A 115,343-nucleotide genomic window follows, 5' to 3' on the forward strand; every position below is an offset into this window, starting at 1 on the left:
ATTGCCACCTTGCGGACCAAGCAACGTGTGATGGCTCACGACTTGCAAAATCGAGATGTCTTTGGCTACTACGTAGACAAGGGTTGGATGTGTGTACAGGTTTTCTTTGTTCGGCAGGGGAAACTGATTGAGCGGAATGTCAATCTTTTTCCATACTATAATGATGCGGACGAAGATTTTTTGACCTACATCGGTCAGTTTTACAGGGACCAACAACATTTGATTCCCTCTGAAGTGTTGATACCGCAGGATATTGACCAAGAAGCCGTCGAAGCTCTGGTAGATACCAAGGTCATCAAGCCCCAGCGTGGGGAGAAGAAGCAGCTGGTGAATTTGGCGACGAAAAATGCGCGTGTCAGTCTGGAGCAGAAGTTTAATCTTTTGGAGAAAAATCTGGAGAAAACCTACGGTGCTATTGAGAACATTGGCCAGTTCTTGGGGATCCCGACGCCGGTTCGTATCGAGGCTTTTGATAACTCCAACATCATGGGAACCAGTCCTGTGTCGGCCATGGTGGTCTTTGAAAATGGGGTGCCTAATAAAAAGGAATACCGCAAGTACAAGATTAAGACGGTGGAGGGACCAGATGACTATGCCTCTATGCAGGAAGTCTTGCGCCGCCGTTATAGTCGCGTCCTCAGAGAAGGCTTGGTGCCACCCGATTTGATTATCATTGACGGTGGTCAGGGACAGGTCAATGTGGCCAAGCAGGTTATCGAGCAGGAGCTAGGCATGTCCATTCCCATTGCAGGTTTGCAGAAGAATGACAAGCACCAGACCCACGAATTGCTGTTTGGAAATCCGCTTGAAGTGGTGGAATTGCCCCGTAACTCGCAAGAATTTTTCCTCCTACAACGCATTCAGGACGAGGTACACCGCTTTGCCATTGAGTTTCACCGTCAGGTTCGTTCGAAAAATTCTTTCTCATCAAAATTGGATGGTATTGAGGGCTTAGGACCAAAGCGCAAGCAGGCTCTGATGAAACATTTCAAATCCATTGGCAATATCCAAGCAGCAAACATACAAGAAATCGCCGAAGCAGGTGTGCCTTATAAGGTAGCGGAGAAGGTCAAGGAGAAGTTGAACAATGAAAATTGAACGCTCTGCCATTTTATGGTAAAATAAAGGATAATGACTGTAGAAGGAGAAAGCAATGGCTTTTGGAGAAGAAAAACACAAGAAAACTTTATTTGAACGCTTTACATTATTGATTGTTATTATTATGGTGGTTGCCACGATCGCTGGTTTAATTTTCCCTGCAATCAATGCATTGATGAACTAAAAAGGCGCTTTTTAGCGTCTTTTTCAGAGAAAGATTAGGTAGATTATGAGTATGTTTTTAGATACTGCCAAGATTAAGGTCAAGGCAGGTAAGGGTGGCGACGGGATGGTTGCCTTCCGTCGTGAAAAATACGTTCCCAACGGCGGTCCGTGGGGTGGTGACGGTGGTCATGGCGGTCACGTTATTTTCAAGGTAGACGAAGGCTTGCGTACCCTCATGGATTTTCGTTACAACCGCATTTTCAAGGCGGATGCCGGTGAAAAAGGTATGACCAAGGGCATGCACGGTCGTGGTGCGGAAGATTTGATTGTGCGCGTGCCGCAGGGAACAACCGTTCGTGATGCGGAGACTGGCAAGGTTATCACCGACTTGGTGGAGCACGGTCAGGAGTTCGTCATTGCCCACGGTGGTCGTGGTGGCCGTGGAAATATCCGCTTTGCCACGCCGAAAAATCCTGCGCCTGAAATTGCTGAGAATGGTGAACCAGGTGAGGAATGCAATCTGGAATTAGAACTAAAAGTTCTGGCGGACGTTGGTCTGGTTGGTTTCCCATCTGTTGGGAAATCCACTCTCCTCAGCGTTATTACAGCTGCCAAGCCAAAAATTGGTGCCTACCATTTTACAACCATTGTACCGAATTTGGGAATGGTGCGAACTAAATCAGGCGAATCCTTTGCGGTTGCCGATCTGCCAGGCTTGATTGAGGGAGCTAGTCAAGGTGTCGGCCTGGGAACGCAATTCCTACGTCATATTGAACGGACGCGTGTTATCTTGCACGTTTTGGACATGTCAGCCAGCGAAGGCCGTGATCCCTATGAGGACTATGTGGCCATTAACAATGAATTGGAAACCTACAATCTTCGTCTCATGGAACGTCCGCAGATTATTGTTGCCAATAAGATGGACATGCCAGATGCGGAAGAGAATTTGAAAGAATTCAAGAAGAAGCTGGTAGCCAACTATGATGAGTTTGACGAACTGCCACAGATTTTCCCGATTTCCGGTATTGCTCATCAAGGATTGGAAAACTTGCTGGAGGCGACAGCAGAATTGCTTGAGAAAACGCCAGAATTCTTGCTGTATGAAGATTCTGATTTCCAAGAGGAAGAAGCTTACTATGGTTTCAATCCAGATGAACCTGAATTTGACATTAGCCGTGCGGATGATGCCAGCTGGATCTTGTCTGGCGACAAGCTAGAAAAACTCTTTACCATGACCAACTTTGACCGCGACGAATCTGTTATGAAATTCGCCCGTCAGTTGCGTGGAATGGGTGTTGATGAAGCCCTCCGTGCGCGCGGTGCCAAGGACGGTGACACTGTCCGCATCGGCAAATTTGAATTTGAATTTGTTGATTAACGTAGCAGTTTGGCTGCAAGTTAACTTGCTAGTCAAACTACGCCAAGTCCTATGGGATCTTGGCTAGCTACCTTACTAACTACACCCAAATGGTAGTATCGCCCATTTGGGTTCCGTGTCGTAACCTGTTTAGTGGACTTTTTCAGCTGGTCTCCCAGAAACTGGACGGGACCATAAGACTGAGTGTCCCGCTATTATTCAACAATCATCAACCTGAGCTTGTGTTTCAGGGCTACATTTTATTCCTCAAGGAGGTATGCAATGGGTGATAAACCAATATCCTTCAAGGATAAGGATGGAAATTTTGTTTCGGCAGCCGATGTTTGGAATGCTGAAAAATTAGAAGAGCTTTTCAATAAACTCAACCCCAATCGTAAACTTCGTTTGGAACGCGAGCGATTGGCCAAGGAAACTACGGAATAATAAAATATTACCTGCCAATATCTGTTGGCAGGTTGTTTCTTACTTCTATTTTTGTAAATTTTCTTGAAAATCCTCCAACATATAAAGAAAACTTATAGGATGTTTTCACAGTTTCGTTTTACATTTTCTATGTCCTGTGATACTATTGGTTCATTCCAATGGAAAGTTAAGGTATAAACAATGACATCAACATTCAATCAAATCTCTGAAACTAATCGTTCAGAATTTATCCAACGTCTATTTGACACAAATATGACAAATGAAGAAGTTGCGCCTCTTTTGTCTCTGACTGAGGAAGAAGTTGCTGTTTTGCGTTTGCAAACTGCATAAGAAATATTAAAATCATACCTTACATAGCTTTTATCAATTTTATTGGAAAAAGATGATATTATGATGAAAAATTATGCAGTTTTCTATTGACAAAAGTCTTGAAAACAGGTATGATAGTTACAAAATAAACAGTGAAAGGAAACAAGCTATGCTGAAAAAGGGTCGCATGACTATGCTTGCTCATACTTATTTCTACGGCTATTTTAGATAGTGTTTGTAGACATGGTAGACATGGATGCAAACACAAAATCGTAAGGTTTGTATCTATGTGGCTGTAGTTGTTTTGACCTGTGCCCATAGATGATACATCTAAACGGCACGCAGCATTCATCTTGTTTTCAAAATGCAGTTGAATAGTGGGGACCGTTTAGAGTGATTCTAGACGGTCTTTTTCTGGTTTGATTGCTTCATTGTATAATTATTAAAAGGAGATAAATCATGAGATTTAAAAAGTTGATTCTTAGTTCAGTAGCAGTTTTATCTGCCGTGACTCTTGCTGCTTGTAGCGCAAATGGTTCAGATGACCAGACGACAAAAGTCGGCATTATTCAATACGCAGAGCATGAGGCTTTGACCGGTGCACGTAAGGGCTTTGTGGAGGCACTTGCTGCAGCGGGTTATAAGGAAGGTGAAAACCTGACCATTGACCTGCAAAATTCGCAAGGTGACCAAGCTAACTTGCAGACCATGGTCGAGCAATTGGCTGGGAAGAATGACCTCAACTTTGCTATTGCAACACCAGCGGCTCAGGCTATGTTGAATGCTGACAGTGAGACTCCGAGCGTCTTTACAGCTGTTACAGATCCTGTTGAGGCAGGTTTGGTTGAGTCGCTTGATGCACCCGGTGGAAGTATGACGGGTTCGATAGACGCGACGGATGTAGAAGGGCAGATTGATATGTTGCTCAAAGTCGTACCGTCAGCGAAAACAGTTGGTATTTTTTACAATTCAAGCGAAGTGAATTCAGAAGTACAGGCTGAGCAAGCTACGAAAGCTTTGGAGGCTAAGGGGGTTAAGGTTGAAGTCGCAACTGTTACGACAACAAATGATGTGCAACAGGCTATTACTTCATTAGCTGGTAAGGTCGATGCCATTTACCTGCCGACGGATAATACCGTAGCGTCAACTGCGTCAACTATTGGTGAGGTGCTCAAGGAGGCAAAAGTTCCGTCTATCGGAAGTGATGCTGCTTACTTGGAAGGGGTCCTCTTCACTTACGGTGTGGATTACCATGCAATCGGTGTTCAGGCAGGTGAATTGGCTGCCAAAATCTTGGATGGAGAAAAACCGGCTGATTTGCCTGTTCAAAAACCACAAACTGCAGCTATCGCTATCAACGAAGAAATGGCTGTAGCAGTAGGGATTGACCCAGAAACCATTAAAGCATTAGAAAAGTAAAAACGTGTAAGGTAGGGAAGAGAGAATGAAATTAGTAAAAAAATTGACAAGTGTAACCTTGGTGGGTGCAGGCTTGTTGGCTTTGGCAGCTTGTTCATCTGGCTTGGAGGAAAAATCGACAGAAGGTGCCGTTAAGGTTGGTGTCCTTCAGTACATGGAACATGAATCTTTGACGGCGGCACGCGAAGGATTTGTAGCAGAACTGGCTGATAATGGCTACAAAGAGGGTGACAAATTGGTCTTGGATTACCAAAATGCTCAGGGTGATCAGGCCAACTTGCAAACTATTTCAGAGCAATTGATTGACGGTAATGACCTTGTCTTGGCCATTGCAACACCGGCAGCGCAAAGTTTGGCAACGGTATCGACTGAAACACCGATTTTATTTACTGCGGTGACGGATCCGATTTCAGCAGACTTGGTGGAAAGCCTTGAAAAGCCGGGTGGCTTGTTGACAGGTACTTCTGATCAGGCTCCAATTGATAAACAGGTTGAATTGTTGGGCCAAGCAGTTCCCGATGCTAAAACAGTCGGTATTCTGTATACGACGAGCGAACGCAATTCGGAAGTCCAAGTAGAACAAGCTGAGAAATTGCTCAAGGAGGCTGGCTACAAGGTTGTACTGAAAGGAATTACCAGCTCCAACGAAGTACAAGATGCGACAACGAGCTTGATGAAGGATGTGGATGCTGTATTTGTGCCAACGGACAATACTGTTGCTGCGACCATGTCTATGATTGGTGAATTGTCAGCTGAACACAAGGTTCCAGTTATCGGTGGTTCAACAGACATGGTTGACCAAGGTGGTCTTTTGACATACGGTACCAACTATGAGGCGCTTGGACGTCAGACAGCCAAAATGGCCATTAAGATTATCGAAGGCGAGAAAGTTACCGAGGTTCCTGTAGAATATCCAGAAGCGGTCAATCTTCATGTCAATGAAGAAATGGCGCAAAAACTGGGAATTAACACCTCAAAACTATCCGTTTCTGAGTAAAAAATGGGAGCATGACAGGACCTAGCATCGCTAGTCCGTTGTCATGCCCCCGCACAGTTGATTAGGGCAGGTTCGGAGCGCAAATCGCAAGTTGTTATGGCTTGCTAAGCAATCCTTATCTCCAACCTTTCACAGTTCCCCAAACTGTGAAAGCCAATCAACCACTGCGCTGAGATGTTGTATGAATAGAAGTGGGTGCTCAGCGCTTATTTAACATGAAACTTTTAAGGAGAAAAATGTGGATATAATTTTATCAAGTATATCGCAAGGGCTACTGTGGTCCATTATGGCGATAGGTGTTTACTTGACGTTTAGAATTTTAGATATTGCTGATTTGACGGCAGAAGGTGCCTATCCTCTGGGCGCTGCAGTTTGTGCGACAGGGATTGTCAATGGGCTAAATCCTCTTGTATCGACCTTCCTTGCCTTGTTTGCGGGTATGATTGCAGGCTTGGTTTCTGGACTCTTGCATACTAAAATGAAAATTCCAGCCCTGTTGACAGGTATCGTGACCTTGACAGGTTTGTATTCGATTAACCTGAAAATCCTCGGCAAAGCCAACGTTGCTCTCTTGAAACAAGTGACCTTGGTGACGCAATTGCAGGACTTAGGCTTGTCTAAGATAAATGCGGTTCTCTTGATTGGTGCGGTCTTTGTTATGGCAGTCATTCTGCTGTTGACGCTCTTGTTCAACACTCAAATTGGTCTGGCCATTCGTTCGACAGGGGACAATATTCCCATGAGTGAAGCCAACGGTATCAATGTGGACAAGATGAAGATTTACGGATACATGTTGTCCAATGGTCTGATAGCTCTCTGTGGTGCGCTTTTGACCCAAAACAATGGCTATGCGGATTTGAACTCTGGAACAGGAACCATTGTTATCGGATTGGCATCGGTGATTATCGCAGAAGTTGTTTTGCGGAACTTGCGTTTGGGATGGCGTCTGGCATCTGTGGCTCTGGGTTCGGTTATCTATCGCTTGATTATCCTTGCAATTTTGGAAATTCCGGGCATGGATGCGGACCTTGTCAAACTCTTCTCAGCGATTTTGTTGGCAGTTGTCCTGTATGTGCCAGAATTGCAGAAGAAGCTCAATATTCGCCGTCCAAAATTAAACGGAACTGCATAGGAGGTTCAGATGAGTACAATTTTATCAATACAAAATATTCATAAGACCTTCGAGGCGGGTACAGTCAATGAGAACCATGTTCTGCGTGGTCTGTCTCTTGATGTTCAAGAAGGTGATTTTATTTCCATTATCGGTGGTAATGGAGCAGGGAAGTCAACGTTCATGAATTCACTTGCTGGTGCTTTGACGGTGGATTCTGGCGACATTTTGCTGGAAGGCAAGTCCATTAAGCATGTGCCAGCAGCTAAGCGTTCAAAAGACATTAGTCGTGTTTTCCAAGATCCGAAAATGGGAACTGCTTCTCGTTTGACCATTGAGGAAAATATGGCCATTGCCTACCGTCGTGGATTGTCTCGTGGCCTGGGTTGGGGTGTCAAAGAAAGTGAACGCGCTATCTTTAAAGAAGCACTCAAAGAACTTGGTCTTGGACTTGAAAACCGGATGAAGGTCGACACGCAATTCCTATCGGGTGGTCAACGTCAAGCCTTGACACTCATGATGGCATCGCTGGTTAAGCCCAAAGTCCTACTTTTGGATGAGCATACGGCGGCCCTCGATCCTAAAACCAGTGATATGGTGATGGACTTGACCAAGAAAATTGTTGAAGGTCAAAAATTGACAGCCCTCATGATTACCCACAATATGGAAAATGCCATCCAGTACGGAAATCGTCTGGTCATGCTCCATCGTGGACAGATTGTTGTCGATGTCCAAGGTGAGGAGAAGAAGAACCTGACCGTGCAGCACCTCATGGACCTCTTCTATAAAAACAGCGGTGAAAAGATTGCTGCCGACGAAATGATTTTGTAAAGACAGAAAAATGAGGTTGGGCATAAAGTCCAACCTCATTTTTTTGATTAGCAAAAACATATTGACGCAGTGGTTGATTTGCTTTCACAGTTCTCCAAACTGTGAAAGGTTGGAAATAATGGTTGCGTAGCAAACCACATTTCGTTCGCGTTTGACGCTCCGAACCAGGCCTAATCAACTGTTCGTCTTCCCGCTCCCATTTTTTAGTTTCTCAGAAATTCTTTCATTTCTTCAATGGGGATTTGGTGAATGGCTGCCTGTCCTAATGTTGGGACAATAACCAGCTTGATGGATTTGCCACGAGCTTTCTTGTCGCGAGTCAAGGCTGCGTAGAGCTCGTCACTGTTCCAAGGTTGATGGCTGGTCGGCAGTCCAAATTTTTGGCACATAGCGATAATTTGGTCGGTAATGCCAGCAGGCATGAGGCCTTTTTCTTCAGCAACGCGCGATAGCTGGACCATTCCGATAGCAACAGCCTCGCCGTGCATGACTTGACCGTAACCAGCAGTAGCTTCGATAGCGTGACCAATGGTATGACCAAAGTTCAGATAGAGGCGGACGCCATTATCCAATTCATCCTCGACAACGACCTTGCGCTTAACGTTACAAGAACGGTAGATGATGGTTTCAGCATTGGCCAAAATACTCTCGGTAGAACCATCCATGTCTGACAAGAGGTCCCAGAGTTCGACATCATCAATCAAACCGTATTTGACAACCTCACCCATGCCTTCAATCAATTCACGTTTGCCCAAGGTTTCTAGGGTGTTAGGGTCAATGAGAACGCCATCAGGTTGGCAGAAGGTACCGACCATGTTTTTGGCAAAGGGAGTGTTGACACCCGTTTTGCCCCCGATAGACGAATCAACCTGAGCGGTCAGGCTAGTTGGGACTTGGAGGAAATGAATGCCCCGCATATAGGTTGAGGCCACAAAGCCAGCCAAATCACCTACGACACCGCCACCAAGGGCTAAGATGCCGTCACTTCGGGTCATGCCTTCTTGAACAAGAAACTCATAGGCTTGGTTGACCGTGTCCAGATTTTTGGATGCTTCACCTTCTGGAAAGGCAAATGTGATGGTTTCAAAACCAGCTTTTTCAAGACTAGCTCTGGCCGTTTCCAGATAGAGTGAGGCAACATGGTCATCCGTAATAATCGCAATTTTTTGTGGCTTCCAGAGTGAGCTTGCCCAAGCACCGACCTGCGCTAAGCTTCCTTTTTCGATGAGAATATCGTAGGGATTTTGGGGAAGATTGACAGTTAGTTTCATGCTGTGTCCTCTCTAGTTGATGTCATATTTTTCGACTAATTGTTTCCAAATCAAGTCCGTCGGCATTTCTTTGCCTGTCCAAGACTCAAAAGCCTCAGCAGCTTGAAAGAGTAACATACCTAGACCATTGATGCTTGGAATGCCTTGTTCCTTGGCGAGTTTGAGTAAGGGCGTCTCAAAAGGTTGGTAAATCACATCTGCCACTAAACTGTTTTTTGGAAATGCAATGGTTTCCTGAATTGGCAGAGACTGACCATCCATGCCGACGCTGGTTCCGTTGACGAGCAAGTCAGACTTTGTAACATGCTCCTGAACCAAGTCCTGGTTGTCAATCGGCAATACCTGAATGGAGCAACAGGTTGCTTGGGCAATACGGTCAGCAGTAGTTTGTGTTCTGTCCAGACTTTGTTGGCGACAGAAAATGCTGATTTCCTTGGCACTGTCCAAAGCAGCTTGGGCAATAATAGCCGTAGAAGCACCGCCTCCGCCCAGAATGGTGAGACTTTTGTTTGCCACATGGAAATTCAGTTGTTTTTCCAAACTCTTAAAAAATCCGATGCCGTCTGTATTGTGCCCAATCAATTGGCCATGGCGGTGAATGACCGTATTGACCGCGCCGATTAAGCGAGCAGACTCTGTCAATTCGTCTAGGTAGGGAATAACCGCCTGCTTGTAGGGCATGGAGAGATTGATACCAAACATGTCGTAGCGCTTAATGTTGTCAAGTGTGACTAGCAGGTCCTGCTCAGCTATTTCCCAAGCGACGTAGACCCCATTGACCCCAGTTTCTTCAAAGGCAAGATTGTGAATGAAGGGAGAAATGGAGTGTTTAATGGGTTTTGCTACCACAGCAGCCAGACGCGTATAGCCGTCAATCGTCATGTGAGACCTCCCAAATGTATCAGTAGATTAGAGGGTTTCATGGATTTCACGAATCAGTGCTTCAGTTTTATCCCAACCAAGGCAAGGGTCGGTAATGGATTTACCAAAGGTTTCTGGGCTATCCTGACGACCGTCTTCTAAGTAGGATTCAATCATAAAGCCACGAACATACTTGCGAATATCGTCGTTCCAATCGCGGTTAATCAGGGTTTGGCGGACGATACGGATTTGTTCCAGATAATTTTTACCAGAATTGTCATGGTTGGTATCGATGACGATAAAAGGATTTTTGAGACCAAAGTTCTGGTATTGTTTGATAGTTTTTAAGAGAATATCGTAGTAGTAGTTGGGTTCGTTGATGCCTTGTTCTGTGCTAGCACCACGAAGAATCGCATGGGCCAGCTGATTCCCGTCTGTATCGACTTCCGCATCGCGGTAGATGAAATTCTGCTTGTTTTGTGCCGCATAAATGGCGTTGAACATAACGGTCAGATTGCCAGAAGTAGGATTTTTCATCCCGGTCGGCATGTCAATACCAGAGGCGACAAAGCGGTGCTCCTGATCTTCGACTGAACGTGCACCGATGGCATGGTAGGACACCAAGTCCTCAACCAAGGGGAAATTAGCCGAGTAAAGCATTTCATCCGCAGTGGTCAAGCCGGTTTCTGTGATGACACGGTAGTGCAAATTGCGCACGGCTGCAATACCGTTAATCAAATCAGGTAATTTTGAGGTATCTGGCTGGTGAACCAATCCCTTATAACCTTCGCCATTGGTACGTGGCTTAGCTGTGTAAACCCGCATGACCATGAAAATCTTATCTTTGACCTCGTCTTGCAATTTAGACAGACGACGGGCATATTCCAAAACGGCCTCTTCGTTATCCGAAGAACATGGGCCGATGACCAGTAAGAGGCGGTCATCCTCACCTCGGATGACTTTTTTTAGTTCCTCGTCACGTTTTTCTTTGGCAACTAGGAAGTCTCCTTCTAGTTTAGATAATTCTTTAACTTGTTCAATGTTGATGCGAGTGCTGCGCTGATGAATTCCCATAGCTTGTTTCCTATCTATTTATCTGTTGTAAATTTTTCGAATGAGTTCCTCAGTTTTGTCCCAACCAAGGCAAGGGTCGGTAATGGATTTTCCGTAGACTTCGGCGTTGTCCTGACGTCCATCTTCCAGATAGGACTCAATCATGAAACCACGGACATAGTCACGGATTTCTTGGTTCCAATCACGGTTAATCAGGGTTTGACGGACAATGCGGATTTGTTCCAGATAATTTTTACCAGAATTATCGTGGTTGGTATCAATGATAATAAATGGATTAGCCAAACCGAATTGTTTGTAGAGGTCAATGGTTTCCAAGAGATTATCGTAGTAGTAGTTTGGCAGGTATTTGCCACTTTCTGTCACTGCACCACGCAGGATAACATGAGCCAGCGGATTTCCAGATGTTTCAACCTCTGTGTTGTTGAAGAGGAAGGACTGCTTTTTCTGAGCCGCGAAAATACCGTTAAACATGACCTTGAGGTTACCAGATGTAGGGTTTTTCAAGCCAGTTGGCACATCAATTCCAGACGCCACAAAACGGTGTTGCTGATTTTCAACCGAACGGGCACCAACGGCAATATAAGATACCAAATCATCAACAAGTGGCAGATTTTCAGGATAAAGCATCTCGTCGGCCGTCGTCAAACCAGTCTCGGTAATGACACGGTAGTGGAGGTTGCGGACAGCCTTGATACCGTTGATGAGACTAGGTGCTGCATCGGTCTTTGGTTGGTGCATGAGCCCCTTGTAGCCGTCGCCATTGGTACGAGGCTTAGCCGTGTAGACACGCATGACCATAAAGATTTTGTCCTTGACTTCTTCTTGAAGCTTGGCTAAACGATGAGCATAGTCTAAAACAGCCTCTTCATTGTCAGAAGAGCAAGGTCCGACGACCAAGAGCAGACGGTCGTCCTCGCCTTTTAAAATAGCCTCTAACTCACGGTCGCGCGCTCCTTTTTTGTCTAAGGTTTCTGGGGATAATTTTGAATGGTCTCTTACATCCTGAATATCAATTTTTTCGCTAATTGGTGTAAACACTAGATAATCTCCTTGATTGATAAAATTTCTTTTTATTATACCATGAAAGCAGCTATTATTAAAACCATATCTATGTTTTTCGAAAAATTTACAGTAAATTCTGAAAATTTTATCAAATATAGGTATTTTCAAAGATAAAATGGCATAAAAATCTGAAAATATTCTGCAAATGTGGTAGAATGAAAGGGAAACTATGTGAGGTATGGAAATGAAATTAAGAACAAATGCAAGAGCCTTAGAAGGTACGGTACGCGTTCCGGGTGATAAATCCATCAGCCACCGTTCCATTATTTTTGGATCCTTGGCAAAAGGCGTAACTCGTGTTCATGATATTTTGCGTGGTGAGGATGTCCTCTCGACCATGCAGGTTTTTCGTGATTTAGGCGTGACGATTGAGGATAATGGGGATGTGGTCGAGGTTCACGGTGTTGGTTTTGATGGACTGCAAGCTCCTAAAAATGACCTAGATATGGGAAATTCAGGGACATCCATTCGTTTGATTTCGGGTGTCTTGGCTGGTCAAGACTTTGAGGCTACCATGTTTGGCGATGATTCGCTGTCAAAACGCCCTATGGATCGTGTGACGGTGCCGCTCAGCCAAATGGGTGTAACCGTTTCTGGTCAGACAGACCGTGATTTGCCACCTTTGACCATCAAAGGTACCAAGTTCCTCAAGCCGATTTCCTATCAATTGCCAGTAGCATCTGCTCAGGTAAAATCTGCTCTCTTATTTGCAGCTTTGCAGGCAGAAGGTGAGTCTGTTATTATCGAAAAAGAAATCACTCGTAACCACACGGAGGACATGATTGTCCAATTTGGCGGTCATTTGTCTGTTGATGGCAAGGAAATCCGTATCACAGGTGGGCAGGAATTTACAGCGCAAGAAATTGTTGTCCCTGGAGATATTTCCAGTGCGGCCTTCTGGTTGGTGGCTGGACTAGTTGTGCCTGGTTCAAAAATTACCCTTGAAAACGTCGGCATCAATGAAACACGGACGGGGATTTTGGACGTCATCAAGGCTATGGGTGGCAAGATGACCTTGTCCAATGTGGATGAGATTGCCAAATCAGCGACCATTACGGTTGAGTATTCTAGCTTGCAGGGAATGGAGATTGCTGCTGATTTGATTCCGCGCTTGATTGATGAATTGCCGATTATTGCTCTCTTGGCGACGCAAGCCAATGGCACAACCATTATTCGCGATGCTGAGGAGTTGAAGGTTAAGGAAACGGACCGTATTCAAGTGGTGGCAGATGCCTTGAATAGCATGGGGGCTAAGATTGAGTCGACTGCTGACGGTATGATTATCGAGGGCCCAACGCCTTTGCACGGTGCGACGGTTAATACCTTTGGCGACCACCGTATTGGTATGATGACAGCTATCGCAGCCCTCTTGGCTCAAGACGGAGATGTTGTCCTTGAGCGCGCTGAGGCCATCAATACCAGCTATCCAGCCTTCTTTGACCATCTTGAAAGTCTAGTAAAATAAGCTTAGTAAGGAGGAGAGAGAATGCCAATCGTATTACTTGGTTTTATGGGAGTTGGAAAGACCACGACTGCTAAACTCTTGGATATGCCACTCTATGACATGGACCAGATTATTGAGGACCGGATTGGCATGTCCATTGCGGATTTCTTCCAATCAGAGGGTGAAGATGCCTTTCGCCAGTTGGAAACCCAAGTCTTGGAAGAGTTGATGGACTTGCCCAATGATTGCTTGGTTTCAACGGGCGGTGGTGTGGTCAAATCCGCCAAAAACAGGGAGATTTTGCTCAAAAATAAACCCAACAACGTCCTCTTAACCGCCGCCTTTCCAGTAGCTTATGAGCGGATTAGTCAAGATCATCAGTCGCAACGTCCCTTATTTTTACAGCACAGCCGAGAAGAATTTGAGACCATTTACCAAGAACGAATGGCTTTATATGAAGGACTAGCTGACCTGGTCATTGACACAGACCAACTCAGTCCGGAACAAGTAGTAAGGAAGATTCTATGCAAGTAGCTTATTTGGGCCCGCGGGGGTCCTTTACTCACCAAGTTGCCCAGCAGGCCTTTCCGGAGGCGGATTTGCAGGCTTTTGGCACCATTACGGAGGTCGTCAAGGCCTATGAGACTGGCTTGGTGACCTATTCGGTCATTCCGGTTGAGAATTCGATTGAAGGTAGTGTTCACGAGACCATTGACTACCTTTTTCATCAGGCGGAAATCCATGCGGTGGCAGAAGTGGTTCAGCCCATTGCCCAGCAATTGTTAGCGACGGCACCTCATAAGGAAATCGAGGTCATTTATTCACATCCACAGGCCATTGCGCAGGGGAAAAAATATGTTCAGAAGCATTTTCCGAAGGCTCGTTTGGAGTTGACAGCAAGCACTGCCTACGCAGCCCGATTTGTAGCGGAGCATGCGAATCAGCCTTTTGCGGCTATTGCACCGCACGCTGCGGCTGAAGAGTACGGCCTGCAGGTCATTGCCCAAGACATCCAAGAAATCGCGGAGAATTTTACTCGTTTTTGGATTTTGGGACATACTGCGCCTGAATTGGGATTGCGGAAAACAGATCGGAAGGTTTCTTTGGCCCTGACGCTGCCTGATAATCTGCCAGGTGCCCTCTATAAGGCTATGTCGGTCTTTTCGTGGAGAGGAATCGGTTTGACCAAGATTGAAAGTCGGCCGCTGAAAACGGCGCTGGGTGAGTATTTCTTTATTTTGGATATTGAGAATAATTCAGATAAATTAGTTGGCTATTCATTGGAGGAATTGAAAAGTTTAGGGATTTTTTATAAGATTTTAGGAAATTATAAGGTTTATAGTGTGTAATAATCTTAGAAAGGAGTGAATATGGCGAAACATCCCTTATCACATCATGAAGAGCTACGCTTGGACTACTTGCGTAAAAATATTCACTACTTAAATGAGAAGGAAAAGACGGAGCTGGATTACTTAGAGTATCTTGAAAAGGGTGAGGAGCGAGTCATTGCGCCTTCGCCACTTGAGGAGGAGGCTTCTAATCTTCCAGAGTTTTCACTTGGAGATTCTTGGAGAGAGGTTGCGCCCCTTGTAGAGGAAGAGGATCTCTTACCAGCCTATCCGACCTTGAGTCGAAAAGAAAGGTTAAAAAAGTCTAAGAAAAATAAGGCGATTTCAGTAACTGAAGATAGTAGTAGTCAGCCACCCAAGAAACCTTTTTTCAAACGACTTTTAAGTTTTATCTTCTGGGGACTACTGATATTGCTGCTTGCCTTGGGCGCTATGTTTGTCAAAGGCATGATTAGTGTGGATAACAAACCTGCTACCGAACAATTTGCTGGTCAGGCGACACAGGATGGCATCAATATTTTAATCTTAGGAACAGATGGTCGAGTTGGACAAAGTACCGGTGAAACTCGAACGGATACTATTATGATCCTGAATGTCAATAATAGTAGCAATAAAATAAAACTAGTCAGCTTTATGCGGGATACGCTGGTTACTATCGGTGGAGAAGGTGACTACAAACTCAATTCTGCCTACACTTTTGGTGAGCAAAATGGTGGTCTTGGGGCTGAAAATGTTCGGCAGGTTTTGAAGGAAAATTTTGATATTGATATTCAATACTATGCCCTTGTTGATTTTGCGAGTTTTGCATCTGCTATTGATACGCTCTTTCCATCAGGTGTGGCCATTGATGCTCAATTTTCAACGATTGATGGTGAAATGGTGTCTTCTGTTGAAGCACCCAACGACCTGCGTCTGGAGGAAAATGCACCAGCTTATCAAACCATTCAGGTCGGTCCACAGCAGATGGATGGAAAAACCTTACTGAACTATGCTCGGTTTCGTTCAGATGATGAAGGAGACTTCGGTCGGACAAGACGTCAACAACAGGTATTAGATGCAATTATTCAGCAGGCACAAGATCCCACAAAGCTCTTCTCTGGTGCTGAGGCGCTTGGAAAAATTTACTCTATGACCTCTACCAATGTCCCACTAGCCTTTCCGTTGCTTCGTGGTCCAGGTATTTTGCTGGATGCACCTAATGGAATTGAACGAGTAACCATACCAGAAAACCACGATTGGATTGATGAATATGACAATTATGGTGGTATGGGACTAAAAATTGACTTCTATAAATACCAAGAAGTGCTGAGAGGTCTTGGTCTAAGGTAAGAATGCGACAGTTTTCTTGTGAAATATGCTATACTTAAAAGTGACTTCGGTCACTTTTTTCGTGACCTCATTTAGAAAGTAGAACTATGTTAGAAAAAAATCAAATTGTTGAAGTGGAAATTGTGGACATGACCCATGAGGGTCAAGGAGTGGCCAAGTTGGACGGCTTTGCCTTTTTCGTGGACAATGCCCTACCAGGCGAGCGTATCAAGATGAAAATCCTCAAGCTAAAAAAGAATATCGGTTTTGGAAAGGTAGAAGAATGGCTGAGCTTCACAGCTGACCGCAATCAAGACTTGGATTTAACCTATCTAAGAACGGGTATCGCTGACTTGGGGCATCTGAACTACTCTGCCCAATTAGCTTTCAAGAAGAAGCAGGTAAAAACTAGCTTGCGAAAAATTGCAGGTCTAACAGACGTTACTGTTTCAGATACCATCGGTATGGACAATCCGCTTGCCTATCGAAACAAGGCTGCAGTCCCTGTCCGTCGTGTCAATGGGCAGCTGGAAACAGGCTTTTTCAGGAAAAATTCTCATGATTTGATTCCTATCGAAGACTTTTACATCCAGCATCCAGAGATTGACCAGGTCATCGCGTTTACCCGTGACCAGCTACGTAAACTGGATCTCAAGCCATATGATGAAAAAGAGCAGACAGGCCTGATTCGCAATATCATCGTCCGCCGTGGCCATTATTCCGGTCAACTCATGCTGGTCTTGGTGACAACACGACCTAAGATTTTCCGTGTGGAAACCTTGATAGAACGTTTGACAACCGCCTTTCCAAACCTGGTGTCCATTATCCAAAACATCAACGACCAAAACACCAATGCCATTCTTGGCAAGGAGTTCCGCCTCCTACATGGATCGGAAACCATTGTCGACACCATGCTGGGCAATGAATTTGAGATTTCTGCTCCGTCTTTCTATCAGGTCAATACGGAAATGGCCGAGCAGCTTTACCAGGTGGCCCTTGACTTTGCGGCGGTCGATTCTGAGGATATTGTCATCGATGCCTATTCTGGTATCGGCACCATTGGTCTTTCCTTTGCCAAGCAGGTCAAGCATGTTTACGGTGTTGAAGTTGTAGAAAAAGCGGTGGTAGATAGCCAGAAAAATGCGACTCGAAATGGGATTAACAATGTGACCTACGTCTGCGATAGTGCTGAAAATGCCATGCAAAAATGGGTGGCTGATGGCATTAAGCCGACCGTGATTTTCGTGGATCCGCCACGGAAGGGCTTGACCGAGAGCTTTATCAAGGCCTCGGTGTCCGTTGCTCCTGAGAAGATTGTTTACATATCTTGTAATGTGGCGACCATGGCGCGTGATGTTAAGCTTTATGAGGAATTGGGATATAAACTGATTAAGGTACGACCGGTGGACCTCTTCCCGCAAACGCATCATGTTGAGGCAGTATCACTGCTTGTACGAGTTGATTTATCAGCAAGTAGAAGCAGATGTTCTGCCCATGCGATAGCTGTCGCAGAACACAGTGATGCGGTAACAGCGAACCGCTGAGTGTGTTGCTCTGCTCGTAAAAGCCTAGAAACCTTTGAACAAAAGGGATACTGAAAAGCCTTGCAATCAAGGCTTTTTGTATTGAGGTGGGGAAGTATCAGAGTGAGAAAATTTTTGGAATGAGTAGAAGTGATAGCTAGAAATTATCAAAATCTATTTCCATTTACCCTGTGGGTACGTGTTTGTTTCCATTGACAAGGAGTATGTGGGAATAGAAACGTAAAGCTTCATTCAATAGAGCGAATGTGGGTACGGCAAATAAAATTCACGACTAAATTATTGAAGAGTATTCTAAAGCTATCTATAACAATTTATCTAAAAAGGATTATTTCCAAGTTAACCAATTACAGGGAAATCTATTAGATAATCTACCTGATTTTTATTTAGAGGAATTAGTTATTTGTTATATTCAAATTAAGTATGATTTTTACGTGCTTTCTAATTCAATTGCTAGCAAATCAACAACAATAAAAATAGAATGCGATTTTTCTCCCGTAATCCAGAAAAATTAGCGAAGGCAGTCGTACAAGTCAAAGGTAAGAAAGCAGCTCCCTTACAAAGCGATGGAGAACAATGATTCAGATTATCTGAATAGCAAGGGGCAGATTTTTATCGTGAAGGTGATTATACTAATGCCGGAGCATATTACCATCTAGCCGCTAGCATGGGGAATATGGATGCGATGTCGGATTAGGGATATTGTTATCTCTATGGTCGCCATACTGAACCGAGCGTGTCACTTGCTATTGCCTACTTCACATTAGCAGCTAAGAAGGGAAATATTGATGCCACTTATAAATTAGAGGATATTTATGGAAGGACAAAATGGGGAAGTCAAGATATAGAATTATCTCTCTACTATTATCGATTAGCTGTCTCCTACTTATTAGAGGAACCCTTGGAAACTTTATATGATATTACCTGGTGTCAGGCACTTGAAAATTATCCTAGTCTTTGTCTTGCCTTTAGGAAATCAATGATTCTGGGTGGACAACTGTTTGTCAACCTTGACCTGACCTATTAATTTTTAGTTTTTGCAAGGAAAGGTTATGAAATTGAACTGCAAAACAGAGGGCATTACTATCAATCTGTATACGAAGAGGTTGTAGAATTGCTTGGACATTCACAATTTGATAGAGTTCGATACAAATGAGATGATGTTTTTGATGGGGAATGAAGAAGAAAAGTGGATAGTGAGATAGACGGATTTTGCGTAAGGTTTGCAAGGAATGAACATATTTTATTTGCCTGCCATGGTCAATTTTCAACATCCCTACAGTAATATTATTTGCCCTACTTGTTGTGAGATGAGAAGAACGCTCTGTTTATTTTAGGAAAAGTAGGGAATTTTCTCTAGAAATTAGTTTAGTAAATACCAAAAAGAGTCGCAGTTTCTTGCGACTCTCTCTTCGTTTTATGGCTCTGTAATACGTAGAGGCATTCTTTGCTCTAGCATAGTGGAGCTTTTTACATAAATTATCCTTTTCTATATCTTATACAATCACCAGCCAGTCTTGTGATTGAAAGAATAGAAAGCTTGTGGTATTAAATACGTACAATGGATAAGATGTAGCGCTGAATGGTTTCAGGGGTTTCCTGGCAGCCATTCTGTATCCAATGCTTAATAATGCTATCGATGGTTGAAACATAGACAGTTAAGGCGTATTCATAAGGAACCTTATAGGCCCGCTCAAGTTGGTTTGCAAGATCTGGGATACTAGAATGCTCAATGACCTCGGTAATATACTTGGTAACTTTTAAAGAAACATGAGGGAAAAAATGAACAAAGTCCACGGCTATTTCCTGATTTTTATAGAGAAACTGCAACATTTCTCCTACGACATTGTCATTTAGGGAGGGATCTTTTGCTAGAATAATACTGACTTCGTTCAGGATATATTCAAGGGATTCTTCTAGGAAGGTTTCCTTAGAGTTGTAGTAGTGATAGAAGACCCGACGGCTTAGTTTAGCTCGGTCCGCAATTTGATTGATCGTAAAACTGTTATTGTCATCAGATTTTTTGAGTTCGAAAAAGGCTTTCAGAAATTTTTGGCTGGTTGTAAAATACTTTTCCATATATATATATATATAACTCCGTAAAAATTTATTTAATAAAATTTATAAAAAAATAAATGCACTGCACAAAAATGTATTTATTGTGAAACATTCATTTTATAGACATTATATAATGTATTGTGTAATCATGCAACTATTTCTTTATAAAGTTGTTGGAATATGGAAAGGAATTCTTATGTTTTTTGATAATAAACAGCTTGAAAACGAAGCATTGCGCTCGAAGCAACGGTTTACCATTAAAAAGTTTAAATCGGGTGCAGCCTCAGTTTTAATCGGTTTCTTATTTATGTTCAGCGGTGGAGCCTTAAAAGTTGCTGCAGAAGAGCTTGAATCAGGTCAGTTGCCACAGACGACCGAGCTGGTGGACAAACCACTGGATTCAAGTGCTCAGGCAAACGAAGTAGTTTCTCATTCGGTACAGCAAGAAGCAGGAGAGGTTGTACAAACAGTAGAGCCAACTTCTGCCGTGCTTGCAACACCCCCAAGTTCCACTCAGCTAGTAGACGAACAGCCTAAAGAAACAGAGGAAACGATTGCTACTAAGTCAGCAACTGTTCCTAGTTCCGCTCAGGAAGTAGCAGAGCCTAAATCCCAGGAAATTGTGGAGGAGATTACTCCTGAACCAGCAGTATTGTCAACTTCATCGACAGAAGCAAAAACTGAACAGAAGCAAGGAGTTGCAACACAGCAAGCGACTGAAGAAAGTGTAACGAAGCTTGAACCTATTTCTAATAATGTCCAAGCAGATGCTAGCAAGGAGAATGTGGCGAATTCAACAAGAGCCGCAGAAACTCAAACAGATGGACAAGCTTCGCCAACTCGTGATTTAAGTCAGTTAAATCTGGCCAATATGAGCTTTGCAGACTTGGAAACTTTAGGGCTTTCTGAAGAAGAGAAACTTACTCTGTTCAATCAAATTCTTGCTCAACAAACAGGATCGAATTCTGTTCAACTAACAGAGGAAGAAATAAGAAGTTTAGCTGGTTTCAGTGAAGCTGAGAAAAATTTCTATATTCAAAATAAATTAGGCAATACCAACCTTCCGCAACCACTCAATTTGGTAGTTATGTCAGAAACACTGATTACGCCTAATAATCAGAACAAGTATGTGGTTAATGCAAAAGGGCAGACCTTTGCCTATGGTCCTGCAAACTACACCTTGACTGTGACGCCGAACCGAGCCAGAAATACCATGGATTTCGAACTGAATTATAAATTAGACGGTATCAATGGTCGTTCGGGTACTCACGTGGCTGATTTTGTTGTCAATCTCGGAAGCGCTTACGGTACACCTGGTGTTGCAACAGTGCGTGCTGGGAACAATACTACGACCACCGCTCTCGTTAATGGTGGGCGTCGAAATACCATTACTGGTTACAGTCCGACATCGCCTATCCAATACACAAACGCCCAAGTGATGAATGGACCACTCAATGTGAAGTTCACAGTACCTGTTAGAAACTGGAATGGGGATTTGAGTATTGATAACCACATTGGTATGTTCTCCGTTGACACTGGGGCTAACAACACGAAAGATTTCTTCTCTTCAGACAACTACTTCTGGAATAAGAGTGTCGTAACCATTGATCCTAATCCAAGTAGAAATGAAATCACAACGACCTTGCCTCCTATTGCGATGCCGATTCCATTTCAAACAGAATACCGCTTCGTTGTTATGCCTGACCAGGCTCCTGGTTTCACCAGACAAATTGAAGCCGGTGCAAATGGGGTGATGCAGATCCCTGTTAAACGGATTGCTTACATTGGTGCAAATGGTACAGAGGAATCTCATCGTTATGAGTATGGTCAAGCGACTGTACATACACCGGCACGCAATCAAATCATTGAGGTTAATATCAAAGATGGTATAGAGGCACCCGTTGCAGCACCGAATATTGATGTGACTACAGTTCGAAAACAAGGTTCTGTAGATGGAGGGCCGTTGGTCAATGGTACGGAATTGACCTTTAGAGATGGTCCAAACGGTAGAATTATCCGACAGGTCTTTATCCCAGATGGTTTGCAAGGGGAACGAGGTCAAGATGGTCGAAATTCAGATATTACTGTTGAACCTGCACGAGCTGCGGACGGCACACCAGGATACAATATCACAGTTACTGGCGCTGATGGTAGCAGATATACTCGATTTGTTCGCGATGGAAAAGACGGTCGCGATGGTCGAAATGCAGATATTAGTGTAACTCCTGCTGTTGCAACAGATGGAACAAAAGGTCACAATGTTACGGTCACTAGACCAGATGGTAGCAGTTTTACCACCTTTATTCGCGATGGAAAAGACGGTACCAATGGTCGTGATGGTGTAGACGGTAAAACGCCGAGTGTAGATTTACAACCTTATACAGGTCAAGATGGCCGTATTCTTGGTACAACGGTTATTGTAAAAGATGGCGATGGACAAATCATTTCCCGTAGAAATATCTTAAATGGTAGCGATGGTCAGGACGGCAAAACGCCATCTATTGAACAATTACCAGTGATGGATGGTGGTAGAGTCATCGGCACCCTCATTATTGTTCGTGATGGTGATGGTCGTGAAATCAATCGCCAGACTATTTACAACGGTCGCGACGGTGCAAATGGAAGTTCAGTTACGTCCGAACGTCAACCAGATGGTAGTGTAAAAGTCTATAATGTGTCTTCTACAGGCGACCGTACTGAAATCGCCACCATTCGCAACGGTGTCGATGGTGCCAATGGTAGCTCAGTTGTTTCCGAACGTCAACCAGACGGTAGTGTAATAGTTTACAATGTTTCTCCAACAGGTCAGCGTACCGAAATTACAACGATTCGTAGCGGTAAAGATGGAACCAACGGTCGCGACGGTGTAGATGGAAGTTCAGTTACGTCCGAACGTCAATCAGATGGCAGTGTAATAGTTTACAATGTTTCTCCAACCGGTCAGCGTACCGAAATTACAACGATTCGTAGCGGTGTCGATGGTGCCAACGGTCGTGATGGTGCCAATGGTAGCTCAGTTGTTTCACAACTTCAACCAGACGGTAGTGTAAAAGTCTATAATGTGTCTTCTACAGGCGACCGTACTGAAATCGCCACCATTCGCAACGGTGTCGATGGTGCCAATGGAAGCTCCGTCGTTTCAGAACGTCAAAATGACGGTACTGTTAAAGTTTACAATGTGTCTTCTACAGGTCAGCGTACTGAAATCGCCACCATCCGCAACGGTGTCGACGGTACCAACGGTCGTGATGGTGCCAATGGAAGCTCCGTCGTTTCCGAACGTCAATCAGATGGCAGTGTAATAGTTTATAACGTTTCCCCAACAGGAGAGCGCACCGAAATCACAACGATTCGTAGCGGTAAAGATGGGGCTAAAGGTCAAGATGGTACCAATGGTAGCTCAGTTGTTTCACAACTTCAACCAGACGGTAGTGTAAAAGTCTACAATGTGTCTTCTACAGGTGACCGTACAGAAATCGCCACCATCCGCAATGGTGTAGATGGAACAAACGGTCGTGATGGTGCTAAAGGTCAAGATGGTACCAATGGCAGTTCCGTTGTTTCAGAGCTTCAATCAGACGGTAGTGTAAAAGTTTACAATGTGTCATCTACAGGCGACCGTACAGAAATCGCCACCATCCGCAACGGTGTCGATGGTCGTGACGGTGCCAAAGGTCAGGATGGAACAAATGGTAGCTCTGTTGTTTCAGAACTTCAACCAGACGGTAGTGTAAAAGTTTACAATGTGTCATCTACAGGCGACCGTACAGAAATCGCCACCATTCGCAACGGTGTCGATGGTCGTGACGGTGCCAAAGGTCAGGATGGAACAAATGGTAGCTCTGTTGTTTCAGAACTTCAACCAGACGGTAGTGTAAAAGTTTACAATGTGTCATCTACAGGCGACCGTACAGAAATCGCCACCATTCGCAACGGTGTCGATGGTCGTGACGGTGCCAAAGGTCAAGATGGAACAAATGGTAGCTCCGTTGTTTCAGAACTTCAACCAGACGGTAGTGTAAAAGTTTACAATGTGTCTTCTACAGGTCAGCGTACAGAAATCGCCACCATTCGCAACGGTGTAGATGGAACAAACGGTCGTGATGGTGCTAATGGTAGCTCAGTTGTTTCACAACTTCAACCAGACGGTAGTGTAAAAGTCTATAATGTGTCTTCTACAGGCGACCGTACAGAAATCGCCACCATTCGCAACGGTGTCGATGGTGCCAATGGAAGCTCCGTCGTTTCAGAACGTCAAAATGACGGTACTGTTAAAGTTTACAATGTGTCTTCTACAGGTCAGCGTACTGAAATCGCCACCATCCGCAACGGTGTCGACGGTACCAACGGTCGTGATGGTGCCAATGGAAGCTCCGTCGTTTCCGAACGTCAATCAGATGGCAGTGTAATAGTTTATAACGTTTCCCCAACAGGAGAGCGCACCGAAATCACAACGATTCGTAGCGGTAAAGATGGGGCTAAAGGTCAAGATGGAACCAACGGTCGCGACGGTGCAAATGGAAGTTCAGTTACGTCCGAACGTCAACCAGATGGTAGTGTAAAAGTCTATAATGTGTCTTCTACAGGCGACCGTACTGAAATCGCCACCATTCGCAACGGTGTCGATGGTGCCAATGGTAGCTCAGTTGTTTCCGAACGTCAACCAGACGGTAGTGTAATAGTTTACAATGTTTCTCCAACAGGTCAGCGTACCGAAATTACAACGATTCGTAGCGGTAAAGATGGAACCAACGGTCGCGACGGTGTAGATGGAAGTTCAGTTACGTCCGAACGTCAATCAGATGGCAGTGTAATAGTTTACAATGTTTCTCCAACCGGTCAGCGTACCGAAATCGCCACCATCCGCAACGGTGTCGACGGTACCAACGGTCGTGATGGTGCCAATGGAAGCTCCGTCGTTTCCGAACGTCAATCAGATGGCAGTGTAATAGTTTATAACGTTTCCCCAACAGGAGAGCGCACCGAAATCACAACGATTCGTAGCGGTAAAGATGGCGCTAAAGGTCAAGATGGAACCAACGGTCGCGACGGTGCAAATGGAAGTTCAGTTACGTCAGAACGTCAACCAGATGGTAGTGTAAAAGTCTATAATGTTTCTCCAACCGGTCAGCGTACCGAAATTACAACGATTCGTAGCGGTGTCGACGGTACCAACGGTCGTGATGGTACTAAAGGTCAAGATGGTACCAATGGCAGTTCAGTTGTTTCACAACTTCAACCAGACGGTAGTGTAAAAGTCTACAATGTGTCCTCTACAGGTGACCGCACTGAAATCGCCACCATCCGCAATGGTGTAGATGGTCGTGACGGTGCCAAAGGTCAAGATGGTACCAACGGTCGTGATGGTGCCAATGGTAGCTCCGTCGTTTCTGAGCTTCAACCAGATGGCGGTGTAAAAGTCTACAATGTGTCTTCTACAGGTCAGCGTACAGAAATCGCCACCATTCGCAACGGTGTCGACGGTACCAACGGTCAGAATGGTGCCAATGGTAGCTCAGTTGTTTCAGAACTTCAACCAGACGGTACTGTTAAAGTTTACAATGTGTCTTCTACAGGCGACCGTACTGAAATCGCCACCATCCGCAACGGTGTCGATGGTCGTGACGGTGCCAAAGGTCAAGATGGTACCAACGGTCGTGATGGTGCCAATGGTAGCTCCGTCGTTTCTGAGCTTCAACCAGATGGCAGTGTAAAAGTTTACAATGTGTCTTCTACAGGCGACCGTACTGAAATTGCCACCATTCGAAACGGTGTCGATGGTCGTGACGGTGCCAAAGGTCAAGATGGTACCAATGGTAGCTCCGTTGTTTCAGAACTTCAACCAGACGGTAGTGTAAAAGTTTACAATGTGTCTTCTACAGGTGACCGTACTGAAATCGCCACCATCCGCAACGGTGTCGACGGTGCCAAAGGTCAGGATGGTACCAACGGTCGTGATGGTGCCAATGGTAGCTCAGTCATTTCCGAACGTCAAAATGACGGTACTGTTAAAGTTTACAATGTGTCTTCTACAGGTCAGCGTACTGAAGTCGCCACCATTCGCAACGGTGTCGACGGTACCAACGGTCGTGATGGTGCTAATGGAAGCTCCGTCGTTTCTGAGCTTCAACCAGATGGTACTGTTAAAGTTTACAATGTGTCTTCTACAGGTCAGCGTACTGAAATCGCTACCATCCGTAACGGTGTCGATGGTCGTGACGGTGCCAAAGGTCAAGATGGTACCAACGGTCGTGATGGTGCCAACGGTCGTGATGGTGCCAATGGCAGCTCCGTCGTTTCTGAGCTTCAACCAGATGGCAGTGTAAAAGTTTACAATGTGTCTTCTACAGGCGACCGTACTGAAATTGCCACCATCCGCAACGGTGTCGATGGTCGTGACGGTGCTAAAGGTCAAGATGGAACCAATGGTAGCTCAGTTGTTTCAGAACTTCAACCAGACGGTAGTGTAAAAGTCTACAATGTGTCTTCTACAGGCGACCGTACTGAAATCGCCACCATCCGCAACGGTGTCGATGGTCGTGACGGTGCCAAAGGTCAAGATGGTACCAATGGTAGCTCAGTTGTTTCAGAACTTCAACCAGACGGTAGTGTAAAAGTTTACAATGTGTCCTCTACAGGTCAGCGCACTGAAATCGCCACCATTCGCAACGGTGTCGATGGTCGTGACGGTGCCAAAGGTCAAGATGGTACCAACGGTCGTGATGGTGCCAATGGCAGCTCCGTCGTTTCTGAGCTTCAACCAGATGGCAGTGTAAAAGTTTACAATGTCTCTTCTACAGGTCAGCGTACTGAAATCGCCACCATTCGCAACGGTGTCGACGGTACCAACGGTCGTGATGGTGCTAATGGAAGCTCCGTCGTTTCAGAACTTCAACCAGATGGCAGTGTAAAAGTCTACAATGTCTCTTCTACAGGTCAACGCACTGAAATCGCCACCATCCGCAACGGTGTCGACGGTACCAACGGTCGTGATGGTGCCAATGGTAGCTCAGTTGTTTCAGAACTTCAACCAGATGGTAGTGTAAAAGTTTACAATGTGTCCTCTACAGGTGACCGTACAGAAATCGCCACCATTCGCAACGGTGTCGACGGTACCAACGGTCGTGATGGTGCCAATGGCAGTTCAGTTGTTTCACAACTTCAACCAGACGGTAGTGTAAAAGTCTACAATGTGTCCTCTACAGGTGACCGCACTGAAATCGCCACCATCCGCAATGGTGTCGATGGTCGTGACGGTGCCAAAGGTCAAGATGGTACCAACGGTCGTGATGGTGCCAATGGAAGCTCCGTCGTTTCTGAGCTTCAACCAGATGGCAGTGTAAAAGTCTACAATGTGTCTTTTACAGGTCAGCGTACAGAAATCGCCACCATTCGCAACGGTGTCGACGGTACCAACGGTCGTGATGGTACTAAAGGTCAAGATGGTACCAATGGTAGCTCAGTTGTTTCACAACTTCAACCAGACGGTAGTGTAAAAGTCTACAATGTGTCTTCTACAGGTGACCGCACTGAAATCGCCACCATCCGCAACGGTGTCGATGGTACCAACGGTCAGAATGGTGCCAATGGTAGCTCAGTTGTTTCAGAACTTCAACCAGACGGTACTGTTAAAGTTTACAATGTGTCTTCTACAGGCGACCGTACTGAAATCGCCACCATCCGCAACGGTGTCGATGGTCGTGACGGTGCCAAAGGTCAAGATGGTACCAATGGAAGTTCTGTTGTTTCAGAACTTCAACCAGACGGTAGTGTAAAAGTCTACAATGTGTCTTCTACAGGCGACCGTACTGAAATTGCCACCATCCGCAACGGTGTCGATGGTCGTGACGGTGTCAAAGGTCAAGATGGTACCAATGGTAGCTCAGTTGTTTCACAACTTCAACCAGACGGCGGTGTAAAAGTCTACAATGTGTCTTCTACAGGTCAGCGTACAGAAATCGCCACCATTCGCAACGGTGTTGACGGTAAGGATGGCAAGTCTCCACTTGTAGAACAAATCGAAGTTCGTGAGGGAGACAAGGTTATCGGTACTACCATTATCATCAAAGATGGTGATGGTCAGGAAATCAGCCGTCAAACCATTCTCAACGGCCGCGATGGTAAGAACTCAGAAGTCACAGTGATCCCAGGCACAGACCAAGATGGTAATACCGGTCAAACGATTACTATTGTCAAACCAGACGGTAGTCGCGAAACCACCTTTATCCGTGATGGTAAAGATGGTAGAGACGGTGTTGACGGTAAGGATGGCAAGTCACCACTAGTAGAACAAGTCGAAGTTCGCGAAGGTGACAAGGTTATCGGCACTACTATTATCATCAAAGATGGCGATGGTAATGAAATCAGTCGTCAAACCATCCTCAATGGTCAAGATGGTAAGAATGGTGCTGATGGTAAGAGTGCCGAAGTCACTGTTACTCCAGGCACAGACCAAAACGGTAACCCAGGTCAAACGATTACTATTGTCAAACCAGATGGCAGTCGTGAAACTACCTTTGTCCGTGATGGTAAGAACGGTGTAGATGGTCGCGACGGAAAAGATGGCAAGTCACCACTAGTAGAACAAGTCGAAGTTCGTGAGGGAGACAAGGTTATCGGTACTACCATTATCATCAAAGATGGTGATGGTCAGGAAATCAGCCGTCAAACCATTCTCAACGGCCGCGATGGTAAGAACTCAGAAGTCACAGTGATCCCAGGCACAGACCAAGATGGTAATACCGGTCAAACGATTACTATTGTCAAACCAGACGGTAGTCGCGAAACCACCTTTATCCGTGATGGTAAAGATGGTAGAGACGGTGTTGACGGTAAGGATGGCAAGTCACCACTAGTAGAACAAGTCGAAGTTCGCGAAGGTGACAAGGTTATCGGCACTACTATTATCATCAAAGATGGCGATGGTAATGAAATCAGTCGTCAAACCATCCTCAATGGTCAAGATGGTAAGAATGGTGCCGATGGTAAGAGCGCCGAAGTCACTGTTACTCCAGGCACAGACCAAAATGGTAACCCAGGTCAAACGATTACTATCGTCAAACCAGATGGCACACGAGAAACTACCTTCATCCGTGATGGTAAAGATGGTGCCAAAGGTCAAGACGGTAAGAATGGTGTAGACGGCAAGTCACCACTAGTAGAACAAGTCGAAGTTCGCGAAGGTGACAAGGTTATCGGTACAACCATTATCATCAAAGATGGCGATGGTAATGAAGTCAGCCGTCAAACTATCCTCAACGGTGTCGACGGTAAAGACGGTAAGAATGGTGCCGATGGTAAGAGTGCCGAAGTCACAGTAACCCCAGGCACAGACCAAAATGGTAACTCAGGTCAAACGATTACTATCGTCAAACCAGATGGCACACGAGAAACCACCTTCATCCGCGACGGAAAAGATGGAGCCAAAGGTCAAGATGGTAAGAACGGTGCAGATGGTCGCGACGGAAAAGATGGCAAGTCTCCACTAGTAGAACAAGTCGAAGTTCGCGAAGGTGACAAGGTTATCGGCACTACTATTATCATCAAAGATGGCGATGGTAACGAAGTCAGCCGTCAAACCATCCTCAATGGTCAAGATGGTAAGAATGGTGCCGATGGTAAGAGTGCTGAAGTCACAGTAACCCCAGGCACAGACCAAAACGGTAACCCAGGTCAAACGATTACTATTGTCAAACCAGATGGCACACGAGAAACTACCTTCATCCGCGACGGTAAAGATGGAGCCAAAGGTCAAGATGGTAAGAATGGTGTAGATGGTAAAGACGGTAAAGATGGCAAGTCACCACTAGTAGAACAAGTCGAAGTTCGTGAGGGTGACAAGGTTATCGGCACTACTATTATCATCAAAGATGGCGATGGCAATGAAATCAGTCGTCAAACCATACTCAATGGTCAAGATGGTAAGAATGGTGCCGATGGTAAGAGTGCCGAAGTCACTGTTACTCCAGGCACAGACCAAAACGGTAACTCAGGTCAAACGATTACTATCGTCAAACCAGATGGCACTCGCGAAACTACCTTTATCCGTGACGGTAAAGATGGTAGAGACGGTGTTGACGGTAAGGATGGCAAGTCTCCACTAGTAGAGCAAATCGAAGTTCGTGAAGGCGACAAGGTTATCGGTACTACCATTATCATCAAAGATGGTGATGGTCAGGAAATCAGCCGTCAAACCATTCTCAACGGTCGCGATGGTAAGAATTCAGAAGTCACAGTGACCCCAGGTACTGACCAAGATGGTAATACCGGTCAAACGATTACTATCGTTAAGCCAGATGGCAGTCGTGAAACCACCTTTATCCGTGATGGTAAAGACGGTAGAGACGGTAGAGATGGTAGAGACGGTAAAGACGGTAGAGACGGTGTAGATGGTCAAGATTGTGGTTGTGATCCAAATCTCCCAACCCCACCAGTAGTCCCAACTCCACCGGTAGTTCCAACTGTGCCAGCAGTTCCAACTCCACCGGTAGTTCCAACTGTGCCAGCAGTTCCAACTCCACCGGTAGTTCCAACCCCACCAGTAGTCCCAACTCCACCGGTAGTTCCAACTGTGCCAGCAGTTCCAACTCCACCAGCAGTTCCAACTCCACCGGTAGTCCCAACTCCACCGGTAGTCCCAACTCCACCGGTAGTTCCAACTGTGCCAGCAGTTCCAACTCCACCGGTAGTTCCAACTCCACCAGTAGTCCCAACTCCACCGGTAGTTCCAACTGCGCCAGTAGTTCCAGCTCAACCGGCAGTTCCAGCTCAACCGGCAGTTCCAACTGCGCCAGTAGTTCCAGCTCAACCGGCAGCTCCAACCCCACCAGTAGTTCCAATTCCTCCAGTTGCTTTGACTCCACCTACCCCACTGGTTACTCCAAGTGTTCCAGTTCAATCAGAACCACTTAAAGTTGTGGTAACTCCAGGGACACAAGTAGCGGTATTGCCAAATACAGGTGAAACAGACTCAACATTCATATTGATTATGAGTGGAGGTGCTATTGTTGCTAGCTTATCTTTGGCTGGAACTTTAATAAGAAGAAATAACTAGTGCATTGAAACTACTTGTATTAAAGTTGCCCATTGTCAACCGAGTGGATTGTTGAAAGCTAGAGTTAGAGAGAGCGAATACTTTGCTCTCTCATTATTCATAAAAAAAAGAGTCGCGTCTGCGACTCTTCAGACTGAAGACAAAGTCGTTAGAATTGTATTTCTAACGGCTTTTTCATATGTAAAGTAGTATAATAGAGTTAGGAATAAAGAGAACACTTAGAAGGAGAATCGCTATGTTACACAAAGAAAACTCAGACTACAATCGCGGTCAATTTGGTTTCTACAGTTTAGATGACCTTGTTCCTCAAGATCATCTCCTTCGTCAAATAGAGGAAGCTATTGACTTCTCTTTTATCTATGACTTAGTCGCAGATAGCTATAGCGATGATACGGGTCGTCCTAGTCTTGACCCTATTCTGCTCATTAAAATTCCAATCCTGCAGTGTCTCTTCGGCATTCGTTCCATGCGTCAAACTATTAAGGAAATTGAAGTCAACACTGCCTACCGTTGGTTTCTTGGTCTTCGACTGGATGATAAGGTGCCTCATTTCACTACCTACGGAAAGAATTATGTCCGTCGTTTCCAAGATAGACAGGTTATTGAAGGCATTTTCACCCATATCCTAGGGCTCTGTGTCAATGCAGGATTCATAGATCCGACAGAAATTTTCATTGACGGTACCCATATCAAGGCTGCGGCGAATAACCGTAAATTCATCAATCGAGAAGTTGAAAAGCAAGCTAAGTTTATGAGTGACCAGTTAGAAATTGAAATCAATAGAGACAGAGTGAAGCATGCAAAAAAGCCGCTAGGGCCCGCAAAAGAGCCGGAGCCCGTTGATAAGAAAATTTCTACAACCGACCCAGAAAGTGGTTGGTTTCATAAGGGAGATCATAAAGAAGTGTTCGCTTATACAGCTCAAGTTGCTTGTGACAAGCATGGTTGGGCTCTGGCTTATAGTGTGGAGGCTGGCAATGTCCATGACAGTCAGGCCTTTCCTGCACTCTTCGCCAAGCTCCAGCCCTTTCAACTTAGCTTTCTCGTTGCCGATTCTGGCTATAAGACCCCAAGTATCGCTCACTTCCTCCTAGAACAAGAGATTACTCCTGTTTTTCCTTACACTCGTCCGAAAGGGAAGAAGGGAAAACTGCGCTCAAAGGATTTTGTTTACGATGAATACTATGACTGTTATATCTGTCCTGAGAATCAGGTCCTGAACTATCGCACTACAACCAGGGAAGGTTATCGGGAATATAAGAGTGATCCAGCTATCTGTGCTACTTGTCCACTTCTATCAATTTGTACAGAAAGCAAGAACAAGCAGAAAGTGGTAACTCGACACATTTGGAAAGAGGCTTTAGAAACCTGTGAAGAGATTCGGCACAGGAAAGGCATGAAGGAGCTCTACCAGAAGCGGAAAGAAACCATTGAACGCCTCTTTGGGACAGCCAAAGAGTACCACAATCTTCGTTATACAAGAGAGAAAGGCAAGTCCAAAATGGAAGATAAGGTTGGACTGACTTTGGCGTGTTTAAATCTCAAGAAATTGGTAAAAATGAGGGCAGGGAAGCCTTTTTATATTGTACAAATAGCCACGATTCTGGCAAAAAGACGGACTATCAGACCAATAAACAGAAAAAGACAAACATCAAGCGAGATGTTTGTCTTCATTCTGAATCTTCCTCTAACTATATAAAGGAAGATTATTTTTTTTGAAAAAAATTTTATTAAGGTGCGGAAAAATGAGCCATAGTTCTACCTAATAAGGTAGGAGGGAAAAATCTCCACACATCATTAATCACATTTGGAGGGTGCATAATGCAATTTACCTTATCTCATTCTGGACAGACTGGGGTTCAGACAACCACGGTTTATCCCAATCAAGTAATTATTACTGATGAAATATCGCTACAAACTGTTGTGCAATTCGACCATGTGGCAGGGCTGTTTTTAAACAATACACGCTCAAATACCAATTTCATCCAGTCGGACGTTTTGGTCATGGATATTGATAATGACCATTCAGAAAATCCATATGAATGGATAACTGTAGAACGATTAAAAGAAATCTTTGCGGATTACAATTTTGCCTTGGTCACCAGTAGAAGTCATTTGAAGGCTAAAGGTGGCAAAGCACCTCGACCGAAGTTTCACATCTATTTTCAGATTGAAGAGGTAGCGGATAAAGACATCTATGTAGCAATGAAGGAAGAACTCTGTAATCAATACAAGTTTTTTGATGATAATGCCAAAGATGCGGCAAGGTTCTTCTTTGGAAATCCCAATGCGCAGGTTATATGGCATGATTCATGGCTAACTATTGATGAAGATTTGTTTCAAGTTGTTTCTATTGAAGACGAGGAAGATTTCGATGCAGATTTTTATACTCCGCCAAGAGGTCCAATCCAGCAAGGGAGTCGTAATTCAACGATGTCAGTTTTTGCTGCGAGAATTCTCAAACGGTTAGGTGTGACCCAAGAAGCTAGGGATGGTTTTGATGAGCAGGCACAGAAATGTGTACCGCCACTTGATAAAACAGAGTTAGATACCATCTGGGGAAGTGCAGTCAGATTCTACAATAGAACTATAAAAACATCCAAAGGCTACGTGGCTCCTGATGATTTTAATCGAGGCTCCTTGAAACCGGATGATTATTCTGACATTGGAGAAGCAGGAGTATTGGCTCGTGAGTTTGGTGATAAATTAGCCTATACCAATGCGACGGACTATCTTACGTTTAATGGGCAGTTTTGGAAAGAAGACAAGCAGTTAGCAATTGGAACTGTACTAGAATTCATGGACTTACAACTTGAAGAAGCTAGTGAACAGTATGAAACTGCCATTAAACAACTCGTTCAAACTGGTATTCCAGAAAGTATTGTTCGTGAGGGTGGGAAAGGCTTAGTGAAACTAATTGATTCACCAAATCAACAGATACTGCTCGCCAAATATCTTTCGGCAAAAGCATATTATCAATTCGTCATGAAACGTAGGGACTACCGTTACATTATGGCGACCCACAATACCGCCAAGCCTATGCTTGCAATTGACATCTCTGAACTGGATAAAAACGATATGTTACTAAATACTCCAGATGCAACCTATGACCTTAAGTGTGGCTTGTCTGGTAGTCAGGCACATTCTGCGACGGATTATCTGACAAAAATAACCACTGCAAGTCCAGGTAATCAAGGGATGGGGCTTTGGCAAGAGACTTTAGCGACCTTTTTTTGCGGAGACCAAGAACTAATTGACTATGTTCAGATGGTTGTCGGTATGGCAGCTATCGGTAAGGTCTATCAGGAACATATGATTATTGCCTATGGAGGTGGGGCAAACGGAAAATCAACATTTTGGAATACTATAGCTCGAGTGCTAGGTAGCTATTCTGGTAAACTATCCGCTGATGCTTTAACCATGTCTAACAAACGAAATGTTAAGCCTGAGATGGCCGAGCTAAAAGGAAAACGACTCATCATAGCATCAGAAATGGATGAAGGGATGCGTTTGAATACAGGGCTAGTTAAGCAACTTTGTTCGACTGATGAAATTTACGCTGAGAAGAAGTACAAGGATCCCTTCCATTTTGTTCCATCCCATACGCTGGTTCTTTACACCAACCATCTGCCAAAAGTCGGGGCGAACGATGATGGTATTTGGCGACGATTGATTGTCATCCCATTCAATGCCAAGATTACTGGCAAGTCAGATGTGAAAAACTTTGCGGACCATCTTTATGACAATGCGGCACCAGCCATCATATCCTGGATCATCGAAGGGGCTGAGAAGGCAATCAAAGCAAACTTTAAAACCAAACTACCGAAAGTTGTACAAGAATCTGTCAGAGCTTATCGAGAAGCCAACGATTGGCTAGGCCATTTTATTGAGGAGAATTGTGAGATAGTAAAAGGTCATCTCCAAAAATCAGGCGATTTATATTCAGCCTATCGTGCCTATGCATTACAGAATGGTGAGTATGTCAGAAGTACTACTGACTTTTACACGGCACTTGAATCGGCAGGCTACAATCGTCAGAGGACTAGTAAGTTTAATGCCATTGTTGGTTTGAAGCTTTTGGATGTCTTTCTAGACTAATGGAAGTCGTGTTGGACTTTGGAGAAAAGTCTGACATGTTATGGATTATGAAGTAAGGATGTTGGAGGTCATGGAACACAATAGGGCTTGATTGGCTATGTATCAGGTTTTATATATGAGTTCCACAACCAGCACTATTATTAGTTATGGAAGTAGTGATACTCTTTTCTATAACTTTTATAATGGGTTAATTATTAATATAAAAGCCCTATATAAAAAGTTACTGATTCGAGTTTACTAGACTTCCATTCTTTTTCTGACGAAAGGATTGTTTATGAGAGAAAGATTTGTAGAGCGGAAATTAGTAAGTGAAGTGAAAAAGCGTGGAGGCATTTGTCCTAAATGGGTATCGCCATCTTTTTCTGGTGTACCAGACAGGTTGGTGTTTTTACCAAAGGGTAAGTTTGGCTTGGTGGAAGTGAAGGCTCCAGACCTAAAGCCAAGGAAGTTACAAGTGTCAAGACATAAACTATTCGAGCGGTTAGGTTTCAAGGTTTATGTGATTGACCGCATTGAGATGATTGGAGAAGTACTAGATGAAATTGACATTACATAACTATCAGGTAGTCGCCAAGGACTTCATCATAGGTCACCCTTATGCAGCAGTCATCCTAGACATGGGGATGGGAAAAACAGCTACAACTTTGTCTGCAGTAAATGAGTTGATGTTTGACCGATTTGAGGTCACTAAGGTTTTGGTTATTGCCCCACTTCGAGTCGCAAATACTGTTTGGAGTGATGAGATTGAGCAATGGGCTGAGTTGCGTCACTTACGGTATTCGAAAATTGTTGGTACTTCCATGCAACGAAAAGTAGCGCTTCAGAAAGATGCGGATATCTATATCGTCAATCGTGAAAACCTACCTTGGCTGGTGGAACAATGTAGTCCCTATTTCAAGTGGGATATGGTAGTGATTGATGAATTGAGTTCTTTCAAGTCTTGGCAGTCCAAACGTTTCAAAGCCTTTATGGCTATGCGACCTTACATGAAACGTATCGTTGGGTTGACTGGAACACCAAGTTCAAACGGACTAATGGACTTGTTCGCAGAGTTTAAAGTCATTGACGGAGGAGAACGTCTTGGTCGATTCATCGGTGAGTTTCGTAGTCGCTACTTTGAAGAAGGACGTCGCAATGGAAACATTGTCTATGAATACATCCCCATGGATTATGCGGAGTGTCAAATTCAAGACAAGATTAGTGATATTACCATTTCCATGAAAGCATTAGACTATCTGGAGATGCCTGAACTGATTTCAACCAAGAAAATGGTTCGTATGACAGAAAAGGAAAAAGAAAAGTACAGTCAGTTTAAGAAAGAGTATGTATTGTCAGAGTTAGACGGACTAGAAGTAACTGCTACCAATGCTGCAAGCCTGACGAACAAGTTAGTTCAGTTGTCTAATGGTGCTGTATATTCTGATAATCATACGGTTGTGCTACTTCATGAACAAAAACTAGATGCCCTTGAAGATATCCTTGAATCCGCAAATGGAGAACCTGTCTTAGTTGCCTATTGGTTCAAACATGACTTGACTCGGATTATAGGTCGTTTAGAAAAACTCAAGGTAAAGTGTCGGGTATTGAAAACAGAAGAAGATATTCGTGAATGGAACAAGGGCAATGTACCAGTTGGCTTACTTCATCCAGCTGGAGCAGGTCATGGGTTGAACCTCCAAAAAGGTGGTCACAACTTGGTCTGGTTTGGTTTAACGTGGTCTTTGGAACTATACCAACAAACCAATGCTCGTCTGTGGCGACAAGGTCAGGAGGCTGAGACTGTTGTTATCCAACACATTGTAACTGAAGGAACGATTGATGAGGAAATTCTCAAGGCACTAGAAAACAAAGATGCACAACAAGAACGGCTGATTGCAGCTGTTAAAGCACAAGTAGGAGGAACAGATGGATAAGGTGGAATATATAGCTAAAAACTATCGTGACATGAAAATGAAGTTACATTTAGTTCAGGAGAAATTGCTCAACTATCGACCTATCTCAGAGAATAGTGTGATTCAGTCACTGGTATTTGAGAAGTCAGAGCATGAAAAGGTCAAGAAAAGTAAAAACCATGGTCGTAGTGAGCTGATTTCTCTTAGTTTTAGAGAAAAACAAGAACAAGAAAATCAAGAGTACCTTAGTAGTTTGCTTAATACCTACTACTGCTTAAAAATGGATCTTTACTACTTTGAGTTCGTTATGGAGCTAATACCTGAGGATTTGAAGCCATTATCCAAGGATTTAATTTACTTAGGCAAGAGTTGGACTGAACTAGAAGAGATTTATGAAATCAGTCATTCAACACTTGCTTATCGTAGGCGTAAGATTCTAAAACAATTACGCAAGTGTTATCGTTGGACTTCAAAAAGTCTTGAACTTAAGGTGGAAGATTATCACATCCCTATCTAGTGATGGTTGAGTGCACTAAATTGGTACTAAATTAGCACTAAATTTGTACTGGTTTAGTACTGATTTTCAACCTAGACATGTGATATACTTAAGATGTCAAAAAAGATAAAAATCTCCCTCAAATGACTGGATATTCTTTGGCTGATAGGGTAATATACACCTAGAAAAACCAAAGGAGAATAACCATGTGGACTGACGGACGGATTGATTATCAGGGACAAAAAGTGGATTACATTGCCAAGGTTAGTCCCCAACCTTCAGAAGTTGGAATTGACCTTGGATGTATTTTCAAATTAGATATTGAAGTAGCTGAAGAAACAATCGTTTCTTACGACAGAGGATGGGAACTCTATCCTGAAACAGAAGAACGTGAAGCCATTCTTGAGGCGGTTTTGATGGTTTTAACTGTTTAAAATATCTTTAAATTTATGCAGAAATGACTGGATATATCTCCTTTTTAGAGTTAATATGTACACAACAAAAGAAGAGGAGAACAATACCATGACAAAGCGTCAACAAGAAAAACTCAACGCCCTTTTAACAGAAATTGCAAAAGAAGAACTTTTTGTAGAAACCTTGGAAAAACGTTGGAGCGACAATCTTGACTTCTACGATGTTTCGGTATGGGGTATCAAAAGAGCATTGGAGAGAGCCTACGAAGCAGGCCAAAAATCAGTAAAATAAAGTAAAGCCTAGCCTCATAAAGGTTGGGCTTTTTGCGTGGAGGAATTATGATTATTTCTAGTGAACAAGTTTCAGTTGGACACCCAGATAAAATCTGTGATCAGATTTCAGATGCCATTTTGACGGAGTGTCTAAAGTATGACAAATCAAGTCGAGTGGCAGTTGAGACTTTAATCAAGGATAACCAAGTTGTGGTAGCTGGTGAAATTTCAACTAGACATTACTTTAATCTCGAGAACATTGTTCGTCAGGTTGTCGAGCCACTTGGTATGAAAAATGTTCGGGTAACTAACCTACTTGGACTCCAAAGCTCAGATATTGCACAAGGAGTAGATAATGGAGGTGCTGGTGATCAAGGAATGATGTTTGGTTATGCGACAGACGAAACACCTGAGTACCTGCCACTTCCTTATGTTCTAGCAACCCGAGTCCTTGAGAAACTGATGTCACTTGGTCATCCCTTACTTGGAAAGGATGCTAAGGCACAGGTATCCTACGACTATGAGAAGAAACGGATTGATACCTTTTTAGTTTCCATCCAACATATCGAAACGGCTGACCTTGCCAAAGTGAAACGAATTGTGACTGAAGCCATGATGTCAGTTGCTCTGCGTTACCATCAGAATCTAGATTTCAACGTTCTAGTCAATCCAACTGGACGTTTTGTTCTTGGTGGCTCATTTGCGGATGCAGGAATTACTGGTCGAAAAATTGTGGCGGATACATATGGTGGTTTCGCACATCATGGTGGAGGTGCTTTCTCTGGAAAAGACCCAAGCAAGGTTGACCGCTCAGCAGCATACATGGCACGAAAGATTGCTAAGGATATTGTTCGTGAAGGGTATGCGAAACGATGTGAAGTACAATTAGCCTACGCCATTGGAGTTGCAGAACCTGTGTCGGTGTATGTAGAAACCTTTGGTACCAGTCGCTACACCACAAAACAACTGGAAGGAATGATTCGTGAGCGATATGATTTAACACCACGAGGTATCATTAAGGAACTTCATCTCTTGAATGTAGACTACACCAAAACATCTTGCTTCGGACATTTCACGAAAGAAAATCTTCCTTGGGAGAAGTAAAATGCCAAGAAGACCAAGCACACCTTGTAAACAAAATGGTTGTCCTAACTTAGTATCCTATGGTCACAAGTATTGTGACAACCATAAGGGAAACCATCAACTGGATGCCAAGTCAACCAAAGCCAAAGGATACAATGCCCAGTGGAATAAAGCACGACTTCGTTACTTAAAAGTTCATCCACTCTGTGTTGAATGTAAAGTCAAAGGTCGATTAACCAAAGCAACAGTGGTTGACCATATCACACCCCACCGAGGTGACCAAGAACTCTTTTGGAATCAATCAAACTGGCAAGCACTTTGTAAGTCTTGTCATGATAGGAAGACCATGACGACTGACCGATATGTGGAGTATACGTATCGATTTTAGTCTTGGAGTTTCGTTACAATAGTATCCAATTTTTAACCCTTTGGGGGAGGGGGGATGGAATCTCTAAACCCTTGGGAGACTAAGACCGACGCCCCCTCAAACGTGCAATTTCGCAAAATTCGCAAGCGGGTACATTAAAATCGCTCAATTATTACGTTCGTTCCCACCGTTATCACGTTTCTAATGTGGGGATGTAGCGTTCCAAAGTATGTCATTTTGGTAATAAAATAGTGAAAAAGGCTAGAAACAATGTAGAAAATAGTTGTTTTTAGTCCTTTTTTGCTGGAAAGGAAAACAAATGGACGAAAGTCAACGCAAACAAATCTGGAAAATGCGAGCAGAAGGTCTTGGCTATGGCTTAATCGGTAAGGCTACAGGACTGTCTAGAGATTCTGTTAAAAAATACTGTAAACGAAATCCAGCATTGCTTGGTCATGGTGCTGCGACAAAGCAGATGGCAAAAGCCGACCAGAATGATGGACTTCGCTGCCAACAGTGTTATCAGCTACTATCAATCCAAAAAACTGGAAGACCAAAGAAGTTCTGTTCGGATAAGTGTCGTAAGGTTTGGTGGACCACTCATTCTGACGAACACGATAAATCAAAAACCGCATATGAAGATTTGACTTGCCAACAATGTGGTAGGTTATTTTTATCTTATGCCAATCCAAATAGAAAATATTGTAGCCATTCGTGTTACATTCAATCACGATTTTATAAAGGAGAAACCAATGACAAGTCAACCAACAATGGAAATTAGAGAGATTCGATTATCTGAACTACACCCAGCCTCTTACAATCCTCGAAAAAAACTCAAAAAGGGTGACAAGGAGTATGAAAAGATTAAGCAAAGCCTACTCAAGTTTGGCTACGTTGACCCCATCATCTTCAATAAAGATTTGACGGTTATTGGTGGCCATCAACGATTAACTGTATTGAAGGACTTAGACTATGAAACTGCCAAATGTGTCATTGTCGATTTATCCAAGGAAGATGAAAAGGCCTTAAACATTGCCCTTAATAAAATCACCGGTCAATGGGATGACCAGCTTTTGGCGGACTTGCTTTTGGATTTACAGGAGTCAGATTTCAATCTCGACCTGACTGGTTTTGAACCACCAGAAATTGACGATATCCTATCAAATGTCCATGATAAAGACCTATCAGATGATGACTTTGATGTTGAAGAGGAATTGAAGAAACCGACCTTTTCAAAACGAGGTGACATTTGGCAACTTGGTAAACACCGAGTGATTTGTGGTGACTCCACTAAGGCAGAAACCTACGACCAACTTTTAGGTGATAAGAAAGTCAATCTTGTTGTGACAGATCCGCCGTATAATTGCGATGTTGAAAAGACGGCAGGTAAAATTCAAAATGACAATATGGGTGATTCTGAATTTTATCAGTTTCTTTTAGCTATGTTTACTCAAGTTGAGAACCACATGGAAGCTGACGCCTCAATCTACGTATTTCATGCGGATACGGAAGGATTGAACTTCCGTAAGGCATTTAAGGATGCTGGTTTTTATCTCAGTGGATGTTGTATTTGGAAGAAGAACTCATTAGTGCTTGGACGTAGTCCTTATCAATGGCGACATGAGCCAGTCTTATACGGGTGGCGTCAAAAAGGCAAACACCAATGGTTCAGTGACCGTAAACAGACGACCATTTGGGAATACGACCGTCCTAAGTCCAGCAAAGACCATCCAACCATGAAGCCGATTCAGCTCATGGCTTACCCTATTCAAAATTCATCCATGAGAGGGACTTTGGTATTGGATCCTTTCCTTGGGTCTGGGTCAACCCTCATTGCGGCAGACCAGACAGGACGTATCTGTTATGGGATTGAACTTGATGAGAAGTTTGTGGATGTCATTGTGAAACGCTACATGGAAGCAACGGACAATACAGATGTGACGGTAGTCCGTGAAGGTCAATCAATCAGTTATGAAGAAGCAGTGAAACAGTTAGGGGGGATGTAATGTCTAATGTTCACTATTCATTTATTGGTTCAATTGGTATAGGAACTTTGAAAGATGGCACTCAATTTAGGTTTGATAGAGACAGATTCTCACTTATAGAAGATATTAACTTCTACCGAAATAAAAATGACGATGAAGATGCAAAGTCGTACATTATTTGTGCGAAAGGCAAATATCTTCATCGTTATTTATTTGGTCATCGCCATGGATATGAAATCGACCACATTAATCTAGATACCTTTGATAATCGTTCTGAGAATATTCGTTTTTGTACGCATCAACAAAACCAAATAAATCAAGGTCTACAATCAAATAATACTTCTGGAGTAACAGGGGTTAGTTATTATAAACCAAGACAAAAATATCGTGCCAGAATCAAAATCTCTCAACGTGATATTCACCTGGGTTATTATGATACATTCCTAGAGGCAACCCAAGCTAGGAATGTTGGCATTGAATTGTTGTTTGGTGAGTACGGTCGTTATAACAAAGTTCCTGAAGTACCAAACTGGATTCGTAATAAAGTTGAGAAAATATGTAGGAATTATAAGTCATTCGCTTTAACAAATTATAGGGAGGAGACGGTATGAGCCTAACCTTTCTTGATTTCTTTGCAGGAGTGGGTGGCTTTCGTCGTGGTTTGGAATTAGCTGGTTTCAAATGTATCGGTTACTGTGAAAAGGATAAGTTTGCAAGAAAATCTTACGAAGCAATGTACGACACGAAAGGAGAATGGTTTCATGACGACATCACAAGCATTGACCAAACACAACTTCCAAAAGCAGATCTCTGGTGTGCGGGAAGCCCTTGTCAAAATGTGTCTATCGCAGGAAAGCGAGCAGGCCTATACGGTGAGCGAAGTGGACTCTTTTTTACATTTGTTGACCTCCTCCAAATCCAAGAGGAAGAAGATAAACCCGAGTGGATACTCCTTGAAAATGTTAAGGGACTTTTATCAAGTGGCGGGGGACGAGATTATCTCGACTATCTCTCTATCTTGGATGAAGCAGGGTACGACCTTGAGTGGCAAGTGTTCAATTCAAAAGACTACGGAGTTCCCCAAAATCGAGAACGCATCTACACTCTCGGACATCTTAGAAGTAGAGGTCGACGAAAAGTACTACCTATCAGCGGAGAAAGCGGTAGCCATCTTAAGCAACTTGTAGGTGGTATGCAAAGCTATCGTGTCTACGACCCGAGTGGAATTGCCACAACCCTTGTTGGTGCGGGTGGTGGACTGGGAGCTAAGACAGGTCTTTATCTTATTGACCAATCTTTGACAGAACCAAAGTTGACAGATGAGGCACGATGTATCACCGCACGATATACTGCTGGAGCTACAAAGCGGACTGCGATGAATTCTGGAGTACTCGAAATTCAACCTATTCTGACACCCAATCGTATCAATAAGCGTCAAAATGGACGTAGGCTCAAGAAACAGGATGAGCCAATGTTCACATTGACCTCTCAAGACCGCCATGGTGTTCTTGAAGGAATCAAGGTCAGAAATGGTACGAAGCAAGGTTATCAAGTTGCTGAGGTAGGTGATTCAGTGGATTTATCTTATCCCAACTCTCCAACGAGACGAGCAAGAGTTGGGAAAGGAATCGCCCATAACCTATCCTGCGGTGGTCAAATGGGTGCTGTGGTTTGGAATGATCGAGTGGTGAAAATTGGACGTTTAACCCCTAGAGAATGTTTTCGGCTACAAGGATTTTCGGATGATTTGTTCGAAAAAGCCCAAGCAGTAAACTCCGATGCCCAACTGTATAAACAAGCTGGAAATGGAGTGACGGTAATAGTTGTCTATGCTATTGGATGTGCCATTCTAGGAAGTGAAAAATAGTCGAAAATATCTTCAAAATAATCTATAAATGACTGGATATAAGTCTCCTTTAGAGTTAATATGTACACAACAAAAGAAGAGGAGAACAAAACCATGACAACAACACTTGAAAAACTCTATGAAATCTACCCAACAACTGCAAGTATCATTCCTTACAAGGAATGGGTTATAGTTGCATCCAAAGGAAACAAAAAAACAGTAGTTGAGATTTACGAAATCGTTGATAGCCTTGAAGAATTTGAATTATTTGAATGCCGACTTAACCGAATATACAAGGAATCAATAATTGTTACGGATCTTGGTCACGCTGTCAAGTGGGCATTCGATATATTTGGAGAATAACATGGACGCAAAAATTTTCAACAACCTAAAGACAATCTATCCGGTTGGTACAAAGGTTAGATTAGTAAAAATGGATGATCCACATCCAGTTCCTAAAGGAACACTTGGTACAGTTATTGGAGTGGATGACATTGGTTCACTCTTAGTTAAGTGGGAAAACGGCAGTTGTCTGAATGTTTTGTATGGAATAGATATCGTGGAAAAGGTAAAGTAAGATGTGGGAAATAATGACTCGAACGGTTGGTGATAGGCATTACGTTTGTGAATTTCTCCGTGAAGATACCACAGACCCGAGAAATATAGACGGTGCTTGGATTAGAATTCTGACAATAAAACGTGATGGTGAATATATCTACCAATATAGATATGGGAACGAAATAGATAACATGGACGATATTGACAGAACTGTCTGTCAGGCTGTACTTGATAACTTTAATGAACTTTAAGAAAGAACTCGAATTGAGTTCTTTTTCTTGCTCTAAAGGAGGTGAGATTTTGGCAATCAGGGGGCGAAAACCAAAGCCTACGAATATGAAAATACTTGAGGGAAATCCTAGTAAGAGACCACTTCCTATGAATGAAGTCAAACCCAAACAAAAAGCCCCACGTTGCCCGCAGTGGCTTGAAGATGATGCAAAGAAGGAGTGGAAACGGATGGGAAAAATTCTCGAACAGATGGGAATTTTGACCGAAATGGACATGACTGCATTTGCAGGATATTGTCAAGCTTACGCACGCTGGAAAGAGGCGGAAGAGTTTCTTACCAAGCATGGCTCCATTATCAAAACCCCGAATGGTTATCTGCAACAAGTCCCTCAAGTCTCTATCAGCCAGACTAACTTAAAAATCATGCTTAAATTCTGTGAACAGTTTGGTTTAACACCATCAGCACGTAACCGTTTAGCGACGATGGATGCGGAAGTTGGTACTGGCGATGAAATGGAAGATTTGTTAGGAGGAATTTTATGAGCTATCATTATGAACCAAGTCCATTCATGCTTCCGACTTCTCACTATGATAAGGCAAAAGCTGATAGGGCAGTAACATTTATCAATAACCTCTCCCATACCAAAGGCAAGTGGGCAGGAAAGCGATTTGATTTGTTGCCGTGGCAGGAACAGATTGTCCGTGACCTATTTGGAATTGTCAAGGAAGATGGCAACCGGCAATTTCTAACAGCTTATATAGAAATTCCAAAGAAGAATGGTAAGTCCGAGCTAGCAGCAGCTATCGCTCTTTATCTACTATATGCGGATAATGAAGCCAGTGCAGAAGTTTATGGTGCGGCTTGTGACCGTAACCAAGCGTCAATCGTGTTTGATGTAGCTAAGCAGATGGTGCAGATGAGTCGCCCCTTGGAAAAGCGTTCTAAGATAATGGGTGCTACCAAACGTATTGTAAATTATTCTAACGCTGGGTTTTACCAAGTTCTTTCTGCAGAGACTGGGACAAAACATGGACTTAACGTATCTGGCTTGGTCTTTGATGAAATCCACGCTCAGCCTAATCGTCATTTGTATGATGTATTGACCAAGGGGTCAGGAGACGCAAGGGAACAACCCCTCTTTTTTATTATCACAACAGCTGGAACGGATAGAAACTCTATCTGTTATGAGTTACATACCAAAGCATTAGATATTCTGAATGATAGAAAGAAGGACACGTCATTCTATCCAGTGGTTTATGGTTTATCTGATGAAGATGATTGGAATGATGAAGCCAACTGGCTCAAAGCCAACCCTTCACTTGGGCATACAATTGGGATTGATCGTGTAAGAGAAGCCTACCAACAAGCACTTGATAATCCTGCAGAAGAGAATGTCTTTAAGCAGCTCCGTCTAAATATGTGGACAAGTTCAAGTGTTGCTTGGATTCCAGAACATGTTTATGCGAAGGGAAATGATCCTATTCAATATGATAGCCTCAAAGGGCGTAGCTGTTATGCTGGTTTAGACCTTTCTAGTACATCAGATATAACGACTTTTGTCTTGGTGTTCCCTCCTAGATTTGAAGAGGAGAATTATATCGTTCTGCCATTTTTCTGGCTACCTGAGGATACATTGGAGCTTAGATGTCGACGTGACCATGTTCTATATGATGTTTGGGAGTGTCAGGGATACATCAAAACTACAGAGGGTAATGTCGTTCACTATGGTTTTATCGAAAAGTTTATTGAAGACTTATCGGAAATCTATCATATTAAGGAAATAGCCTATGACCGTTGGAATGCGACACAAATGGTTCAGAATCTAGAAGGAATGGGCTTGACCATGGTGCCTTTCGGTCAGGGATACAAGGATATGAGTCCACCATCAAAGGAACTCTATAAACTTATGATGGAAGGCAAGATTCAACATGGTGGGCATCCAGTTCTGAAATGGATGGGACAAAACGTAGTCATGAGACAAGACCCAGCTGGCAATATCAAGCCTGATAAGGAAAAGTCAGTCGAGAAAATTGATGGTATTGTAGCACTCATTATGGGACTGGACCGTTGTATTCGTCATCAAAGCGATGAAGGAAGTGTGTATGATGAACGTGGAATATTGAGTTTTTAGTTGAATTTAAAAGGTAAGCATGATAGAATGTATTTACAAATCATCTTTACAATGAGGTAAGAACTATGGCAAGCACACAGCCCGTCAACTTTAGAGCAGATTCAACTTTTTATAAACAAACTAAAGAAATTTTAGCAGATGAAAAGCTGACTCTGTCTGATATCTTCAATGCTGCTCTTCGTAAAATTGCGACTGGAGCAGTTGATCCCAAAGAGTTCGTAAACAGTGATTTACAAGAGACGCAGTATCAAGTTGCTTTTGAAGACTTGAAAAAGGAAATTCTAATTGGCCATCAAGAAATTGAGCAAGGGAAACTAACATCTTTAGCTGATGTGAGAAAGGAATTTGGTCTTGAATAATCATAAACGATACCATGTTTCCCTTACGGATCAAGCCAAAAGGGACTTAGGAGGGATTCATGACTATATTTTACATAATTTCTATAGTCAACAATCTGCCGACAGCAAACTAGACCTTATCCTAACTGCACTTGAAACTCTAGAGACCTTTCCTGAAGCATGTCCTTTGGTGTCTAGTCGTGGTTACGGGGAATTGACAGATGATGGCAAACGGTACCGATATATGCCAATCGAGAATTATCTAGCTTTTTATTACATTGATAACCATGAGGTTTATGTTGCAAGGATTTTGAACTCTAAGCAAAATTGGGCTAAATTATTCAATAAATAACGGCCATTTTTCTATGCGAAAATTAAGGAAAAGGTATTCTCAGTGGTTATAAAAAATAATATTCCCATAAATAAATCTGATGACTGTTATTGTCTATTAGATATGGAACAGGCAACACCTACAGTTGTTGAACAATCAACATTGGATGATGTTACAACTTCGGTTTTTTCACGCCATATTGATGCTTTTAGAGAGTTGGCAAAATAGGAATGTTGACTATTGCACAGAACAGTAAATTGTAATGATGTTAGTTGAAATTTCATATCACAATTCAATGCATCTCCAAAGGGGAGGTGCTTTTTTCGTACTCAAAAGGAGGAACTATGGGACTACTAGATTTATTGGGACGTAAGCGGGCTAGAGATAAACCACGAAATAGTTATGAAGGTCAGGACTTTTCATATCTGTTTGGACGAACGACCAGTGGGGAGAATGTGGATGAGTTTAAAGCTATGCAGACAACAGCTGTTTATGCTTGTGTCCGCATCTTAGCTGAAGCAGTTGCTTCACTACCCATTCATGTTTATGAGAGAACGGCAACTGGAAAGGAGAAGAAGGTGGAACATCCCCTTTATTTTCTCTTACATGATGAACCTAACCATGAGATGTCATCTTTTGTCTTTAGAGAAACCTTGATGACCCATCTATTGATATGGGGCAATGCCTATGTCCAGATTATCCGAGATAGGAGTGGACAGGTAATCAGTCTTTACCCACTCTTACCAGATAAGATGTCTGTTCATCGGGACGAAAGTGGAAAGCTCTATTACAAATACAAGCGTCAGTCAGAAGAAAATCCTAACTTTAAGGAAAAGGGAGATGCTATCTTAAGAGCAGAAGATGTTCTTCATGTACCTGGTCTTGGTTTTGATGGCTTGATAGGTTATTCTCCAATTGCCCTTGCTAAAAATGCTATCGGTATGACATTGGCTACGGAAAACTATGGGGCATCATTCTTTAAAAATGGTGCAAATCCAGGTGGTGTTTTGGAACATCCAGGTATTCTCAAGGATCCCAAACGAGTGAGAGATTCATGGAATGCAGTCTACAATGGGGTAACCAATGCCCATAAAGTGGCAGTTCTTGAGGAAGGGATGAAATACACTCAAATAGGCATTCCACCTGAAGAAGCCCAGTTTCTCCAAACTAGAAAATTCCAAATTAATGAAATTGCAAGGCTCTACCGCATTCCACCTCATATGGTTGGTGACTTGGAGAAATCCTCATTTTCAAACATTGAGCAACAATCTCTAGAATTTGTTAAATATACCTTAGACCCCTGGGTAGTTCGTCTCGAACAGGCTTTCAAGAGGTCTCTTTTTTTACCCGAAGAAAAGAAATCCTACTTTGTGAAGTTTAATGTGGATGGTCTTCTTCGTGGTGATTATCAGAGTCGAATGAATGGTTATGCGATTGGGAGACAAAATGGCTGGCTGTCGACAAATGATATACGTGAACTTGAGGACTTGAATCTCCTTTCAGATGAGGAAGGAGGTAATCTATACTTGATAAATGGAAACATGACGAAACTGAAGGATGCAGGTGGCTTTATGAAACAAGCACCGTTAGAACAAGAAACCCAATCTGAGGAGGAATTGGATGCATAAGTTTTGGAATTTTACAGAAGATGATAGTGGTCGAACACTTCGTATTGAAGGACAGATTGCTGATGAGACGTGGTTTGGCGATGAAGTCACGCCACAAGTATTTAAAAATGATTTACATGCAGGAAGTGGAGACATCACCCTCTGGATTAATAGTCCAGGGGGTGATGTTTTTGCGGCTGCTCAAATCTATAACATGTTGATGGATTACAAAGGTGATGTCCATGTAGTGATTGATGGCTTAGCCGCAAGTGCTGCTAGTGTCATTGCCATGGCAGGTACAACGGTTTCTATGAGTCCGGTTGCCATGATGATGATTCACAACCCTTGGACTGTGGCACAAGGTGAAGCTAAGGATATGCAGAAGGTCATTGAAATGTTGGGCGAAATCAAGGAATCCATCATCAATGCCTATGAATTAAGAACAGGACTTTCAAGAACCAAGCTATCACACCTCATGGACTCAGAGTCTTGGTTCAATGCCAAAAAGGCTGTTGAACTGGGCTTTGCGGACAAGATTCTCTTTGACAAGCAAGGGGAACACGGAATGGATATTGAGAGTTATTCTTTCAGTCGAACTGCTGCCCAACAAGATTTACTTGTCAAAATGCAGGCGAAACTTGGAGTCCAACAACCAAAGAAAACAATCCCGATCAATCAGTTGGAAAAACGATTGAATTTGCTCAAATAACGAAAGGAAAATGAACTGATGTCTAAATTACTAGAATTGAAAGAAAAACGTAACCAAGCTTGGCAACAAGCAAAAACCTTCCTTGATTCTGTTCGAACAGAAGATGGACTTGTATCTGAGGAAGATTCCAAACGCTATGATGATATGGAAGCAAAAATCAACCTCTATAATCAAGAAATTGCTCGGTTGGAGCGACAAGAAAAGATTGACCTTGAACTTGCTCAACCAACCTCACAGGCTCTAATTGGGCAGCCCACTACAGTTCTGAATGACAAGACTACTGAAGAGGAAAAGAAGGGTGTGGCTTCAGATAGCTATGCCAAGACTTTTTGGACAAGTGTCCGTAAGCGTCACTTCTTTGATGTCAAAGATGTCCTTCGAGTTGGGGAAGATACCGAAGGTGGTCATCTGGTTCCTGATGAGTATGAGAAGAAACTAGTTCAAGGATTACAAGAAGAGAATTTCTTCCGTAGCCTTGCGACTGTTATCAGAACATCTAGTGGTGAACGTAAGATCCCTGTTGTGACAGGACACGGTTCAGCCTCATGGATGGATGAAAATGGTCTCTATCCTGAAACAGAAGAAACCTTTGGTCAGGTGACACTAGACTCTCATAAGATTGGGACTGCCATTCGTATTTCAGAAGAGTTGCTAAACGATTCAGTCTTTGACCTTGAATCCTATATGACAGCTGAATTTGCTCGTCGTATTGGAACGGAAGAAGAAAAGGCATTCTTGATTGGAGATGGTTCTAAGAAACCGACAGGTATCTTTACTCAGGCAGAAGTTACAGGTCCAATGACTGCTACAAAGGATATTACCTTTGATGACATGATTGAACTGTATCATTCTCTACCTGCACCCTATCGTAAGAACGCAGTTTGGATTTTACATGATACAACTGTCAAGGCTATCCGTAAACTAAAGGACAACAATGGTAATTACATTTGGCAGCCATCCACTCAAGTTGGACAACCAGATTTGATTCTAAATCGTCCATACTATACATCAACCTTTGCCCCACTTCCTGAAGCAGGAAACAAGGCCATTGCATTTGGTGATTTCTCATATTATTGGATTGCGGACCGTCAGGGTCGCACCTTCAAACGTCTGAACGAACTCTATGCCAATAATGGACAGATTGGCTTTCTTGCTTCACAACGTGTTGATGGCAAGTTAGTCCTACCTGAAGCCGTGAAGACACTAACAGTAAAGGCTAAGTAGTCATGGTTAGTTTAGCAGAAGCAAAACAGTATCTCAAAGTGGAACACGATGATGAGGATGGACTGATTGAGCAGTTGCTTGAAACCAGTAAACAACTCTGTGAAGATATTCTGCGTCAATCGACGTATTCAGATGTTCTAAAGACGGCAATCCTATATGGGGTTACCTATCTTTATGAACACAGAGAAGATGCCAATCATAAGGAGTTGAAAGTGACCCTCTATCATTTGTTGTTGGCTGAACGAAAGGATGTGTTCTGATGAAGATTGCACCGTTGAGGGAACGCTTGTCATTTCAGATTCGACAGATTGTTCAAGATGAGATTGGCAATGAAACTTCGACATGGATACCTTTATTTGACCGGTGGTGCTCTTGTCGTCCTCTCACCTTGACCGAAAGGGATGGGAGTGTGACGAAACTGGAACAAGAGAAAGTCCAGTTCACCCTCAGGTATGAAAAGGCAATTCTTGGACTTTATTCCTTAACGACTCGTATTCAATTTCGGGGACAAACCTATGAGATTGAGTCTATTGATGGAGATACAGTGCCACGACAACTGATTTACATCGTCGCCATTAGGGAGGAGAGTTATGACTAGAATTGAACTAGATGCACTAGAAACTGCCATCGCAAATGAGCTGGCGGAGTTTGTAGTGGGTACCACAGAGGTGATGCGTGAAGTTGTAGAGGAAGTCACTGAGGAATCCATCGAAACCTTGAAAGCAACGTCACCTAGAAAGAGTGGATCTTATGCCAAAGGGTGGAAGAGTAAAGCGACGATTGATACCAGTACAGGTCTAACCAAGACCATTCATAATCGAACACCAGGCCTGACGCATCTATTAGAAAATGGTCATGCCAAAAGCTTTGGTGGGCGAGTTGAGGGGATAAAGCATATCGCACCTGTTGAGAAACAAGCGATACAATCCTTAGAAGAAAAGCTGAGAAAGCGAGTGTGATAGGACATGTTACTGAGCGAATTGTACGCCATTCTCAAAGAATTACAGTTTCCTCTTGCCTACCATCATTTTGAGGAGGGGAGTCGTCCAAGACCACCGTATCTAGTTTATTTGGTAACTGATTCAGAAAATCATGGTGCAGACAATTGGACCTATCATAAGCAGAATAACCTGCTAGTGGAACTCTATACTACTAAGAAAGATTTGGCGACTGAGCAAAAGGTGGAGTCATTATTTGACAGCCACCTTATTTATTATGAAAAAGTAGAGACCTATATCTCATCTGAGAAACTCTACCAAATAACCTATTACATCACATTACATGGAGGATAATATGGCTGAAAAGAATAAGGTCACCTTTGGACTACAAGATGTCCATTGGGCAGAAGTTACAAGCGAAGGTTCTGATGGTACGTTGACATACGGCAATGTAGAACGACTTCGTGGTGCTGCAGAATTAACCCTTGAACCAACTGGTGATAAGGGTTCTTATAAGGCAGACAATATCAATTTTTATACAACGGAGTCAAACGATGGTTACGAAGGAACACTAAAAGTTGCTCTTCTAACGCAGGAATTTTTGACTCGAGTCCTTGGAGAGCAGTTGGATGCGACGACAAATACCATTTCAGAAATCGCAAACAGCGAAAAGAAAAATTTTGCGTTGATGTTCCGTTTTGAAGGGGATAAAAAAGAAACATTACACGTTTTGTATTATTGTTACGCATCTCGTCCGACTGTTGGTTCAAAAACCAAGTCTGGTTCAGATATCAATGAGGTAGAGTTGACCTTTACTGCCAGTCCTCGCCCTCTTGATAAGGTTGTACGTCGACGAACAACGGAGGAAACGAGTGATGAGATTCGTCAAAACTGGTTCAAGGCAGTTTTTGAACCTCGTAAGTAAGGGAGATGGCCATGAGAGAAAGTATTACCATAGCAGGCACGACCTACGAGTTAGCAACCAATGCCTATACTCCAATTGCTTATAAAGAGCAGTTTGGTAAGGACTATTTTCAAGATTTATTCTCGATGGTCAATAGTCAAGCAATCTTGGCAAAACTTGACCAGTTAGAAGATGGAGAGGAATTACAGGCACATCATATTGATGTTTCTATTCTGTCTGATTTCGATATGACATTTTTCCATCGAATCTTTTGGGTCTTTGCGAAGTCAGCCAATCCACGAGTGAAACCATTTGTGGATTTTTATATGGAGATGAAAGAATTTCCAGTGCAGGAAGTAGCCCCTGTCTTGATGAATATGTTGAAACAAGGGATGTCCACTAGAAAAAAGCAGATGAAACAGAAACAGCGAGTGAAGAAATCTTCACAGTAGAGAGTTATTTCTCCTGTTGTAAGGAGACTGGTCTGACCATTGACGATTTAAAACATATCTCTATTGGGATGGCACTTGACTACCAAACGGACTATGTGGAGATGCGTACTCGAGAAACTTCTCAAACACGCCGGGCAACTCAAGCTGATTTTGATAATTTCTGATGGTAGAAAGGAGGGTCTATGGCTGGAAACATCAAGGGAATTACGATTGAAATTGGTGGCGATACCCAACCCTTACAAGATGCACTTAAGGGTGTAAACAAACAAGCATCTGAAGCTACCAAAGAACTAAGACAGATTGATAAGGCTCTCAAGTTTGATACTGGCAATGTCACTCTTCTGACGCAAAAGCAGGAAGTCTTGGCAAAACAAGTCGAGACAACCAAAGAAAAATTGTCAACGCTCCGTCAAGCCCAATCACAGGTGGAAGCTCAATTTAAGGCTGGGGATATTGGGGCAGACCAGTACCGTGCCTTTCAACGTGAGGTGGAAACTACTCAAAGGCTGTTAACGTCCTATGAAACTAAGTTAGCTGATGTATCATCAACACTTGAGAATCACGGTCGAGCTAGTAGTTCAGCGGCTCACCAATTAGATAAACTCCAAGTGGAGCAGGGGCAGTTAGCAAGTGAGATGAACAAGGTCACGTCTCAATTTGAGTTACAAGAAAGTGCTTTGTCATCCAATAGTTCCGAAGCAGAACGCAATGCCATAGCCCAACAAAAGATTGGAGCACAGTCAGAAATTGTTTCTAAACAAATTTCCAATCTCGAAAAGCAACTAGCCCTGACAAAGAGTGAATATGGTGAGAATTCCATTGAAGCGAATAAGATGGAAGCTGAGTTGAACCAAGCAAAGACCGCACTCAATAACCTGAACAATGAGATGGATGAGACCAAATCCTCTGCTGATGGTGCTCAGGATGGCATGAAAGCCATGTCTGACACCATTCGGGCTGAGGCACTTCAAGCGACCAGTGAGAAGCTAGCAGACATCTCTCAGAAAATCTTCGAAGTCGGAACAGAGTCCATGTCTGCGGCAGCTCAACTTCAAGCCAGCAATGCCCAATTCTCTACCGTATTTGGGGATATGGAGAATGCTGCTAAGGATGCCCTCAATAAGATTGGGGAAGAGATGGACATTGTTCCAGAGCGTCTTCAAGGCTCCTTCACTCAGATGGCTTCCTTTGCCAAAACCTCTGGAATGGATACGGCTCAGGCTTTGGATCTGACCACTCGTGCCACCAGAGCAGCGGCTGATGGGGCAGCATTTTACGACAAATCCATCGAAGAAGTCACCGAAAACCTGCAGTCCTTCCTCAAAGGAAACTATGAAAATGACGCAGCTCTAGGTATTTCTGCGACAGAAACCACTCGTAATGCAGCGGCGAACAAGCTCTATGGAAAGTCCTTCAATGAACTATCAGAAGCTCAGAAGCAGTTAACCCTCCTTCAAATGGTAGAGGACGGCAATGAACTCTCTGGAGCCTTGGGACAAGCTGCAAGGGAATCAGATGGACTGGAAAACGTTCTGGGTAACTTAAGACAGTCTGGAACTAATGCTCTAGCAGCAATCGGTCAACCGATTCTGGAGATGCTTATTCCAGTCTTCCAAAGTTTGGCAGACATTGTTAGTCAACTAGCAACTTGGTTTACCAACTTATCCAGTCCCATCAAGGAAGTCGTCATTATCTTCACAGGTATTTTAGCCGTGGTAGGTATGTTACTTCCTATTTTCTTGGGCTTACAGGTTGCGGCAGCCGCTATGGGGACAACCGTTGTTGGAATGATAACGGCATTTTTGCCGATTGTGGGGATTATTGTTGGTATTGTAGCTGCCATTACCTTACTGATTGTTGGGTTAAAAGAACTCTGGACGAATCACGAAGGCTTTCGAACGGCTGTGACGGAAATCTGGAATAGTATCTATGCCTTTCTGTCCATGATCATCCAGCAGATTTCTAGTTTTGTTATGTCCATCTGGGGAACGCTAACCACATGGTGGACTGAAAACCAGCAATTGATTCTAAATGCTGCAACCACGGTATGGAATGCCATCAATACGGTTATTCAAACGGTGATGACTATTCTTGGACCGCTCATCCAAGCAAGTTGGGAGAATATCAAACTCATCATCACAGCCGCTTGGGAGATGATAAAGATTGTGGTCGAGACTGCTATCAATGTGGTACTTGGTATCATCAAGGCAGTCATGCAGGTTATCACTGGTGATTGGACTGGCGCTTGGGAAACCATCAAACAGGTCTTGTCGATGGCATGGGAGGGCATCAAGTCCCTTATTTCCTTAGCCCTCAATTTCATCGCCCAGTACATCTCAACTGCTTGGACAGGTATCAAGAATACCATCTCAAATTTACTGACAGCTATCAGTTCAGTCGTTTCATCCATTTGGTCAGCAATCCAATCAACCATATCTAATATCTTATCCAATATTGGAGTCACGGTATCCAATATTTGGAACGGTATCCGAAACACGGTCTCTAGTGTCTTGAATGGCATTTCAAGCACGGTGTCATCTGTTTGGAATGGTGTCAAGAATACCATTTCAAATGCCATCAATGGAGCGAGAGATGCCGTAAGTAACGCTATTAATGCCATCAAAAATCTCTTCAACTTCCAAATTCGCTGGCCGCATATTCCCCTCCCTCACTTTAGGGTGTCAGGATCTGCTAATCCTCTTGATTGGTTGAAGGGTGGTATTCCAAGAATTTCTATTGATTGGTATGCCAAGGGAGGTATCTTAACCAAACCAACGGCATTTGGAATGAATGGTAATAGCCTGATGGTTGGTGGTGAAGCAGGAAAAGAAGCGGTGTTGCCTTTGAATGAACAAACATTGGGTGCAATTGGTCGAGGAATCGCAAAGACCATGACAAGTAATCTACCAACCATTCACATCACTATTTCAGGTAACACAGTTAGAGAAGAGACTGACCTTCACCGACTTGCAGAGATGGTTGGAGAGAAACTAGTGTATGAATTAGAACGCCAACAAGGATTGAGAGGAGTGAAACCATGATTAGACATAATGCATTAACCATTGGTGGAGTATCCACGTCTAGTTTTCCTTTTAAGGTAATCGTGGAAGATAGTCCTTCAATCACAGTAAGTGAAAGTAAGTCGCAATTGATAGAACACCAAGGCCTGTCAGGAGCGGTTCTTCAAACCAATCCTCGCAGAAGTGTCATGGAACTGAGCTACACCCTCTATCTTGTAAAACCTAGTGAAGAACAGTTATTTTCCTTTTTGAAGCTATTTTTGAAAGAAGGATTTTGGCTTGAGAACGCTAGTTTCAAGACTATACGATTTTGGTGTTACAAAGTTCACCATACTCCAGTTCAAAAGGATAAGCTGGGGGTGTATGAGCTTAAGGTTACCTTTTCTTGTCACCCAACCAAGTGGTTCAAAACGACGACCTCGCAGGTGTTTAGGTCTAGTGGTACTTTGAGAAGTCAAGGTTCAGCCATTGCTTTTCCAAAGATTACCATAAGTGGCAACTCAAGTAGTGAAACTAGCTTTACGATTGGGGATGATGTCATCCGCTTGGAGCGATTACAGGAAACACTCATTATGGATAATAATCCTAGTCAGCCAAGTTTTAAGACACAAAGAGGTCAGCCTGTAAAATGGACTGGCGATTTCATTACCATTGATGCAGGCAGAAATGACTCAGTTGGAGTTGTCTTAGGTTCTGGCATCACATCATTAACAATAGAAACGAATTGGGGGTGGGCATAGTGCTATCATTATTAGACAAAACTGTTCGAACAGCAAAATGGCATGGAAAACCACTCCCAGAAACCATTAAGGCAAGTGTCAAGGAAACCTTGAATGGGGATTTTGTCCTGAACTTTACCTATCCGATAACAGACAGCGGACTATTTCGAGAGTTAAAAGAGGACTACCTCGTTCGTAGCCCAGTTCCAGTATTGGGACATCAGTTGTTTCGGATAAAGAAAGTCATCGAAGGAGACACCAGTCTTGAAGTTGTGGCCTATCACATTTCAGATGACATCATGACGAGGTTAGTATCGCCATTTAGGTGTGAACAGGTACCCTGTGCAACAGCACTATCAAGCATGGTCATGGCAAGCAAGTCTCCATTGGGAGATTTTTCTTTTACCAGCGACATTGTCAAGAACAGAACCTATACAACGGACAAGGAACAGACGCTTTACTCCAGCTTGTTGGATGGCAAACATTCTATTATTGGAACTTGGGAGGGGGAACTGGTTCGTGATAATCTTGCCCTAACTATAAAGGTTGAGCGAGGACAAGACCGTGGGGTGGTCATTTCTACTCACTACAATTTGAAAAAGTATCAGAGAACAAAAGAAAGTTCACAGATTATCACTCGCATTCATGCCACTTCAAGTTTTAAACAAGAGGGGCAGGATAGGGAAACTGTACTTCAAGTCACAGTAGACAGTCCACTGATAAACTCCTATCCATTCATCAATGAAGTGACCTATACCAATAATAACCTCAGGTCTCGTCAAGAGTTAATAGAGTGGGCTAGTAGCAAGTTTCGCTTAGAGGGAATTGATAAGCCAAAAGATGCCATTATCATTGAGGCATTTGAGTTAGATGGTCAAATGGTTCATCTAGGCGATACCGTAACTTTAAAAAGCAAGCTACACGGAATTGATGTGAGGAAGAAAGCCATCGCTTATGATTATGATCCTTTAGCTAAGAATTACCGCTCTATCACATTTGATGATAAGGCAAGTATCGGAACAGGTAAAACTGGCGTTAGCTTAAGTACACTAGCAAATAATCTCCTTGATGGGAATAGGCGGAGTGAGGATGTTGCCGTTGAAATTGCCCTTGAAAATGCCAACAGAGCCTTTGATGCAGAATTTGAGAAACGTCAAGTAGCCATTGATAACGCTATTGAACAGGCTCAAAGTCATGGGGAGGTCTATGCGGATCGATTAAAGGCCAGCATTGATAGTGAACTTTCTTCTATTCACCAACAGATGCGGAAACAAGAAGAGGAGCAGCAACGCACAACTCGTGATTTATTGGCAAAGGCTGGGGTAAACACCAACCTAGCCACAGAAGCCAAACTGAAGGCAGAACAGGCTCAAACTGGGGCCACAGAAGCCATCAGAAGAGCAGAACAAGCCAAGCTTGATGCCATTAAAGAAGCTAACCGCTTGACTTCAACGGAGCGTAGTCAGACAGAGTCCAAAATTGCGACAGCAAAATCACAAGCTATCTCTGAAGCTAGTCGATTGGTTGATGTAGCAAAATCACTGTTGAGTGGAAAGTTGGCAACTGTCAGTACCAATCTCTCGCAAACCAAGGAGGATATAAAACTTCTTGCGAGTAAGCAACTTGTAGATAGTCTGACTGGTCGAGTAATTAGTGCAGAATCCATGATTCAAACGCAAGCAGACCAAATTTCCCAGCGTGTTAAGACTAGCGATTTTAACCAAGCAAAACAGAGAATCGAAACTGCAGAGTCAACGATTACGCAATTGGGGAATCGGATAACAACTGAGATTCGAGAGACCGTAGCTAAGATTCCAGTTGATTTTGGTGGTCGAAATTACATACTAAAAAGTGATACTTATATTACATCCGGGAGTAAGTTTCTAGATAGTGCTTCGGACTTTATCGACTATGCTCAGGCAGGAAAGTTTGTGACGATCAGCGTTGATATCAAGGGGGAAAATCTGTCGCCTGATGAAAGAGGACAGTCTAGGATAGGATGCGAGCTACGCTTGACTTTATCCAATGGCAATCCTCTCTATCTAAACTGCTATAAAGTTGTTTCAGCAACCCAACCTCGCGAGCGAATATACCGAACGGTTCGTATTCCTGATGGTGTATCGGTTGTTAGTGTAGCAAAGCTCAATCTTTTTGTGCAAGTCAGAGGAAATGCCTTAGCTGGAAGACCAAAGTTTGAACTTTCTTCTATGCCTACTGACTGGTCACCTGCTCCTGAAGACTTAATCACAGATCTCAGTCAAACCAGAACACTAATTACTCAGACAGCTGAGGGCCAAACTCAGCTGTCTACAAAGCTTACTCATACTGAGAATAAAATGATGAATGCTGAAACCCAAATCAGGCAATTGTTGGGTGATGTGGCTAGTAAAGTATCTAAAATGGACTATGACAATCTCAAGAGTACAGTTGAGAATCATACGACAAGTATTAATCAAACGACCCAGTCCATTTTACTTAAAGCTGACAAGACCTTTGTGGACGGTGTGAAATCTACGGCAGAAGCAGCCCTTTCAAAAGCAACTAGCAATGCGACAATGATTAGTCAGACCAAGTCTGAGCTGACTATTGCCAATAATGCCATCTCACAGAAAGTCGCAAAGACAGATTTTAATAGCTTGACTGGTCGAGTAACAAGTGCAGAATCCACTATCCGAACACAGGCTGGGCAAATTGAACAACGACTAACAAGTACGCAAGTTGAATCAGCTATTAACTCAAAAGGCTACCAAACCAAGTCACAGGTCGATTCCAATATTACTGGTCGTGGCTATCTAACCAGCAGTTCTCTCCAACCCTATGCGACGACAACTAGTGTGCAGAATTTGGTTAGAACCACCTCTGATAGTTTTACCCAGAGAATCAGTCAAACGGAAAGCAGAATCCCTACCTCAGTTTCGCATCGCAACTTAATAGCTGGTACTTCGGATAGATGGGGTGCTTATCAGACGATAAATGCCAATAGTAACTGGGTAGCCCCTTTAGGAAGAGTTCAATTTGGAGATAGTAGTGGTATCTATGTTGGATCAAAAGTTCATTTATATGTTCATGTCTCAGCGGATGAGATTACCTTTGACCCTGCTGTAACGACTCGTACTATGAAACTTCAAGGTCCAATATTGGATAGTCAAAATGTTTGGACATGGACCAACTGGAATTTGTATCACCCTTTCTACAATAAATGGAGTAGCAATCTGACAACGGGTAACAACTATCGCTTAATTAAACTGACCGCCACCGTCACTCAAGAGATGTACCAACACTCTAAAGGATTTGAACTTCAAGTCAGAGTTGATGGGGTTAAGACTGGTAAGTTCCATGTGAGAGCCTTAATGGTATCAACTGGTGATCTTTTTCCAGACTATTGGACACCGTCATTAGACGACTTTACGACGGTTACCGCCTTTCATGAAGTGCGGGATACTGTAAGCAGTCATACTCGAACAATTGGAGATCACACCAATCAAATCAGTCAGGTTGTTCAAACGGCTAATGGGATTGTGACACGAGTTGGCAATCTAGAAACAAGTCGAGCGACAATGGCGGCAGTGAATGCCATTCAAACTCAGGTTTCAACACTTGCTGGGTCGTGGTCGGTTAGAAATCTGACCAGTGCAGGAACAGTATTAAGTCAACTTAATCTCAATAAGGATGGCACAGTCAAGATTGATGGTAAACTCGTCCAAATTACAGGTACTACCTACATCCAAGATGGTGTCATTGCGAGCGGAAAGATTGCAAGTCTTGATGCAGGTAAGATTACGTCAGGCATCATCTCGGCAGCTCGTATTGGAGCAGAAGCAATCACTGCGGATAAGTTAAAGGTTGACCAGGCTTTCTTTACCAAGTTTATGGCAACAGAAGCCTACCTCAAGCAGTTGTTTGCCAAATCGGCCTTTATAACACAAGTGCAGTCAGTAACCCTATCTGCCAACAAAATTTCAGGCGGTATTTTGTCAGCCATCAACGGAGCTATGAAAATCAATCTTTCACTTGGGAACATCAAGTTCTTTACCAACTCTCCATCCATTTCTCGAGAGGTTAGTGGATATCCCCACCAATGGGTTTCCTTTGAGACAGGAACGTCAAACGGGAAACCATGTGGTGTAACCATTATTGGTTCGAATCGATGGAACAACTGGAATGCCAATGACGGTGGCTTTGTAGGGATTCGAGCATGGAATGGTACTGATACCGACCAAATTGATGTGGTAGGTGATAAAGTACGATTAGCTAGTGCTCCATATACCAATCCAGATGGCTGGGAAATAGTAACGTTGCCTAACCGACTTAGTATCGATGCCTATAAAGCATCTGATCGACCAAGTTCCATTTTGAATATCGGAGATATCCGCATCTATCGAAATGGGACAACCTATGTCAGCTTGAAAGATGTACTTCATCAATTCAATCACAATTTTAAACACTTAGTAAACATCACAGGTCGAGGTGACGTCATCTTGACATGGGATACGATTAAATAAAGGAGTTCACAGATGAATCTAGAACAAATCAACCAATCATTAAAACTAACTATCCAAGAGCTTGTCACAAAGCTCTCTGATGAAATAACCGCTAAGAACCTCATTGCCATCCAATTGGTGGAAAGGGATGAGGAACTTAGCCTACTGCGTAAAGAAAAACAGGAATTGACTGAGCTATTAGAAGTTCAGACAAAACCTGAAGAAGGGAAAGGAGAATAGTTATCATGGCACTTCTCAATATTGACAAAGTAACAGAACCATTTGATTTGGAGACAGCTCTCGCTTACATGCGTAAGAATGGAGAGTTCATTCGTTGTAAGACAGCAGAGCAGGATTTTTACATGTATCTTGAAGAAGTAAGGCGACCTGCCATTAAAAATGGAAAGCGACAGTTGGTTACAACAGAAACAGTTTGGGCTTTTAATCAGTGGGGTAGTACGACATTAACTCTGAACCTTTCTGATTTATTCCATGAATGTTTTTATCTGATGCGGTTTGATGAGAACGGTCAACCGGATTGGTCAGACCCTACCATTGTACAGGAAGGTTCAGTAGAAAGCGAGGTGACCGATGAAGGAACTGTTAACTCTTAATAAGATTTTATTTTCCATGATTGGAGGCTTGATTGGTAGTCTATTTGGAGAGTTGGATGGTATTCTATATGCCCTACTTGTCTTCATTATTATTGACTATCTAACAGGAATTTTTGCGGCGGTTGTAGAGAAACAATTGTCTAGTAGTATTGGTTTTCGTGGCATCTTTAAAAAGATAGCCATTTTATTTTTAGTTTCACTAGGTCATATGATTGATACTGCAATCATCAAGCAGGGTGGAACGATTCGAACCATGGTCATTTTCTTTTATCTCAGTAATGAGGGGTTAAGTATTTTAGAAAATACCGTTCGAATTGGTCTACCAATACCTGAGAAACTACAAGCAATCTTAAAACAAATCAACGAGAGGTGAGTAGATATGGGAAAGCATCTAGTCATTTGTGGTCATGGACAAGGGCGAACAGGCTATGATCCTGGAGCAGTGAATGCCAAACTAGGCATCACAGAAGCAGGAAAGGTTCGAGAATTAGCCAAGATCATGTCTAAGTACAGTGGACAACAGATTGATTTTATTACCGAACAAAATGTTTATGATTATCGGAGTATTACTAGTATTGGAAAGGGATACGACTCGATTACTGAATTGCACTTCAATGCCTTTAATGGTAGTGCAAAAGGAACAGAAGTCTTGATTCAATCTTCCTTAGAAGCGGATAAGGAAGATATGGCTATCCTATCTCTTCTTTCACGTTATTTCCAAAATCGTGGCATTAAGAAGGTAGATTGGCTCTATAATGCCAACCAAGCAGCAAGTCGTGGATACACCTATCGTTTGGTGGAAATTGCCTTCATTGATAATGAACAAGATATGGCGATTTTTGAGAACAAGAAAGAGGATATTGCGAGAGGTCTTGTATCAGCTATAACAGGAGTTGAAGTCAAGACCATTGTTCCCTCGCCCCCCAGTTCAACCGTTGGGAGTTCAGGAACTCCTTCAAAACCAATCTATCTTGTTGGTGATAGTCTTAGGGTGTTGCCTCATGCGACTCATTATCAGACTGGTCAGAAAATCGCCAACTGGGTCAAGGGGCGCACCTACAAAATCCTCCAAGTAAAAAATGTTCACCAGTCCAACAGTAAGAGAGCATATCTACTTGATGGAATCAAGTCCTGGGTGCTTGAGCAGGATGTAGCAGGAACAACCAAAGGCCATAGTGAGCAGACCTATCAAGCACAGAAAGGCGATACGTATTATGGAATCGCTCGGAAGTTTGGTTTAACAGTTGATGCCCTTCTTGCGGTGAATGGCTTGAAGAAGACGGATATTTTAAGAGTTGGACAAACTCTAAAGGTCAACGCGGCTTCAAGGACAACAACCGCTATTCCAACCAGTGTTGCAAGTCGTGTGGTTGCATCAGCATTATCCAAGGTCGGTCAAAAGGTGACCGTTCCATCTAACCCTTACGGTGGACAGTGTGTCGCCTTGGTGGATAAGATTGTGCAAGAGTTGACGGACAAGAATATGTCCTATACTAATGCCATTGACTGTTTGAAGAAAGCAAAATCAAATGGTTTCCAAGTAATCTACGATTCTTGGGGTGTGAATCCTAAAGCAGGTGATTTCTATGTCATTCAAACAGATGGTATGGTATATGGGCATATTGGTGTCTGTGTGACGGATTCTGATGGAAAAAGTATTGATGGTGTGGAACAGAATATTGATGGATATTCTGACCATAATAAGAACGGTATCAATGACCAACTAGAAATTGGTGGCGGTGGGATCACTCGTCGTGTGAAACGTCAATGGATGGCGGATGGCTCACTCTACGATTCAACTGGAACAGTTAAACTCGGTAAAGTTGTTGGTTGGTTTAGAATTTCATAATTTAGTAATAAGCCTGGTGGGAACATCAGGCTTTATTTTTTTGCCTTTTTTTCAAAAAATGCGGAAAAATTACTCCCAAACCTACCTAGTAAGGTAGGAGGAATATTTGTATTCCATGAACTATGGCATAAATTTATCAGGTCGAATTAGTTTGTCTGATAACTTGACTAATTTTCCCTTTAGAGTGATATATAGTGTGCCATTACATAGGAAGGAGAGTAAATGTTCGTAAAAAAGATTAGAGTCAATAATCAAAAACACAAGCAGAGGATCTGTGCCTACATTCGAGTTTCGACGACTAATGGAAGTCAGTTAGAATCGTTAGAAAATCAGAAACAGTATTTTGAAAACCTGTATTCCAATAGAGACGATATTGATTTTGTAGGTGTTTATCATGACAAAGGTATATCTGGTTCTAAGGATAATCGTCCAAATTTTCAAGCCATGATTGAATATTGTCGTAAAGGTATGATTGATGTTATTCATACCAAGTCGATTGCCCGCTTTGCCAGAAACACGGTTACAGTTCTTGAAATTAGTCGTGAACTGAAGGCAATAGGAGTAGACATATTCTTTGAGGAACAAAACATTCATACCCTTTCAAGTGAAGGGGAAGTGATGCTTTCAGTATTAGCGAGTATTGCAGAGGACGAGTTGAGGAGTATGAGTGGCAATCAACGTTGGGCATTTCAAAAGAAGTTCCAACGAGGTGAGCTAGTCATTAACACCAAGCGATTCTTAGGATACGATTTAGACGAGAATGGTGAGTTGATTATCAATCCAGAAGAAGCTTTGATAGTCAGGCAAATATTTGCACTTTACCTTGAAGGGTATGGTACTCATCGTATTGCCAAGCTGTTAAATGAAAAGGGCGTTGCGACTGTTACAGGTGCTAAATGGCATGACACCACAATCCGTCAAATGTTAAGCAATGAAAAGTACAATGGTTCAGTCTTATTGCAGAAGTATTTTCACGATGGTGTGAATGGTCCTAAAAAATTGAATCAGGGTGAACTCGAACAATACTTTATAGAGGATAATCATGAAGCCATTATTTCTATGGAAGATTGGCAAGCAGTCCAGGACAAACTAATCAGTAGAAGATGGCAACAAGGTAGAAACAAAACCTATAAATTTACGGGGTTATTAAAGTGTCAGCATTGTGGTTCGACTTTAAAGAGACAAGTTTCTTACAAGAAAAAAATTGTTTGGTGCTGTTCCAAATACATAAAAGAGGGAAAAGCAACTTGTCAGGGTATGCGAGTGCCAGAAGTAGATATTTCAAATTGGGAGATAACCTCAACTGTTACAGTAATAGAAAGGGATAGAAATGGGGAAAAGTATTACAGTTATTCCGGCCAAGAAAGTGCAGACCAGTGTTCAACATCAGGTCAGGAAGAAAATCAAAGTAGCCGCATATTGTCGAGTGTCCACCGACCAAGAAGAACAGCTATCAAGTTATGAAAACCAAGTTAATTATTACCGAGAGTTTATCTCTAAACACGAGGACTATGAGTTAGTTGACATCTATGCGGATGAGGGCATCTCAGCAACCAATACCAAAAAACGTGATGCTTTTAACCGGTTGATACAAGATTGTAGGGCTGGTAAGGTGGATAGGATTTTGGTTAAGTCCATCAGTCGATTTGCGAGGAATACCTTGGATTGTATCAAGTATGTCCGTGAGCTGAAAGACCTAGGCATTGGTGTTACTTTTGAGAAGGAGAACATTGATAGTCTTGATTCAAAAGGAGAAGTTCTCTTGACCATACTTTCATCCCTTGCTCAAGACGAATCACGGTCAATTTCTGAGAATGCCACTTGGGGTATCCGAAAGCGATTCGAACGTGGTGAGGTCAGAGTCAATACCACCAAGTTTATGGGCTACGATAAGGATAAAGATGGCAACCTTATCATCAATCGAGAACAAGCCAAAGTGGTAAGATACATCTACGAGCAATTCCTAAAAGGCTACACCCCAGAAAGCATCGCTAGAGACCTCAACGACCGAGAGGTTCCTGGTTGGTCGGGTAAGGCTAACTGGTACCCCAGTTCCATCTTGAAAATGCTTCAGAATGAGAAGTACAAGGGTGATGCCCTTCTTCAGAAAACCTACACCGTGGATTTCCTCACCAAGAAACGAACGGAAAATGATGGTCAGGTTAACCAGTTTTATGTTGCCAACAACCATGAAGGTATCATTGATCACGAGATGTGGGAGACGGTTCAGCTCGAGATAGCAAGGCGAAAGGCTTTTAGAGAAGAACATGGTATTCCTTTTTACCACCTTCAAAATGAGGACAATCCTTTTATGACAAAGGTCTTCTGTGCCGAGTGCGGTGATGCCTTTGGACGAAAGAACTGGACGACTAGCCGAGGAAAAAGGAAGGTGTGGCAATGTAACAATCGATATAGGGTCAAAGGACAGATTGGCTGTCAGAATAACCATATTGATGAAGAAACGCTAGAGAAAGCCGTAGTAATGGCTGTAGAACTATTGAGTGAGAACGTGGATCTATTGCATGGAAAGTGGAATAAGATTCTGGAAGAAAATCGTCCGCTAGAAAAGCATTTTTGTTCGAAGTTGGCTGAAATGATAAACAAGCCTTCATGGGATTTCGATTCGTATGAGATGTGTCAGGTTTTGGACAGTATTACAATTTCAGAAGATGGGCAGATAAGTGTAAAATTCTTAGAGAGGACTGAGGTAGGCTTGTAAGTGACTGTGACCGAAAGGTTGCAGTTTTTTTGTTGTTTCGTGGTATAATAAAACTAATTTAATGAATGATAAAAGGATAGGAGGACTAAATAATGGCAAATGAACTACAGCCGCTTTCTTTACTTTTTCAAAACAGACTTTTCAGAATTCCGGATTATCAGAGAGGCTATGCTTGGCAGCAGTCACAGCTTACTGATTTTTGGGATGATTTAGTAAATCTTCAAGAAGGAAGATATCACTATACAGGTTTATTGTCTCTTAAGAATCTGAAATCTTCTGAAACAACATCGTGGGGTAGTGATCTTTGGATGGAATCAAAAGGATTCAAGCCCTGTCATATTGTTGATGGACAGCAGAGACTGACAACTTTTGTTATTCTTTTAAATGAAATCGTGGAGTATTCCAGAATATTAAAAGCGAATGGAGGTTTATCCGACCGGGATATTGTGCTGGGATATGAAACGTTGGAAGATGTAGTTGCCAAATATATTTGTCAACATAGACCGCCGAATAAGCAGATAACTACATACCTGTTCGGTTATGAGGTGGACAACCCTAGTTCTGACTATTTACAGTACAAAATTTTTAATGAGCCTTATTCCGGGACCGTTAATGAAACGTACTACACAAGAAATCTGAAGTTTGCCAAGAACTTCTTTAGAGAGAATCTGACCGCCCTCTATGAGAGCGAAGGCATGGATGGAATCAATGAATTATACCTCAAACTGACGCAGAGGCTAATGTTTAACATTCATGAAATCGATGATGATTACGATGTGTTTGTAGCATTTGAAACCATGAATAACCGTGGTAAGAAACTCACAAACCTGGAATTATTGAAGAACCGACTAATTTACCTGACAACTCTTTATCCGGAAAGTAAGTTCGATAAGATGGATAAAGAGAATCTGCGTAAACAGATTAATGATACCTGGAAGGAAGTGTACTTCCAGCTTGGCAGAAATGAGAAGACTCCGCTCTCGGATGATGATTTTTTGAGGGCACATTGGATTGTGTATTTCGCTTACTCCAGAAGAAAAGGTGATGACTATATTCATTTCCTTTTGAGCAAGTTCTCTGCCAAGAATATTTTTGAAAAGAAAACGGTGGCTGTTGTCGATGACTCCTTGACGGTTGTTAGTGATACGGACTATGATTCGGATACTGACATTGAAGATGAATCTGGTGAAGTAGAAACTGTTGAGGTTTCCAAACTTGAACATGGAGAAATCCTTGACTATGCAAACAGTCTGAAAAATATGGCAAAGTACTGGTATGATACTTTCTTTCCATTCCAGAGTGAGAACCTTTCCGATGATGAAAAGGTATGGGTGGATCGTTTGAACCGCATCGGCATTGGACATTTCAGACCATTGCTTATGGCTGTTATCAGCCGAAGAGACTTGAAGCCGGAAAAGAGGATTGAACTGTATACAGCCGTTGAGAGATTTATCTTTATTTGTTTCCGTCTTGGATATTTTAATGCCACATTCAGAAGCAGTGAGTATTATCGTGCATCACGCAGCATTTACCTCAAGGAAATGGACATTGATGATTTAATCAATGATATCAATGAAACTACGGATGCCAATATCGAATATGCACTTCCGAACTTTATAACCAAGATAGAAAAGCACTTCGATAACAAGGGCGGTTTCTATTACTGGAATTCTATCAAGTACTTCTTATATGAGTATGAGTACCAGCTTGCAAAGAAAAACAACCTGGATAAGGTGAGTTGGGAGATGTTTACAAAGACTGAAAAGGACAAAGTTTCTATTGAGCATATTCTTCCGCAGACTCCGTCAAGGTTCTATTGGCGTAATCAATTTAGACAGTTTAGCGGCGAGGAAATCGAATTATTGTCCTGCACTCTTGGAAACCTACTTCCTCTTTCACAGAGTATCAATTCAGCATTGCAGAATGATAGTTTTGAGGATAAGAAAACATCCAAGAACGGTGGCCGAAGAGGTTATCAGAATGGATCGCATTCTGAAATTGAGGTTGCCAAGGAATCTGACTGGACAGCAGACCGGATTTATCAGAGAAGCAAGAAACTTCTGGAGTTCATGGAAAACAGATGGAAGTTTAGTTTTACTTCAGAACAGATGAATAAACTCATCTATGTTACATGGGTAAATGATGGCAGGGCTGTCCCAGCCCCGCTATCAGAAGAATCGGAAAAACCTGCTGATTCATCAAGCAAAGGAAAACAACCTTCTAAGCCCGTAGGCGATTTAGGGGAGCTTCAACTTAAATTTTGGTCAAGCTTTGTAGAATACTGTAAGGAAGAAGGCAGAGATACTGACATTGCTCTTCGTAAACCATTGGCACAGAATTGGTATGATATTCCTGTGAATGGTTCTGATTACCATCTTTCTTATACCGTTACACGCAGTAAGTATTTATCCTTACTGATTTATGTTTATAATAAAGAAGCGTTTGAAAGACTCGAAAGTAAGAAGAACAAGATTGAAGAAATCTTTGGAAACAAGCTTGACTGGTATTCCAGCCGTGAAGGTAGTGAGGCAAAACGCATCATCTATAAGCGTGAAGCCGATGTGTTCAATCCATCAAAGCAGGAAGAATACTTTGCCTGGATGATTGATAAATGTGATGAACTTAGTAATGCACTTGTGCAGGTCGGTGAAATGGACGAAGAACCGAAGGAAAAAGATAAGTTTTCAAAGTTGAATCAGTATCTTGAAAACTGTGGGAAAACCGAACTGACATTGACCTTTACTGATATTGAAGCCATTATTGGTTGCAACCTTTGTAAGTCAGCATACAACTATTCTGCATACTGGACTCCATCACCAACCCATACAATGCCGAATGCCATCCTAGCAGCAGGATTTAAAGTGGTATCGGTTGATTTGCATTCTAATACATTGTTATTGCGTAAACAATAGCAATTTTCGAAAGTTGTCTAATTTATAGGAGGTGTTGATATGAGAGTCTTGGATTTAGATATGGATTATTTTATGACTGAAATAGCAAGTACTCCATTTTCTTGTGAAGTAAGACTTGATGAAGAGTACTATGGGGATTCAGTATGGACTGAAGAGGAAGTTCGACAATTTTTAGAACAAAATTTAGGATTATCAAAAAATCACAAAATTCCAGGAAGAATGGTGACCGGTCATAATTAGGCACTGATATTTTGGAAAGAACTTATTAATAGTAAAATGCTTTCAGATCCTTTTGACGTTGTTCATATTGATTCTCATGCTGATTTAGTTTTGGGTGGCGCATCATGGAGTTTTTTGCAAAGTGAGTTTCTTACACATCCGATTGATTCAAGAAGAAAAATTAGCGAGTATGAGTTTTACAATAAAATAAAAGCAATTGGTATAGGTGATTATTTACTTTGGGCAGTTGCCTATAGAATGGTTTCAGGCTTTCAAAATGACAGATGTTTTATAGCTCATGGTCTGATGGCTAGTGTACATCCAGTTTAGTTATTATGGAAAAATGGCGAGCGTAATACAAGTATTTTGTTCCATAATATCATCTTAACAACTTGTAATTTCAATTCGTTCCATAATATAGGTAATCCCTATCAGCACATGTGGAGAGTGTAGTATTGATGTCACGAGCGTAAACGAAGTGTATTAATAATTATATTGTAATTAGATAGTAGGTGAAATTATGATTACTAAAAAAATTAAATCTAAGCGAGATGGACTGGAGCTCGAACTTGCTATTATAGAGCCAAGCTCTAATCCTATTGGAATTGTTCAGTTAGTTCATGGAATGTCAGAACATAAAGAAAGATACTACGATTTTATGAATTACTTAGCTCAAAACGGTTATGTCTGTGCGATTCATGACCATAGAGGTCACGGAGCTAGCGTTAAAGACTCATCTCACTTAGGATATTTTTATACAGAGGACAGCTCTGTTATTGTTGACGATGCTTATCAAGTGACAGAATACTTAAAAGAAAGATATCCTTCGTTAAGTATTTCAATATTTAGTCATAGCATGGGCACTCTTGTTTCTAGAAATTATTTAAAGAAATACGATTACGAGCTTGATAAAATAGTTTTATGTGGGCCACCAACTGAGAATAAATTAGCGGGATTTGCAGTATTTTTAGCAAAAATAAGCAGTGTTTTTTATGGCAAATATAAGCCCAATAAATTTTTTAATTCTTTATCAGCCGGTCAATATAGCAAGGGATATGAAAGCCAGCTAGATTGGATTTGCGCTAATCCAGACACAGTCAAGGAATACGATGCAGATCCGCTTTGTGGTTTTATATTTACTACAAATGCATTTATCAATCTTTTTAAATTATTAAAATCAGCGTACAATGGCAAAGACTGGAGACCAAAAAACACTGCTTTACCAATATTTTTAATAGCAGGAGAAGATGATCCTGTTATTCAAGGAAACGAAAAGTTTAAGGGTTTAGAAGGATTCTTAAAAAGTCTTGGATATAAAAACATTAAAAGCAAGCTTTATAAAGGTATGAGACATGAAATACTTAATGAAAGAGATAAAGAAACTATTTATCAGGACGTGCTAGAATTTTTACGCTCTGATACAAATAAAAAAGAAAAGATTTAGAATGTACTGACCCCAAAAAGTTGGACAAATAATTATTGAAAGGATTTAGTTCTGTATTGGACAGGACTAATGTTACTGCTTGCAAAAACTATTTATTATTAATAGAATGGAACAGATTGGATGGTAAAGGTATGATTAGAAAATTTCAAAAAGAAGATATTGAAAAGTAATATGGGATTGGCAAATGCAACATTTGATTTATTCTTGGTAAAAGTCGGCTCTGCTCAGGTAAACCTATAAAAACTGTGACAACAGGGGCTGACGGTAAGGCTATAATTGATGAGCTGGATTATGACAAAGAGTATATATTGGTTGAAACAAAGGCTCCTAACGGATATGTTTTAAATAAGGAACCTGTAAAAGTTAATGTAAAAGATTTGGATGAGGGTGAAGCCGTTATAAAGCTTTCTGTTAAAAATGATAAGGATAACAAAACTAATCCTCCTGCAAATGTTCCTACGGTAGTTAAGAAATATAAAGCTCCGGAAACCGGAGATAGCTCCAACATTAGTTTTTACTTGGTGACAGGCGTTGTTGCTTTGCTTATGTTGCTTGGATTGATTGGTAAGAACCATAGAAAGAATAATTGATTAGTCAGATGAATTAGAATGGCTTACATATAGCTATCTCTATATTGTAGTGGACTTAGAGGCAAAATCAAAGCACTTCAAGCAAATACTTGGAGTACTTTTTGATAGATGAAAGCAGGAGGTTGTATATGAAGAAGAACTATATTTTATTAACAGCGTATATGATTATAATGGGAATAGGACTTTTTATCAGTAATCATTTCTTAAATACTCCATATAATTCAACGGAGTTCAGCAGGAAGTTTTTGCCGTTTATGTTTATATTAGCGATATTGGTTTTGTACTACGGCATAAAAAATAAAAATGAATTAACCTTGCACTCAGAAAGCAAGCCGAGCTATGTATTTTCAGCACTTTTGTTCATCCCTGTAGTAGGGTTTGGACTATATTCAATTGTCAGAGGATTTAGTCCGGATTTAGCATTTGTTATATTGATAATAGATACTGCTTTGATTGGAATAGCTGAAGAAGGCATGTACAGAGGGATATTGCTTGGTGCAATGGCAAAGAAGATGAATCCGGCTCTTGCCATACTGCTGTCTTCAGTGCTATTTTCTGCATTACATTTAATAAATGTTATAGGAGGTCTATCAGTCTCCGAGCTAATGGGACAACTTTGCTCAACCTTTGTTATGGGAGTGTTCTTAGGAGCTATGTATTTGGACACACGAAAAATACTGTTCCCTATAATTTTCCATTCTCTTTGGGATTACATATTGCTCAGCGGTAGCCTTGCAGAAGTTCAAATTCTACCTATAGTATTGATAGGGGTATATGTTTTAGAGGTGGTTATTTCCCTTGTAATAATAATTAAACTTCTAAGGAAAAAAGAAAGGTTTTTCAGCTAGTAAGGGAATACAATTTTATATGCTTCTCCGACATTCAGATTGGTCGAGGTGAACGAAACTTAATAAAACTGAATTCAAAGATATGAGGCGATAGAAATGGAGTATTATACCCCAAAATCTAACGTCTTTTCTGGTGTCCGAAGTTAAAAAGATAGGGATGCGAAAGCGAAATGTGATTGTTTTTACCACCAATCCTCCTTATGAGGTAGTCGCTCTGCTGGTGAAAGCCTAGAAACCTTTGAACGAAAGCATATTGAATTGAAAAGCCTTGGAGACAAGGCTTTTTAGCTTAGGGTGGGGAAGTATCAGAGTAAGAAAATTTTTAGAGGGAGTAGAAGTGATAGCTAGAAATTATCCAATTCTATTTCCATTTACCCTGTGGGTACGTGTTTGTTTCCATTGACAAGGAGTTTGTGGGAATAGAAACGTAACCACCTTTATATCATTTAATTGATTGCCCCTGAAAGTGGAGATAAAGGGAAATGAGTAGATATAAAATGTGATATAATAAAAGAAAAATTATTGTATAGAATGAGAAGAGAGTATGAAATATAATGACTTCATAAACGAAACTATAATGGATTTTGGTTCTATAGAGTTTAAGAATATCAAAGCTTTACTTATTGGAGAGTATATTCAATTTTCCTTTAATTTATTTTGTTTATAAACATCAATTGGAACATGAAATAGTTAAAGCTAAATTCATTGAAACTCAAAATCACAAATCAATTAAGAAGTGGCTGATTCTTGCTTTCTTAAAGAGAATTTTTGGTGGCCAGGCTGATACAGTACTCTTGGAACTTAGAAAAATAATAAATGAACAAAATGATGGGGAATTTCCACTTCAATCCATTATCGATAAAGCTAAATCTCATCCAACGAAGAACTACAATTTCGATTCAGAATTTATTGATGAATTGTTTGAACGTACATATGGGGGGGACGTATTCTTCGTTTTATCTTTATTTTATCCAGATCTTGATTACTACAATCAAAACTTCCATGTTGATCATCTTCATCCACAAACTTTATTTAAACAGAAAAATTCGGAGTACGGTGATCTGCTAAGTCGTGTCTCAAATAATTGGAATAAACTTGGGAATCTGCAATTACTGAATAGTGAGTTGAATACTGCAAAAAATGATAAATTACTGAAAACATGGGCAGAAGAGAATGATATTTCTAGACAGAAACTATTCATTTCTAATGAAACTAGCTTAGAGTTTTCGGACTTTGAGGCTTTCTATAATGAAAGGGTTAAATGTATGAAAGAAAAACTAAAGACTTTATTAGAATAGTTTCGTTCAAAAGTATAATCCTAAATCTGACCAACTTTATTTCGTTCTATAGTATAGGGGGGCTCTCAGCACATGTGGAGTGTGTTGCTCCGCTCGTAAAGCCTAGAAAACTTTGAACGAAAGGGATACTGATAAGCCTTGAAACCAAGGATTTTTGTCGTATGGGGGAAGTATCAGAGTGAGGAAATTTTTGGAGTGGGTAGAAGTGATAGCTAGAAATTTTTAGTTTCTATTTCCATTTACCCTGTGGGTACGTGTTTGTTTCATTAACAAGGAGTTTGTGGGAATAGAAACGTAACCACCTCTAATATCGCCAGAATTGTCAATTGAAGTGTGAGTTATAAATTTGATACAAATTTTGATGCATAATAAAAAGACCACTTACATGGTCTTAACGAGTTACCGACTATCGATGGTAATTTATTATTGACTGGTTAAATCCATCATACCAGTATTCTTTTATTTTTGTGGCAGTAACATCTCTATTCAATTTTTGGAGGATTCAATAACAGGTGACTTATTGCCAACATTGTATGATTACACTTACATAAAATTAGAAAATTCGGGAAAAAGTATGGGGGATGTTCTTTCGTCCGCTGTACCATTTGTTAGTAAAGTTATCTCTGACGAATTTAAGAAAAATTAATTTACTTATGACTAGTTTGTAGAGATAGCCAAATTAGAATTTGTAAAGGAGAGCAATATGCACTTAAAAACGGATCGATTGGATATTCGCCCATTTTCATGCAATGATATTGAAGATACATACGAAATTTATTCTAATAAAGATGTTTGTAAGTATCTATTAGAGGATGCTTGGGATTATGAAAATAAAGGTGAAGAGTTTAATAGAAAATTGAATAACAATAAATTGGAAGGAAATTCTAATTTGAATTTAGCGGTGTTACTAAATGGAAAAGTAATCGGAGATATATCAATCTGGTACACCGGTATGAAACAAACAGTTGAAATAGGATTTGTTTTTAATCTGAACTTTTCTGGAAAAGGTTATGCAAAAGAATCTGTAAAAGCAGTAGTGAAAGAGTTGTTTGAAAAATATAATGTTCATAGAATACAAGCGAATTTGGATGCTCGAAACATATCTTCTGCTAAATTGTGCAGCAATATTGGTATGAGAAAAGAGGCTCATTTTATTAAGGATTACTGGAACAAAGATGAATGGACGGATAGTTATGTATATGGGATGCTCATTACAGACATAACAAATTAGTCTATTAGATAATCCCGGTTTGTAGGGATAGATAAATTAGAAGTTGTGGAGGATAATTTTATGATTCATGATATGAGCCTACATTCGGCACTTTTTTATGCGATACAATCCGGACAATAAGATATTGAATTACGCTTATTAGACGAAAAAAGACAAAACAGTAATCTCAGTCACTATCTTTGTGGGCTTATTGGTAAAATGATAAATTTTTTTTGATTATTGCCTTAGTCTACGTACACTTGGATATAAAACTAGGGAAATGTTGTAACTAAATTTTACAATCCTTGGATATTATTAGAGCCACTCATCAGAAAGGAAATCTATGTCAAAATTTTCCCCTACTGGACAGTCAGTCCATGAATTGTTTGCAGAATTGAAAACAGTCCGTAAGCAGGAAGATGCCTACAAATTACTAGAATTGCACCAGCGCATCAGTCAGGAGGAAGCTGTCGTTTGGTATCCCAGCATTATTGGCTTTGGTTGCTACCATTATAAGTATGATACTGGGACGGAAGGAGATTCACCCATTCTCGCTTTTGCGGCCAGACAGGCTAAGATTAGTCTTTATATTGATCAAAATCTGCCTGGACGCCAGGAGCTATTGGACCGTTTGGGCAAGCATAAGGCAGCAGTTGGTTGTGTCTATGTTAATAAATTGGCAGACATTGATATGGAAGTTCTAGAGGAAATTCTGGTCAAATCTATTGAATACCACCGTCAAAAAGGGGAGTAAAATCATGGATGAAACCTTATTGAAAAAGCTAAAGTTGGATAAGTTCACAGATGTGGCTATGATGAAACCAGCGCAGGAGGAAGAAACTGCTTTTGATGGCTATGGCTTTCCGACAGAAGTAGCGGAGAAACTTGAGCTTGGGCTAGCCTACGTTTATAGCTTAGAGGAGATGAAGAACATAATTTTGCAGGCATCTGCACAACATCTCCTAGTTGAAAATGGTTAGCTTTATCTCTTCTATCCCAAAAATAAGAACAAGCTAGGGCACGCTCCCATTCATCGAGATCACATTTTTCCCTATCTAGAAGTTACTGATGAGGATGGCTATATCAAGGGCACAGCCTACAAGTTCAATCGAATGGTAGCGCTTGATGACAACTACACCATGGTGGCAGTCAAATTCCAACCAGAAACAAAGGTCCAGTCAAGCAGTCGATCGTCAGCCAGAGTAGGCGATTATCTGGATAAGGTCGCAGACATTGAGGGGTTTTTGGAACATCATCCAAAAGAATTGAGCTTTTATCAGAGTTTAACGCCAGGCTATCAACGAGATTGGGCCAGGTATGTTTACTCAGCCAAGACAGAGGCCACGTAGAACAAGCGTCTGGCTGAAATGGTTGATATTTTAGAACAAGGCTACAAGACAAAGCAATTGTATCGAGAAGGTAAAAAATAATTGTTTATCATAGTAAAAAATGTAAATCCGAACAAATAGTAAAATAGGAGCGCTTGCACTTGCATGCTCTTCTATTTTTTTGTAGAATAGTAAAAGTGAGGTTTTAAAATGAGTAAAAAAGATAAAAAAATTGAAATCCAACTAGAAGATAGCAAGGTTGTGGTTAATAAAGAAGAATTTTCAGGCTATCGTTTGGTTATCGGAAAAAAAGTTATCGGTGAGATTGCTGAATTTGAAGAAAAAAATCTTGCAGTGGTAAAAAACGGAGCTGTTGATAGTTTTTATAAATCTTTGGAATCAGCAGTAGCAAATATTATCGAAAATTACAATTTAAGCAATTAGAAGACTTGTAATTATCACTATTCTATGGTAGAATAGTGAATGTTAGTGCGCGGAGAGATAGCGAAGAGGCTAAACGCGGCGGACTGTAAATCCGCTCCTTCGGGTTCGGGGGTTCGAATCCCTCTCTCTCCATATCTAAGATACTAAGGGCGTCAAACGCACAGTAAAAATAGGAAGTTGACAGCAAATCCTGATTTGCTAGGCAACTTATCTTTTTTACACAGCGTTTAGCCCGAGTTCATTTCAGAACGTTATCTTAGTGGTGTATTTTGGGGTATCGCCAAGCGGTAAGGCAAGGGACTTTGACTCCCTCATGCGTTGGTTCGAATCCAGCTACCCCAGTCAAGGTATTAGGTTTATCCTAATTCGTCAAAGATGTCCATATTGTTGTTGTCCTTGCGTGTGCCTTAATAAAATATATTTTATGTTGGGTCGGGAGGCCCGATTGTCGGAGGTTTATTTATAATGAACGAATTTGAAGATTTGTTGAACAGTGTAAGCGAAGTTACACCTGGTGATGTCGTAACTGCTGAAGTATTGACAGTTGATGCTGGTCAAGCGAATGTAGCTATCTCAGGTACTGGTGTAGAAGGCGTATTGACTCTTCGTGAGTTGACAAACGACCGTGATGCTGATATCAACGACCTTGTTAAAGTTGGTGAAACACTTGAATTGCTTGTGCTTCGTCAAGTAGTAGGGAAAGATACTGACACTGTTACATATCTTGTTTCTAAGAAACGTTTGGAAGCACGTAAAGCATGGGACAAGCTTGTTGGTCGTGAAGACGAAGTTGTTACAGTTAAAGTTACTCGTGCCGTTAAAGGCGGTCTTGCAGTTGAATTTGAAGGTCTTCGTGGATTTATCCCAGCTTCAATGATTGATAGCCGTTTCACTCGTAACACTGAGCGCTTTGTAGGTCAAGAATTTGATGCTAAAATCAAAGAAGTTGATCCAGCAGAAAACCGCTTCATCTTGTCACGTCGTGACGTTGTTGAAGAATCAGCAGCAGCAGCACGTGCAGAAGTATTTGGTAAGTTGTCAGTAGGTGAAGTTGTAACTGGTAAAGTTGCCCGTATCACTAGCTTCGGTGCTTTCATCGACCTTGGTGGTGTTGATGGTTTGGTTCACTTGACTGAATTGTCACATGAGCGTAACGTATCTCCTAAATCAGCAGTTACTGTTGGTGAAGAAGTTGAAGTTAAAGTTCTTGCTATCGACGAAGTTGAAGGTCGCGTATCATTGTCATTAAAAGCTACACAGCCTGGTCCATGGGACGGCGTTGAGCAAAAATTGGCAGCTGGTGATGTGATTGAAGGTAAAGTGAAACGTTTGACTGACTTCGGTGCTTTCGTTGAAGTATTGCCAGGTATCGATGGTTTGGTACACATTTCACAAATTTCACACAAACGTGTTGAAAATCCAAAAGATGCTTTGTCAGTAGGTCAAGAAGTTACTGTTAAAGTTCTTGAAGTGAATGCAGCTGATGAGCGTGTATCACTTTCTATCAAGGCTTTGGAAGAGCGTCCAGTAGCAGCTGAAGGCGAAGAAAAAGCTGAAAAACGTGCACCACGTCCACGTCGTCAAAAACGCGAAGAAAAACGTGACTTCGAATTGCCAGAAACACAAACTGGTTTCTCAATGGCAGACCTTTTCGGTGACATTGAATTGTAATTCGATTAAAAACTTGCCTTGCGCAAGTTTTTCCTTTCCACCCTTAGTGTAATGGATATCACGTAAGATTCCGGTTCTTGAGATGGGGGTTCGATTCCCTCAGGGTGGATAATATAACGCCGAAAACCCTTATCCTATAAGGGTTTTTGTTGCACTTGTCCATAATTTGTTCATAAAATTTGAAACTCCTGAAAGGAAATAAAGATGTTACATTTTGAAAATGACTACAACAAAGGTGCCCACCCAGTCCTGCTTGAAGCCTTGGTTGCTAGCAACCAAGAAGGCTTATCTGGCTATGGAACAGATTGCTATACCCAGTCAGCTATTGATAAAATTCGTCAGGCGATCGCTTGTCCTCAAGCTCAAATCACTTTTCTGGCTGGCGGTACTCAGACCAATCAGATTGCCATCAATTCCATGCTGGCTTCTTATGAGGGTGTGATTGCTGCAGATACTGGGCATATTTCTACACATGAGGCTGGTGCTATTGAATTTTCTGGACACAAGGTTTTGACACTGCCGCATCATGAAGGGAAAATAACGGCAAGTGAGGTTGATAACTTCATCAAAGATTTCTATGCTGATGCTAATCATGCCCATATGGTTCATCCAGGAATGGTTTATATTTCCCACCCGACTGAATACGGTACCCTCTACAGCAAGGCAGAACTGACTGATTTAGCTAGGGTTTGTCGCCGTTACCAGATTCCACTTTATTTAGACGGTGCTCGCTTGGGTTATGGGCTTGCTGCACGCGATACGGATCTTGATTTGCAGGCTATAGCAGAGCTGACAGACCTGTTTTACATTGGCGGTACTAAAATGGGGGCTTTGCTTGGCGAGGCTCTGGTCTTTACCAAAAACAATCAGCCTAAACATTTTACAACTATTGTCAAGCAACACGGGGCTTTGCTGGCCAAGGGAAGAGTGGTCAGTGTCCAATTTGACCGGTTCTTCACTGATGATCTCTATATGAGCATCGGACGGCATGCGATCGACATGGCAGAGCAACTCAAGGCAGTTTTAGTTGAAAAAGGCTATCGGTTTTATCTCAATTCGCCGACTAATCAGCAGTTTATTATTGTCAAAAATGAAGAGTTGCCGAAATTGTCTGAATCAGGCATTGCTTACAGTTTCTGGGAAAAATATGACGATAGTCACAGTATCATACGCTTTGCAACTAGCTGGTCAACTAGCCAGGCTGACATCGAACGGTTGAAAGAAATTTTATAGGTATGCAAGACAGTCCGTGGGCTGTCTTTTCGTAGTGATGGTTGGCGAAAGCTGGTAAAAAGTGATAAAATAGGACTATTGCAAACAAAGGAATGGCATCATGATTTATTTTGATAACGCAGCGACGACTCAGGTCTATCCCGAGGCGCTCAAGACCTATACAGAAGTAGCGACAAAAATTTGGGGCAATCCGTCTAGTCTGCACAATTTGGGCAGTCAGGCAACCCGTATCTTAGAGGCCTCCCGTAAGCAGATTGCGGACCTGCTAGGCAAGGATAGCAAGGAAATCTTCTTTACCTCTGGTGGTACAGAAGGGGACAACTGGGTCATCAAGGGAGTGGCCTTTGAAAAGGCACATCTGGGCAAGCACATTATCGTCTCAGCTATTGAGCATCCAGCGGTTAAAGAGTCAGCACTTTGGCTCAAAACGCAAGGTTTTGAGGTGGATTTTGCGCCGGTCAATGCCCAAGGGTTTGTGGATGTTTCGGCATTGGAGAGCTTGTTACGTCCCGATACGATTTTGGTATCCGTCATGGCCGTCAACAATGAAATTGGCTCTATCCAGCCGATTGCGGAAATTTCAGACTTGCTGGTGGACAAACCGACTATTTCCTTCCACGTGGATGCTGTTCAGGCTATCACTAAAATCTCGACAGAACGATTTTTGACGGAACGCGTTGATTTTGCGACCTTCTCTGGTCATAAATTCCATTCAATTCGTGGAGTCGGCTTTATCTATGTCAAATCTGGTAAGAAAATTTCTCCGCTTTTGACAGGTGGTGGTCAAGAGAGTGACAAGAGGTCAACAACGGAAAATGTGGCTGGTATCGCAGCAACTGCTAAGGCGCTCCGCCTCAGTTTGGACAAAACGCAGGCTAGCCAGAAACGATTGTCTGCCATGAAGCAAATCCTCTTGGAAGAACTCAGCAAATTTGACCATGTGACTGTTTTTTCAGGCATGGATGATTTTGCACCAAGTATTTTGACCTTCGGCATTAAAAATATCCGTGGCGAAGTGATTGTCCATGCTTTTGAAGAGCATCAGATTTACATTTCGACAACTTCGGCCTGTTCGTCTAAGGCTGGGAAACCGGCTGGAACCCTGATTGCTATGGGTGTCCCTCAGAAAATAGCTCAGACGGCAGTTCGGATCAGTCTGGATGATGACAACGATATGGGACAGATTGAACAATTTTTGACTATTTTTAAGCAAATTTACGCAAATACAGAGAAAGTGAGATAAATGAATTACTCAGAAATTATGATTCGCTATGGCGAATTGTCAACTAAAGGAAAAAATAAGATGCGGTTTGTCAACAAACTCCGCAATAATATCAAGCATGTCCTTTCTATTTACCCAGAAGTGACGGTTTATTTTGACCGTGACCGTGGTCATGTCTATTTGAACGGGGCAGATTATCAGGAAGTTTCAGCTTCTTTGAAGAAGATTTTTGGGATCCAAAATTTCGCACCATCTTATAAGATTGAAAAGTCTGTTCCAGCCTTGAAAGAGGCGGTTGTGGAGATTATGCAGTCCATTTACAAGGAAGGAATGACCTTCAAGATTGCAGCACGTCGTAGCGACCATAGTTTTGAATTGGATAGCCGCGACCTCAATCAAGTTTTGGGTGATGCTGTCTTCACAGCAATTCCAAATGTACAGGTAAAGATGAAGTCACCAGATATTACGCTGCGAGTGGAAATTCGTCCTGACGCTGCTTATATTTCCCATGAAGAAATCAAGGGGGCAGGCGGTCTTCCTGTTGGTACATCTGGCAAGGGTACGCTGATGCTATCAGGTGGTATTGATTCGCCAGTTGCGGGCTATTTAGCACTGAAACGTGGGGTAGAAATCGAAGCTCTCCACTTTGCAAGTCCTCCTTATACTAGCCCAGGTGCTCTTAAAAAAGCCCATGATTTGACCCGTAAATTGACAGCCTTTGGTGGCAATATCACCTTTATCGAAGTGCCATTTACAGAAATTCAGGAAGAAATTAAGGAAAAAGCACCTGAAGCTTATTTGATGACCTTGACCCGTCGTTTCATGATGCGGATTACAGATCGAGTTCGTGAAGAACGTGGTGCCATGGTTATTATCAATGGTGAAAGTCTAGGACAAGTGGCAAGTCAGACCTTGGAGTCTATGCAGGCCATCAATGCAGTGACCAATACACCTGTTATCCGTCCAGTTGTGACCATGGACAAGTTGGAAATCATTGATATTGCTCAAGAAATTGATACCTTTGATATTTCCATCCAGCCATTTGAGGATTGCTGTACCATCTTTGCCCCTGACCGTCCAAAAACCAATCCGAAAATCAAACATGTCGAGCAGTACGAAGCTCGCATGGATGTAGAAGGATTGGTGGAACGAGCTGTTGCAGGGATTATTGTAACTGAAATTACACCAAAAGTGGAAGCAAAAGATGAGATTGACAATTTAATCGAAGATTTACTGTAAACTGTTGATGAAGTTTAATGTCTGACACGGTTGGGAAAGAATAGACAGCTTTAGAAAGAAATTCATTCGCGCATCAAATGAAGGTTAATTTTAACTTGATTTGATGCGTTTTTTAATTATTTGACTTAGGTGTCGTTACCTTAATAACCTAACGTTCGGAAAAAATCGAATTTTTGTGGTATAATGGACTTTCGAAAAAGATAAGAAGGAGTTTTTATGAAAAAAGGAGCTCTAACAGGTTTACTCCTGTTTGGTATGTTTTTTGGTGCAGGAAACTTGATTTTTCCACCAGCTTTGGGGGTCTTGTCAGGTGAGAATTTCTGGCCAGCTATATTAGGATTTGTTGTATCAGGTGTCGGTATTGCTGTCATTGCCCTGATTGTCGGGACATTGAACCCCAAAGGTTATGTGCATGAGATTTCTCGCAAGATTTCACCTGGCTTTGCAACGGTCTATCTTGTTGCCTTGTATTTGGCCATTGGTCCTTTCTTTGCCATTCCGCGTACGGCTACAACGTCCTTTGAAATTGGTATTGCACCATTATTGGGCGATGGGAATCCGGCTCTCTGGTTGTTTGGTTTTACAGCTCTTTACTTTGTAGCAGCTTATCTGATTGCCCTTAAACCGTCTCAAATCTTGAACAGTATCGGACGAATTTTGACCCCTGTTTTTGCCATTTTGATTGTGATTTTAGTGGTTCTAGGTATTGCCAAGTATGGTTCGACCAGTCCTCTGCCAGCAGCAGAAGTTTATTCAGATGGACAGGCCTTTGGTACAGGTTTTATCGAGGGATACAATACCCTTGATGCCCTTGCGGCGGTTGCTTTTAGTGTGGTAGCTGTCAATACCTTAAAACAACTTGGTTTCTCTAGCAAGAAGGAATATGTCTCAACCATCTGGTCAGTTGGTCTTGTTGTGGCCTTAGCTTTCTCAGCACTATATGTTGGTTTGGCTTTCTTAGGAAATCATTTTCCTGTGCCTGCTGATGTTTTGGCGTCCGATACCAACAAGGGTGTTTATATTCTTTCACAAGCTACACAGGCTATTTTTGGTCCAAGTGCACAAATTTTCTTGGCAGCTATGGTTATCGTTACTTGCTTTACGACAACGGCTGGCTTGATTGTTTCTTCAGGTGAATTTTTCGCTGAGCGTTTCCCACGTTTTAGTTATAAAGTGTATGCAACAATTTTTACTTTGATTGGTTTTGGGATTGCTAACCTCGGTTTGAACAATATCATCACTTTCTCAGTTCCAGTTCTTTTGGTTCTCTATCCAATTACCATCTGTATTGTCTTGATTACCATTGTTAACAAATTCGTACCGCTTTCTACTTACGGTATGCAATTAACTGTGGGACTAGTGACTGCTTTGTCATTAGTAGAGGTTTTGGCTGGTCAATTTGGTTGGACAGCTGTTTCAACAATCATTTCAGCTCTGCCATTGGCTGGACAATCATTAGCCTGGTTATTGCCAGCTCTTGTCGGAATTGTCCTTTCTCTCTTCTTGCCAAGCAAGCAGGAGAGTGAAGTTTTCGAAATGTAAGAAAAAATGATACAAAACACTTGCAAAAACGAGTGTTTTTTGGTATATTACAAGGGTTGACTATGCACACATCCTGTGCAACCGCACGAATGCCGTTTAAGTGGTTCGTCCCACGGTACTAGGCGAGTCTTCACATTAAATTCGGGCAAAGCCCAAAATTCATAGGAGGTGCATAATGAGCACATACGCAATCATTAAAACTGGCGGCAAACAAGTTAAAGTTGAAGTCGGTCAAGCTATCTACGTTGAAAAATTGAACGTTGAAGCAGGTCAAGAAGTTACTTTCGAAGAAGTAGTTCTTGTTGGTGGTGAGAAAACTGTTGTGGGTACTCCACTCGTAGCAGGCGCTACTGTTGTTGGTACTGTTGAAAAACAAGGTAAACAGAAAAAAGTTGTTACCTTCAAGTACAAACCTAAAAAAGGTAGCCACCGCAAACAAGGTCACCGTCAACCTTACACAAAAGTTGTTATCAACGCTATCAACGCTTAAGGCGTAGCTTGAAACAATCATTACAGAAATTCGGAGGAATAACATATGTTAAACTTGAATCTTGCTAACTTGCAATTTATGGCCCACAAAAAAGGTGGAGGTTCAACGTCAAACGGTCGTGATTCACAAGCGAAACGCCTTGGTGCGAAAGCTGCTGACGGCCAAACTGTATCAGGTGGTTCAATCCTTTACCGCCAACGTGGTACAAAAATCTACCCAGGAGCTAACGTAGGTCGTGGTGGAGATGACACTCTTTACGCTAAAGTAGAAGGCGTTGTACGCTTCGAACGTAAAGGTCGCGATAAGAAACAAGTATCTGTTTACCCAATCGCAAAGTAAAAAGGTTCGGGGAACCTTTTTAGCAACTCTCCTTGAAATAAAAGAGAGAGTTGAGCTAGAAATAGCAAACAATAGGCTTTCCGAGATTTCGGAAGGCCTGTTTTTTTGTTTTGATACCCATTTTTCATTTACCAAGGGTTTGGTGTGAAATGGTCAGGAATTGGTAGTTAAATAAAAAGTTATCAGTTGAAAATGAACATGTAAATATAGGTTGACTGACAAGGGCAATAGATGCTAGAATAACCATATAATAGAATGAAGGGAGGCGATTCAAATGAAAGGAATAGTAAGATATTTCAGAAAACAAGGAATCAAGAGTAAGGAGGTTAGGGCAAATTAACCTCCGAAAGGAGAAAATAATGAAGATTGTTGCAATAAGGGATTCAGTTGAAAAAGCTGAGATTATTAAAACGGTATTAGCAGATTTACCTGAGTGGTTTGGATTACCTGAAAGCACTAAAGAATATATTCAAGATGGGAGTTTGCTGCCGTTGTGGGCCACATTTGACGAAGATGAGCCAGTAGGATTCGTAACCTTAACGAGCACCTCTGACGATTGTGGGGAAGTTCACTGTATGGGTGTTAAAAAATCTCATCATCGAAAAGGACTAGGACGAGCGTTGATGCAAGCATTAGAAGGAGAGGCGAGAAAATCGTTTGCCTATCTACAAGTCAAAACGGTTGACCAAGGGCATTATAAAGAATATGATCAGACGATTGGCTTTTATCAATCTTGTGGCTTTGCTAAGTTGGAAGTTTTTCCAAACTTGTGGGACGAATGGAATCCCTGTCTTATCATGATTAAAAAGTTATAGTCACTTACCGCCAGCAATTTTGCTGGTGGTTTTATTATGTGGTATAATAGAAAGATAGGAAAAATGGAATGAAGAAAGGATGGATCGATGAATATTCAACAGCTTCGCTATGTGGTAGCTATCGCCAATAGTGGAACTTTTCGTGAGGCAGCGGAGAAAATGTACGTATCTCAGCCTAGCCTATCCATTTCCATCAAAGATTTAGAAAAAGAGCTAGGTTTTCAGATTTTCAGTCGGACCAGTTCTGGGACTTTTTTGACCCAAAAAGGAATGGAATTTTATGAGAAGGCTCAGAGTTTAGTCAAGGGCTTTGATCAATTTGAGCATCTTTATTTACAATCAGAAGAAGGTGAAAAAACTTTTTCTATCAGCAGTCAGCACTATGATTTCTTGCCTCCCTTGATTACGGATTTTTCTCGGCAGCATCCTCAATATCCACATTTTCGGATTTTTGAGTCGACTACGGTACAAATTTTGGATGAGGTGGCGCAGGGGTATAGTGAGCTGGGAATTATTTATCTCAACGATCGCAATACCAAGGGGATTATGCAAAAGCTGGATAAATTGCATTTGCAGGTGATTGAGTTGGCGGAGTTTCAGACCCATATCTACCTGCGGGAGGATCATCCTTTGACTGCAAAGGCAGAGATTGAGGCTGAGGATTTGGTTGGTTTGCCAACGGTCCGATTTACCCAAGAAAAAGAGGCTTATCTTTATTATTCTGAGAATTTGATTGACACGTCGGATTCGTCGGTTGTTTTTGATGTGACGGATCGCGCTACCTTGAACGGGATTCTAGAGCGGACGGACGCCTATGCGACGGGTTCGGGATTTTTGGATGACGAGTCGGTCAATGGGATTACGGTCATTCCCTTTAAGGGGAAGACGGATAACCGCATGGTCTATGTCAAGCGGGCTGGCGATGAACTGAGCCATTGTGCGCTTGATTTTGTCGATACCATGCAGGCTTATTTTGATAAGAAGAAGGAAGAAAATGCGTAAGTTTGGATTGCCGCTTTTGGCAGTGGCTTTTATCGGTGTGGACCAGTTGGTCAAGGCTTGGACCGTAGCCAATATTGAATTGCACACCAGTCGGGAATTTTTGACAGGTTTAATGAGTTTGACCTATCTGAGAAATTATGGTGCGGCTTGGTCTATTTTGCAGGGACAGCAGTGGTTTTTCACCATTGTTACAGTGGTTGTCATGATTGGCTTGGTCTGGTATTATGTCAAAAATATCAAGGGAAATCTCTTGACCTTGTTCAGTTTGTCCTTGATGATGGCGGGGGCTTTGGGAAATTTTATCGACCGTTTCCGTCTGGGCTACGTGGTGGATATGTTCCAGCTGGATTTTATCAATTTCCCGGTCTTTAATGTGGCTGATATGTGTCTGTCGGTGGGAGTTGGGCTCCTGTTTATTTGTATCATGAAAGAAGAGAGTAATGGAAGTAAAAGTTGAGATTGGTGGCGTTCGGTTGGACAAGGCTCTGTCAGACTTGACAGACCTGTCACGGTCGGTTGCCAATGAACAAATTAAGGCTGGTCTGGTTTTGGTCAATGGCCAAGCCAAAAAAGCAAAATATAGTGTGCAAGCTGGTGACATCCTAACCTATCAGGTGCCAGAGGTCGAAGAAATTGACTATGTAGCAGAAGACATTCCTTTAGAAATTGTCTATCAGGATGCGGATGTGGCTGTGGTCAATAAGCCACAAGGCATGGTGGTGCATCCGTCTGTTGGTCACACGTCGGGTACGCTAGTCAATGCCCTGCTTTATCATGTGAAAGATTTGTCGGCTATCAATGGCGTTTTGCGCCCGGGCATTGTCCATCGGATTGACAAGGACACATCCGGTTTGCTGATGATTGCTAAAAACGACGAGGCCCACACCAGGTTGGCTGAGGAATTGAAAGCCAAGAAATCCCTCCGCAAATATATTGCCATTGTCCACGGAAACCTACCAAATGACCGTGGTATGATTGAGGCACCGATTGGTCGTTCGGAGAAAGATCGTAAGAAACAGGCAGTCACAGCCAAGGGCAAGGAAGCAGTCACACGTTTTCAAGTCTTGGAACGTTTCGGTGACTATACCTTGGTTGAATTGACCTTGGAAACGGGACGAACCCACCAAATCCGTGTTCACATGGCTTATATCGGTCATCCTGTGGCTGGCGATGAGGCCTATGGACCACGTAAAACGCTCAAGGGGCAGGGTCAATTTCTGCATGCTCAGACGCTTGGATTTACCCATCCGAGAACGGGAGAGCTGGTAGAATTTACGGCTGACGCGCCAGCTATTTTCCAAGAAACACTGGAAAAACTACGTCAAGCCACTCAGTAGTGACAATAAGAGCATCTTGCCCATTTTCCAAAAAGATGATAGACTGATACAGATAAAAAAGAAGGAGAACGAGAATGGAAACTTTACCAAATTGCCCACAGTGCAATTCAGAATATGTCTATGAGGACGGCGCGCTTTTGGTCTGTCCAGAATGTGCATACGAATGGAACCCAGCCGAGGTTGCTGAGGAAGAGAGCGGTCCAGTCGCTATTGATGCCAATGGCAATCGCTTGGCTGATGGAGATACAGTGACGCTGATCAAGGATTTGAAAGTCAAAGGCGCACCGAAGGATCTCAAGCAAGGCACGCGCGTTAAAGGTATCCGCATCGTTGAAGGCGACCACAATATCGACTGCAAAATCGACGGATTTGGAGCCATGAAACTCAAATCAGAATTTGTGAAGAAGATTTAGCATTTAGACTGGGAAATCCAGTCTTTTCAAGACGTAGACAAACTATGAATTGGCTCAAATAATCTGAGTAGCTCTGCTAATAAAACAAAAAATTATTTTATTTTGCGAGCGGAGTGAGCCCAAACCGCGACTTTCCGCTGTGATGAAAATGCCTGAAACGTTATCGTTTCAGGCATTCGGAGTATTTCGGGCTACAAAGGTCTCTCAGAACTTCGTAGGTTGTTGCTTGGAAATAAAAAAGCGACAAAAGGCTCAAATACTAGGTATGGAATTCCGTAGGTAGCTCAAACAGTCTAGGGGACTGTTTGAGGAGTAAACCTAGAAACAAGAAAGTTTACTTCCGTCCGCCTTCACCTCAGGAAAGTCTGAAAAAGGTTTTAATATAAGAAAGGAAACTATGAAGAATCAAAGTATTTTATTTTACAGTCGCTGTCTGCTGGCTGCTTTAGCGATTACGGGAACAGCTCTAGAAATCATTAAATATGGTATTGGCATGCTTATGTACTACACGGTGCAATCCAACTTGCTGGTTTCTGTGTTTGCGGTCTATATGGTCTATGCCATGAACAAGGGCCAAAATTTGCAAGACCAGAACTTTCTGCGAATCAAGGCTGGTGTGACTATGTCCATCATGATAACCTGTGTGGTCTATCATATCATGTTGGCACCGCTGGCTGAGCATTTTTGGCGCGTGGAAAATCTTCTCTGCCACTATATCGTTCCCATTTATTTCTTGCTGGATACGATTATTGTCGATCGGCAGCGACAGTACAAGCGGTTGGACCCCGTTTGGTGGACTAGTCTGCCACTTGCCTACATGGCTTTTGGCTTGGTCAATGGATTTTTCCTCAAAATTCCTATTCCTGACGCCAAGGATAGTCCATTTGCCTATTTCTTTCTCAATGTTCCCAAGTATGGCTGGAACTACGTTTTGACCTACTGCGCTATTATCTTTGTGACCTATCTGCTCTTTGGTTATGTTTTGGCGGGTGTAAAATCCCTAAAACCACAGTCTTTTTTGGCTAAATCAGCACCATTCTAAGCAAAATACGAAGATTATTAAATTTTTTACAGTAAGAATTTGTCGCCGTAGGTAAAGTGTGCTATACTGATGCTAGAAATCCTTTAAGTGCTGTCCAGAGAGACAGGTAAGGAGAGCATTGAGCAAATGTGGACATACAAGATGGGAAATTCTGTTGGAGTTTTTCATGCACTGGTCCTGTATTTTCTGAACTCTCCTGAAAGGGAGAGTTTTTTTGTATCATATTTATGGAGGTTTAGAATGAAAACCAAAGAAATCGTAGACGATATGACCATGAAACGGGCAATTACCCGTATCACCTATGAGATTATCGAGCGCAATAAGAATTTGGACAATATCGTCTTGGCTGGTATCAAGACACGAGGTGTTTTCATTGCCCGACGGATTCAAGAACGTCTGAAACAGTTGGAAGGAATTGATGTTCCTCTGGGAGAATTAGATACCAAGCCCTTCCGCGACGATGTGAAAGTAGAAGAAGATACCACCAGCATCACCGCCGATGTCAATGATCGTGATGTTATTTTGGTGGATGACGTTCTCTACACTGGACGTACCATTCGTGCCGCCATTGACAATCTCGTATCGTTGGGCAGACCTGCTCGTGTTAGTTTAGCTGTCTTGGTCGATCGTGGCCACCGGGAATTGCCAATTCGTGCGGACTATGTTGGGAAAAATATCCCGACCAGTCGGGTGGAGGAAATTATCGTTCACATGACTGAAATTGACGGTCATGACGCAGTTTTATTAGTAGAGGCAGAATAGGTCAGGCACAAAAAGGCAGGTAGTATCATGACAATTGTAGATGGTAAGGTTTCTCTCAAACATTTGGTAACAATGGAAACGCTTTCGAATGAAGAAGTATTGGGCCTCATTCAACGCGGACTGGCTTTCAAGAAAGGCGAGTCCGTTACATTAAGTCGGAAGTATTATGCCTCCAATCTCTTCTTTGAAGATTCGACGCGAACGCATAAGTCATTTGAAATGGCGGAGTTGCGCTTGGATATGGGCATGATTGACTTTGATGCTCGAACCAGCTCGGTCAACAAGGGCGAGACCTTGTACGATACCATTTTAACCATGTCAGCCTTGGGCGTTGATATTTGTGTCATCCGCCATTCCGAGGTTGATTACTACAAACAATTGATTGATAGTCCGAGCATCCAGACCTCCATTGTCAATGGTGGGGACGGTTCTGGGCAACACCCAAGCCAGTCCTTGCTGGATTTGATGACCATTTATGAAGAATTTGGCACCTTTGAAAATCTGAAAATTGCCATTGCAGGCGATATTACTCACTCGCGGGTTGCCAAGTCCAACATGCAAATCCTCAAGCGACTGGGGGCAGATATTTACTTTACTGGCCCAGAAGAGTGGTATTCGGCGGAATTTGATGTATACGGTCAACATGTCGCGATTGATGATATTGTCGAGGAAGTGGATGTCTTGATGCTTCTGCGTGTCCAACATGAGCGCCACGATGGATCAGAAAGTTTTTCAAAAGAAACCTATAATCGTCTGCATGGATTGACGGGGGAACGATACAAGCGCTTGAAGGAACAGGCGATTGTTATGCACCCTGCGCCTGTCAACCGTGATGTTGAAATTGATGACCAGCTGGTAGAGGCTCCCAAATCACGGATTGTTCGTCAGATGCAAAACGGCGTCTTTGTCCGAATGGCGATTTTGGAGGCGATTGTAAATGGTAAGGTATAGAACCTGTATTCACAGCACGGCACATTTAACGAAGGCTAGTTTTCTGCCCCCCTTTGTGAATACAAATTCAAAACGTTAAAGGATTCCTGAGAGAATCAACGAGGTAGATATGACGAAAAGAAGATTAATTTTAGAAGATGGAACAATTTTCGAGGGCGAGGCCTTTGGAGCGGATATTGATGTGACTGGAGAGCTGGTTTTTTCTACTGGAATGACAGGCTATCAGGAGTCCATTACCGACCAATCTTATAACGGTCAGATTTTGACCTTTACATATCCTTTGGTAGGAAATTATGGTATCAATCGCGATGATTACGAATCTATCACGCCAACTTGTAAGGGTGTGGTGGTCAGTGAGTGGGCCCGTCGTGCTAGTAATTGGCGCAACCAATTGACCTTGGATGAATTTTTGAAAGCTAAAAAAATTCCCGGTATTTCAGGGATTGATACGCGAGCTTTAACCAAGATTATTCGTCAGCACGGGACGATGAAGGCGACCTTGGCTAATGTTGGAGATAGTGTTGAACATTTGACCGATCAGCTACGGGCGACAGTCTTGCCGACCAATAATATTGAGCAGGTGTCTACCAAGACAGCCTATCCTGCTCCGGGTGTCGGTCGGAGCGTTGTACTGATCGATTTTGGTCTCAAGCATTCGATTTTACGTGAATTGGCCAAGCGTGATTGCAATGTAACTGTCGTTCCTTATGACACGACCGCAGAGGAAATTTTGGCTCTGGCTCCAGACGGTGTTATGTTGTCCAATGGACCGGGGAACCCAGATGATGTTCCAGAGGCGCTTGATATGATTCGTGGTATTCAAGGGAAGATTCCGATTTTCGGTATTTGTATGGGCCATCAATTGTATGCGAAGGCAAATGGTGCCCAGACCTACAAGATGAAATTCGGTCACCGTGGATTTAACCATGCCGTGCGCGAAATTGCGACAGGACGTGTTGATTTTACCAGTCAAAACCACGGTTATGCAGTGTCACGCGAGGAACTGCCGGATTGCTTGATGATTACCCACGAGGAAATCAACGACAAGTCTGTCGAAGGTGTCCGTCACAAATACCTTCCCGGATTTTCAGTGCAATTCCACCCTGATGCAGCACCCGGTCCGCATGATGCCAGCTATTTATTTGACGAATTTATGGACTTGATGGATTCATTTAAGCAAGAACGCTAGTTGAATGGTAACTAAACGTCAGAGAGTTATTTAATTCTATGTAGAGAGATAGAAAATAGAAAGGCAAGGGACAGGTCAATGGTAGCACGCAACTCATTTCCCTACGCCTGCCTCCATGGAGGTCAGGCTATCCCTTGCACTAGTTAGGAAAGCCAATTAGTATCGAATTGCCTTTCTTAATGTCGGACTTATCTTATTTAATGTCAACCTGTGAGTTGACAAATAGAAAGGAGAAGATACAGGTTCGAGTACTATTTGAATTTAATATTCGAACACGCTCTAAGGACTGTGTGAAAAAGATAAACGTCGTCTGGATGCTTGAAGCATCAGCGTTGTGTTTCCTATTTTCGCTTTGTCTTCTTAACGGGCTTTGTATCATACATTATGCCAAAAAGAAACGATATTAAAAAAATTATGGTGATTGGATCTGGTCCGATTATTATTGGTCAGGCTGCGGAGTTTGATTATGCGGGGACGCAGGCGTGTTTGGCCTTGAAAGAAGAAGGCTACAGCGTTGTACTGGTCAATTCCAACCCCGCAACAATTATGACTGACAAGGAAATTGCGGATAAGGTGTATATCGAGCCGATTACGCTGGAATTTGTCAGTCGTATTTTGCGAAAAGAGCGTCCTGATGCTCTCTTGCCAACCCTTGGTGGACAAACAGGTCTCAACATGGCTATGGAATTGTCCAAGGCTGGAATTTTGGAAGAGCTGGGTGTTGAGCTCTTGGGAACAAAACTGTCGGCCATTGACCAAGCTGAGGACCGCGATTTGTTCAAACAATTGATGAAGGATCTCAATCAGCCCATTCCTGAGTCTGAAATTGTGACGACCGTTGATGAGGCGCTGAACTTTGCCAATTCTATCGGCTACCCTGTCATTGTGCGTCCGGCCTTCACGCTGGGCGGTACAGGTGGCGGTATGTGTGCCAACGAGGAAGAACTCCGCGAAATCGCAGGAAATGGCTTGAAATTGTCGCCAGTAACTCAATGTTTGATTGAGCGCTCAATTGCAGGTTTCAAGGAAATCGAGTACGAAGTGATGCGCGATGCGGCAGACAATGCCTTGGTCGTATGTAACATGGAAAACTTTGACCCTGTGGGAATTCATACAGGAGATTCTATCGTATTTGCGCCGACTCAAACCCTGTCAGACATTGAAAACCAGATGCTCCGCGATGCCAGCCTCAGCATTATTCGCGCCTTGAAAATCGAAGGTGGCTGTAATGTCCAGTTGGCCTTGGATCCCCATAGTTTCAAATACTATGTCATCGAAGTTAATCCGCGCGTGTCACGCTCGTCAGCCTTGGCTTCAAAAGCAACTGGCTATCCTATTGCCAAATTAGCGGCAAAAATTGCTGTTGGTTTGACCTTGGATGAAATGATTAACCCAGTAACTGGGACAACCTATGCCATGTTTGAGCCTGCTTTGGACTACGTAGTTGCTAAAATCCCCCGTTTCCCATTTGATAAATTTGAAAAAGGGGAGCGCCGTCTGGGAACACAGATGAAGGCGACAGGGGAAGTCATGGCCATCGGACGGAACATTGAAGAAAGCCTTTTGAAAGCCTGCCGTTCCTTGGAAATCGGTGTTTATCACAATGAAATGACAGAACTCAGCCAAGTGACGGACGACCACTTGGTAGAAAAGATTGTCAAAGCGCAAGACGACCGCCTCTTTTACCTTTCTGAGGCCATTCGCCGTGGCTATACGATTGAGGAGCTGGCTCAATTAACCAAGATTGACCTGTTCTTCCTTGATAAGTTGTTGCATATTATAGAGCTTGAGCAGGAATTGGCGACGCATTTTGATAACTTAGATATCCTCAAAAAAGCGAAAAAATACGGCTTTGCAGATCGTAAAATAGCAGAGCTGTGGGGGCGGACGGAATGCTACATTCGCCAGCTCCGGACTGAAAATGGCATTGTCCCAGTTTACAAAATGGTGGATACCTGTGCAGCAGAATTTGAGAGCGCGACGCCTTATTTCTATTCAACCTATGCTTGGGAAAATGAATCCATCAAATCAGACAAGGAATCGGTCCTTGTGTTAGGTTCTGGGCCAATCCGCATCGGTCAAGGGGTTGAATTTGACTATGCGACGGTTCACTCTGTCAAAGCCATTCAGGCAGCAGGTTACGAGGCTATTATCATGAACTCCAACCCTGAAACTGTTTCGACAGATTTCTCGGTTTCGGACAAGCTCTATTTTGAACCTTTAACCTTGGAAGATGTACTCAATGTGATTGATTTGGAGCAGCCCAAAGGTGTCATTGTGCAATTCGGTGGGCAGACAGCCATCAACTTGGCTGAACCGCTTGCCAAGACTGGTATTCCGATATTGGGAACTCAAGTAGCAGATTTAGACCGGGCTGAGGACCGCGATTTGTTTGAAAAAGCTCTGAAAGACTTGGACATCCCGCAGCCACCAGGTCAAACCGCAACTAATGAAGAAGAGGCTCTTGAGGCGGCCCGCAAAATTGGTTTTCCAGTCCTTGTCCGTCCATCTTATGTCTTGGGTGGGCGTGCCATGGAGATTGTTGAAAATGAAAATGACCTACGTTCCTACATGCGGACGGCGGTCAAGGCTAGTCCTGAGCACCCTGTTCTCGTTGACAGTTATATCGTTGGTCAAGAGTGTGAAGTAGATGCGATTTCTGATGGCAAGGATGTTCTCATTCCGGGAATTATGGAACACATCGAGCGGGCAGGTGTCCATTCGGGTGACTCGATGGCAGTTTACCCACCGCAAACCCTGTCGCCAGCGGTACAAGCAACCATTGCTGATTACACCAAGCGATTGGCTATTGGTCTCAACTGTATCGGTATGATGAACATTCAGTTTGTTATCAAGGACGAAAAGGTCTATGTCATTGAGGTCAATCCACGTGCCAGCCGAACCGTTCCCTTCCTGTCAAAAGTGACAGACATTCCGATGGCTCAAGTCGCGACTAAATTGATTTTGGGTCAATCCTTGGCAGAACTTGGTTATGCAGACGGTCTCTATCCAGAAAGCAAGCAGGTCCACGTCAAAGCTCCAGTCTTCTCATTCACAAAATTGGCGAAGGTTGACAGTCTTTTGGGACCTGAAATGAAGTCAACGGGCGAAATCATGGGTTCAGATGTGACGCTTGAAAAAGCACTTTACAAGGCATTTGAAGCTAGCTACCAGCACTTGGAAGAATTTGGCAATGTCGTCTTTACCATTGCGGATGAAGATAAGGAAGAAACCTTGGAGCTGGCGCGTCGTTTCCACGATTTGGGGTATGGTATTTTTGCGACTAGCGGAACGGCAGCTTATCTGACGGATCACCAACTTCCTGTTACCTTGGTCAATAAAGTTGGTGATGTAGGTGGTTTCGATATTCCAAGTCTGGTTCGAGCTGGAAAAATTCAAGCCATTGTCAATACAGTTGGTAAAACGCGTGTGGCAGACTCGGATGGTCAAATCATTCGTAGCTCAGCCATTGAGGGTGGTATCCCACTCTTTACAGCCATTGATACAGCTACGGCTATGGTCAAAGTCTTGGAAAGCAGAAGTTTCATGACCCGAGCTATTTAGTGTATAATAGGGTTATCCACTAGAAGAGGAGATAGAAATGAAAGTAAATCTGACCAATCATCGGGGACAATTTAAACAGGCTCCCCTTGGTTTTTCTTGGACGACCCTGTTTTTTACCATGTGGGTTGCCGTCTTTAGACGGGATTGGAAATGGGCGGCCATTATGCTACTGGCCAATGCAGCTCTTGGTAACTACGCCTACTCAATAGAAAAGGGCTATCTTGTCTTTATCGTCAATATTGTCATGGCGGCATTCTACAATAAACTCCATATCAGAGACTTATTAGCCAAGGGTTGGCGCCCAGCAACAGACTTTGATGCGCAGCTGCTGCAGTCCAAGGGAATATAAAAAGAAAAAGATGATTTCGTATGAACTGCACCCCAAAAGTTAGACACAAAATCTAACGATTGGGGTGTTTTTCTTATGAAATTAAGTTATGAAGATAAACTAGAAATATATGAGCTGAGAAAGAGTGGCGTGTCGTGGGTCAACCTTAGCCAGATATACAAGGTCACTATTGCCAATCTCACCTACATGATAAAACTCATGGATCGATATGGCGTGGAAAGCGTTGAAAAAGGTAAAAATAGGTATTATTCACCTGAATTAAAGCAAGAAATAATGGATAAGGTCTTGATTCATGGGTGTTCTCAACTCTCAGTTTCCCTTGATTATGCCTTGCCAAATCGAGGAATGCTTCCCAATTGGATAGCACAATACAAGAAAAACGGGTATACTATTCTTGAAAAACCAAGAGGGAGACCGAGCAAGATGGGACGTAAACGCAAGAAAACCTGGGAAGAGATGACGGAATTAGAGCGCCTTCAAGAGGAAAATGAACGTCTTCGAACTGAGGTGGCCTTCCTAAAAAAGTTGAGAGAACTTCGCTTGAGGGACGAAACACTAGTGCGCGAACAGCAGAAACAATTAGAGATATGGTCCAAGGAGGATTCCGACTAGACCTCCTACTTGCGACAGCTAAAATGCCTCGCTCAACTTATTATTATCAAGTCAAGCAACTGGATAAACCCGACAAGAACAAAGCCATTAAGGCTGAAATTCAAGCCATTTATGATGACCATAAAGGTAATTACGGCTATCGTCGGATTTATTTAGAACTCAGAAATCGAGGTTTCTTCATCAACCACAAAAAGGTGCAGCGCTTGATGACAGTAATGGGCTTAGCGGCTCGTATTCGTCGTAAGCGCAAGTATGCTTCTTACAAAGGTGAGGTGGGTAAGAAGGCTGATAATCTGATTAAACGTCAGTTTGAGGGATCTAAGCCTTATGAAAAATGTTATACCGATGTGACGGAGTTTGCTTTGCCTGAAGGGAAACTCTACTTATCGCCTGTTCTTGACGGCTATAATAGTGAGATTATTGCTTTTACCCTGTCTCGGTCACCTGACTTGAAACAGGTTCAAACCATGCTTGCGAAGGCTTTTCCAGCAGATTTATACAGTGGGACTATTCTCCACAGCGATCAAGGTTGGCAATACCAGCACCAGTCTTACCATTACTTTTTGGAAACAAAAGGCATTCGACCATCCATGTCCCGCAAAGGGAATAGCCCAGATAATGGGATGATGGAGTCTTTCTTTGGCGTCTTGAAAACAGAAATGTTTTACGGATTTGAAAAGAGTTTCAAGTCTCTGGATCAACTGGAGAAAGTTATCACTGATTATATTTTTTACTATAACAACAAACGAATCAAAGCAAAATTAAAAGGACTTAGTCCTGTCCAATACAGAACTAAATCCTTTCAATAATTATTTGTCCAATTTTTTGGGGTCAGTACACGTATGAGGTCATCTTTTCTTGTATCTCTATGTCAGTCGGCTTGAATCATCTCTAGCAAGATGTCGGCAGTGGTCGTTGGCAATACCCTCAGACGATTTAAACTAAGCATTCCGTTATCAACAGTTGCCAGGTCATGGTTGGTGGTCAATCCCAATTGGTAGCCGGTATTTTCTGCCACAGCCAGGGTATCGGCTGAATAGCGACCAGCAGGATAGGCTAGAGCAATGGTTTCCTGACTAAGTTGCTGGTTTAGGAATTGTTTGGAGTAGGATAGCTCAATGGATTGGCTTTCAAGGCTGCTTTGTGCCAGGTCGGGATGATTGACCGTATGACCTTGGAAAGACATATCGTGCTCTTTCATCTCCAGCATCTGATTGACAGTCAGGTAGCCCGCTGTGCCATTTTCCGTAAAACCAGTGATAACAAAGTTGGTAGCCTTCATCTGGTACTGCTTAAGCAAAGGATAGGCATGGCTATGGAAATCCCAGAGACTATCATCGAAAGTTAGCCAGACGACTTTTTTGCCGTCAGGAACTACATTGTCCCTGAGAACCCGCAGAGCTTCTTCAGGTGAAAGGGTGTAATAGCCAGCTTCCTGGAGGGCCTTGAGATGACTTTCAAACGTAGAAGGATCCACAATTAAATTGGCGTTGGCAGTCTCTTCAGGAGCCATGACATGGATAGCATGGTACATCAGAATGGGCAGACGGACCGGACTTTCTTGCTTAACCCAAGTTACTTCTTCAGGACCAGTTTTCTGTGAAGGAGTCGTATCAATCTCTTCTTTAGGGGTTTCTGGAGTTTGCTGGACCAAGTCTGTTCTGGATCCTGGGTCTTGATAGAAGTAGACGAGGCAAAAAACAAGGGTTCCAATCAGCAAAACACTCAGCAGAGTAAATATTACTGGAAATCTTTTCACTTTTTGATGCTTGTGCCGCCCATGCTTCCTCTTCGCCATATTCACTACCTCAATATATGTAATTCTTCTTACTACTTTAATTATACCAAAATTTTTGCCAAATAGTCAGAATATTTGGTATAATAGGAAAAATAGTTTTAAGGAGATAATATGGTAGTTAAGATTGGATTATTGGGGTTTGGTACGGTAGCGAGTGGTGTGCCATTCCTTCTGACAGAAAATAAGGAAAAGATTGAATTGGCAGCCCAAGACAGCATCGAGGTTTCAAAGGTTCTTGTAAAGGACGATGCGGAAAAAGAGCGTTTATTGGCTGCAGGTCATGACTATGATTTCGTGACCAACATTGACGAGATTTTGGCAGATGACGACATTGCTATTGTCGTTGAACTTATGGGACGTATCGAGCCAGCAAAAACTTTCATCACACGCGCTTTGGAGGCAGGCAAGCATATCGTGACAGCTAACAAAGACCTGTTGGCTGTGCATGGCAGTGAATTGCGTACTCTGGCTCAGGAAAAAGGACTGGCCCTTTACTACGAAGCAGCGGTTGCAGGTGGTATTCCAGTCTTGCGTACCTTAGTCAATTCTCTTGCTGCGGATAATATTACCCGCGTTTTGGGTGTCTTGAATGGGACATCTAACTTCATGCTGACCAAGATGCTAGACGAAGGATGGACTTACGAAACAGCCCTGCAGACAGCCCAGGAACTAGGTTACGCAGAGTCAGATCCGACCAACGACGTTGAAGGAATTGATGCAGCCTATAAGGCCGTTATCCTCAGCCAATTTGCCTTTGGTATGACTGTTGATTTTGACCACGTTGCCCACAAGGGAATTTCCAATATCACACCTGAAGATGTAGCAGTAGCACAAGAGCTTGGCTATGTCATCAAGTTGGTAGGGGATATTCGTGAAACAGCTTCTGGAATTGCAGCAGAAGTGTCACCAACCTTCCTGCCAAAGAATCACCCACTTGCTAGTGTCAATGGCGTTATGAATGCGGTCTTTGTCGAGTCCATTGGTATCGGCCAGTCTATGTACTACGGACCAGGTGCTGGACAAAAACCAACAGCTACTAGCGTGACTGCCGACCTGATTCGCATTGTTCGTCGCCTGAAAGACGGTACGATTGGCAAAGCATTTAATGAGTACAGCCGTCCGCTCCAGTTGGCAGCTCCGTCTGAAGTGATGAGCGAATATTATTTCTCTATCGTAGCATCTGACCAGAACGGAAAAATGCTCCGTTTGGCAGAAATTTTCAACTCTGAAGAAATCTCCTTCAAGCAAATTCTGCAGAAGGAGGCAAACGGTGAGACAGCTCGTCTGGTTATCGTGACCCATGAGATGAGCAAGACCCAGCTAGAAAATGTGACTGAAAAGCTTGCCCAGGCTGAGGACTTCACTGTCTTAAATACTTTCAAGGTCTTGGGAGAATAAGCATGAAAATTACAGTTCCAGCTACTTCAGCCAATATAGGACCAGGTTTTGACTCGGTCGGTGTTGCCCTCTCAAAATACCTGACCATTGAAATTCTAGCGCCTGCAGATGAATGGTTTATTGAGCATGACCTAGAGCATGTTCCATCTGATAAGAGTAATCTGCTGATTAAGACAGCTTTGAAAGTTTCCAAGAACCTGCCACCTCACCGCTTGAAAATGACAAGCGATGTTCCTTTGGCCCGTGGCTTGGGTTCGTCCAGCTCTGTCATTGTAGCAGGGATTGAGTTGGCTAATTTATTGGGGCAATTGAACCTCAGCCAGGAAGAAAAGTTGCAATTGGCAACTAAGATAGAAGGTCATCCTGATAACGTAGCGCCAGCCATTTATGGAAATCTAGTTATTGCCAGCTATGTCAATAAGAAAGTCCATGCTGTTGTGACGGACTTCCCAGAGGCCAGCTTTATCGCTTTTATTCCCAACTATCCTCTGCGGACCAGTGAAAGCCGTGGAGTTCTGCCAGCGCAGATGGGCTACAAGAAGGCCGTGGCAGCAAGCAGTATTGCCAACGTCGCTATTGCCAGTCTTATGGCCGGTGATTTGGAAAAAGCTGGTCAACTTATCCAATCAGATATGTTCCACGAGCCTCATCGCCAACTCTTGGTTAAGGAATTTTGCCCTATCAAGCAAACAGCTCAGGAGTTGGGTGCTTATGCAACCTACCTTTCTGGAGCAGGTCCAACCGTTATGGTACTAGCTTCTAAGGATAAGGAAGAGGCCATTAAACTTGCCATAGAAAAGCTTGAATTGGACGGCAGTGTGCATATCCTACAGGTAGATAAAGACGGGATTAAGGTATCCTAAACAAAATACGGTTCTTGAGGGAACTGTATTTTTTGTTTTTGATGCAATTGTCCAAAAATAATCGTAATCTAGTTAAATTTTTGGTATAATATGAACCGTATATCTATTTTTGAAATGAGAATGATAATGAAGGATAAGATTAGACAGGAGCTTGAGGGAATCGATATTCGATTTGATGAGCCCTTAAAGGAATATACGTATACAAAAGTCGGGGGTGCAGTAGACTACCTGGCTTTTCCACGTAATCGCTATGAGATTGTACGCATCGTAGAATTTGCCAATCGTGAAGGTATTCCCTGGCAGGTTTTAGGAAATTCTAGTAATATTATCGTCCGTGATGGTGGCATCAGGGGCTTTGTTATCAGGATGGATAAGCTTAACTCAGTGACGGTTTCTGGCTATACGATTGAGGCTGAGGCAGGTGCCAACCTGATTGAGACGACCAAGGTTGCCCTCTTTCATTCCTTGACTGGCTTTGAATTTGCCTGCGGCATTCCTGGTAGTGTCGGCGGTGCTGTTTATATGAATGCCGGTGCTTATGGTGGTGAAGTGGCCCATATCTTGGTATCTGCACAAATTTTAACTCCTGCTGGTTATGTCGAAACCTTGGACAATCGTGATTTGCGCTTTGGTTATCGGTCATCCATCCTGCAGGAAAATGGGGCAATTGTCCTATCTGCCAAATTTGCTTTGAAGCCTGGTAATCATCCGGTTATCAAATATGAAATGGACCGATTGACACATTTGCGCGAGCTTAAGCAACCACTGGAGTACCCTTCTTGTGGATCTGTCTTTAAGCGTCCACCAGGAATGTTTGCTGGCCAGCTCATCATGGAGGCCGGTCTCATGGGGCATCGTATTGGCGGTGTGGAAGTTTCGGAAAAGCATGCAGGCTTTATGGTCAATGTAGCGGATGGGTCAGCTCAGGATTATGAAAACTTGATTGCTCATGTCATTGAAACAGTCAAAGAATTTTCAGGAGTAACCTTGGAGAGAGAGGTTCGGATTATCGGCGATAGTTTGTAATCATCGGTACAATTGAGGGGGTGAGGCTTATCGTAGCAGGTAATATGACGGGCAGTGTTCTTGCCCACGAGGTGGTATAGGCCCAACAGAGCCTGGAATCTGTTAGTCTACCTAAAGAAGGAATTTATGAGAATTGAAAAAGCCAATTATTGAATTTAAAGACGTTTCTAAGGTCTTCGAGGACAGTGGAACAACTGTCTTGAAAAACATTAGTTTTGAACTGGAAGAAGGCAAGTTTTATACTTTGCTTGGTGCTTCTGGTTCCGGTAAATCAACGATTTTGAATATTATCGCAGGTCTCCTGGATGCGACGTCTGGTGACATTTATCTGGATGGACAGCGGATCAATGATGTTCCGACCAACAAGCGGGATGTCCATACTGTCTTTCAATCATATGCCCTTTTCCCGCATATGACCGTCTTTGAAAATGTGGCTTTTCCACTAAAATTACGCAAGGTTGATAAGGCTGAAATTGATCGCCGTGTCAAAGAGGCTCTGCAGATGGTTCGTTTATCTGGTTATGAGAACCGTGCCATCCAGAAATTGTCTGGAGGTCAACGTCAGCGTGTGGCCATTGCGCGTGCAATCATCAACCAACCGCGCGTTGTCTTGCTAGATGAGCCTTTATCAGCTCTTGACTTGAAACTACGGACCGAGATGCAATACGAATTGCGTGAATTGCAGCAGCGTCTGGGCATTACCTTTGTCTTTGTTACTCATGACCAAGAAGAGGCGCTGGCTATGTCTGACTGGATTTTCGTCATGAATGATGGTGAAATTGTTCAATCAGGGACACCAGTTGACATTTATGATGAGCCAATCAACCATTTTGTAGCGACCTTTATCGGGGAGTCCAATATTCTGCCTGGTCGCATGCTTGAGGACTACCTGGTTGAGTTTAACGGCAAGCGTTTTGAGGCTGTGGACGGTGGTATGCGTCCAAATGAAGATGTACAAGTGGTCATCCGCCCGGAAGATTTGCGGATTACCCTGCCTGAAGAAGGCAAGTTGCAGGTTAAGGTGGATACCCAGCTCTTCCGTGGGGTTCATTACGAAATCATCGCCTATGATGATTTGGGCAATGAGTGGATGATTCACTCGACGCGCAAGGCTATTGTCGGTGAGGTCATCGGTCTGGACTTTGAACCAGAAGACATCCATATCATGCGTCTCAACGAAACGGAAGAAGAATTTGATGCCCGTATCGAGGAATATGTAGAAGTCGAAGAAGTGGAAGATGGCTTGATCAATGCCATTGAGGAGGAACGCAATGAAGAAAACCTCTAAGCTCTTTGCCATCCCCTATGCTTTATGGGTTTTCCTCTTTGTACTGGCGCCTGTTGCCCTGATTGTCTTTAAGTCTTTCTTTGATATTCATGGCAACTTTACCCTAGCCAACTACCAAACCTACTTTAACTCGCCAAATAATACTTACTTGCGGATGAGTTTTAACTCCATTTTTTACGCAGGTTTGATTACCTTGGTTACTTTGCTGGTATCCTATCCAACAGCCTATTTTTTGACCAAGCTCAAGCACAAGCAGCTCTGGCTCATGTTGATTATCCTGCCGACTTGGGTCAACCTCTTGCTAAAGGCCTATGCCTTTATCGGGATTTTTGGTCAATATGGCTCGGTCAATCAGTTCTTGGAATTTATTGGCCTGGGTGCCCAGCAAATTCTCTTTACAGATTTTTCATTTATCACTGTTGCGGCCTATATTGAAATTCCTTTCATGATTTTGCCGATTTTCAATGCCTTGGATGATTTAGATCCTAATCTTATCAATGCTAGTCGAGATTTGGGGGCAACTCCTTGGCAGACCTTTACAAAAGTTATTTTTCCTCTGTCCATGAATGGTGTTCGTTCAGGTGTGCAGGCGGTCTTTATCCCAAGTTTGAGCTTGTTTATGTTGACCCGCCTTATCGGTGGTAACCGTGTGATTACGCTGGGTACAGCCATTGAGCAGCATTTCTTGACAACCCAGAACTGGGGCATGGGCTCCACCATTGGTGTCGTCTTGATTCTTGCCATGCTGGCCATTATGTGGCTAACGAAAGAGAGGAAGAAATAAATGAAAAAATTTGCAAAGATTTATCTAACCATTGCCTTCCTTGTCTTGTATCTGCCAATTTTCTATTTGATTTTCTATGCCTTCAATGAAGGTGGAGATATGAATGGCTTTACTGGTTTTACGTTAGAGCATTTCTCAGCCATGCTGGGAGATAGTCGCCTGATGCTGATTTTGGCTCAAACCTTCTTTTTAGCCTTCCTCAGCTCGCTGATTGCGACAATTATCGGGACCTTCGGTGCCATTTATATCTACCAGTCCAAGCAGAAGTTTCAGAATGCCCTTTTATCGGTCAACAATATCCTCATGGTAGCACCAGACGTTATGATTGGTGCGAGTTTCTTGATTCTCTTTACCATGATTGGTTTCCAGCTGGGCTTTGTCTCTGTCTTACTCAGCCACATTGCCTTTTCGATTCCGATTGTGGTCCTCATGGTCTTGCCACGACTCAAAGAAATGAATGCTGATATGATTTCCGCAGCCTATGACTTGGGGGCAACGCAACCACAAATGCTCCGAGAAATCATGTTGCCTTATTTGACTCCAGCTATTATTGCAGGCTACTTCATGGCCTTTACTTACTCGCTGGATGATTTTGCCGTGACCTTCTTTGTCACAGGAAATGGCTACTCAAACCTGTCTGTTGAGATTTACTCACGGGCTCGTCAGGGGATTTCTTTGGAAATCAATGCCCTGTCCACCCTGGTCTTCCTCTTCAGTATTGTGCTTGTCGTAGGTTATTACTTTATTTCGCGTGAGAAGGAGGCAAACTAATGAAACGATTGACATCATTTTTTGTTGGTATTCTTGCTATCATTCTCGTACTTTGGGGAATTTCTAGCAAACTAGAGGATGATTCTACCCAAGGAACCACTGATAAATTGGTCATCTATAACTGGGGTGATTATATCGACCCAGAATTGTTGGACGAATTTACCGCCGAAACCGGTATCCAGGTTGATTACCAGACCTTTGATTCCAACGAGTCCATGTACACAAAGATTCAGCAGGGTGGGACAACCTATGACTTGGCTGTGCCGTCTGAGTACATGATTTCTAAGATGGCTGAAGAAGATATGCTGATCAAGTTGGATAAGTCGAAAATTGAGGGATTAGAAAATATCGACCCGCAATTTATGGGGCTCAGCTTTGATGAGAACAATGATTACTCCATTCCTTATTTCTGGGGAACCCTGGGAATTGTTTACAATGAAACCATGGTTGACAATCCGCCACAGGAATGGGAGGATTTGTGGTCTGAGGAATATCGTGACAATATCATGCTGATTGACGGTGTCCGTGAGGTCATGGGCTTTGGTTTACAATCTCTCGGCTACAGTCTCAATTCGCAGGATAAGGCTGAAATTGCCCAAGCTGCGGAACATCTCTATAACTTGACTCCGAATGTCAAAGCTATTGTTGCTGATGAAATCAAGGGTTACATGATTCAGGATGCGGCGGCTATTGCTGTCAGTTTCTCAGGTGAGGCCAGTGAAATGCTGGATGGCAATGAAAACCTGAACTATGTCGTACCGTCAAAAGGTTCTAACCTCTGGTTTGATAATATGGTTATTCCAAAGACAGCCAAGAACATCGACGGGGCCCATGCCTTTATGAGCTTCATGCTTCGTCCTGAAAATGCCCTTCGCAATGCGGAATATGTTGGCTACTCAACGCCGATTCCTGCAGCCAAGGCTATGTTGGATGAAGAAACTCAAAATGACGAAGCTTTCTATCCTTCCGAGGAAACCATGAAAGAGATGGAAGTCTATGACAACCTGGGCAAGGAAATGCTCGGTCTCTATAATGACCTCTTCCTACAATTTAAAATGTATCGGAAGTAGAGGATAAGACTGAAGACTTACTACTGGATTGAACCGCACCCCAAAAGTTAGAGAGAAAAATCTAACTTTTGGGGTGCGGTTCATATCTACCATTCTGTTTCTAGTTTTCGTTTTCCTTTCTAAGGGAGGTCTTCCTTCTTGAAAACACTACGGTCAGCCAGTCGATAGAGAGTTCTCATAGAACAAGAAATCCTATCTGGATAAGTTCCTTTAATGACATCAAGGCTCTAGCTTTGATCTAAATGAGTTTGAATAAAGTCTTTTTCTGCTTGCGAAAGACTTGTTTTTCTCCGACCACAGCGTTTCTTATTGGCTTTATAGTGTTCATAATAGTCGTAGGTAGAATGTCCATCTTTGAGAAACTTGATAATATGATAGACGGTCTGCTTTGATCTTCCAAGAGCTACCATGATGTCTGTAACTTTTATACCTTCTTTGTAGTAAGCCTCTATCATTACGAGTTCGATATAGTTCATTTATGTTAGTTTCTTTCAGACAAATGTGGTAGTTTATCTGAGCCTAACATAGATGGCTTTTTCTGTCTAGCTTAATTTGACAATTTAGGTTTATAAATAATTGAAGACTGTGGTAGAATGAAGTGATGAATAAGTTATACTTAACAAAAATCAAAAATAGCGGCTTTATGGTATTATGATAAACAAACTCACCCCCACTCAAGTTCACGAATTAAAACAAGCCCTCAAAGACAAGACAAATGCTCCACATCACAGAAAAATTCAGGCTCTCATTCTTTACTCAGAAAACCAGAACCAACAGCTAGCGCAAAATCAGTGGGCTTTGTCCATCAAACAGTTTGAAACCTCTTGAATCGCTATCTTGACGGAGGCTTACAGGCACTCCTTACTGACAATCGTGGCGGACGTCGTCGTGCCTACATGATACAAGAAGAGGAAGAACAATTCCTGAATGAGCAACTTTCTTCTGCTCTTAAGGGAGAATTGGTGATGATTAATTCTCTTTTGGCAGCCTATCAGGCAAAAGTTGGTCGAAAAACGACTCGAGAAGGATTATACGCTCTCTTAAAAAGCCATGGTTGGGTCAAAGAATCAAGAGATTCTTTGAGGTGGGAGCTAAAGCTTACGCAGTAAGCAACAAAAGTCAGCCCACGCCCCCAACATCCTAAAAAATCAGACGCGGAAGCTATTTTAGCGTCTAAAAATAAAATCTTTGTGCGAGGAGAGGTTGAGTAAGCGCTTTATTAATGGGAAATCGTATCAAAAAATCCGCCTTATGTATCAGGATGAGGCGGGTTTTGGTCCTATTAGTAAACTAGGAAAATCTTGGGCTCCAAAAGGGTATAGACCTAGTGTCGCAAGTCACCATATCCGTGAATATCGCTATTGTTATAGTGCTGTGGACGCCCACTCAGGAGAATCATTTTTTATCATAACAGGTGGTTGTAATAGTGATTGGATGAATGAATTTCTAGACCAATTGTCAGAAGATTATCCAGATGACTACATTATTCTAGTCATGGACAATGCCATCTGGTATAAATCTCAGACATTGAATATCCCTGAGAATATAGAATTTACCTTTATTCCACCTTACACACCAGAGATGAACCCTATTGAGCAAGTCTGGGCCGAAATCCGCAAACGTGGTTTCAAGAATAAGATATTTAGAAGCTTGAATGAGATTATTGATAAACTTCAAGAGGTTATTCAAAACCTATCTCCTTCTCAACTCAAATCAATTGTACGTAGAGATTGGAGCTTGGCTATTTTTGATTTTAGTTGAGTATTAGTTAAAAACGACTGATATGAAACGTTTTCAGGATATTTTCAATAAGCATAATTAGTAATAATTTCATCATTTTTATGATAAAATGGATTGATGTATCAAAGGATTCTATCTGGAAAATAATTACTATACAGCTCGGAATACAAATGTATAAAATTACAAAAATATATTTTTCATTGGTAATTTTAAGAGAAGTAGTTTTTTCGTTGGATAATTAAGTTTATTCAGTATTTACTAAAAATCTCTTTTGACAATCCATATCATAATCAGAAAGAAGGGAATAATATGGAATATAGAAGATTATTTCACATCTTCTATCTTGCAATTAGCGCAATCATTTTCTCGATTAGTTTTGCCATTGTTTGTGACAAGTCCTTGTCTACACTGGAATATGCTTATATCGGGGGTATTCAGGCTCTGGTAGCTTTGATGGCTGGTAATCATCACTTTTACAACAAGTCTTATAAAACGCTGACCTATGTAACCTCTTCAGTTCAGCTGATTGTCTTTGTTATTCTGACAATCTTAGCAGCCTTTCACCTGATAAGGTATCCAGATTGGCCTACTTTATTACTAGCTCTATTATTGGCCACAAGCTGTACTCATATATATAATTATCTGGCCTTATATGTTTATCGGAAAATTTTTGGTGGTAAACGATTATGTGTTATTGGACATGAGGATGAAGTAGTCAAATCAGTAGTAAATTTGATGAAGTTTGAAAATATGATTTTTACTGTCACTCATGCCTTTACGACAGATTTTGCTACAAATGTCAGCAACTATCTCGATGATATTGATGCAGTTTATTTTGCTGGTGAGGTCGGAAGAGATCGAGAAGTAATTTACACTATGCTGATAAGGGAGAATAAGGGGATTTACAATGCTGTATATTTCCGTTCTGGTCTGGAAATTCAGTCTTCCATCTATCAATTCGGCGATGATATTTTCATAGGGTTTAAGACTTTTCAGCTTACAAAAGTGGAATGTTTTTTCAAGAGAATGTTTGATATTCTTATTTCATTAGTCTTATTTATGCTGACATGGCCTATCATGCTTTTAGTCGCTCTAGCAATCAAGCTGGATTCAAAAGGCCCGGTCTTCTATACCCAGCAGCGTGTCACAATGAATGGCAGACTGTTTCAAGTTTTAAAATTCCGTTCTATGGTCAATAATGCTGAAGGTAAGTCTGGACCAGTCCTTGCTACATCTAATGATAGTCGGGTAACACGCTTGGGCCAATTTTTAAGAGCGACTCGCCTGGATGAATTGCCACAATTGTTTAATATTTTAAGGGGGGATATGTCTATCGTTGGTCCGAGACCCGAGCGTCCTCACTTTGTCGAACAATATGAAAAACAGAATCCCTATTATCATCTTCGACATAGAGTAAGAGCTGGCTTGACAGGCTATGCTCAGATTTACGGGACCTATAATTCAGATTTCAATAGTAAATTAAAGTATGATTTATTGTACATTCAACGCTATTCTTTCTATTTTGATTTCAAACTGGTATTGCATACATTGAATATCTTATTGGATAAGTTAAGTGCGCAGGGTGTAGATAAAAATACTGACAAAAAAATCACGAGCTTGAAGCAATTGGAAGCTTATTCGATCGTTGTCAAATAGAAAGCAGTCCTAGAAATACATCATTTAGAAACTTTCTGATATAATGTTGTTTGGAAAAAATCTCACCGTATGAAAGGTAAACAAGTTAATGAATAAACAGATAGATGATTTCATAGATATTTTTGAGTTGATAGCACTTTTTAAGAAAAATATCGTGATCATTGCCATTTGTTCTCTCATTGGGGGAGCATTTATGGGATTATATGCTAGTTTGGCTGTTACTCCCCAGTATGCATCTAGCGCTCAGTTGCTGGTTACTCCCCAGTATGCATCTAGCGCTCAGTTGCTGGTTGCTCAGGATCCTATTGATGTTGGCAATCAGAATGCTTATGTCAGTGCGGCTGACTCAATCCGAATAAACCTTGAAATGATTCCGACCTATCGAGATATTCTTTTTGGTGTGCCTGTCTTGGGCAAGGTTGCAGATTCATTTGGTGGTAAATACCCGGATTATTACTTGAAAGAGCGCTTGACCTTCACTCAGACAAAAGATTCTCAAGCCTTTGTAGTCAATTTGCGTATGGATGATGCTCAGGAAGCCCAGGCTGTACTTGAGGAAATTACAACGGTCTTTAGTGACACCTTGCAAGATATTTACAGTGAAGGATTTGGTAAGGTGGTCGTCCTCTCACCTGCTTCATACAATGCCAATAAAGTTTCACCTAGTATTATCAAAAATGTCGTGACGGGTATTCTGGCAGGAATCTTCCTATCATTTGGCTTCATCATTTCTAGAAATCTATTTGATCGAACAGTGAAGAATGATGCCTACCTTCAGGCGCAGAACTTAACATTACTGACGGAATTACATGATATGACTGCTAGTGAAATCAGTAATGCCCATTATAAATTAAATAAATAGCATCTTAGAAAGTGAGTATGCTGATGTTTTTTGGAAGAAAAAAAAGACAAAGAGAACTAAATAAACAACAATTACAAGGTTCGCCCCTCTATTCGGCGACCCAACCAACCAGCTTAAACGCTGAACAAATCCGTGTTCTGCGGACCAACCTACAATATGCCCAGTTGAATGGTAAGATTACTTCCATCGGGGTGACTTCTTCGATACCGGGTGAAGGAAAATCAACTGTATCAGCCAATCTAGCTCATAGCTTGGCGGCTGCTGGTAAGAAAGTGTTGGTTGTGGATGCAGATTTGCGAAAGCCAACCGTTCACCGGACCTTTAAATTGTCCAATTTACGTGGATTGACTGACTTAGTGATTGACACAAAACAATCATTTGCAGATTTGTTAGACTATCCTGAAGATTTGGGAGTCTATGTCTTAACTTCGGGGGCTATCCCACCAAATCCAGCGGAATTATTGTTATCTAATAATTTAACAAGTCTGATGGAAGAATTAGAACATTCTTTTGATTTTGTTATCTATGATTTGCCTCCTGTCAACAGTGTGACGGATGCTCAGATTATGGCTCGAAAGGTCGATGGCATGATATTGGTGGTACGTCAAGGATATGTTCAGAAAAATGAATTGGAAAAAAGCTTGCGCTTGCTAAACAATGTCGATGCACAATTGCTTGGCTATGTCATGAACGATGTTCCTAAAGAAAACAAAGATTCCTACCAGTATTACTATGGACGGGAACAAAGTTATCAGGATTAAAAAAATAGATTGTACAAAAGAGTTGAGAATTGGCTCAACTCTTTTGTACATCAGCAGGCTATCTAAATAGTAACAAGGAAATCATTCGTCCCAGATAATAATTTGCTGGGAGTAAATAGACTTTGAGATAATAGCGGTGCCAGCTATATTCCCTTTTATAAAATGTTGGAATAAATGGGTTTTGTTTGAAGTTTAGTTTTGCAAGCTCTGTCACAGCATCCTGATAGGCTGATTGGTCACCGATTTTGACTGCATTAGCGACCATTTGAAGTAAATCTTCAATCATTTTGAAGGTGAAATAATCTGCATAGTCTGGATTGCGTTGGCCCATAATGCGGCTATTTTCCATAGACTTGCGGTTGTTATCAGGATTAGGAGTGGTACTGAGGGAGCCTTGACGCGAACGGTAAATATACAGTTTTTCGGGAACCGTTGTGATAGTGTTAGCAGCAATCATCAACTCGAAATAGATACCTTCACCCATACCCGATAGAAAACGAAAGTTCGTTTGGTCAATCAGTGTTCGAGCGACCATGCGAGCCGTGGGTTGTGTATTGTGATAGATGTCTTGCAGCCTTGCTTTCCCATAGATTGGCTTGTGCCAAACAGTTTTTTCGCGTCCATCAGATGAGAGAGTACCTGTGTCGCACAATACTAAATCAGCCTGATCTTTCTTGGCTTGCTGATAGAGTTTTTCAAACATATCTACCTTGACCAAGTCGTCTGAATCGACAAAGGCAACGAATTCGCCACTAGAAATATCTATGCCTTTATTGCGAGCATCGCCGACCCCCACATTTTCAGGCAGGTCAATCACAGTAACACGACTATCTTCTTGTTGATACGTTTTTAAAATCTCTAAAGAACGGTCTGTTGAACAATCATTGACCAAAATCAGTTCAATATCCTTCAAACTTTGTTGGAGAATGGATTGGATACATTCCGCGATATATTGTTCCGTATTGTAAACGGGTACGATAATAGAAACTTTAGGCGCTACCATATTTTACCTATTCCTTTCTGTCCTGCTACTATTATAGCACAGAGAAGTCTTTTATCCTTGGTTGGGCACTTTTAAAGTGGGGAATTTGGGTTCGAGAATATCTATTATTTCTATTTTTGAAATCGAGGTGTTATAATATGGTGTTAGTAAATATTATCAGACGAAGGAAGAGAAATGATTAGAGAAGTAGGAGTACATAAATTGTACGAACGCCGGAAAGAACAGGATATGGGAGGGCCACAATCGATGTTTCTACAACAATCTTGTAGGGAAAAACTTGTGTTATGGGTAAACAGGTATGGAGAATAATACCTTCAATAAGTGGAGTGTCATTTTCTTTTATGTCTCGATTAGCATCTATCCCCTCAGTATGGTGATGGCGACGGCCTTACAACGGCTGGGATTTGCCTATCTCGCGAGCAAAAGCATCTTTTTCTTCTATGCGCTTATTTATCTATTTGCTTTTGTTATCTTTGTGCGTTTTCCTTTGTCCATGAAACGGCTGACGAGTTTATATTTCATCTATCTCTTGTATATTATTTTGTATTTGACCAGTAATCGATTTGTCAAAAGGACTTTTACAGGGGTTGAGATGGTGATGATTTACACCTTTTATTTACCCTATGCGGTCTTGATTTTATCCCGAATAACTGATTTTTCCTATCTCTTTACCAGCAAGTTCATAGAATATATGAATTATGTGATTATTATCAGTGCTTTTATCGTAAAATATGTCTTTCATAATGCAACGAATTACATGCCATATTCCTATAACTTGTTACCGATTTGGCTGTTGTTTGTCTTTAATTTCATTCATCGCTCAAGCCTGTTGAAAGCAGGTATTGCGATTGTTATGTTGCTAGAAGGTGTTATTTACGGGGCGCGTGGTCCCTTGATTTGGTTGGCAGTGGGTGGTTTCCTGTGTTTGTTCATAGATTTGATTGAAAAAAAAGTCCTGCGTCACCTAACCTTAAAAACCTTCTTACAAATTTTCTCTGGCTTGGCACTGTTTGCAGGAATTTTCCTCTTTCTTAGACGGGTACTTGCTTCTGTTCATATAGAAGGTTCCTATATTCTCAACCGTATCAATCAAGGGATTATTGGCGAGAGCACAGGGCGTAAGTTTATGATAGAGACGGCTATCGCGCATTTGAAAATCATGGGTGGGGAAATCAACGGGGCCTTTTTTGACAGAACCTTGATGCCGGATGGTATATATGTCCATAATTTTATCTTGGAAACCTATCTGAGCTTTGGCTGGGTCTTGGGGACAATGATTTTGCTCTTTCTCGTTTATTTTATCGGCACAACCTTTTTCCGAGCATCTATGACCAATAAGAAAGTTGTCGTTTTTGCAGTTTCAGCCTTCTTTTTGAAATTCTTTGTAACGGGGAGTATGTATGGAGATTATAGTTTCATCATCATGCTTTCAGTAGTCTATGCTGTTTATCGGCAAGAGATGTGGAAGGATTAAATCTACCTTAGCGTAGCCATATAGAAAAATACCATACTAGATGGACAAACTTGTCTTGAACTAGTATGGTATTTCTTATGCTGGCAGTTTTCGTTTTAAAAAGTCAAATAATTCTTTCCGAGAGAAAGCATAATTGATCATCAAACTGATAATGGTTGTGACAAGGATACTGATGCTGCCAAAGACAATCCAACCGACAATGGAACCAATACTTCCAGTAAATGGAAGGAGCAGGAGGTTGGACAAGGTAAAGATAGCCGCATCCATCAGTAATTGTTTAGAGATTGAAACGGGTTGACCTGTAATGATAAAACGGTAGGTATACCAGATATAATAGGCCAGACTGAAGGTTTGTGAAACAGCTGTACCGATGGCAACGCCAACAATGTTCAAAGGTACAACTAACATCAGAGAAATCGCTAAGTTTAAGATAGCTTCGGTATAGGTTCCAAACTGTGTTTTCTTAAATTCTCCGCTAGCGAAAACCAAGGTCCGGTAAGGCAAACGAATAGCGTAGAGAAGGAGGGAAATCGTCATGATATAGCCAAATAAAGGCTGGTTATAGTTGGCATCGGTCACCTTATCCGTATAGAGAAGGATGAATGGCGTCACCAATTGAAAGGTTGTCGCAAGGACAATGGTTGAACCAGTATGTAAGAGCCATTCTAACTTTCTAAATTGCCGAAAGAGAAGTTGGTGATCGTCCAAATGTAGGGCACGCCCAAGAAAGGGACGCAAGCCACTGGTTGCTGCATTGAGAAAAGTTTTAATTCCCTGAAAGACCGTGTTATAAATCGCATAGACAGATACACTGTTCAAGCTTGAGAACATAGAAAGGATGACAATATCGGTACTTTCTTGAACAGTATAGGCGATATGCTGACCAATTCCATACCATTGTTGGTTGATTTTAAAGTTTTTATCAATTACTTGCTTGGAAATATGGTAATGCTTGTGGACGTAGTAACTGATAGAGATTGGTGGGATTATAAAGACCAATGCTGAAACGAATTTAACTAGAAATACAGTTTGTCCCTGTTTAATGAGAAACATGGAAAGTAAGAGATTGGCAATATTGGTCAATCCTTGTAAGATTTCCTTGATATAGGCTTTTTGATCAGAGCCTAAAATGATTTGACTGGTGATGCCAACAAAAAATTGAAGGAGATGCGACAGAGAAAGAATAGCAATCAGACTCATTATTTGTTGCTGTGAGAAATGGCTGGACAGTACCTGAGGGAGAAAGAGGCAGAGTACACCGACATAAAAGATTAAAAAGAGTCCAATCTTATTGAAAAATTGCTGAGACTTATAATAAATGGTGGACAGTTTCCCATAATCTTGGTCCAACAATGGTTTATACATAGCAGCTTGGACGACAGTTCCCATTCCCATATCCAATAGGCTAATCAAGGTCAGATATTGAGTAATACTGGACATGAGCCCATTGACTTCTGAACCATAAGCTGTGATGAAAAGCCGAGGGAGAATTAAACTACAGACGATTGAAATACATTTGTTCAAAAGGGAAATAATCCCGTTGATTTTCAGTGATTTTGTATTCATTCCAAGCCTTTCCTTGTGAATTTATCGGTAACATTTTTTGAAATGTAAACCCTTTTTTGGTAGAATGATGTGAAGGGTTTCATAATTTTAAAAGGAAATAGTGATGGTGTCTATGTTGACTTAATGGTTGCAGCTAATAATATTACAAGTGTTCATGATCAGATGTACACCTATCGTATTTGTGCAAATTCGCTCAGTTCAGATTTCCGAGTAAAGAATATTCTCGAATTAGTTGCTTCCTGCGAGCTTTTGCTTAAAAATTGCAAGAATCATAAAGAGTATTATGAATTTAAATTGATTGAGGCGCTCTTGCAATTATTGATGGTTTCCATCAAAGAAAACTATCAATCTGCTAAAGCATACCTGAAAAGATTGGATTTCAGAAAGAACAAATACTTGTATAGTCTCTTAAAAAATGAGTATTCTTACCTGTTTTTCTTGCTATTTTGTATCTACTGCCAACCAATTATCAGCTGTCATCCCTCTTGCTTGGTTTTGTTTCCTTAGAACCTGTATTTACAACTTGTGAACACAGATTCTACGCTTTTACTTTATTTTATTTTTTAGGTTAATAAAACCACGAAGGGCTTGCCAACCAAAACAAGAAACAAGGAGATAGATAGCTGCAAGTGGAGTTGGTTGGATACGCAGTGACTGCCACAGATGATGGCGTACCTGACCAATGTCTCTTAAACCATAGTAGCGCAGAGCTAGATAATATTCCTGGTAGCTAGCTAGTTTTCTCTCAGGCACGAGTTTTAGTCTGCTATTTATCTCGGCAGCACGTTTGGAAACAACCTGATAACCTTGAATGACCTTGTTGCTGTTTTTTGAAATGCAGTCATCTTGAATTTCATAGACAACTAGGTCTTCCGAAATCTTATAGCCCTTGGAAACTTCTAGGAGTTTTAAAAAGAGATCCCAATCTTGACAGCTTAATAAGCTGTTATCCAAGCCACCAATCTGTAGGAACAAGGATTTTTTTACCATCAAGGTTGAGAAACCACCGAGATTATTTTGTAAAATAGTATCTCCAACATTCAGAAGTCCTTCCGATGGTACATGGATAGCAGTTGAGCCAAATCCAGTCACGACAAATCCTACTTCGGGATATTTTCGGAAGATAAGTTCTTGTTTTTCTAACTTACTTGGCAAGAAATAGTCATCGGAATCCAGAAAGGCAATCA

General features: G+C 42.2%; 103 protein-coding genes, 3 tRNA genes, 3 pseudogenes and 1 other annotated feature (2 of these 110 running past the window's edge). Of the genes and pseudogenes, 99 read left to right on the top strand and 10 right to left on the bottom strand.

Going from position 1 to position 115,343, the window contains the following annotated elements; all coding sequences use genetic code 11:
• From uvrC to NQZ91_00880, 9 genes are all read left to right on the top strand, one after another.
• Positions 1 to 1,098: the 3' portion of an excinuclease ABC subunit UvrC gene (gene uvrC / locus NQZ91_00840; protein ID UUM57958.1), read on the top strand. 681 nt of this gene lie to the left of the window's left edge; 1,098 of the gene's 1,779 nt are visible here — the last part of the coding sequence; its start codon lies beyond the left edge, outside the window; it ends in the stop codon at positions 1,096 to 1,098.
• A 55-nt stretch (positions 1,099 to 1,153) separates the two neighbouring features.
• Positions 1,154 to 1,282: a DUF4044 domain-containing protein gene (locus NQZ91_00845; protein ID UUM57959.1), complete on the top strand. Its 129-nt coding sequence runs from the start codon at positions 1,154 to 1,156 to the stop codon at positions 1,280 to 1,282.
• 45 nt (positions 1,283 to 1,327) lie between these two features.
• Positions 1,328 to 2,641: a GTPase ObgE gene (gene obgE, locus NQZ91_00850; protein UUM57960.1), complete on the top strand. Its 1,314-nt coding sequence runs from the start codon at positions 1,328 to 1,330 to the stop codon at positions 2,639 to 2,641.
• A 261-nt stretch (positions 2,642 to 2,902) separates the two neighbouring features.
• Positions 2,903 to 3,064 carry a hypothetical protein gene (locus tag NQZ91_00855; GenBank protein ID UUM57961.1) on the top strand — a complete coding sequence of 54 codons (162 nt, stop codon included), beginning with the start codon at positions 2,903 to 2,905 and terminating at the stop codon, positions 3,062 to 3,064.
• Positions 3,065 to 3,244: 180 nt separating this feature from the next.
• Complete coding sequence (locus NQZ91_00860; GenBank protein ID UUM57962.1) at positions 3,245 to 3,394, top strand: hypothetical protein; 150 nt, start codon at positions 3,245 to 3,247, stop codon at positions 3,392 to 3,394.
• Positions 3,395 to 3,832: 438 nt separating this feature from the next.
• The gene (locus NQZ91_00865) at positions 3,833 to 4,792 is read left to right on the top strand and encodes an ABC transporter substrate-binding protein (protein ID UUM57963.1); all 960 of its coding nucleotides are present in this window, start codon (positions 3,833 to 3,835) and stop codon (positions 4,790 to 4,792) included.
• Between the two features lie 25 nt (positions 4,793 to 4,817).
• Positions 4,818 to 5,789, top strand: coding sequence for an ABC transporter substrate-binding protein (locus NQZ91_00870; protein UUM57964.1), 972 nt, complete (start codon positions 4,818 to 4,820; stop codon positions 5,787 to 5,789).
• 238 nt (positions 5,790 to 6,027) lie between these two features.
• The gene (locus NQZ91_00875) at positions 6,028 to 6,921 is read left to right on the top strand and encodes an ABC transporter permease (GenBank protein ID UUM57965.1); all 894 of its coding nucleotides are present in this window, start codon (positions 6,028 to 6,030) and stop codon (positions 6,919 to 6,921) included.
• Positions 6,922 to 6,930: 9 nt separating this feature from the next.
• Positions 6,931 to 7,731 (top strand): ATP-binding cassette domain-containing protein, encoded by an 801-nt coding sequence (locus NQZ91_00880; GenBank protein UUM57966.1) that lies wholly within the window; start codon positions 6,931 to 6,933, stop codon positions 7,729 to 7,731.
• A 203-nt stretch (positions 7,732 to 7,934) separates the two neighbouring features.
• On the opposite strand, the gene aroB is transcribed toward NQZ91_00880, so the two are convergent.
• The 4 genes from aroB to NQZ91_00900 are packed head-to-tail and all read right to left on the bottom strand — an operon-like array spanning position 7,935 to position 11,975.
• Positions 7,935 to 9,002, bottom strand: coding sequence for a 3-dehydroquinate synthase (aroB, locus tag NQZ91_00885; protein UUM57967.1), 1,068 nt, complete (start codon positions 9,000 to 9,002; stop codon positions 7,935 to 7,937).
• Between the two features lie 12 nt (positions 9,003 to 9,014).
• Positions 9,015 to 9,884 carry a shikimate dehydrogenase gene (locus tag NQZ91_00890; protein UUM57968.1) on the bottom strand — a complete coding sequence of 290 codons (870 nt, stop codon included), beginning with the start codon at positions 9,882 to 9,884 and terminating at the stop codon, positions 9,015 to 9,017.
• Positions 9,885 to 9,911: 27 nt separating this feature from the next.
• Positions 9,912 to 10,937 carry a 3-deoxy-7-phosphoheptulonate synthase gene (locus NQZ91_00895; protein UUM57969.1) on the bottom strand — a complete coding sequence of 342 codons (1,026 nt, stop codon included), beginning with the start codon at positions 10,935 to 10,937 and terminating at the stop codon, positions 9,912 to 9,914.
• Between the two features lie 18 nt (positions 10,938 to 10,955).
• The gene (locus NQZ91_00900) at positions 10,956 to 11,975 is read right to left on the bottom strand and encodes a 3-deoxy-7-phosphoheptulonate synthase (protein UUM57970.1); all 1,020 of its coding nucleotides are present in this window, start codon (positions 11,973 to 11,975) and stop codon (positions 10,956 to 10,958) included.
• A 208-nt stretch (positions 11,976 to 12,183) separates the two neighbouring features.
• Between NQZ91_00900 and aroA the strand changes: the two genes are divergently transcribed.
• The 6 genes and pseudogenes from aroA to NQZ91_00930 all read left to right on the top strand — a co-directional run bounded on the left by aroA (position 12,184) and on the right by NQZ91_00930 (position 18,668).
• The gene (gene aroA, locus NQZ91_00905) at positions 12,184 to 13,464 is read left to right on the top strand and encodes a 3-phosphoshikimate 1-carboxyvinyltransferase (GenBank protein UUM57971.1); all 1,281 of its coding nucleotides are present in this window, start codon (positions 12,184 to 12,186) and stop codon (positions 13,462 to 13,464) included.
• A gap of 21 nt (positions 13,465 to 13,485) precedes the next feature.
• Positions 13,486 to 13,977, top strand: a complete 492-nt coding sequence (locus tag NQZ91_00910; protein UUM57972.1) for a shikimate kinase — start codon at positions 13,486 to 13,488, stop codon at positions 13,975 to 13,977.
• A complete protein-coding gene (gene pheA / locus NQZ91_00915; protein UUM57973.1) occupies positions 13,968 to 14,792 on the top strand; it encodes a prephenate dehydratase in 825 nt (274 codons plus the stop codon). The genes NQZ91_00910 and pheA overlap by 10 nt, the downstream gene beginning before the upstream one ends.
• A gap of 21 nt (positions 14,793 to 14,813) precedes the next feature.
• Positions 14,814 to 16,121: an LCP family protein gene (locus NQZ91_00920; GenBank protein UUM57974.1), complete on the top strand. Its 1,308-nt coding sequence runs from the start codon at positions 14,814 to 14,816 to the stop codon at positions 16,119 to 16,121.
• An 86-nt stretch (positions 16,122 to 16,207) separates the two neighbouring features.
• Positions 16,208 to 17,563 (top strand): annotated as a pseudogene (gene rlmD, locus NQZ91_00925) (23S rRNA (uracil(1939)-C(5))-methyltransferase RlmD).
• A gap of 790 nt (positions 17,564 to 18,353) precedes the next feature.
• Positions 18,354 to 18,668, top strand: a pseudogene (locus NQZ91_00930) (sel1 repeat family protein).
• Between the two features lie 521 nt (positions 18,669 to 19,189).
• Here the strand turns inward: NQZ91_00930 and NQZ91_00935 are convergent.
• Positions 19,190 to 19,720: a TetR/AcrR family transcriptional regulator gene (locus NQZ91_00935; protein UUM57975.1), complete on the bottom strand. Its 531-nt coding sequence runs from the start codon at positions 19,718 to 19,720 to the stop codon at positions 19,190 to 19,192.
• A gap of 175 nt (positions 19,721 to 19,895) precedes the next feature.
• Between NQZ91_00935 and NQZ91_00940 the strand changes: the two genes are divergently transcribed.
• The 72 genes from NQZ91_00940 to NQZ91_01295 all read left to right on the top strand — a co-directional run bounded on the left by NQZ91_00940 (position 19,896) and on the right by NQZ91_01295 (position 96,905).
• On the top strand, positions 19,896 to 30,752 hold the full coding sequence (locus tag NQZ91_00940; GenBank protein UUM57976.1) for a YSIRK-type signal peptide-containing protein: 10,857 nt from the start codon (positions 19,896 to 19,898) through the stop codon (positions 30,750 to 30,752).
• A gap of 235 nt (positions 30,753 to 30,987) precedes the next feature.
• Positions 30,988 to 32,451, top strand: a complete 1,464-nt coding sequence (locus NQZ91_00945) for an IS1182 family transposase (protein ID UUM57977.1) — start codon at positions 30,988 to 30,990, stop codon at positions 32,449 to 32,451.
• Between the two features lie 122 nt (positions 32,452 to 32,573).
• On the top strand, positions 32,574 to 34,850 hold the full coding sequence (locus tag NQZ91_00950) for a phage/plasmid primase, P4 family (protein UUM57978.1): 2,277 nt from the start codon (positions 32,574 to 32,576) through the stop codon (positions 34,848 to 34,850).
• Positions 34,851 to 35,124: 274 nt separating this feature from the next.
• On the top strand, positions 35,125 to 35,406 hold the full coding sequence (locus NQZ91_00955) for a VRR-NUC domain-containing protein (GenBank protein ID UUM57979.1): 282 nt from the start codon (positions 35,125 to 35,127) through the stop codon (positions 35,404 to 35,406).
• Complete coding sequence (locus tag NQZ91_00960; GenBank protein UUM57980.1) at positions 35,387 to 36,763, top strand: DEAD/DEAH box helicase; 1,377 nt, start codon at positions 35,387 to 35,389, stop codon at positions 36,761 to 36,763. The genes NQZ91_00955 and NQZ91_00960 overlap by 20 nt, the downstream gene beginning before the upstream one ends.
• A complete protein-coding gene (locus NQZ91_00965) occupies positions 36,756 to 37,259 on the top strand; it encodes a hypothetical protein (protein UUM57981.1) in 504 nt (167 codons plus the stop codon). Before NQZ91_00960 ends, NQZ91_00965 begins: the two co-directional genes overlap by 8 nt.
• A 185-nt stretch (positions 37,260 to 37,444) precedes the next feature.
• Positions 37,445 to 37,672: a hypothetical protein gene (locus tag NQZ91_00970; protein UUM57982.1), complete on the top strand. Its 228-nt coding sequence runs from the start codon at positions 37,445 to 37,447 to the stop codon at positions 37,670 to 37,672.
• A gap of 88 nt (positions 37,673 to 37,760) precedes the next feature.
• Entirely contained in the window at positions 37,761 to 37,943 is a 183-nt protein-coding gene (locus tag NQZ91_00975) for a hypothetical protein (GenBank protein ID UUM57983.1), read from the top strand.
• Positions 37,944 to 37,990: 47 nt separating this feature from the next.
• On the top strand, positions 37,991 to 39,028 hold the full coding sequence (gene metK, locus NQZ91_00980; protein ID UUM57984.1) for a methionine adenosyltransferase: 1,038 nt from the start codon (positions 37,991 to 37,993) through the stop codon (positions 39,026 to 39,028).
• Position 39,029: 1 nt separating this feature from the next.
• On the top strand, positions 39,030 to 39,395 hold the full coding sequence (locus NQZ91_00985) for an HNH endonuclease (GenBank protein ID UUM57985.1): 366 nt from the start codon (positions 39,030 to 39,032) through the stop codon (positions 39,393 to 39,395).
• A 298-nt stretch (positions 39,396 to 39,693) separates the two neighbouring features.
• Complete coding sequence (locus tag NQZ91_00990) at positions 39,694 to 40,155, top strand: helix-turn-helix domain-containing protein (protein UUM57986.1); 462 nt, start codon at positions 39,694 to 39,696, stop codon at positions 40,153 to 40,155.
• The gene (locus NQZ91_00995; GenBank protein ID UUM57987.1) at positions 40,127 to 41,380 is read left to right on the top strand and encodes a site-specific DNA-methyltransferase; all 1,254 of its coding nucleotides are present in this window, start codon (positions 40,127 to 40,129) and stop codon (positions 41,378 to 41,380) included. The genes NQZ91_00990 and NQZ91_00995 overlap by 29 nt, the downstream gene beginning before the upstream one ends.
• Complete coding sequence (locus NQZ91_01000) at positions 41,380 to 41,970, top strand: HNH endonuclease (GenBank protein UUM57988.1); 591 nt, start codon at positions 41,380 to 41,382, stop codon at positions 41,968 to 41,970. Before NQZ91_00995 ends, NQZ91_01000 begins: the two co-directional genes overlap by 1 nt.
• A complete protein-coding gene (dcm, locus tag NQZ91_01005) occupies positions 41,967 to 43,226 on the top strand; it encodes a DNA (cytosine-5-)-methyltransferase (GenBank protein UUM57989.1) in 1,260 nt (419 codons plus the stop codon). Before NQZ91_01000 ends, dcm begins: the two co-directional genes overlap by 4 nt.
• Before the next feature lie 93 nt (positions 43,227 to 43,319).
• Positions 43,320 to 43,568: a hypothetical protein gene (locus tag NQZ91_01010; GenBank protein UUM58791.1), complete on the top strand. Its 249-nt coding sequence runs from the start codon at positions 43,320 to 43,322 to the stop codon at positions 43,566 to 43,568.
• A 1-nt stretch (position 43,569) separates the two neighbouring features.
• Positions 43,570 to 43,782, top strand: coding sequence for a DUF4314 domain-containing protein (locus tag NQZ91_01015; GenBank protein UUM57990.1), 213 nt, complete (start codon positions 43,570 to 43,572; stop codon positions 43,780 to 43,782).
• Positions 43,783 to 44,063: 281 nt separating this feature from the next.
• A complete protein-coding gene (locus tag NQZ91_01020) occupies positions 44,064 to 44,537 on the top strand; it encodes a phage terminase small subunit P27 family (protein ID UUM58792.1) in 474 nt (157 codons plus the stop codon).
• On the top strand, positions 44,534 to 46,126 hold the full coding sequence (locus tag NQZ91_01025; GenBank protein ID UUM57991.1) for a terminase large subunit: 1,593 nt from the start codon (positions 44,534 to 44,536) through the stop codon (positions 46,124 to 46,126). Before NQZ91_01020 ends, NQZ91_01025 begins: the two co-directional genes overlap by 4 nt.
• 65 nt (positions 46,127 to 46,191) lie before the next feature.
• A complete protein-coding gene (locus NQZ91_01030; protein ID UUM57992.1) occupies positions 46,192 to 46,485 on the top strand; it encodes an antitoxin in 294 nt (97 codons plus the stop codon).
• A complete protein-coding gene (locus NQZ91_01035) occupies positions 46,478 to 46,816 on the top strand; it encodes a type II toxin-antitoxin system RelE/ParE family toxin (protein ID UUM57993.1) in 339 nt (112 codons plus the stop codon). The genes NQZ91_01030 and NQZ91_01035 overlap by 8 nt, the downstream gene beginning before the upstream one ends.
• 323 nt (positions 46,817 to 47,139) lie before the next feature.
• Positions 47,140 to 48,423 carry a phage portal protein gene (locus tag NQZ91_01040; protein UUM57994.1) on the top strand — a complete coding sequence of 428 codons (1,284 nt, stop codon included), beginning with the start codon at positions 47,140 to 47,142 and terminating at the stop codon, positions 48,421 to 48,423.
• Positions 48,416 to 49,111, top strand: coding sequence for a Clp protease ClpP (locus tag NQZ91_01045; protein UUM57995.1), 696 nt, complete (start codon positions 48,416 to 48,418; stop codon positions 49,109 to 49,111). Before NQZ91_01040 ends, NQZ91_01045 begins: the two co-directional genes overlap by 8 nt.
• An 18-nt stretch (positions 49,112 to 49,129) precedes the next feature.
• A complete protein-coding gene (locus NQZ91_01050) occupies positions 49,130 to 50,335 on the top strand; it encodes a phage major capsid protein (GenBank protein ID UUM57996.1) in 1,206 nt (401 codons plus the stop codon).
• Between the two features lie 2 nt (positions 50,336 to 50,337).
• The gene (locus NQZ91_01055) at positions 50,338 to 50,595 is read left to right on the top strand and encodes a head-tail connector protein (GenBank protein UUM57997.1); all 258 of its coding nucleotides are present in this window, start codon (positions 50,338 to 50,340) and stop codon (positions 50,593 to 50,595) included.
• A complete protein-coding gene (locus tag NQZ91_01060) occupies positions 50,595 to 50,933 on the top strand; it encodes a phage head closure protein (protein ID UUM57998.1) in 339 nt (112 codons plus the stop codon). Before NQZ91_01055 ends, NQZ91_01060 begins: the two co-directional genes overlap by 1 nt.
• The gene (locus NQZ91_01065) at positions 50,926 to 51,294 is read left to right on the top strand and encodes an HK97 gp10 family phage protein (GenBank protein ID UUM57999.1); all 369 of its coding nucleotides are present in this window, start codon (positions 50,926 to 50,928) and stop codon (positions 51,292 to 51,294) included. Before NQZ91_01060 ends, NQZ91_01065 begins: the two co-directional genes overlap by 8 nt.
• 6 nt (positions 51,295 to 51,300) lie before the next feature.
• Complete coding sequence (locus NQZ91_01070) at positions 51,301 to 51,627, top strand: hypothetical protein (protein ID UUM58000.1); 327 nt, start codon at positions 51,301 to 51,303, stop codon at positions 51,625 to 51,627.
• Between the two features lies 1 nt (position 51,628).
• On the top strand, positions 51,629 to 52,198 hold the full coding sequence (locus NQZ91_01075; protein UUM58001.1) for a phage tail protein: 570 nt from the start codon (positions 51,629 to 51,631) through the stop codon (positions 52,196 to 52,198).
• 11 nt (positions 52,199 to 52,209) lie between these two features.
• Positions 52,210 to 52,629 (top strand): hypothetical protein, encoded by a 420-nt coding sequence (locus NQZ91_01080; protein UUM58002.1) that lies wholly within the window; start codon positions 52,210 to 52,212, stop codon positions 52,627 to 52,629.
• Positions 52,630 to 52,811: 182 nt separating this feature from the next.
• Positions 52,812 to 55,670, top strand: a complete 2,859-nt coding sequence (locus NQZ91_01085) for a phage tail tape measure protein (protein ID UUM58003.1) — start codon at positions 52,812 to 52,814, stop codon at positions 55,668 to 55,670.
• Positions 55,667 to 56,389, top strand: coding sequence for a phage tail protein (locus NQZ91_01090; protein UUM58004.1), 723 nt, complete (start codon positions 55,667 to 55,669; stop codon positions 56,387 to 56,389). Before NQZ91_01085 ends, NQZ91_01090 begins: the two co-directional genes overlap by 4 nt.
• The gene (locus tag NQZ91_01095; GenBank protein ID UUM58005.1) at positions 56,389 to 60,870 is read left to right on the top strand and encodes a gp58-like family protein; all 4,482 of its coding nucleotides are present in this window, start codon (positions 56,389 to 56,391) and stop codon (positions 60,868 to 60,870) included. Before NQZ91_01090 ends, NQZ91_01095 begins: the two co-directional genes overlap by 1 nt.
• Before the next feature lie 12 nt (positions 60,871 to 60,882).
• Positions 60,883 to 61,089 carry a hypothetical protein gene (locus NQZ91_01100; protein ID UUM58006.1) on the top strand — a complete coding sequence of 69 codons (207 nt, stop codon included), beginning with the start codon at positions 60,883 to 60,885 and terminating at the stop codon, positions 61,087 to 61,089.
• A 5-nt stretch (positions 61,090 to 61,094) separates the two neighbouring features.
• Positions 61,095 to 61,463, top strand: a complete 369-nt coding sequence (locus NQZ91_01105) for a hypothetical protein (GenBank protein ID UUM58007.1) — start codon at positions 61,095 to 61,097, stop codon at positions 61,461 to 61,463.
• On the top strand, positions 61,441 to 61,836 hold the full coding sequence (locus NQZ91_01110) for a phage holin family protein (protein ID UUM58008.1): 396 nt from the start codon (positions 61,441 to 61,443) through the stop codon (positions 61,834 to 61,836). The genes NQZ91_01105 and NQZ91_01110 overlap by 23 nt, the downstream gene beginning before the upstream one ends.
• A gap of 6 nt (positions 61,837 to 61,842) precedes the next feature.
• Positions 61,843 to 63,312, top strand: coding sequence for an N-acetylmuramoyl-L-alanine amidase (locus tag NQZ91_01115; GenBank protein ID UUM58009.1), 1,470 nt, complete (start codon positions 61,843 to 61,845; stop codon positions 63,310 to 63,312).
• Between the two features lie 222 nt (positions 63,313 to 63,534).
• Positions 63,535 to 64,776 (top strand): recombinase family protein, encoded by a 1,242-nt coding sequence (locus NQZ91_01120; GenBank protein ID UUM58010.1) that lies wholly within the window; start codon positions 63,535 to 63,537, stop codon positions 64,774 to 64,776.
• Positions 64,739 to 66,031, top strand: coding sequence for a recombinase family protein (locus NQZ91_01125; protein ID UUM58793.1), 1,293 nt, complete (start codon positions 64,739 to 64,741; stop codon positions 66,029 to 66,031). The genes NQZ91_01120 and NQZ91_01125 overlap by 38 nt, the downstream gene beginning before the upstream one ends.
• 92 nt (positions 66,032 to 66,123) lie before the next feature.
• Positions 66,124 to 68,943 carry a DUF4268 domain-containing protein gene (locus tag NQZ91_01130; protein UUM58011.1) on the top strand — a complete coding sequence of 940 codons (2,820 nt, stop codon included), beginning with the start codon at positions 66,124 to 66,126 and terminating at the stop codon, positions 68,941 to 68,943.
• Positions 68,944 to 68,982: 39 nt separating this feature from the next.
• Positions 68,983 to 69,183: a hypothetical protein gene (locus NQZ91_01135; GenBank protein UUM58012.1), complete on the top strand. Its 201-nt coding sequence runs from the start codon at positions 68,983 to 68,985 to the stop codon at positions 69,181 to 69,183.
• Positions 69,184 to 69,189: 6 nt separating this feature from the next.
• On the top strand, positions 69,190 to 69,492 hold the full coding sequence (locus NQZ91_01140; protein ID UUM58794.1) for a UPF0489 family protein: 303 nt from the start codon (positions 69,190 to 69,192) through the stop codon (positions 69,490 to 69,492).
• 190 nt (positions 69,493 to 69,682) lie between these two features.
• On the top strand, positions 69,683 to 70,606 hold the full coding sequence (locus NQZ91_01145; protein UUM58013.1) for an alpha/beta hydrolase: 924 nt from the start codon (positions 69,683 to 69,685) through the stop codon (positions 70,604 to 70,606).
• 236 nt (positions 70,607 to 70,842) lie between these two features.
• A complete protein-coding gene (locus NQZ91_01150) occupies positions 70,843 to 71,196 on the top strand; it encodes a prealbumin-like fold domain-containing protein (GenBank protein UUM58795.1) in 354 nt (117 codons plus the stop codon).
• A 128-nt stretch (positions 71,197 to 71,324) separates the two neighbouring features.
• The gene (locus NQZ91_01155; protein UUM58014.1) at positions 71,325 to 72,044 is read left to right on the top strand and encodes a CPBP family intramembrane metalloprotease; all 720 of its coding nucleotides are present in this window, start codon (positions 71,325 to 71,327) and stop codon (positions 72,042 to 72,044) included.
• Between the two features lie 674 nt (positions 72,045 to 72,718).
• Positions 72,719 to 73,342, top strand: coding sequence for an HNH endonuclease family protein (locus NQZ91_01160; GenBank protein UUM58015.1), 624 nt, complete (start codon positions 72,719 to 72,721; stop codon positions 73,340 to 73,342).
• Between the two features lie 703 nt (positions 73,343 to 74,045).
• The gene (locus tag NQZ91_01165; GenBank protein UUM58016.1) at positions 74,046 to 74,573 is read left to right on the top strand and encodes a GNAT family N-acetyltransferase; all 528 of its coding nucleotides are present in this window, start codon (positions 74,046 to 74,048) and stop codon (positions 74,571 to 74,573) included.
• A gap of 322 nt (positions 74,574 to 74,895) precedes the next feature.
• A complete protein-coding gene (locus tag NQZ91_01170; GenBank protein UUM58017.1) occupies positions 74,896 to 75,306 on the top strand; it encodes a DUF1801 domain-containing protein in 411 nt (136 codons plus the stop codon).
• 4 nt (positions 75,307 to 75,310) lie between these two features.
• On the top strand, positions 75,311 to 75,532 hold the full coding sequence (locus NQZ91_01175; protein UUM58018.1) for a hypothetical protein: 222 nt from the start codon (positions 75,311 to 75,313) through the stop codon (positions 75,530 to 75,532).
• Between the two features lie 132 nt (positions 75,533 to 75,664).
• Complete coding sequence (locus NQZ91_01180; GenBank protein ID UUM58019.1) at positions 75,665 to 75,901, top strand: YdeI/OmpD-associated family protein; 237 nt, start codon at positions 75,665 to 75,667, stop codon at positions 75,899 to 75,901.
• A 189-nt stretch (positions 75,902 to 76,090) separates the two neighbouring features.
• On the top strand, positions 76,091 to 76,324 hold the full coding sequence (locus tag NQZ91_01185) for a DUF2969 domain-containing protein (GenBank protein UUM58020.1): 234 nt from the start codon (positions 76,091 to 76,093) through the stop codon (positions 76,322 to 76,324).
• Between the two features lie 51 nt (positions 76,325 to 76,375).
• Positions 76,376 to 76,456, top strand: a tRNA-Tyr gene (locus NQZ91_01190).
• A gap of 138 nt (positions 76,457 to 76,594) precedes the next feature.
• A tRNA-Gln gene (locus NQZ91_01195) sits at positions 76,595 to 76,666 on the top strand.
• A gap of 123 nt (positions 76,667 to 76,789) precedes the next feature.
• Positions 76,790 to 77,995 (top strand): 30S ribosomal protein S1, encoded by a 1,206-nt coding sequence (gene rpsA, locus NQZ91_01200; protein UUM58021.1) that lies wholly within the window; start codon positions 76,790 to 76,792, stop codon positions 77,993 to 77,995.
• A 37-nt stretch (positions 77,996 to 78,032) separates the two neighbouring features.
• Positions 78,033 to 78,104, top strand: a tRNA-Arg gene (locus tag NQZ91_01205).
• Between the two features lie 95 nt (positions 78,105 to 78,199).
• On the top strand, positions 78,200 to 79,228 hold the full coding sequence (locus NQZ91_01210; GenBank protein ID UUM58022.1) for a beta-eliminating lyase-related protein: 1,029 nt from the start codon (positions 78,200 to 78,202) through the stop codon (positions 79,226 to 79,228).
• Positions 79,229 to 79,328: 100 nt separating this feature from the next.
• A complete protein-coding gene (locus NQZ91_01215) occupies positions 79,329 to 80,471 on the top strand; it encodes a cysteine desulfurase (GenBank protein ID UUM58023.1) in 1,143 nt (380 codons plus the stop codon).
• Positions 80,472 to 81,689: a tRNA 4-thiouridine(8) synthase ThiI gene (gene thiI / locus NQZ91_01220; GenBank protein UUM58024.1), complete on the top strand. Its 1,218-nt coding sequence runs from the start codon at positions 80,472 to 80,474 to the stop codon at positions 81,687 to 81,689.
• 216 nt (positions 81,690 to 81,905) lie between these two features.
• Positions 81,906 to 83,231 carry a branched-chain amino acid transport system II carrier protein gene (brnQ, locus tag NQZ91_01225; GenBank protein ID UUM58025.1) on the top strand — a complete coding sequence of 442 codons (1,326 nt, stop codon included), beginning with the start codon at positions 81,906 to 81,908 and terminating at the stop codon, positions 83,229 to 83,231.
• Between the two features lie 69 nt (positions 83,232 to 83,300).
• Positions 83,301 to 83,371: a sequence feature (ribosomal protein L21 leader region), on the top strand.
• 35 nt (positions 83,372 to 83,406) lie between these two features.
• Entirely contained in the window at positions 83,407 to 83,721 is a 315-nt protein-coding gene (rplU, locus tag NQZ91_01230) for a 50S ribosomal protein L21 (protein ID UUM58026.1), read from the top strand.
• 45 nt (positions 83,722 to 83,766) lie between these two features.
• Positions 83,767 to 84,060, top strand: coding sequence for a 50S ribosomal protein L27 (rpmA, locus tag NQZ91_01235; GenBank protein UUM58027.1), 294 nt, complete (start codon positions 83,767 to 83,769; stop codon positions 84,058 to 84,060).
• A 359-nt stretch (positions 84,061 to 84,419) separates the two neighbouring features.
• Positions 84,420 to 84,875: a GNAT family N-acetyltransferase gene (locus tag NQZ91_01240; protein ID UUM58028.1), complete on the top strand. Its 456-nt coding sequence runs from the start codon at positions 84,420 to 84,422 to the stop codon at positions 84,873 to 84,875.
• 87 nt (positions 84,876 to 84,962) lie between these two features.
• The gene (locus tag NQZ91_01245) at positions 84,963 to 85,877 is read left to right on the top strand and encodes a LysR family transcriptional regulator (GenBank protein UUM58029.1); all 915 of its coding nucleotides are present in this window, start codon (positions 84,963 to 84,965) and stop codon (positions 85,875 to 85,877) included.
• Positions 85,870 to 86,334 carry a signal peptidase II gene (gene lspA, locus NQZ91_01250; protein UUM58030.1) on the top strand — a complete coding sequence of 155 codons (465 nt, stop codon included), beginning with the start codon at positions 85,870 to 85,872 and terminating at the stop codon, positions 86,332 to 86,334. Before NQZ91_01245 ends, lspA begins: the two co-directional genes overlap by 8 nt.
• Positions 86,318 to 87,214, top strand: a complete 897-nt coding sequence (locus NQZ91_01255) for an RluA family pseudouridine synthase (GenBank protein UUM58031.1) — start codon at positions 86,318 to 86,320, stop codon at positions 87,212 to 87,214. Before lspA ends, NQZ91_01255 begins: the two co-directional genes overlap by 17 nt.
• A 74-nt stretch (positions 87,215 to 87,288) precedes the next feature.
• Complete coding sequence (locus NQZ91_01260; protein ID UUM58032.1) at positions 87,289 to 87,627, top strand: zinc ribbon domain-containing protein YjdM; 339 nt, start codon at positions 87,289 to 87,291, stop codon at positions 87,625 to 87,627.
• A gap of 397 nt (positions 87,628 to 88,024) precedes the next feature.
• Positions 88,025 to 88,669, top strand: a complete 645-nt coding sequence (locus tag NQZ91_01265) for a Pr6Pr family membrane protein (protein UUM58033.1) — start codon at positions 88,025 to 88,027, stop codon at positions 88,667 to 88,669.
• Positions 88,670 to 88,909: 240 nt separating this feature from the next.
• Positions 88,910 to 89,431, top strand: a complete 522-nt coding sequence (gene pyrR / locus NQZ91_01270) for a bifunctional pyr operon transcriptional regulator/uracil phosphoribosyltransferase PyrR (protein UUM58034.1) — start codon at positions 88,910 to 88,912, stop codon at positions 89,429 to 89,431.
• Between the two features lie 27 nt (positions 89,432 to 89,458).
• Entirely contained in the window at positions 89,459 to 90,382 is a 924-nt protein-coding gene (locus NQZ91_01275; protein UUM58035.1) for an aspartate carbamoyltransferase catalytic subunit, read from the top strand.
• A 109-nt stretch (positions 90,383 to 90,491) separates the two neighbouring features.
• Entirely contained in the window at positions 90,492 to 91,571 is a 1,080-nt protein-coding gene (locus NQZ91_01280; protein UUM58036.1) for a carbamoyl phosphate synthase small subunit, read from the top strand.
• Between the two features lie 384 nt (positions 91,572 to 91,955).
• Positions 91,956 to 95,135 carry a carbamoyl-phosphate synthase large subunit gene (gene carB, locus NQZ91_01285; protein UUM58037.1) on the top strand — a complete coding sequence of 1,060 codons (3,180 nt, stop codon included), beginning with the start codon at positions 91,956 to 91,958 and terminating at the stop codon, positions 95,133 to 95,135.
• Between the two features lie 37 nt (positions 95,136 to 95,172).
• A complete protein-coding gene (locus NQZ91_01290; GenBank protein UUM58038.1) occupies positions 95,173 to 95,484 on the top strand; it encodes a DUF2628 domain-containing protein in 312 nt (103 codons plus the stop codon).
• Positions 95,485 to 95,559: 75 nt separating this feature from the next.
• Positions 95,560 to 96,905, top strand: a protein-coding gene (locus NQZ91_01295; protein UUM58039.1) for an IS3 family transposase whose coding sequence is annotated in 2 segments (ribosomal slippage) — positions 95,560 to 96,001 and positions 96,001 to 96,905 — 1,347 coding nt in all. Because the reading frame shifts where the segments join, the coding sequence is not laid out codon by codon here.
• Between the two features lie 62 nt (positions 96,906 to 96,967).
• On the opposite strand, the gene NQZ91_01300 is transcribed toward NQZ91_01295, so the two are convergent.
• Positions 96,968 to 97,894, bottom strand: coding sequence for a polysaccharide deacetylase family protein (locus NQZ91_01300; GenBank protein UUM58040.1), 927 nt, complete (start codon positions 97,892 to 97,894; stop codon positions 96,968 to 96,970).
• A gap of 111 nt (positions 97,895 to 98,005) precedes the next feature.
• On the opposite strand from NQZ91_01300, the gene NQZ91_01305 reads away from it, so the two are divergent.
• The 7 genes from NQZ91_01305 to NQZ91_01335 all read left to right on the top strand — a co-directional run bounded on the left by NQZ91_01305 (position 98,006) and on the right by NQZ91_01335 (position 105,094).
• Complete coding sequence (locus NQZ91_01305; protein ID UUM58041.1) at positions 98,006 to 99,292, top strand: homoserine dehydrogenase; 1,287 nt, start codon at positions 98,006 to 98,008, stop codon at positions 99,290 to 99,292.
• 2 nt (positions 99,293 to 99,294) lie between these two features.
• Positions 99,295 to 100,155, top strand: coding sequence for a homoserine kinase (thrB, locus tag NQZ91_01310; GenBank protein UUM58042.1), 861 nt, complete (start codon positions 99,295 to 99,297; stop codon positions 100,153 to 100,155).
• A gap of 126 nt (positions 100,156 to 100,281) precedes the next feature.
• Positions 100,282 to 101,181 carry a UDP-N-acetylmuramate dehydrogenase gene (gene murB / locus NQZ91_01315; GenBank protein UUM58043.1) on the top strand — a complete coding sequence of 300 codons (900 nt, stop codon included), beginning with the start codon at positions 100,282 to 100,284 and terminating at the stop codon, positions 101,179 to 101,181.
• Between the two features lie 133 nt (positions 101,182 to 101,314).
• Complete coding sequence (locus NQZ91_01320) at positions 101,315 to 102,469, top strand: ABC transporter ATP-binding protein (GenBank protein UUM58044.1); 1,155 nt, start codon at positions 101,315 to 101,317, stop codon at positions 102,467 to 102,469.
• Positions 102,453 to 103,253 (top strand): ABC transporter permease, encoded by an 801-nt coding sequence (locus NQZ91_01325; GenBank protein ID UUM58045.1) that lies wholly within the window; start codon positions 102,453 to 102,455, stop codon positions 103,251 to 103,253. Before NQZ91_01320 ends, NQZ91_01325 begins: the two co-directional genes overlap by 17 nt.
• Positions 103,254 to 104,024, top strand: coding sequence for an ABC transporter permease (locus tag NQZ91_01330; GenBank protein ID UUM58046.1), 771 nt, complete (start codon positions 103,254 to 103,256; stop codon positions 104,022 to 104,024). It begins immediately after the preceding gene.
• A complete protein-coding gene (locus NQZ91_01335; protein ID UUM58047.1) occupies positions 104,024 to 105,094 on the top strand; it encodes an ABC transporter substrate-binding protein in 1,071 nt (356 codons plus the stop codon). The genes NQZ91_01330 and NQZ91_01335 overlap by 1 nt, the downstream gene beginning before the upstream one ends.
• 227 nt (positions 105,095 to 105,321) lie before the next feature.
• Here NQZ91_01335 and NQZ91_01340 read toward each other — a convergent pair whose 3' ends face one another.
• Positions 105,322 to 105,570 (bottom strand): hypothetical protein, encoded by a 249-nt coding sequence (locus tag NQZ91_01340; protein UUM58048.1) that lies wholly within the window; start codon positions 105,568 to 105,570, stop codon positions 105,322 to 105,324.
• 175 nt (positions 105,571 to 105,745) lie between these two features.
• Here NQZ91_01340 and NQZ91_01345 point away from each other — a divergent pair.
• The 4 genes and pseudogenes from NQZ91_01345 to NQZ91_01360 all read left to right on the top strand — a co-directional run bounded on the left by NQZ91_01345 (position 105,746) and on the right by NQZ91_01360 (position 110,113).
• Positions 105,746 to 106,855, top strand: a pseudogene (locus NQZ91_01345) (IS630 family transposase).
• Positions 106,856 to 107,143: 288 nt separating this feature from the next.
• Positions 107,144 to 108,490 (top strand): sugar transferase, encoded by a 1,347-nt coding sequence (locus NQZ91_01350; GenBank protein UUM58049.1) that lies wholly within the window; start codon positions 107,144 to 107,146, stop codon positions 108,488 to 108,490.
• Between the two features lie 88 nt (positions 108,491 to 108,578).
• The gene (locus NQZ91_01355) at positions 108,579 to 109,352 is read left to right on the top strand and encodes a Wzz/FepE/Etk N-terminal domain-containing protein (GenBank protein UUM58050.1); all 774 of its coding nucleotides are present in this window, start codon (positions 108,579 to 108,581) and stop codon (positions 109,350 to 109,352) included.
• 23 nt (positions 109,353 to 109,375) lie between these two features.
• The gene (locus NQZ91_01360) at positions 109,376 to 110,113 is read left to right on the top strand and encodes a CpsD/CapB family tyrosine-protein kinase (protein ID UUM58796.1); all 738 of its coding nucleotides are present in this window, start codon (positions 109,376 to 109,378) and stop codon (positions 110,111 to 110,113) included.
• Between the two features lie 58 nt (positions 110,114 to 110,171).
• Here the strand turns inward: NQZ91_01360 and NQZ91_01365 are convergent, their stop codons facing one another.
• Positions 110,172 to 111,116 carry a glycosyltransferase gene (locus NQZ91_01365; GenBank protein ID UUM58051.1) on the bottom strand — a complete coding sequence of 315 codons (945 nt, stop codon included), beginning with the start codon at positions 111,114 to 111,116 and terminating at the stop codon, positions 110,172 to 110,174.
• A gap of 298 nt (positions 111,117 to 111,414) precedes the next feature.
• Between NQZ91_01365 and NQZ91_01370 the strand changes: the two genes are divergently transcribed.
• Positions 111,415 to 112,590, top strand: coding sequence for a hypothetical protein (locus NQZ91_01370; GenBank protein ID UUM58052.1), 1,176 nt, complete (start codon positions 111,415 to 111,417; stop codon positions 112,588 to 112,590).
• Positions 112,591 to 112,665: 75 nt separating this feature from the next.
• Here NQZ91_01370 and NQZ91_01375 read toward each other — a convergent pair whose 3' ends face one another.
• Together NQZ91_01375 and NQZ91_01380 are read right to left on the bottom strand one after the other, a co-directional pair.
• Positions 112,666 to 114,156 carry a hypothetical protein gene (locus NQZ91_01375; GenBank protein UUM58053.1) on the bottom strand — a complete coding sequence of 497 codons (1,491 nt, stop codon included), beginning with the start codon at positions 114,154 to 114,156 and terminating at the stop codon, positions 112,666 to 112,668.
• A gap of 546 nt (positions 114,157 to 114,702) precedes the next feature.
• Positions 114,703 to 115,343 carry the 3' portion of a glycosyltransferase family 2 protein gene (locus tag NQZ91_01380; protein UUM58054.1) on the bottom strand. It continues 259 nt past the right edge of the window, so the window shows 641 of its 900 coding nt (coding positions 260-900); its start codon lies beyond the right edge, outside the window; the stop codon is at positions 114,703 to 114,705.

The organism is Streptococcus suis, from assembly GCA_024583055.1.
Lineage (GTDB): Bacteria > Bacillota > Bacilli > Lactobacillales > Streptococcaceae > Streptococcus > Streptococcus suis_V.

What these genes read in the sequence shown, in the direction of transcription:
- obgE (UUM57960.1), top strand. Translation starts at nt 1,328, where the DNA reads ATGAGTATGTTTTTAGATACTGCCAAGATTAAGGTCAAGGCAGGTAAG.
- NQZ91_00910 (UUM57972.1), top strand. Translation starts at nt 13,486, where the DNA reads ATGCCAATCGTATTACTTGGTTTTATGGGAGTTGGAAAGACCACGACT.
- lspA (UUM58030.1), top strand. Translation starts at nt 85,870, where the DNA reads ATGCGTAAGTTTGGATTGCCGCTTTTGGCAGTGGCTTTTATCGGTGTG.
- NQZ91_00955 (UUM57979.1), top strand. Translation starts at nt 35,125, where the DNA reads ATGAGAGAAAGATTTGTAGAGCGGAAATTAGTAAGTGAAGTGAAAAAG.
- rpsA (UUM58021.1), top strand. Translation starts at nt 76,790, where the DNA reads ATGAACGAATTTGAAGATTTGTTGAACAGTGTAAGCGAAGTTACACCT.
- NQZ91_00935 (UUM57975.1), bottom strand. Translation starts at nt 19,720, where the DNA reads ATGGAAAAGTATTTTACAACCAGCCAAAAATTTCTGAAAGCCTTTTTC.
- metK (UUM57984.1), top strand. Translation starts at nt 37,991, where the DNA reads ATGATTATTTCTAGTGAACAAGTTTCAGTTGGACACCCAGATAAAATC.
- NQZ91_01040 (UUM57994.1), top strand. Translation starts at nt 47,140, where the DNA reads ATGGGACTACTAGATTTATTGGGACGTAAGCGGGCTAGAGATAAACCA.
- NQZ91_00855 (UUM57961.1), top strand. Translation starts at nt 2,903, where the DNA reads ATGGGTGATAAACCAATATCCTTCAAGGATAAGGATGGAAATTTTGTT.
- NQZ91_01075 (UUM58001.1), top strand. Translation starts at nt 51,629, where the DNA reads ATGGCTGAAAAGAATAAGGTCACCTTTGGACTACAAGATGTCCATTGG.
- carB (UUM58037.1), top strand. Translation starts at nt 91,956, where the DNA reads ATGCCAAAAAGAAACGATATTAAAAAAATTATGGTGATTGGATCTGGT.
- NQZ91_00860 (UUM57962.1), top strand. Translation starts at nt 3,245, where the DNA reads ATGACATCAACATTCAATCAAATCTCTGAAACTAATCGTTCAGAATTT.
- NQZ91_01350 (UUM58049.1), top strand. Translation starts at nt 107,144, where the DNA reads ATGGAATATAGAAGATTATTTCACATCTTCTATCTTGCAATTAGCGCA.
- NQZ91_01100 (UUM58006.1), top strand. Translation starts at nt 60,883, where the DNA reads ATGAATCTAGAACAAATCAACCAATCATTAAAACTAACTATCCAAGAG.
- murB (UUM58043.1), top strand. Translation starts at nt 100,282, where the DNA reads ATGAAGGATAAGATTAGACAGGAGCTTGAGGGAATCGATATTCGATTT.
- dcm (UUM57989.1), top strand. Translation starts at nt 41,967, where the DNA reads ATGAGCCTAACCTTTCTTGATTTCTTTGCAGGAGTGGGTGGCTTTCGT.
- NQZ91_01165 (UUM58016.1), top strand. Translation starts at nt 74,046, where the DNA reads ATGCACTTAAAAACGGATCGATTGGATATTCGCCCATTTTCATGCAAT.
- NQZ91_01060 (UUM57998.1), top strand. Translation starts at nt 50,595, where the DNA reads ATGAAGATTGCACCGTTGAGGGAACGCTTGTCATTTCAGATTCGACAG.
- NQZ91_00990 (UUM57986.1), top strand. Translation starts at nt 39,694, where the DNA reads ATGGACGAAAGTCAACGCAAACAAATCTGGAAAATGCGAGCAGAAGGT.
- pheA (UUM57973.1), top strand. Translation starts at nt 13,968, where the DNA reads ATGCAAGTAGCTTATTTGGGCCCGCGGGGGTCCTTTACTCACCAAGTT.
- NQZ91_01360 (UUM58796.1), top strand. Translation starts at nt 109,376, where the DNA reads ATGTTTTTTGGAAGAAAAAAAAGACAAAGAGAACTAAATAAACAACAA.
- brnQ (UUM58025.1), top strand. Translation starts at nt 81,906, where the DNA reads ATGAAAAAAGGAGCTCTAACAGGTTTACTCCTGTTTGGTATGTTTTTT.
- thrB (UUM58042.1), top strand. Translation starts at nt 99,295, where the DNA reads ATGAAAATTACAGTTCCAGCTACTTCAGCCAATATAGGACCAGGTTTT.
- NQZ91_00965 (UUM57981.1), top strand. Translation starts at nt 36,756, where the DNA reads ATGGATAAGGTGGAATATATAGCTAAAAACTATCGTGACATGAAAATG.
- NQZ91_01130 (UUM58011.1), top strand. Translation starts at nt 66,124, where the DNA reads ATGGCAAATGAACTACAGCCGCTTTCTTTACTTTTTCAAAACAGACTT.
- NQZ91_01085 (UUM58003.1), top strand. Translation starts at nt 52,812, where the DNA reads ATGGCTGGAAACATCAAGGGAATTACGATTGAAATTGGTGGCGATACC.
- NQZ91_00865 (UUM57963.1), top strand. Translation starts at nt 3,833, where the DNA reads ATGAGATTTAAAAAGTTGATTCTTAGTTCAGTAGCAGTTTTATCTGCC.
- NQZ91_00970 (UUM57982.1), top strand. Translation starts at nt 37,445, where the DNA reads ATGTGGACTGACGGACGGATTGATTATCAGGGACAAAAAGTGGATTAC.
- NQZ91_01070 (UUM58000.1), top strand. Translation starts at nt 51,301, where the DNA reads ATGTTACTGAGCGAATTGTACGCCATTCTCAAAGAATTACAGTTTCCT.
- NQZ91_00920 (UUM57974.1), top strand. Translation starts at nt 14,814, where the DNA reads ATGGCGAAACATCCCTTATCACATCATGAAGAGCTACGCTTGGACTAC.
- rpmA (UUM58027.1), top strand. Translation starts at nt 83,767, where the DNA reads ATGTTAAACTTGAATCTTGCTAACTTGCAATTTATGGCCCACAAAAAA.
- NQZ91_01280 (UUM58036.1), top strand. Translation starts at nt 90,492, where the DNA reads ATGACGAAAAGAAGATTAATTTTAGAAGATGGAACAATTTTCGAGGGC.
- NQZ91_01355 (UUM58050.1), top strand. Translation starts at nt 108,579, where the DNA reads ATGAATAAACAGATAGATGATTTCATAGATATTTTTGAGTTGATAGCA.
- NQZ91_01080 (UUM58002.1), top strand. Translation starts at nt 52,210, where the DNA reads ATGAGAGAAAGTATTACCATAGCAGGCACGACCTACGAGTTAGCAACC.
- NQZ91_00975 (UUM57983.1), top strand. Translation starts at nt 37,761, where the DNA reads ATGACAAAGCGTCAACAAGAAAAACTCAACGCCCTTTTAACAGAAATT.
- NQZ91_01135 (UUM58012.1), top strand. Translation starts at nt 68,983, where the DNA reads ATGAGAGTCTTGGATTTAGATATGGATTATTTTATGACTGAAATAGCA.
- NQZ91_01325 (UUM58045.1), top strand. Translation starts at nt 102,453, where the DNA reads ATGAAGAAAACCTCTAAGCTCTTTGCCATCCCCTATGCTTTATGGGTT.
- NQZ91_01120 (UUM58010.1), top strand. Translation starts at nt 63,535, where the DNA reads ATGTTCGTAAAAAAGATTAGAGTCAATAATCAAAAACACAAGCAGAGG.
- NQZ91_01215 (UUM58023.1), top strand. Translation starts at nt 79,329, where the DNA reads ATGATTTATTTTGATAACGCAGCGACGACTCAGGTCTATCCCGAGGCG.
- NQZ91_00960 (UUM57980.1), top strand. Translation starts at nt 35,387, where the DNA reads ATGAAATTGACATTACATAACTATCAGGTAGTCGCCAAGGACTTCATC.
- NQZ91_01175 (UUM58018.1), top strand. Translation starts at nt 75,311, where the DNA reads ATGGATGAAACCTTATTGAAAAAGCTAAAGTTGGATAAGTTCACAGAT.
- NQZ91_00870 (UUM57964.1), top strand. Translation starts at nt 4,818, where the DNA reads ATGAAATTAGTAAAAAAATTGACAAGTGTAACCTTGGTGGGTGCAGGC.
- NQZ91_01145 (UUM58013.1), top strand. Translation starts at nt 69,683, where the DNA reads ATGATTACTAAAAAAATTAAATCTAAGCGAGATGGACTGGAGCTCGAA.
- NQZ91_00945 (UUM57977.1), top strand. Translation starts at nt 30,988, where the DNA reads ATGTTACACAAAGAAAACTCAGACTACAATCGCGGTCAATTTGGTTTC.
- NQZ91_00845 (UUM57959.1), top strand. Translation starts at nt 1,154, where the DNA reads ATGGCTTTTGGAGAAGAAAAACACAAGAAAACTTTATTTGAACGCTTT.
- NQZ91_01000 (UUM57988.1), top strand. Translation starts at nt 41,380, where the DNA reads ATGTCTAATGTTCACTATTCATTTATTGGTTCAATTGGTATAGGAACT.
- NQZ91_01055 (UUM57997.1), top strand. Translation starts at nt 50,338, where the DNA reads ATGGTTAGTTTAGCAGAAGCAAAACAGTATCTCAAAGTGGAACACGAT.
- NQZ91_01340 (UUM58048.1), bottom strand. Translation starts at nt 105,570, where the DNA reads ATGAACTATATCGAACTCGTAATGATAGAGGCTTACTACAAAGAAGGT.
- NQZ91_01065 (UUM57999.1), top strand. Translation starts at nt 50,926, where the DNA reads ATGACTAGAATTGAACTAGATGCACTAGAAACTGCCATCGCAAATGAG.
- NQZ91_01275 (UUM58035.1), top strand. Translation starts at nt 89,459, where the DNA reads ATGACAATTGTAGATGGTAAGGTTTCTCTCAAACATTTGGTAACAATG.
- NQZ91_00880 (UUM57966.1), top strand. Translation starts at nt 6,931, where the DNA reads ATGAGTACAATTTTATCAATACAAAATATTCATAAGACCTTCGAGGCG.
- pyrR (UUM58034.1), top strand. Translation starts at nt 88,910, where the DNA reads ATGAAAACCAAAGAAATCGTAGACGATATGACCATGAAACGGGCAATT.
- NQZ91_01305 (UUM58041.1), top strand. Translation starts at nt 98,006, where the DNA reads ATGGTAGTTAAGATTGGATTATTGGGGTTTGGTACGGTAGCGAGTGGT.
- NQZ91_01290 (UUM58038.1), top strand. Translation starts at nt 95,173, where the DNA reads ATGAAAGTAAATCTGACCAATCATCGGGGACAATTTAAACAGGCTCCC.
- aroA (UUM57971.1), top strand. Translation starts at nt 12,184, where the DNA reads ATGAAATTAAGAACAAATGCAAGAGCCTTAGAAGGTACGGTACGCGTT.
- NQZ91_01110 (UUM58008.1), top strand. Translation starts at nt 61,441, where the DNA reads ATGAAGGAACTGTTAACTCTTAATAAGATTTTATTTTCCATGATTGGA.
- NQZ91_01170 (UUM58017.1), top strand. Translation starts at nt 74,896, where the DNA reads ATGTCAAAATTTTCCCCTACTGGACAGTCAGTCCATGAATTGTTTGCA.
- NQZ91_01370 (UUM58052.1), top strand. Translation starts at nt 111,415, where the DNA reads ATGGAGAATAATACCTTCAATAAGTGGAGTGTCATTTTCTTTTATGTC.
- NQZ91_01045 (UUM57995.1), top strand. Translation starts at nt 48,416, where the DNA reads ATGCATAAGTTTTGGAATTTTACAGAAGATGATAGTGGTCGAACACTT.
- NQZ91_01015 (UUM57990.1), top strand. Translation starts at nt 43,570, where the DNA reads ATGGACGCAAAAATTTTCAACAACCTAAAGACAATCTATCCGGTTGGT.
- NQZ91_01245 (UUM58029.1), top strand. Translation starts at nt 84,963, where the DNA reads ATGAATATTCAACAGCTTCGCTATGTGGTAGCTATCGCCAATAGTGGA.
- NQZ91_01185 (UUM58020.1), top strand. Translation starts at nt 76,091, where the DNA reads ATGAGTAAAAAAGATAAAAAAATTGAAATCCAACTAGAAGATAGCAAG.
- NQZ91_01300 (UUM58040.1), bottom strand. Translation starts at nt 97,894, where the DNA reads ATGGCGAAGAGGAAGCATGGGCGGCACAAGCATCAAAAAGTGAAAAGA.
- NQZ91_01105 (UUM58007.1), top strand. Translation starts at nt 61,095, where the DNA reads ATGGCACTTCTCAATATTGACAAAGTAACAGAACCATTTGATTTGGAG.
- NQZ91_01335 (UUM58047.1), top strand. Translation starts at nt 104,024, where the DNA reads ATGAAACGATTGACATCATTTTTTGTTGGTATTCTTGCTATCATTCTC.
- NQZ91_00950 (UUM57978.1), top strand. Translation starts at nt 32,574, where the DNA reads ATGCAATTTACCTTATCTCATTCTGGACAGACTGGGGTTCAGACAACC.
- NQZ91_01115 (UUM58009.1), top strand. Translation starts at nt 61,843, where the DNA reads ATGGGAAAGCATCTAGTCATTTGTGGTCATGGACAAGGGCGAACAGGC.
- NQZ91_01210 (UUM58022.1), top strand. Translation starts at nt 78,200, where the DNA reads ATGTTACATTTTGAAAATGACTACAACAAAGGTGCCCACCCAGTCCTG.
- NQZ91_01090 (UUM58004.1), top strand. Translation starts at nt 55,667, where the DNA reads ATGATTAGACATAATGCATTAACCATTGGTGGAGTATCCACGTCTAGT.
- NQZ91_01260 (UUM58032.1), top strand. Translation starts at nt 87,289, where the DNA reads ATGGAAACTTTACCAAATTGCCCACAGTGCAATTCAGAATATGTCTAT.
- NQZ91_01050 (UUM57996.1), top strand. Translation starts at nt 49,130, where the DNA reads ATGTCTAAATTACTAGAATTGAAAGAAAAACGTAACCAAGCTTGGCAA.
- NQZ91_01330 (UUM58046.1), top strand. Translation starts at nt 103,254, where the DNA reads ATGAAAAAATTTGCAAAGATTTATCTAACCATTGCCTTCCTTGTCTTG.
- NQZ91_01010 (UUM58791.1), top strand. Translation starts at nt 43,320, where the DNA reads ATGACAACAACACTTGAAAAACTCTATGAAATCTACCCAACAACTGCA.
- NQZ91_00895 (UUM57969.1), bottom strand. Translation starts at nt 10,937, where the DNA reads ATGGGAATTCATCAGCGCAGCACTCGCATCAACATTGAACAAGTTAAA.
- aroB (UUM57967.1), bottom strand. Translation starts at nt 9,002, where the DNA reads ATGAAACTAACTGTCAATCTTCCCCAAAATCCCTACGATATTCTCATC.
- NQZ91_01030 (UUM57992.1), top strand. Translation starts at nt 46,192, where the DNA reads ATGGCAAGCACACAGCCCGTCAACTTTAGAGCAGATTCAACTTTTTAT.
- NQZ91_00940 (UUM57976.1), top strand. Translation starts at nt 19,896, where the DNA reads ATGTTTTTTGATAATAAACAGCTTGAAAACGAAGCATTGCGCTCGAAG.
- NQZ91_01375 (UUM58053.1), bottom strand. Translation starts at nt 114,156, where the DNA reads ATGAATACAAAATCACTGAAAATCAACGGGATTATTTCCCTTTTGAAC.
- NQZ91_01180 (UUM58019.1), top strand. Translation starts at nt 75,665, where the DNA reads ATGGTAGCGCTTGATGACAACTACACCATGGTGGCAGTCAAATTCCAA.
- NQZ91_00985 (UUM57985.1), top strand. Translation starts at nt 39,030, where the DNA reads ATGCCAAGAAGACCAAGCACACCTTGTAAACAAAATGGTTGTCCTAAC.
- rplU (UUM58026.1), top strand. Translation starts at nt 83,407, where the DNA reads ATGAGCACATACGCAATCATTAAAACTGGCGGCAAACAAGTTAAAGTT.
- NQZ91_01240 (UUM58028.1), top strand. Translation starts at nt 84,420, where the DNA reads ATGAAGATTGTTGCAATAAGGGATTCAGTTGAAAAAGCTGAGATTATT.
- thiI (UUM58024.1), top strand. Translation starts at nt 80,472, where the DNA reads ATGAATTACTCAGAAATTATGATTCGCTATGGCGAATTGTCAACTAAA.
- NQZ91_01255 (UUM58031.1), top strand. Translation starts at nt 86,318, where the DNA reads ATGGAAGTAAAAGTTGAGATTGGTGGCGTTCGGTTGGACAAGGCTCTG.
- NQZ91_01265 (UUM58033.1), top strand. Translation starts at nt 88,025, where the DNA reads ATGAAGAATCAAAGTATTTTATTTTACAGTCGCTGTCTGCTGGCTGCT.
- NQZ91_00995 (UUM57987.1), top strand. Translation starts at nt 40,127, where the DNA reads ATGACAAGTCAACCAACAATGGAAATTAGAGAGATTCGATTATCTGAA.
- NQZ91_00890 (UUM57968.1), bottom strand. Translation starts at nt 9,884, where the DNA reads ATGACGATTGACGGCTATACGCGTCTGGCTGCTGTGGTAGCAAAACCC.
- NQZ91_01365 (UUM58051.1), bottom strand. Translation starts at nt 111,116, where the DNA reads ATGGTAGCGCCTAAAGTTTCTATTATCGTACCCGTTTACAATACGGAA.
- NQZ91_01155 (UUM58014.1), top strand. Translation starts at nt 71,325, where the DNA reads ATGAAGAAGAACTATATTTTATTAACAGCGTATATGATTATAATGGGA.
- NQZ91_01025 (UUM57991.1), top strand. Translation starts at nt 44,534, where the DNA reads ATGAGCTATCATTATGAACCAAGTCCATTCATGCTTCCGACTTCTCAC.